Raw genomic sequence first — 115,343 nt, forward strand, 5'->3', positions numbered from 1 at the left:
TCAGCCGTTCTACAGCTGCTATAGCCGAATTACCAGTGGACAGGATGAGATTTACCAACTTTTGTTGAGATATTTTTATCAGTTATTACTCACTAGGTATCTGTCAACTACCTCTAGTCAGTTTTCTTTTTTATGACTCTAAATGTCTAGTGTGGTATTAGTCATATTGTTGAATGCAATAAAGAACACAGAAATTTCATAATTAGCAATTAATCACGGCAAATTTAAAGATGACTTTAAAAATGATTTAATCGATATATTTTGTGAGAAAGTTAATACAAAGGTATATTCACTGATCTCAAATTCATGGATTCTTTATTTATCAATTCCTTACTTGAAGAGTTGAAAAACCCGGATGCCACAGTTCGCGACAAAGCAACCAGAAAAATCTGGCGGATCTGGTTTCAGCAAAAGGGAATCTATGGGCTGGAAATAATTGACCGTAGTCAAAAGTTACTGGATGCAGGGGAAATTGCTGAAGCCGAAACAGCGCTGACGGCATTAATTAAAGACCAGCCAGATTTTGCCGAAGCTTGGAATCGTCGAGCTTTCCTCTATTACAGTATTGGTGATTATCAAAAATCTCTGGTAGATTGTCAGATGGTTGTGCAGATAAATCCAATACATTTTGGGGCACTTCATGGTATGGGCTTGTGTTATGCAGCTCTAGGGGAGTATGGTCAAGCTATCCAAGCTTTTCAACGTGCTTTAGAAATTCAGCCCTATTCGCTAGTGAATCAAAAGTTGATTCTAGAATGTACATTTAGATTCAGCTACAACGGCAGATAGGAGAGAGGATCATACTGTTTTATGAATCCGTTATCACCCTCATCAACAGCAATTCATCGCCTTAGTGGCCGCAGTTTTATTCAATACGCTTCTATCTGGATTGATAGCAGCGTCATTGCTGCTTGTACTAACAGCAACCAACCGTCAACTAGCAATTCTCGGTTGGATAAAGTTACCTTTGGTACAAACTAGATAGCACAAGCGGAACAGGCTAGATTTTACTAGGCGATGTCTACGACGGGCTGCGCCTACGCCACTGGTATTTACAAAGACTACAGTTTAGATGTAACTATCTAAGTGAGTGGTTTCTAGGTTCCCAGTGGTACTAAGCTGTTGATGGGGTGTGCGGTAGATTTGTTTATGGGTTATGAAATGGATGCCGTGAACGCCATAGTACAAAATATTCCCAAAATCACAGTCGCAGCAATTTCCTAGAAAGACTCCTGGTGTCTTATTGCACATCCCAACCCAGCCATTAAAATTCTTGCCCATCTTAGAGGATGTTTTAAAAGTGTTCGGCTGTAATTTTAGGCACTTCTAGATCCCCCCTAACCCCCCTTAAAAAGTGGGGAACCGGAATCAAAGTCCCCCAATTTATCGGGGGATTTAGGGGGATCTAAAACGTTTTGCTACCGACCAGAGAACTTTTAAAACATCCTCTTAAAGGCAAACCAATTTATGTCTCTGCTTCTGCTAACATTACCTATTGGCCTTTAATCAAAAGTATGGTTTTACCGAAGATCAAAAGCGTCCCTACAACTTTAATCCCGCTCCTTTTCTGATGGACAAAAACTCAGTCCAGCAAGGTTATATTATGTCTGAACCCTTTGCTATTGAAAAGCAACAAGATATATGGGGAAATGAGTGAAGCAAGGTGGAAATCACTCTTCGGCAGTATGGTTGATACTAGATTTCTAAATCCAACGTTAAATACAATAACGCATACACCTTGTAATTTGTGAATAAGGGTTTAGGCTATTACAAAAAGTAAGCGATCGCTTGCTATTCTCCAGATTTTTAGCTACCTTTGAAACTGGAGTATCCCATTCAGTCTCAACATCTGAGTTTATTTCGACTTCAACATCTCTCAACAGCTTGACGCAATGCTAAAAAAGCCTCCTTTAAGGGTTGACTAACTGCACTGTCGGGTTCTGCAAGCACAAGCTTTTGATATTCCTCCACAAACTCTTGGTTGGGCTACTTGGATTATTGCTCGACTTGGTGGTTGGTCTGGTTATAAGTCTCAAAAACCTCCGGGAATTACTACTTTGATTCGCGGACTTTATCAATTTAAATCTACCTTTTTTGGCTGGAAACTCGCTCTAGAACTATTTGTGTGTACAGCGTAGGCTGTTTCGTGGAGGGGAGTAACGACTTTAATAATCAGACATAACTAATTATCTGGAAATGATATATAGCGGTTCTCGCTTAAGTGAGGTACAAGAACCCCACCCCCAACCCCCTCCCCGCAAGCGATGAGGGGACTATGATGTACCTTGTATGATTAGGAAATGATATAAGTTATACAAGAAACCGCTTGTCAATGACAAGCGGTTTTCTAGTTATTGCCCTCAAGGGGGAACTTATTTGTTGCACCAAGATGCAAAGTTTTTTCTTAGCGCTAAAACGCGAAATTTGTTAGAGATTAAACAAGTCTCAAATCAGGATAATTTGCCAACACATCATCAGATGTCAGGGTATCATTTTCAGCTTGAGGAGTCCAAAGAACTTCAATTGCCAGAAGCTTGTCACTAGGGATACTACCAATTTGCCGCAAAGCTTGACGCAAATCATCAGCACTGTTAATCGCTGTGGGGATATTAAACTTACCTAGTGTCGCCGCCAGCAAGGTGACAATAATGTATTCGCCAGGGCCTTCGGTAAATAGGCGGGTGGGGTTATCGAGTTCACCAGCCGGAGGTAAAGCATCTTTGGCAAGGGCTGCTTTTAGCTGGTTGTTGACATTAGAAAGAGTTTCTTCGCTAAACTTGCTGCGTTCTGCCAGTGATAGCCGATTAAACTGACCCTCAGCCGAATTCAAACTGGCTTGTTGAGTACCACCACCTGCATATACAAAGTATTCGGGATGGCGGAGTAAAGCTAGGCTGGCTTCTTGTAGAATTTCTGCTCTGCCTTCTGGGGTGTTAGTATCAGCAGTTTCAGCAATGTGGTTGAGTTCATTTTGCAATTCACGGGCTTGAGCTAACAAACCTACTTGCAAACGAGTTACAGAAACAGGAGAGTTACTGCTGTAATCTGCTTCTGGAGTTTCACCGCTAGAGACGCGGCGGAAAGTTTGCAATAAGAAATTAGCGATCGCTAAGAAAATTAAGATGGTAAATATACCACCAAATCCTCCCCCAATACCCCAGAAGGGAACTATGAAGGGAAAGCCAAAGCCACCACCAAAACCACCACCAGGATAGTATCCGCCCCCGCCAGGAGGTGCATAAGTGCGTGGTGTATAGGTGCGGCTGGAAGGGGCTCTAAAGGAGCCACCACCGATACGACCGCCACTGCGGGCTGCTAACGCTCCATCGGCGTGACCAAGAGCCAAAGCTAACACTAGGCTTAGGGCTAAGAAGGTTCTTAACAGCGGTTTGATGGTTTGTTGTAGTTTTTTACGCATAAGACAATCGCTTGAAAAACGGAATTATTATTTATGATTTCTCCCCATATAGGGAGCAGTGTCGTGGGATGTCGCTAACGCCAGCCCCTAACAAGCAAGTTTGTAGCATTCACGTAGCATTTTTTAGAGGCTACATATTCAATTTACCGCGTCTCATCTTGGGTAAGCAGCGATCGCAGGGGGGATTTCTCGGCTGGGGAACCGTACCTGAAGACATGTTCATCATCACAGAAATTTGCGATGTCTACGACGGGCTACACCTACGGGCAATTGTTTGCTGTGCCTGGGACTAGCACTTTCAGACTACAGTTTTGAATTATACAGACGATTTTAATTTTTAGTAATTATTTTGACTAATTTTCTTAATACTTCACTTTACTTATTTTCTCAAAAGCTGGAAGAATATTTTTAAATTACTAGCAGTATTCACTACGTTAGATATGTAGTTAATTACGTATATAGACCAGTTTAAAAAGTGTCTGCGATCCTCATCAGTCAGTCCAGCCAGACACCAGATAGCTATCAAATACTTATCCAGCTTTTGGCATTTTGGTACAACATTGCAAGAGGATTTAGCATATTATATTAAATGTAGTTAAATTTCGTAATTTTCGCAACAGTTGTTCACTGAGCAATTTGGCTACAAGTGCTAGCTTTTATTTATTGTTCATTATGCACATAAATTCTCAAGTAGTGAGAAATTTGCAGCAAAAATAAAATCAACACAAGAAAAAAACAATCTTCCTGGCTAATCTTCTAAAATTGGCTTCAAATTTGTCTACCAAATTCGTTTTAAAAGAAATAAAATAATAATTAGGGCTTTGAAAATAATCCTAATTGTAAATAAATTAAAAATTATTTGAAATATAGTCATCAACTTTCTTATGGAACATATTTCTCAACTAACAGCCGAAATCAGAGACAAAGCTGCATACCCAGATATCCTAGTCATATCCCGGATCTTCCTACCGAAAGAAGCTGTAATTGGGGAATATATTTACAGTCGCTGTCTCCAAGATCCAGAACGAGTTATTGTACTGGCGGCTAGTTGTTCAGGAGATCAAGTATTTGATGAAAGTCAACAATTTCCTATATATCGGTGGTATTATCCTAGATATTGGCGTAGTGGCTGTGTGGGAAGTATCCTGAAGCCTTTTGTCAATATCATCTGCTCATTTGTGCTAGCAATTAAACTCTATTTTCGCTATCACTATCGTTATATAGAGTGGGGCCACGGCTATGATTTTCCTTCGCTGTTGCTATTGAGCTATTTGTTACCTATTCGATTTTTTATCTATCTGCACGGCAATGATCTTCTTTGTACTTTACACAATCCCCTGCTGCGATCGCTATTTAAATTAACACTCAAACGAGCAGAAGGTATAGTTTGTAACAGTTCTTATACACGAGACTACCTCAGAACTGCTTTCCGATTAGATACTCCTACCCACGTGATTAACCCAGTAATCAGACCAGAAAAATTTGGTAATAATGTAGCGAGTCCCAGTAGCCTTGATGATTTACGGGTTCGCGTGCGTCAGACATACAACATTCCTGAATCAGCAATAGTTATTCTCTCCATCGGCAGACTGGTAAAACATAAAGGTTTCGACCGAGTAATTGACAACATCCCACTATTGCTAACTTTTGGGGTCGATGTTCACTATATAATCTGCGGCCAAGGTCCAAGTGAATCGGAACTGAAATCTCTGGCGCATCGTTTGCGGGTAGATAAGTGCGTACACTTTGCCGGATATGTGCCAGAGCGGGAATTAGCAGGTTATTATGCAGCTTGCGACATATTTGCCATGCTAACTTTATCGGATGCTAAACCTAATAATATGGAAGGTTTTGGTATGGCTTATTTAGAAGCAAGTTACTTCGGTAAGCCTATAATTGCCCCTCGTTTAGGCGGTGTTCTAGACACAGTTCAGCATGAGGAAAATGGCATACTGGTTAATCCCAATTCTGGTTATGAAGTTTTTCAAGCTTTCAATCGTTTGTGCAAAGACCAACAGCTACGTGAGCAACTCGGCCGCAAAGGTAAAGAATTAGCCAAGCGTAAAACCCTTCATCGGTCGCTGTACAAATCAGAGGGGAGAAACGCGATTTTGTGAGATGAATGCACATTCAGCAATTACCAAAAGCTAATGTCCGTAATATATAGCAATCCTGAATCATAAGAATAAATGACCTCTAACAAATAGCTCCGCAAATGAGCAAGATTGCAGTGTAGAATCTCGGTTGTGATTCTAATAAATGTGCAATGGAAAATATCTGGTTTCGGATATGGCGATTCTTTCGGCGTTACACGGAGCGCCGAAAGCAATCTCTTGTGTTTACAATCGTTGGATGTCTTACTGTCTTGAGTGTGATTACCTTTGGGACAATGTATGTTCTGGCTCAACCGGCTTCAACCTCATCTGAACGTCCCGCTGTTAAAGCGCCAAATTTGGGGCGACACTTTCAAGAATTTGGGCGTGAAGGCTCAATCTTGATTTACGACTCAAAAAACAACCGCACCTATGAACACAATCCTCAACGTAATGCAACTGCCATCGCTCCAGCTTCAACATTCAAAATTTTTAACGCGTTGGTGGCATTAGAAACAGGTGTAGTTCCTGATGATGTGGCAGTTCTAACTTGGGATGGAATTCACCGAGAAATTGATACCTGGAATCATGATACAAATTTGCGTCAAGGCTTTAAGGATTCAACTGTTTGGTTCTATCAAGTATTGGCACGTAGGGCTGGATATGAACGGATGCAGCAATTTATTAACAAAGTAGGTTACGGGAACCGTCAAATTGGCACCGCCGCAGACATTGATCATTTTTGGCTACAGCAGCAGCTATTGCAAATTACACCCAAAGAGCAAATTAAGTTTTTGCAACGGTTGTACCAAGGCGATTTGCCTTTCTCGCAACGGACAATAAATCTTGTCAAAGACATTATGGTACGTGAACAGACTCCAGACTACACATTCCGGGGAAAGACGGGATGGTTGACGAGTACTAAACCAGAAGTTGGTTGGTTTGTGGGTTATTTAGAGCAAAACAAAAACGTCTACTTTTTTGCCACAACCCTTGATATGGAGAAACCAGAAGATGCACCTGCCCGCATCGAGATTACACGACGCAGCCTTAAGGATTTGGGTTTGCTGACTCAAATCAATTAACCACCACCAACAATAGTTACCACTTCTAAGCGATCGCCTGGTTGGACTTTTGTTTGCGGCCAAAACTGGCGGTGTAAAATTTCACCATTATACTCTACAGCCACCAAGCGAGGATTGAAACCCAACTGTTGCAGCAAGTCGGGTAAGGGAGTTTGAGATGAGCAACTATGGGTTTCCCCATTTACCTGAACGGTAATCTCATTAGACATAAATGTGGGGACTGGGGATTAGGGAATGGGGTATTAGGTATTGGTTACTTACTTTCTTTGGACTAATGACTAATGACTCTTTTAAAGTTCTGGTTTAATGCGATTGAGTTGGGAGAGCAAATATTGCGTCACGAGGGTAGGCTGTTCGGCTTGCATGAGCGATCGCACCACCGCTACACGTTCGGCTCCAGCATCGATCACATCATTAATATTATTGGCATCTATTCCCCCAATCGCAAACCAGGGAATTGAGCAATTTTTGGCTGCATAGCTGACATATTCTAGCCCTGTTGCTGCCTTACCTACTTTTGTGGGAGTTTCATAAACTGGCCCCACGCCAATATAATCTACACCTTCAGCAATTGCTCCTTGCATTTCTTCTTTATTTGTGGTAGACAGACCTATCAGACGTTGCGAACCCAGTAATTGCCGAGCAACAGCAATAGGCATATCTTGTTGTCCCAGATGCACCCCATCGGCATCGACAGCTAAAGCCAGATCCACGCGATCGTTAACGATGAACAAAGCGCCGTAGATGTGGCATAACTGCCGTAATTTTCTCGCTTGTTCCAGACGTAAAGAATCATCAGTGGTTTTGTCACGGTACTGTAGAAGCGTTAATCCCCCTTTGAGTGCAGCTTCGACATTGTTCAACAAAGTTTCACTAGGGAAAGTAACAAGATACAAACGCGATCGCCACAACAATTGATGGCGCTGATAGCCCATTAAACTACTTTCTAGGGTATAAACCTGATAGCGCATCTGCTTACAAGCTTTAGCCATATTTGGCTGATAAAGCTTGCTGTATTCTTCTAACACCCGTAATGCTTCTTCTATCCGGCAAAAGTTAGCTTGCAATACCGATTTTATACTAGCTCGTTGTTCTTCTTGAGGATGGGTTAACTCAGTCCCAGGATCGCCTGGTGTATCTCGCGCCGCCCGCAATTCGGAAGTATGCCACTTGGCGACATCTTGTCGCAAGCGCTTGCATTCAAGAGCCAACTGAGCATTATTCAACCCAAACCGACACCATTCTTCAATAATTCGCAAGCCCTCACGAGCGCGATCTAAATTGGCATCTAAAATGCGGTAAACAACTTGCTGTATTTGCTCTTTTTGGCTGTATGGCTCGACCATTACAACAACCCCATTAGTGCTTTCATCGAAGTGTGAATTATCATATATCCTAGTAACCATAGTTAATTAATTTGCTTTTTTTTACTCAATTTTTACTGAATCTACGCAAAAGAACGTAGTAGTGAGGTTTATGGTAAATTATCCCATGTTCCTATAGGCAGCGATCGGGGTAGTTTGAGGCTACAGTTTCGCACTAAGATTAGTCAAGTATTTTAGGGTAAACCACAAGCTGACAAAAGACTGGAAAGAGGGGATACAGCAGAAAATCCACAATAGATATATGAGTGAAAAAGAATGTAGAAACGTAGCAGTGCTACGTCTGTACAAGGGTTTTGGATAACGCATATTTAATTTCACTCATATATCTATAGGACTCATATTTGATTTTTGAAATATACGTAGTGGCGTGACAAGGCTAAGATGTTGCAAAAAAATAGTAGGTTGGGTGGAGTAACCCAACATCCTGATATATGTTGGGTTGCGCTCCGCTCCACCCAACCTACCTCTAATGCACTATTTTAGCTGTGTTGTTCCAGTAGAGTACGTTATGCCTCTAGCTAACGCACCATCCTTTATGTTTTGGTGCCGTACTCTCGTCGATAACACACCCTATACATACTTAGATTTTTTCAGAAATCAAATCGGATTCCTATATTATTACTATGTATTAAATATCGCCAATCGGTCAATATGTGAGTAATATTATCGACATAATGCTTTCTAAGAGTATAAGAATTTATTATTACTTCTAAGGAGTCGTGTTAGATATGATTCTCCCTCGTGTGTTTTCTAAGTACCGTAAAGTAGATGTTATGCTTGCAAAGCTGAAGTTTCTGGAATCAGCAAGGCTTTTATTTTTTAGTTTTTCACTATTTACCGTAGGCATGGGAGCGGCAAGTATAGCGTTCCTGGGTACTAGCTTGGGTAGCGCGTTAGCGCAGCTCGCCGTTGCCTCTCGTAGAGAAGGCATCGCTCAGATGCCATCAACACCAGATTCAGCGCCTCTGAATGAGAAAACACCTTCTCAGGCTAATGTGCTGTTTGTCAACCCTAGTGTTGGAGATGACAAGGTAGGCAATGGCAGCGAATCCGCTCCTGTAAAAACGATTACCCAAGCGTTGCGATTAGCTAACGCCAATACTGTAATTATGCTTTCCACGGGCACTTATAGCGCCGAGACAGGTGAGGAATTTCCCTTAATACTGAAACCGGGTATCTCAATTCAAGGCAACCCTAGCAATCAAGGTAAAGACATTATCATTCAGGGAGGTGGTGATTACCTGAGTCGGAGCTTTGCCGGTCAAAATGTCACAATTGTGGGGGCAAACCAAGCCTTACTTACGGGGGTGACGGTGACGAACTCTAACCCCCGTGGTTACGGTTTATGGATTGAATCTAGCAATCCCGCAATCACGGAAAATACATTTACTGGCAGTACCCAAGATGGTATTTCTGTCAGTGGGAATGCTGCACCCACCATTAGTAAGAATTACTTCGATCGCAATGGAGCCAATGGCATGACAATTGCCGGTAACTCCAGTCCCCAAGTGAAAGAAAACGTCTTTCATCAAACGGGTTTTGGGATTAATATTGCCCAAAATGCCGCTCCTGTAATCATTGGCAATCAAATTCAGAACAATAGATCGGGAATTGTGGTACAAGCAAATGCCCGCCCAATTTTGCGGAATAATTCTATTCAAGATAATAAAGAAGATGGTTTAGTTGCGATCGCTCAAGCAATGCCAGATTTGGGTAGTGCATCCGAACCTGGGGGTAATACATTTCAAAATAATGCCCGCCACGACATTAACGCCAGCGCTGCTAAACAGGTGATTTCTGCTGCTGGTAACAACCTTGTGAGCGATCGCATCACTGGCAAGATAGATATTAACGGTACAACCGCACTAGTAGATCAAAATTCTCAATCTACCCCTGTGCCCAACAATGTGTTACGAGAAATACCACCAACTGCCGAAATCACCTTTTCGGCTCCCGAAATCTCTGAAACTAACAATCGGCAAACCAGCAACAGGATTTCAGCAAATAATCCTGTTTCTACACAATTAAACAGTCAATTGCTGCCATTAATCTCAGCCAATGTACCACTTTCCCCGCCTATATCCAATCAACAACCACCCACATCGAGAGTCGCCGGTTTTCCTACTCCCAGCAGCTTGTCAGGTAGACTACCAACTGACACTCAAGTTGCAACTTCCAGTCCAGCACAGCCGCCTAACACACCACTGTTAAATTATGTGCGGATTGATCCGAATACGATTGAGTTTACTGCCTCTGAGTATCCCAATGGAGTTGCACAGCCAGCAGTTCCAAGTATGAGGGATCAAACACAGCAGCCATTACCAATACTAGAAACTGCTGCCCCAGGTGCTTCAGCACTTTTACCACTTCCTGATCAGAATATCGCCATTGGTAATATTCGCAATATGCAAACAAGTTCTGCAAGTATTCCCGATCGTGGTAAATCTGCGACACAATTTGGTATCCGCTATCGCGTGGTAGTTCCACTCTTCACTGATAAGGATAAAGATTTAGTGCGATCGCTTGCTCCTGATGCGTTTCCCACAGTTTGGGAGGGTCAAAGAGTTATGCAAGCAGGAGTATTTAACAGTGAATATAACGCTAAAGAAATGCTCAAAACACTCTCTAAAAAAGGTTTAAGAGCGATTATGGAGCCGTTGAATTAATTGGGCATGGGGCAAAAGAGGCGGAGTATACTTTCAGTTTGTAATGGTCTACCCACGATTTAAATTTTTAGGGGACAATTATTGAGAAAGAGGACGGAGAAAGTCGCCATGTTAGCTGTAGAAGGAACATTTCAAGAGGGTGTAGTTTGCCCTGACAAGCCAATTGCTGGACGCAATGGACAAAAAGTGATGATTGTGTTCCTGCAAGAAGGAAATGAACCACCGATTGAAGATTCAGCCTGGGGTGATTTTGCTCAACTTTTAAATGACTGTCAGGTTCATACTGGGATTGGTAATTTAGCCCACCAACATGACCATTATTTGTACGGCACATCCAAACATAAAGATGAGGTTTAGTGCAAGTTTTTATCGACACAGCAGCATGGATTGCAGTGGCTAATATGGATGACGAGTTTCATGATCGGGCAACCCAGATTATGGGTGATTTGCTGACCCAAAAGGCAACATTAGTTACCACTGAGTTTGTGCTACTGGAAGTAGCGGATGCCCTTACCGCTCCAAACTTGCGGATCGCACAGTTAGCAAATATTTGTAGTTGAATTATATTTATGATATTTTTCAGCGCGATCGCCTTTGTCGTAAGTTGGGTTGAGGTGACATCTCCATCAGACCTGCTGGGATTGCTATGGTTTCTTAAATTTTAGTGCGTTTGTGCGATCGCTATCAGTCCCAAGGAGAATTGACGACTTGTATTTATTCGTTCGTTGCAGTCAAAATGAAATCAATCGACTTGAGAGAGCGATCGCTTTTCTAATGTGGGGAGGCAATCGCGGTTTCATCAAAGGAGCGATCGCACAGTTAGCAAAGACTTGTATAGGTGTACAGTGACAAATTATCTTACGACTTACGCAAAAATTGCCAACTTCGCTTAATTTATCTAACCGCCTTCGCGCAGCGTCTCGTTGGCGCAGCCTCTCGTAGAGAAGAGAAGAACACCAATAATCGTAGAGTGTTGTTGCAAGTTTGCTGTGCTGAGGATACATACATTCCTCCAAAATTTTTACCAACTTTCGGTGATTGGGGATCGGCTAAGATATTCAGGGCAGACAAATGACGAAACTCGACCGAACAAAGGGTAGCGTTACCGTCAGTATGCCAGATTTTTATCGTTTTACCTATTAGTTGGGATTTATCCCGCTCTCGGTGTGTGTTCCACGTAATAGCCCTAACGTGTAGCAAACGTCTCAAGGCTTTGAGTCTCTCGACATCAGTTTATCGTATTCGACCTTGCCATAATCGAGTTTAATAATGCGATCAGCAGAGTCAAAATAGGGGTAGGAGTAGCATTCGCGCAGAAAACCGATTTCAGAGATATTACATGGGTAAAACAAGCATATTTAGAAGCTGAAATCCTCATTTTCTCGTTGAGTAGTGACTTGATGATAAGCAGAGCGTCAATGACCTTCGTTCTGGATATAATGCTTATATAATAAGACTTTCAAGCTTATCCCGGTTTTCGGTTCGCCTGCGACTCAAGCCCCATTCCCATGCAACCCAGCCCGATCGCTGAGACTTGTAAATTGCTGTTTCCAAGTTTTCTTTTCTGCATTTGCTTTTCTTCCTAAATTATTCTAGAGACCTGATTTAAAGCGATTGCTTGATGTCCTCCGTCCTGGAAGTCCCGTTGTCCGATGATGTCGTCGGGTAATCGTTGGTGGCTTTAGCATCCGCACGACGACAACTCCAGCGCTCAATACAACCAGCGTGCTGACGAGGAACACCGCGCTCAAGCTGCCCCCGCTCGCGACCAATCCTAATGCAGGGCTGGCAAGTCCCAGCGACAGATCGAGAAAAGCGGTGTAGGCTCCCATCGCAAGTCCACGACTTGACGCCGGGACACGACGCAGTGCTTCTACGCCTAAAGCAGGGTAAACGAGCGAGTAGCCAAGACCACTGAGGGTCGCCCCAAACAACGCCAATGTAGCCCCAGGCGCAAGCCAGATCAGCGCTTGACCGATCGCTTCGATTAGGATGCAGACCAACGCGACCTTAGCACCACCAATCTTGTCCGGCAAGTGACCGAAGGCAACGCGCCCGACGATGAAGGCGATGCTTAGAAGGGAAAAGGCGAGCCAGGCTTGTCCCCACCCATGTTGTGCAAACAGCAGCACAATGAACGTTGCGATCGCGCCGAAGCCAACGCCACTGAGCGCCAAACCGAGACCCGGCACCCAAACAGCACTCATTACTCTGGTGAATGCAGGGCGGGTCTGGGGCATCGATGGAACAGCTTGGCACGGCGCGACGAGCAGCAGGGTGACGAGCGGGATTACGGTGGTGGTAATCGCGATCGCCACAAAACCGTATTGGGCGTATAGGGTAGTGCCAACCGGAGCGCCGACCGCAAACGCGGCATAGAGGGCCGTTCCAACCCATGCCATGACTTTGCCTGTGTTCTGCGAACCCAAGAGCACAAGTCCCCAACTCAGCGCTCCTGTGATGATGAAGCTCTCCGCCACACCGAGCAGCGCCCGACCCATCAGTAGAATTGTGACCGAAGTTTCAGGCTTGCCAACGAAGCGAAGCGATAGCAGGTAGAACAGCCCGGATGCGACTGCAATCAGTAGTCCAGCAACAACGGCGCGTTTGGCTCCCCGGCTGTCGGCGTAGTAGCCTGCCCACATCCGCGAAAGCAGCGATGCCATAAATTGGCTACCAGCAACAAGACCGACTACGAAGGTGCTGAGTCCTAGTCCTTGGTGGACGTGAAGTGGGAGTACCGGCAGCGCCAGACCAATGACGAGGTATGCAATGAAGACCACTCCGATAATCGGTAGCAGTACTGCCACGGTGGGAGGAGTCGTAGATGTCCGAGAAGCTTTATTGAACATAGAACTGGGCACGTTAAGGGCTGGGGTATAGCTTGGAGCCTTTATTGAGACCTATTTATTGCTTAAAACCTTATTCAATACTTCAGCAGCATTATCGGCTTCAGGCTTGCCGACTTTGGACTTGAGAACGGATACGAGACTGTTCATCTGTGCCTTGGTCAGTCCAGTATTCATGCCGATTCTAAAATGTGCTTGCAATTGGGAGTTGACACCTTTCATGCTCGAAAGAGCTGCAATGGTCGCAATCTCCCTACTTTGAAAGTCCAGGTTGTCGCGCCCGAAAATGTCTGCGAACAGGTGACTTTTCAAAAACTGATCGATGGCGGGAGCAAAAGTATAGATTTCTCCAGCAACCGGACTTCCTGCTAGGCGCGTCTGAATTTCTGTTCCAAGTTCGAGAGGACTTTTATCGGTAGAAAGTGGGCTTGCTTCCCTGCCCGCTGCGTCCTTGATTCCCTTTGCCTCCCTTGCTTTCAGAACGCTCATGAAGGCGTTGAGGGCGTTTATACTGCGCGGGAATCCCGCATAAGCATACAGTTGAACCAAAACCTCCTTGATCTCATTTACCGTCAAGCCAACATCAAGCCCTTCATTTAGGGCAGCAGACAAATCTTCCATATCGCCGTTGGCGGTAAAGGCGGCGATGGTGACGATGCTTTGTTGTGGTGCGTTTAAAGTTTGATCGTTGTTCATTGTTTGTGCATCCGACATGCATGAAAGGTTAAATATTATTACAGACACTAATGCCAATAACACGATGAGCTTTTTCATCAAAACTGCCTCCTTATTTGCCACTGCTACCGAGTCGTGGCAAACGGTTCTTTTAGGTTTCACGCCTTTGAGAGGATGGAACGGGCGCATAAGGTCAATCAATTTTGGATTTTGGATTTTGGATTTTGGATTTTAGATTGACCCCATGCACGCCACTTGCTTTATGCCGGGAAACCCGTCCACCGCAGTGGCTCATTAATGCAGGGGCTTCAATTAAAAATTTTGGATTTTAGATTTTGGATTTATTCCACGAATAAATTCGGGGGTTTCAAACCTTTTTAAATTTTGGATTTTGAATCTTCAATCCAAAATCCAAAATTTAAAATCTAAAATTCGGTGACAAGGATCGTCAGCGCCGTCTGGCGCGATCTCCAATATTTGTCGCGTTCACTACCGAAGCGGCGAAGAGTTTGATTTTCATGGTTTTTTCCTCCGTATTTTGTTTTTCACTCTTTGACCTCTTCAGCTCGAATTCACTTCGCGCCGAGCGAAACGGGATCTGTCTCAACAAGTTTGAGGGACTTAACCATTTGCTGGGTATTGGTCTTGTATTTTTTGAAATGAGGCGATTTGATGTGCGCTTTGTACGCATCCACATCAGCATACGTCTCAAGAATTCTTATGCTGGTGGGGCTATCCTTTAGAGAGACGGCGTATAAGGTCAGCACCCCCGGCTCCAGGCGAATGGAAGCCTCGATTTCCTCCCTAAGCTCAACTTTATAATTTTCTAACTGAGCTGGATCAATCTCAATTTCCGAGAGTCGTACCATGCGTCCTTGGGTCTGTTCGGCAGGGGCACGCCCGCACGCGCACAACAGACATAACGTCAGCACCGATGCGCCAAGGATTGGAAATCGTCTAGCTTTCATGTTGACCTCCTGGTAGATTGTTGAAGAAGCCCATGCATCTGCGATCGCTTCCGGCAGTGAAACGTCCCATCATTTTGGCGCGATAGATGTTTTATCAAGCTCAACCGTCGCTTTTAAAGAGCCTGGCACATTGAAAGCTTCTAGGCCAGAATCGATCTTGCCTATGACAATGATTCCGGGTTTGGGGATTTCCTGGTCGTCGTGGCGATAAAAGATCGCCACATCGGGGCCGGGAGACCAGTAAACTATCTCCCCGACTTCATAATTTTGCGTTCGCTGTCCCTCGTCCGAAATCGCTCTCGGCAGGTGGGCGAACTTTTCTCTTTTAAACAAATCGTTCATTGTCAGCGTTAATGGCAGCAGAGAAATAAAATCCTGAGTGGTTTTGCTGTCGTTCAAGGTGGCTGTAACGGTTTTGTCTTCAACTTTTATGCTTATCTTCATAACGAATTGTTGTTTTTTTAAGTTCGTCTTTTCATTGGAACCGAATTATATTTGGTACAAAATAGAGGGCTGGAACGAGAAGAAAACAGCCTAAGGACAGATAGACATTCACAAATACTAAGAAAATTGATAGCAGGTAGATGACGATCGCAGGAATACTGTTTCTTGGCCCCAGAACTTTTGCGGATTCACGATCAACGGTGAAAAGCCCTCTATAGCTTGCGTAGCCTCTTAATCCATATATAGCCAATGTACTGATAAGCGAATTTACACCATAGAAAAGAATCGGAAATTGATCGGTTGGATGATCGCCAACAAAAGCAGTTGGAAATGGAAGAAAACAAATCGATAACAAGAAAAGGTTGTTCAACCAGACCAGTCGGAGTGGCACACTGCGTAAATGGCGGAAAAAATAATGATGATTCACCCAATAAATAGAAACCATCACAAAAGACAGCACGAAACTGACAAATTTCGGAATCAGCGGTGCCATTGCGGCGGCATACTGACCAAAACTAGCATGATCTGCAATCTCTGGAACGTGCAATTCGAGAACAAGCAGGGTCATTACGATCGCAAAAACCCCGTCGCTGAAACTTTCAACTCTATCCTTTGACATTAGTAATGAGTTATTTGGATTTCCCCTCATATTGTTCATCGCTGACCTGTTCCATCCAGTCCACGGGCTTGCCGCAGCAGTCGTTTGGCATAACCCCGACTCCCAAACACGCTTCGTTCTTAGACGTATCTTCAAAGTGTTTTGCGCGAGGTGGCTGCCGTTCATCGCCCAGTTAGCTGTTCATGAAATTCCGAATACCGAGCGCCTTCTACCTTGATGTTTGAGGAGGCGCTTTCGATGGCGCAAAGATCGTCCGGCGTAAGTTCAATGTCCACCGCGCCGAGGTTTTCTTCAAGGCGATGCAGCTTCGTTGTGCCGGGAATCGGAACGATCCACGGCTTCTTTGCCAGCAGCCACGCGATCGCGATCTGAGCAGAGGTCACTCTCTTTTGTTTTGCGAATTCAGTGAGCAGATCAACCAACGCCTGATTCGCTTTACGATTCTCTGGATTAAAGCGGGGGACGGTGTTGCGGAAATCCGTATTATCGAACTTCGTATCTGCGTCGATCTTGCCTGTGAGAAAGCCCTTCCCTAGCGGGCTAAAGGGAACGAAGCCGATGCCCAATTCTTCTAGGGTCGGCAGCACTTCGGTTTCAGGGTTTCTCCACCACAGCGAGTATTCGCTCTGAAGTGCAGTCACCGTCTGAACTGCATGGGCGCGACGAACGGTCTGCGCCCCGGCTTCCGAAAGACCGAAGTGCTTCACCTTGCCTTCTTGGATGAGGTCACTCACCGCTCCCGCTACGTCTTCAATCGGCACGTTCGGATCGACACGATGTTGGTAGAACAGATCGATAGCCTCGACCTTGAGTCGCTTGAGCGATGCCTCAGCGACCTGCTTGATGCGATCGGGCTGACTGTTTAAGACAGTCCACCTGTTCCCGTCGTTAGGTCCAGGTGCCCAACCGAACTTAGTGGCGATCGCCACTTGTCCGCAGAACGGAGCGAGGGCTTCACCCACAAGCTCTTCGTTCAAGAACGGACCGTAAACCTCAGCGGTGTCGAAGAAGGTGACACCTCGTTCGACGGCAGCACGGAGAAGGGAGATCATCTCCTGCTTGTCTTTGGGTGGTCCGTAGGACCAGCTCATGCCCATGCAGCCGAGTCCGATCGCCGAGACTTCCAGATTGCTGTTTCCAAGTTTGCGCTTCTGCATTTTTTGAACTCCTGTCTTTAAGTTAAAGGTCGTAACTGTCTTACTTCACGGTTAGCTTTGGTATTGTTCGTCGCTGACATGCTCCATCCAATCCACATTCTTGCTATCAAGATGTTCCTGAATGGCGATGTGCGTCATCGCCGTGGTTGGTGTAGCACCGTGCCAATGCTTCTCACCCGGTGCAAACCATGATCGTGTCCCCCGGTCGAATTTGCTCGATCGCACCACCCCAGCGCTGTACAAGACCGCATCCTGCCGTCACGATCAGGGTTTGTCCCAACGGGTGGGTATGCCATGCGTGACACTGGCTCCAGATGTGCGGGCTGGATTGGGTGCTGAGAACAGGGGATCAATGCGAACCGTGCCGATAAAATACTCAGCCGATCCTTTGGCGGAAGGCTGTGAGCCACTTTGTTTGATGTCCATTTTCTGAATTCCTTTACTTAATGTCATATCAGTTGCCAGTCCAATCGGAGAAATTGAGCACTTATCACCTGCTCTATGTAATAGGGATGGAAATTTTTTAGGAAGCAAGGTTAGCCTTGATATCTTTTTGGTCGTCAGTCGGCGAATCTCTTACCCCATCAAACCTGAGTTGTCTCTTGGATAAAAATCCAGATGCTTACAAGAAGCCGGAATCGTTTTTTATTGCTTTAGCTTCATTTTATGAATTCTAGAGAGCAAGCAATAGAACGATCGTCTAAGATCGTTGTACAATCCTGCAAACTTACACCTGTTTCAATTTAAGTCGCGATAGATTCTATATATGTTTGCGAGTCGCAACATATAATATAGCCCCAGTTATATTTTAAATCTTTGTAATGCTGGGTTTTCATGCCACAATTCCAGCAGTAGAGAAATTTTGCAGTCTCTAATGGCGCGATCGCCTTCGCCGTAAGTCCGGTTAAGCCAAAGAAAACCATCCTCTAATACTCTGACACGATTTCAAAGTACCTCAACATGACTTTGAAGTACTCCAACACAAGTTTTAAGTACTCCAACACGACTTTCAAGTACCTCAACATGACTTTCAAGTACTCCAACACGACTTTCAAGTACCTCGACATGACTTTCAAGCACTCCAACACGACTTTCAAGTACCTCGACATGACTTTCAAGTACTTCAACATGACTTTGAGGTATTTATTGCTGATTTTTAAGTAGTTTTTTTGACAAATAAAATAAAAGTTTCAGTATAATTTCCTAAAAATAATCAAGTCGATGTCAATTTGCTTTAATTTTTCCGAATTATTTCTCAGAGAAGTTTATTGAACAAGAATTGCGCGGCTACTCTGAAAAGATGTTAATGAGTGTGGCAACCCATTATGGCAAAGACAGTTTGCAATATATCCAGGCGGGAGGCAAGCCACGCAAGAAATTATCACGCCGTTCGAGCAACACCCACTCCCTATCCTGGCTTATGATCCAAACGGGTAGCTTGCTCTAGGGCGGCTTTTATAGGGTTGTAATTGGGCGCGATCGCTTGCTCCTGGTGCGTTTCCCACAGTTTGGCAAGGTCAAAAAGTTATGCAAGCAGGAGTATTTAGCAGTGAATATAACGCTAAAGAAATGCTCAAAACACTCTCTAGCAACTGTTTAAGAGCCATTATGGAACCGTTGAATTATATTTATGATATTTTTCAGCGCGATCGCCTTTGTCGTAAGTTGGGTTGAGGTGACATCTCCATCAGACCTGCTGGGATTGCTGACGCACAGCTTTAATTTCAGCCCTGATTTCATCGTCTGTAATCTCATTCACGGGGGGTTCGGCATAAAGTTCTTGAATTAAAGCCGTCAAATCTGAACGTAAATCTATTTGAATCAAGGCTCTAGCAACTTTTGCTCGTTCGTCTGGCTGCAACTGTTGTACCGCCGTAATGAGTTGTTCCAAAGTAATTGGGATCGATACCATGTCAGTACCCATCATGATGGTTTCTTAAATTTTAGTGCGTTTGTGCGATCGCTATCAGTCCCAAGGAGAATTGACGACTTGTATTTATTCATTCGTTGCAGTCAGCCTGGCAAATATGAAGGTCAGATCCTTTTCATTCCCTTTTTTTGATTGTCATTGGCGATCGCGGGTCAAAATGAAATCAATCGACTTGAGAGAGCGATCGCTTTTCTAATGTGGAGGAGGCAATCGCGGTTTCATCAAAAGAGCGATCGCACACCCTTATATCTGCACTGATTTGGCTACTTGCGTCTGGATACAGCAGGCTCAGTTTTTTCCGTTTTACCAACTTTTGATGATTGGGAAGCGGCTAAGATATCCAGGGCAGACAAATGACGAAACTCGACAGAACAAGGGGTGGCGTTACCGTCAGTATGCCAGATTTTTATCGTTTTACCAACATTCGGTTATTTGTTGGGATTTAAGTTCTATCTTGATCAGTAAGCATCACTGTAACTGCTGTTACAATGATGCTCACTATGAAACGTAATTATAAAGGTTTCAGTCGGCAAATTTGAGATCCCCTTAATTGGGATAATTGTTTTGAGTTAGAGATGATTCACTCTTGAAAAGTATGCTTCAATGTAGCATAAATCAGATGAATCTATTATGCTCCCATGAATGACGCGCCCTCTGCCACTCATTGCTAGCTTACCGCGCTGCTTACAGCACCCTTAAGGGCTGCAATTCCCTGTTCAATGCTAGCCCACAGACCCATGTCAGGTTCTTTACCGGCTATCTCTCGCGTTCCGACGAAGTAAAGAACGCCTTTAAGAATCTCTTGGTGAGCGCGATTTTCAAAATTAACTCGGTTGAGCGGTTCCATCACATCTTGAAGCTCATCACTCAAGGACTGGGCAACCTTGTGTAGAACCAGCCCAGTCATTGTCTGTTGATGCTTTAGCAACTCAAGCTGTAAGTACTTGTCATACAGAGTTAGCTCGGAACCGCTCATCATTTGGCTTACCTTCTGGGCATGTTGTTGAGTAATGTCGCGAGGTTCTGCTGCGTTGCCGTATCTAGAAATAGCTGCTTCGATGATGCCGAGATTTTCGCGATCGGTCTTAATCATTCCTTCGAGCCGCTCGCAAATCGTATTGTCGTCCGTCTGTGCTATTAACTTTTGCTCAGTTTCCAACAGAACATTCTGAAAAAGCTTTAGATCAGCAAGCTTAGTCGCTATATTTGTCACATCGGTCATTATTATTAACTCCAGACTACAGGTTTTATCGGTTATCACAAGCTCTCCTCACTTTTTCCATATTCTCGTGAGATTTAAGTAAGTCCGTCCCTCTTCAGAAAGATTTATATCAAGTTCGTCATAGCAGGCTATCAACGCTGAATGGCACGAATAAAAGCGGAAATCCTTACCAGATGGAGATTACAGCTTTTCATGAATGAGTAGTGAATGAATAGTCAGGCGATAGCCCTTGGTGGGCACTCCGTGCCATCGCGCATCCGCATACCTGCGTTGAAGAGGAGACTTGCGCCTGGAAACAGCAGGTTCACTTTTTTCCGTTTTCCCAACAATGGGTCATAAGTTGGTATTTGAGTTATGACTGGATTAATTAGTAACTATGTACTAAAAAAATGTCTACTTATAGCCTTCTTGTGTTTGGTTAAAACAGAGAAGTAAAAAGCTGAAACCTATACAAGATAAGCTTTCTCAGCCTAAATTTCTGTTGTATGCAGAGTTCTCGGCTTAATATTTTAAGCGACATCAATTAGTCATTGTATAGATGATGTCGAATTTCTCTATTATGTAGCGACAGCTATTTTATGAATAGGCAGGCAAGAGGCAAAAGGATTCTAGAAGGTTAAGGTCTACTGAGTTTTTTCACGCAATCAAATAGAACTCCTATAGTTGAATTATATTTATGATCCTTTTGGGCGCGATCGCCTTTGCCGTAAGTTGGGTTAAGCCGAAGAAAACCATCCTATAATACTCTGACACGATTTCAAAGTACCTCAACATGACTTTGAAGTACTCCAACACAAGTTTTAAGTACTCCAACACGATTTCAAAGTACCTTGACATGACTTTGAAGTACTCCAACACGACTTTTAAGTACCTCGACATGACTTTCAAGAACTCCAACACGACTTTTAAGTACCTTGACATGACTTTTAAGTACTCCAACACGACTTTTAAGTACCTTGACATGACTTCGAGGTATTTATTGCTAATTTTAAGTAGCTTTTTTGACAAATAAAATAAAAGTTTCAGTATAATTCACTAAAAATAATCAAGTCGATGTCAATTTGCTTTAATTTTTCCGAATTATTTCTCAGAGAAGTTTATGGTTGCATTGGCTAGAGTATATGCAGTAACCCTATAACCTCCTTCAGGAGCGCATTTCATGGCACGACTAAAACGCAGTTCACCCTCTCTCGAAAAAGCTCTACGTCGAATTGCAGGAATGCGATCAATTAGCTCTACGCTAGAATTTGGCAACGGATTAAATTTGACAGACTACGACAGCCGCATCCAAACCTTGCAAACCGAGCTATCTACCTACAACACTTCACTCTCTAGCCTAGATGAAATGGCAGGTCGCCTCTCTCTAATTGAAGAAGAATTGCGCGGCTACTCTGAAAAGATGTTAATGAGTGTGGCAACCCATTATGGCAAAGACAGTTTGCAATATATCCAGGCGGGAGGCAAGCCACGCAAGAAATTATCACGCCGTTCGAGCAACACCCAATCCCTATCTGAGAGTACAGCTACAATCTTGAATGGTGCAAACAACAATGGTAAAGAAACCTCTGTTGTTTTACCTTAATCGTTTAACTGCATCATGCTGACCGATTCAGTTATCAGTTATAAGTTGACTGTTCACTCATAAGTAATCTCCCCACTCCCTATCCTGGCTTGTGATCCAAACGGGTGGCTTGCTCTAGGGCGGCTTTTTCTTTGGCTCGGCGGACATAGGGTTGTAATTGGGTGCGATCGCAACTTGTTAAAATAGTCAAGTTTTCTAAGCTGATTCCCCGCATTAACATTTCTACGCGCCAGGTTTGTTGTGCCTGGGCTACAACTGGGGTTTGTCCTTGGGGAGTTAACAATCCTTGACTCCATGTTTCCCAACGTATCTGAAGCTCTGATTCTGAAAGCGGTTTGCCTGTTTCATTCAAAAACATCGCTGTTTGAGCATCTTTACGGCTTTTCAGCCATTTAATTAAGGGATTATTCGTAAAAGAGCCGTAGCGTTTGCTCAAAATCCACTGATTTACAGGTACTTGACGGACAAATCCGGGGATGATGATTTGCAAAAAGTACCCTTGAGTATCATAAATTTGGTGCGATCGCTCCAAGCTAATTATTTCTGTGGCGGATAACCCAGCCCCAAACAACACATAAGCCAAAGCATAATCTCGCATTCCCAATTTCCGAGCTTGTTGCAGAATTCCGTGAACTAAACTAGCTGGTAAATCAGCTACTTCTGTGGTAATAAAACCTCCTTGTAAAGAGTTTGTTGCTGATTCCGCTGAAGATGACATGGCTCCATGTAAAAACAACTCGACCAAATTTTCCAGAAAATCATCCCGATCCTCCCAAAGTTCGTGAAATTCGCTGGTGAACTCAATTACGGCATATCCCAAGATCATCCCATTCAGCAAACTGGCTAATTTTTCTGCCGGTAAGTAGGTATTTAGGTGTCCTTGCTGGATTACAGTAGCTAAATACTGAGCTACATAGCGGTTTGCCTCTGTTACTCCCCTGCCTAGTGCGCGGCGATTTTCTGCCGGGAATTGGTCGGCTTCACCTACCACAGACCGGACGAACTCTGGCACTCGTTCTAATGCATGTAAAGTGTCACTTGCATAATCTTTAAGAGCTTGGTAGACATTGCCGGGAGGCGTAGCCCGCCGTACCAGCGACTCACCTAAATCCTTAAACGCTGCGGACTCTTCCAGCACTGCTAAAAGCAGTCCATGCTTATTGCCAAAATTCCGAAATAGAGTCACTTCGTTGACTTCGGCTTTTTCAGCAATTTGGCGGGTTGTAGTGGCGCTGACTCCGTGAGCAGAAAACAACTCAAGTGCAGCTTGAATCAGGCGTTTACGAGTGGAAAGGAGTTGAGACGACATAGAAAAATGCAAGTGGCACTTGCAGGGGTATCAGAGTTCTGCTAGCATAACAAATGTAAGTGACACTTGCTTTACTCTACCCTACGGGTGACGCTACGCACAGTCGGTAGCGCGGCGCTAACACCAGTCGCTAATGGGAGAAACCCCTTTGGCGCTAATCTCTCCCTTTGGGAGAAGACGACGCTGGTTCACTATTAACGAACTGGTGTGCAGGGCGGGTAAATCCCTGTGGGATTATGCCCGATAAAAAGCAAATCGCTTTGTTATCTATCAACAGGAATTTTTATGACCGCAAATTTTGGGGCGATCGCCCCTGAGAGAGGCAACTCACCTCAACTCAGTTGGACAAATGTAGTATTTTTTGCTGCATTTCATGCTTTAGCACTTCTGGCTCCTTGGTTTTTCTCCTGGCCAGCATTAGGTTTACTAGTGTTTCTGCACTGGTTATTCGGGAGTATTGGTATTTGCCTGGGATATCACCGATTACTGAGCCATAAAAGTTTCCAGGTTCCCAAGTGGTTAGAGTATGCGATCGCCCTCATTGGAGCGCTGGCTTTGCAAGGCGGGCCAATTTTTTGGGTAGGTGGACACCGCCAGCATCACGCCCACACAGAAGATATCAACTTAGATCCCTATTCTGCCCAAAGAGGATTTTGGTGGAGCCATATATTGTGGATTTTCTACCCGCGTCCAGAATTTTTTGACTATGAAACCTATAAAAAATATGCCCCTGATCTAGCCAGACAACCCTTTTATTGCTGGCTGGATCGCTACTTCTTGGTTTTGCAAATACCCTTCGGACTGCTGCTTTATGCTTTAGGAGGATGGTCTTTTGTATTCTACGGAGTGTTTCTCAGATGTGTCTTGCTTTGGCATTCAACCTGGTTTGTCAACTCAGCATCACACCTGTGGGGTTATCGCACCTTTGATGCTAATGATGGCGCTCGTAATCTCTGGTGGGTATCCCTTGTCACTTATGGAGAAGGATGGCACAACAACCATCATACTTATCCCCACATGGCGAAATCTGGGTTGTCTTGGTGGGAAATTGATGTTACTTGGTGGAGTATCCTAGTGTTGCAGACTTTGGGTTTAGCCAAAAAAGTTATCTCGCGTCCTCCTCAAGGTGCAACTCACGGCTAAATTGCAACTAAATTATCATGAATTTGTTATGCCGATTGCTTCCCGCAGTCGGCTTACTAATTTTTATCAGTAGTATTTCACGGTAAAATTGCAACGGGCAAATCTCAGCAACACATCAAGCGTGAAAACTGACAGCATTTTTTACCGCCTTTTTCAAGAATTTCCTGCCATCTTTTTTGAATTAATTGGCAACTCACCCGAAACCGCAGAGGGTTATAAATTTTCCTCAATCGAAATCAAGCAAACTGCATTCCGTGTAGATGGTGTTTTTATCCCAACACAAGGGGAAGAAAATCCGATTTACTTTGTTGAAGTGCAGTTTCAAACCGACACAGAAATTTATTCACGCCTATTTTCAGAAATCTTTTTATACTTACGCCAAAATAAACCTAAAAATTCTTGGCGAGGAGTAGTTATCTATCCCAATCGCAGTCTAGATACAGCAGATATCAAGAATTACAGCGAATTTTTCACTAGCAAGCGGATCACTCGCATTTATCTTAATGAATTAGGTGAAACTGCATCGCTGCCAGTTGGAATTGCTACTATGAAATTAGTTGTCGATGAAGAGGACACAGCAATTACATCTGCTAGGCAGTTAATAGATAGAACTCAGCAAGAAATTAACATTGAACCACAACGGCGGAAGTTACTAGAATTAATAGAGACAATATTAGTTTACAAGTTTCCGACGATGAGTCGAAAGGAGATTGAAAGTATGTTTGGATTAAGCGATTTGCAGCAAACACGAGTTTATCAAGAAGGCAAGGAAGAAGGCAAGGAAGAAGGAGCGCGTCAAGAAAAATTTAGAATGATACCTTTGTTATTCAAATTGGGATTGAGTTTTGAAGAAGCAGCGAAAGAGTTAGGTTTGAGTTTAGAGGAGGTTCAGCAAGAAATGCAAAAACAGCCTCCAAGTCAGGATATGTAACCTACAATTAGCACTGATCAGAGATACCCCTAAATATTTCTGCTATTTTTCATTCCCGCAATTTTTAATTTTTTATATGATTTCGCTGTCTCCCATTCTCCAAGCTAGACTCTCCCAACCCCTCAAAATTGGCTCGTTTGAGGTAAAAAGTCGCGTTCTCCAGTCACCTTTATCTGGAGTGACGGATTTGGTGTTTCGCCGTCTCGTGCGTCGCTATGCACCAGATTCGATGATGTATACCGAAATGGTGAATGCTACGGGGTTGCATTATGTCAAGCAGCTACCCAAAATCATGGAGGTAGACCCTAATGAACGTCCAATTAGCGTTCAACTATTTGATTGTCGTCCCGATTTTCTAGCAGAAGCAGCAATCAAGGCAGTTGCCGAAGGTGCTGATACTGTTGATATTAATATGGGTTGTCCGGTTAATAAAATCACTAAAAATGGTGGCGGTTCTTCGTTGTTGCGGCAACCAGAAGTAGCAGAAGCAATTGTGCGGGAAGTGGTAAAAGCTGTTGATGTCCCTGTAACCGTAAAAACCCGTATTGGCTGGAATGACAACGAAATTACTATTCTCGACTTTGCCAAGCGGATGGAAGATGCCGGGGCGAAAATGATCACAGTACACGGACGCACCCGCGCCCAAGGATACAATGGCAATGCCCGTTGGGAATGGATTACCCGTGTAAAAGAAGTGCTTTCTATCCCAGTGATTGGGAACGGAGATATTTTCTCAGTTGAAGCGGCGGTGAAATGTTTAGAACAAACTGGCGCTGATGGTGTGATGTGTTCCCGTGGAACTTTGGGTTATCCCTTTTTGGTGGGAGAAATTGATCACTTCCTGAAAACTGGGGAGATATTACCAACACCAACCCCAATTGGACGTTTGGAATGTGCAAGAGATCATTTACAAGCCTTATGGGAATATAAAGGCGATCGCGGTGTACGTCAAGCCCGTAAGCACATGACTTGGTATGCTAAAGGTTTTGTTGGTGCTGCCGAACTCCGAGGACAGCTAAGTGTAGTTGAAAAAGTAGATCAAGGTTTGGCAATGATTGACCAAGCTATTGAAAAACTCGCGAATGGTTATGAATTAGAGGAAGAAACGGAAGGTAATTTGGTGATGCTTTAAAAAACTAAGTAAGTCGGCACAATCAAACCCGACTATGTAAAGAAAGATAAACTAGGCTAAAACCCTCTTGCCTATTGCCTCACTCTCACAGAAGATTTCCGCAGCATCAAAACCTCAGAAGCGAGAATTTTACTATTGCAAGGGGGCGATCGCTTTCTCCATCCTCCCACACATTGCGCCAGAATTATCGAAAGTAGCAGCAGAATCTTTGCAAAAATTGGGCGTGATTATTCACACTCAAACCAAGGTCTATTGGAGTAATGAGTGCCGTGTTGGTGGGAAATCTTGGGTGAAGATTAGTTGTTCCAGGAAAAAGTCTATCTCAAATTTTTTCACCATCAATACCAACTACAGCCTATAACTCTTTCTGGGGAATCTCTTCGTGAAAGTCGATCGTCAATTGCATAGTTTCCACAGCTAAATCACGTAAGTCTCGATTTAGAAATATAACACCTTGAGAACCAAACCAACGGTCAAAAATCGCAACATATTTGGGATTTTTATTAACAAACCCTTGCATAAACTTGACAAGGGAATAATTCACTGAGCCGAGGAATTTAGAGTTATTCTCAGGAACCATGCAAGCAATTCCTTCTCGTGAATAAGGACGAGGAGGTACGATGGCAAAACTATCTTGATTTTTTGCTGTTTGTAACCATCCCTCTAAAATAATGCTATCGGATGCAAAAGCATCAATTTTACCCTGTTCTAAAGCAGCAAATCCTTCTGCTCTAGTCTTAAAATATACAAGTTTAGCTTGGGGTTGTATCTGCTTGATGGCTTGTTCGTTGGTAGTTCCAGCTAGCACAGCCACACGCTTGTTAATCAGAGATTCCGGCGAACCTAAATTGCTGTCCTTCTTAATTAAGATTTGAGTACCTGTTACACCATAGCTGATTGAAAAATCAACCTTTTTATCTCGCTCCCAAGTAAAACTACTAGCATCACACACAATATCAACTTGTCGGTTAATTATCTTGGGAATCCTTTCTGCTGGGGTAACTCCAACTAATTCAAGTTTAATTTTTTTGCCTAATTCTTTCTCTAACTGCTTCTGGATCAAAGTCAGCATATCCACAGAATAACCAATCAATTTTCCTTGACTGTCAGAGTATGCAAAAGGTAAAGCATCTCTACTTGTACCAGCCGTTAATACTCCTGTCCGTGCTACTTTTTGCATCACAGTCTCTGCCCCTGCAACACCAGGCATGAATGCTGGTAATATCAAACCGAATATTACAGGCGCAAGATTTCTATATATCTTCGACTTAGTAAAAGCAGGTAAACACGAGAGATTTACTTTAGTATTAACAAACATATTCAAATCTTTGGGCATCCACAAATATCAAAGTAAAAAAATTATCTCTGTCAATTGTCAAATAAGCAGTTCTAGAAATGATTCTTCACATTTTACCCTATTGCAATCTGCGAAACGAGAAGAGTGACAGCGCCTTGGCGCAACAGCGTTTCAATCCCTAATAGGGATTTTAATGAATTGCAATTCTATTGCAGTGTACACAGCCTGTTTATTCTCGTTTCAATCCCTAATAGGGATTTTAGTTAATTGCAATTTGGGTATTTCCAGTGAAAGCCGTTGCACTCAAGTTTCAATCCCTAATAGGGATTTTAGTTAATTGCAATTTTTATTAGAATCGGATGAATCTGTCATATTAATAGTTTCAATCCCTAATAGGGATTTTAGTTAATTGCAATCCGAGAATTATTAATCTAAAATCTTCTCCAAGTTTCAATCCCTAATAGGGATTTTAGTTAATTGCAATCCTTGTCCATTGCCCCAAAGTTGATGAGTTCATCGTTTCAATCCCTAATAGGGATTTTAGTTAATTGCAATTACAATCCATATACTCAATCAATTAAAGTTTACGGGTTTCAATCCCTAATAGGGATTTTGGTGAATTGCAATTTGACCCAGAGTTGAAACCTGACGAAGCTACGTTGTTAGTTTCAATCCCTAATAGGGATTTTGGTGAATTGCAATCTGAATACTACTGCTGCTACGGGTGAACTTCTAAATTCTGTTTCAATCCCTGATAGGGATTTTGGTGAATTGCAATTTGTAGAGAACTGTCCCTACCAGCGCTTAGAGCAGTTTCAATCCCTGATAGGGATTTTGGTGAATTGCAATTCTATATCTACTGTCGAATATGAAGAGTTAGAAAGTTTCAATCCCTGATAGGGATTTTGGTGAATTGCAATTGTCGGTGGAAAATATTTAAATATACTATTTACGTTTCAATCCCTGATAGGGATTTTGGTGAATTGCAATTGGTCGCAGTCTGCGAATGTACGAAAAAGTGTAAGTTTCAATCCCTGATAGGGATTTTGGTGAATTGCAATAGCGATCGCGCCTTCTGCTGACCGAGGAGGAATTAAGTTTCAATCCCTGATAGGGATTTTGGTGAATTGCAATCAGGGGACGTGGGCAAGCAAGGGACACCCGGCGGTTTCAATCCCTGATAGGGATTTTGGTGAATTGCAATCTCAGTGCATTCAAGTAGATGTCGCACCTAGTTATAGTTTCAATCCCTGATAGGGATTTTGGTGAATTGCAATTTGCTGTTTTATCATCCCTAATCCCTCCAGCTTTATCTAGTTTCAATCCCTGATAGGGATTTTGGTGAATTGCAATCAATGCGCTGGAATCCGTAAAGAAATACCACCCAGGTTTCAATCCCTGATAGGGATTTTGGTGAATTGCAATGGTAAAGCCGATGAATCTTGCGGCCCTGCATCCAGCAGTGTTTCAATCCCTGATAGGGATTTTGGTGAATTGCAATGGTACTTTGAGAAATTGGGAGCTAGGGGATAGTGGTTTCAATCCCTGATAGGGATTTTGGTGAATTGCAATGGCATGATTCTGAGCTAGATAGAGACTACATAGTTGTTTCAATCCCTGATAGGGATTTTGGTGAATTGCAATTTGCCCTCTGCTCAGATTAGAGTTTCTTATCGGGTCGTTTCAATCCCTGATAGGGATTTTGGTGAATTGCAATATAAACACATTAACGGTTGCCCAGGCACAAAGAGTTTCAATCCCTGATAGGGATTTTGGTGAATTGCAATGTAATTGCTCAACAATCCACTTATAGCCCATCTTTGGTTTCAATCCCTGATAGGGATTTTGGTGAATTGCAATTGCACAGCCTACTGGATACCAGCCTAGTGGTTTGTTTCAATCCCTGATAGGGATTTTGGTGAATTGCAATAAATTTCGTCCAGTCTCGTAGCCATACAGTTCACCGTTTCAATCCCTGATAGGGATTTTGGTGAATTGCAATGCGGAGATCCTTATCAATTTGGTGTCAATAAAAAGTTTCAATCCCTGATAGGGATTTTGGTGAATTGCAATGCTAAGTTTGGGTATGAGCAGCAGAAAGATAGTGTTTCAATCCCTGATAGGGATTTTGGTGAATTGCAATAGGTAACGAGTTCGACATAGCTAAAGGTAAGTTTGGTTTCAATCCCTGATAGGGATTTTGGTGAATTGCAATATCAACGATTGGTATTGTTCAAAGTTCATGATATGTTTCAATCCCTGATAGGGATTTTGGTGAATTGCAATAAACAGACACTAAGAAGTTTTGCCGTAGCTTCGACTCGTTTCAATCCCTGATAGGGATTTTGGTGAATTGCAATATCCTCTTGATCTTCTAAGAGAAGTTTCTTTTTTCTGTTTCAATCCCTGATAGGGATTTTGGTGAATTGCAATAAGTAGTAGTCCTGTTTGACAATGATGATGCAGGTTTCAATCCCTGATAGGGATTTTGGTGAATTGCAATCCGTAAGTGTATAGTATCCAGAGAACGAAGAGTGTGTTTCAATCCCTGATAGGGATTTTGGTGAATTGCAATTTTTTTAAAATTAGAAGGGCTTTAAAGGGTGTTAGGTTTCAATCCCTGATAGGGATTTTGGTGAATTGCAATCGCTGGGGTCTGAAAGCGCTGCTGTATTTGGTTTTCAAGGTGCAGTTGCGCGAATGAGTGAATCATAACACAGGGAATAGTCATAGCACAAGATCCAAATAGCTGAAAACCAGTCCCCATAAGGTGCGCGGATGTTTTGAAAGTACCATTACCCTCAAAACCTTGTATAGATGGAGATGCAACCATTTTTTGCCCCTTCTCATTTTGTACACCTACCCATCCGCGCATAAGGCAAGAAAATTAGTCTGATTGCCGATCGCTATCTCTATTAAAATAAGCGATCGCCTAATACTTGCACACCTTAATTTACCAAATCAGGGAATACCTCTTGCACAGCCGGATGCACTAAGTGATGATTCTGCACATTCACACCCTTAGCTAATGCTGGGTTAACCTCCAGTGCCAAAATTCCCAAATTCGCCAACTGGACAACATAAGGTAATGTACTGTTGTTGAGTGCCTGAGTTGCTGTCCAAGGTACTGCCCCTGGCATATTGGGAACACCATAATGCACCACACCCTCTTCAATGTACACCGGATTTGTGTGGGATGTAGGGTGTAAGGTTTCTATGCAACCGCCTTGGTCAACAGCTACATCAACTATTACCGAACCAGGACGCATTTGTTTGACCAATTCACGAGATACTAGTATTGGCGCTCTCCGTCCTAAGACTAAAACTGCACCGATGAGCAAATCGGCTTCAATGACTGCGGCTTCAATATGAGCAGAGTTGCTGTAAAGCAATTCGACTCTAGAGCCAAAAAGGGTTTCTAAGTAAGATAAGCGCTCGACACTTACATCTAAAATTTGTACGCTAGCACCCACGCCTACCGCAATTTTAGCCGCTTCTGTACCAACAACGCCGCCACCTAAAATTACTACTTTGCCTGGTTTGACTCCAGGGACACCACCCAAAAGCACACCTCTACCACCTTGCTGACGTTCTAAGAATCTCGCCCCAAATTGTACTGCTAGCCGACCGGCAATCACGCTCATGGGGGTGAGCAAGGGTAGTTTGTTAGCACCAGGTTGTTCTACAGTTTCGTAGGCGATCGCACAAGTGCCACAATCAATTAAATGCTCCGTCAATTTGCGATCGGCTGCTAAATGTAAATAAGTAAATAATATCTGCCCTTTCTGCAAAAATTTATACTCAGATGTCAGCGGCTCTTTGACTTTAACAACCAATTCCCGATTCCAAGCCGTTTCTGATGTAGGAACAATCTCGGCTCCAGCAGTTCTGTAGTCATCATCGGAGAATCCAGCACCATTACCTGCTTGCGTCTCGACGAAGATGCTATGACCATTTTCTCGCAGCACCCGCACACTAGAAGGACTTAACCCTACCCGAAACTCTTGATCCTTATTTTCCTTGGGAACGCCGATTTCCATATATCGCCTCTGATAATTTTTTTGTTTAACTCTAGCCTGTCAATCTCAAGCTTGCTACTTCCGTCTTCCTAGTTCCGTATTAGAGATAGCTAATCTCTGTTCTAACTTTCTCAATTCAATCTGAGTAGTCCAAACTCTTACCCTTGACTATTGCCCCAGTATTTATACAATATATAAAGAATAGTAACATTTTATTAAAAGAGCGATTGTATAGCTCCCTACTAGGAAGCTCTTGCTGAATTTAAGCACTGCAATCAGCTTTTAAGCTATCCTGACTTTTCATGTCATCTGAAAAACTTAACGCCAAACCTAACCCTCTTGCCGATGCGGGAAGGGGAAAAATCCAAAGTCTCTCTCGTTTTAGGAGAGAGAAATGGAAGTGAGGTTTTCCAGATACCATGAAAAGTAAGTACCGCTTATCCCCACTTTCCGCGACTTCTACCATAAATCTGATATCAAGTCCCGTTTGCCGAAAAAAGGTTTTTTAAAAATGACACAAACACAACCAACGATTACACCTAAACTAGAGGAGCCTAAGTTTGGCTTTAACGAATATGCCGAACGCTTGAATGGTCGAGCGGCAATGATTGGCTTCGCGTTGATGCTGGTGATTGAATATACAAGCAATCAAGGGGTGCTATCATGGCTGGGTCTGAACTAGTGCCACCCATAAGCACGATCTTGAAGTTGTAAGCTAATAATTAAAAGAGTTTCAACCAGCTGGAACAACCAGTTGGTTTTGACTTCAACAATTAATAGCGGAGTACTTCGCCCTAGATAGATTAATTAGACTTATTCATAAATAACTGCCCTAGAATGTAAGCAAGAGAGAAATCAAAATACCTATTACTGATTGAAATATCATAGACTTGCAACTAGTATATGCAAGGCGATTAATGAGTACACTTCCTCCCCTACTAAAGAAAATCATAAATTAGTGTCTGCCTTAGATAAGAAAGGCAAATTACGGGTGAGGTATTCTTGGTAAATATACACAAAAGGTGAACTGGAACCAACCAAGCTGTGATGAATGCTGTATTACCTCGTTTTTTGAAGTCAACCTACCGAAAAGAGCCAATAATCAGTGTATTGATGACGATGGGCGTTATGGATGCTCTGATTGGCGGATTAAATGATAGCTGGTCGTTGTTCGCTTTTGGTTTGGGAACGGCAGGGATAGCGCTAGGCTTTAAGTTGTGGCGTTTCCAGCAGCGTCGTCCTTTACCAGAGGAGCCTGTAGTGCAACATTATTTGCCCTCTCGTTCTTCTAGTGCGCCTTTACCAATGTTAAGCGTTTCTAAGAAAAAACCACCTCTTTAGGAAATGCAGAGTTATTACTTAATAACTCTGCAAAATTAATTGGTGTAACCATATCTATAAAAGTGAGGAAAAAGAGTGAGGAGTGAGGGAAGAGGTGGGGGTAATTTTCTGCGGCCGTCTATTATCCTGGCATTTATGGCAGCTGTTGCCCTTCCACTGACTATCTGGGAAGGGTTTTACATTCATCAAGCTCATGCTGCTATTGAAGTAACGCCAAACTCCCAAGCTACCAGCAGCTTTGCTAATGCCCAACTACTTTACACACTCAGAGGACATAACGGAACCGTTAAATCCCTCGTTTTTACTCCAGATAGCAGAGTGCTTGTGAGTGGAGGTGCAGAAAATGAGGGTGTAATTCGCCTGTGGAATCCAGCAAATGGCAAAAAGTTGGGAAATATTAACAAAGCACACAAAACAGCCATAGAATCTTTAGTGATTTCGCCAGATGGTCAAACCCTCGCTAGCTGTAGTGATGATAATACGATTAACCTCTGGAGCCTGAAAAATTTTAGATTTAGCCGCTCTTTTGTCGGACATACCAGTAACGTATTATCTTTAGCGGTGTCTCCTGATAGTAAAATTCTCATCAGTGGAGGTTTGGATGGGATTCGTCTGTGGGACTTGTTACAGCAACGCCCTCTAGGAACCCTAGTACGTTTTGATAATTTGATTTATACCCTAGCTATTAGTCCAGATGGACAGACCTTGGCTAGTGGTGATAATAAGGGTGTAATCAAGCTGTGGAATTTGAGTACTGGTAAATTCATCAGTGAATTAGTAGCTCATTCTAATGCTGTTAGCAGTGTCATCTTTACACCAGACGGACAAACATTAGTTAGTGCTAGCCGCGATCGCACCATAAAACTGTGGAATATTAATACTGGAGAATTAGTCCGCACCCTTACAGGACATAATAACTGGGTAAATGCGATCGCGATTAATCCCGATGGACAAACCCTTGCTAGTGCCGGCAGAGATGGGATTAAATTGTGGAATTTAACTACAGGTGAGTTAATAAATACACTGAGTGGACATACAGACTGGGTAAGCGCGATCGCTTTTAGTCCAAATGGTAAAATTCTTGCCAGTGGTGGATTTGATGAACAAATCAAGATTTGGGGGATTCCACTAAAACGTAATTAACAGCGAAGGGTTGGGGGTGGGGTGTTAGGGGACTTTTGCAAGAGGTCTACTAGCTCTGTGATTTAATTTTAGATTTTGGATATTAGATTTGTTTCACGTAGCTTCAGTAGTGCAGATACGTAGGTTTTAATTTGGTATATTTTTGACCTAGAGAGACTATCTAAAACTGCCTTCACAGCTTTAGAGCAAGCAGTCAACGGTGTTAACCCTATTTATGTTTCAGCTATTTCAGTGGTTGAAATTGCTTTAGGATTTACGCAAAATCACACGCTGTAGGGGCAATTCATGAATGGCCCCTACAGCGTGTAACATAGTTTAATTTATTCTTACCCACTTGCTTATCAGCATTTACCGGAGCTGCTAAAATTTAGTCTTGCCTTTTTAGAGTTTTTGTAGTAGAAAATCAACCAAAGCTCAGATCAAATTTTGCTATAACTAGGCAAAACCAATGATGGTAGCAACCAAGAGCGATGTCTAAGACGGGCTACGCCTACCCCAAATGTTGAATAACTGTGAATACTTGATGAAAATACAGCCGAGCTAATATCTTATCCAGCAAATTACTGTAAGTATAAACATAGGTAATTTCAAATTATCTGTGCAGTTACTTGCCCTCTATATCGGAACAATTTCTGAACTTAGACAATCTGAGAAATGGTTATCGTCAGTAAATGCACTCAGGTAAAAATCACTATCTCTTGTGAAGCAAAGGTTTCTAGCGCTTAAGCGCTACTTGAAACGTCGGATAACTTGCTACTTAAATGATATTTAATTTTCCCGAACTGCTTTTGATCCCCATTTCGATAGAATGACTAGGCAGAACCCTAAAACTCAAAACCGCTTTTGACTGCGACGCCCATGAATCAACTGAACAATGGTTTTACGCTATTTTTAAGTCTGCTAGTCGAGGCGATGCCTTTTTTGCTTATTGGGGTTTTATTCTCCAGTTTGCTGCTGTTTTTTGTTGATGAGCGCAAACTAGTAGAAAAAATGCCCAAAAATCCGCTGCTGGGTGCTTTAGTTGGCAGTATGATCGGCTTTTTATTTCCGGTGTGTGAGTGCGGGAATGTACCGGTAGCGCGGCGGTTCCTAATTCAGGGAGTACCCACACCAGTCGCAATTGGTTTTTTGCTAGCAGCACCAACAATTAACCCAATTGTAATTTGGTCAACTTGGACAGCATTTCGAGATCAGCCAGAAATAGTGGTTTTAAGAGTCGTATTTTCCTTAGTAATTGCCACAATTATCGGGTATGTTTTCAGTTTTCAAAAGGACTTAAATCCCATAGTCCAACCTGCGATCGCTCGTTATATGAAGTTTAATCCACCCGCGCAGCCTGAAACCAAACGCCGTGGTAAGCGTTACCAAGTAGAACAGGAAGCAACAGTACCGAATATCTTGCAATCCGGGACTTATATTTTAGGGGGAAGAGCGGGTATACCTCTGCGGATAGATGCTAATTTGATACCGCCTACCTCAAACTCTACTTCCAATAAACCGCTTGCAGATAAACTGCGCCTAGTTGTGGATAATAGCATCCAAGAATTCCGAGAACTGGGCGGAATCATGGTTTTAGGGAGTGCGATCGCTGCTGCTATTCAAGTCCTAGCCCCCCGCGAATTAATTCTCAGTTTGGGTGCTGGGCCTATTACTTCAATTGTGATCATGCTGATACTCGCAGTGGTGGTGTCAATTTGTTCTACAGTCGATTCTTTCTTCGCCCTATCTTTTGCCTCAACCTTTAGCAGCGGTTCATTGTTGGCATTTCTAGTGTTTGGGCCAATGATTGACATCAAAGGTATTGGTTTGATGTTATCCATTTTTAAACCGAAAACGGTTTTTTACTTATTTGCTTTAGCAGCACAATTAACATTTGTGTTCACCCTTTTTCTTAACTTGCACGTCCTTTAAAAAATTATTTGTCATTTGTCATTTGTCCTTTGTTAATGACCAATGACCAATGACTAATGACTCTTGATTAATGAATAACAAAAATCCCAAATCTAAAATCCCAAATCTGTTACTCCCTTGGCTGGATGCTCTAGCAATTATGTCTTGGGGCATTTTGATGTTGAGATATTGGCTAACTAATAAGCTGAACCTATTGATTCACCCAAATTACATTTGGTTCGTGGTTGTGACTGGTATCAGCTTGATCGTTATTGGTTTCTTCAAGATGCAGGAACTTTGGCAACGGCGTCGCCGTGATGTGACGCCAAACTCCCCGCATATTAGTTTATTTCCCCCTGGTTGGGGGAGTGCTTTGTTGTTGACCACAGCGATTCTGGGTTTTATCATTACACCGCAAGTTTTTGCTAGTGACAAAGCACTCCAAAGGGGCGTAACGGCTGATTTATTGGGAAGCACGCGTGTCAAACCCCAAGCCTTTCGCGCTACTGTTCGCCCAGAGGAGCGATCGCTTGTAGACTGGGTACGCACTGTGAATGTCTATCCAGAACCAGATACATATACAGGACAAAAAGTCAAGGTGCAGGGATTTGTGATCCACCCGGCGGATATAGGAAAAGAATATTTGTTTTTAGCACGATTTGTTTTAACTTGTTGTGCAGCAGATGCTTACCCTGTGGGATTGCCCGTCAAACTACAAAATAATCAAGAGCCTTACTCCGCTGATACCTGGCTGGAAGTCGAAGGACAAATGGTGACAGAAAATTTGTCAGGTAAACGCCAACTTACCATTGCCGCTACCTCTCTCAAAAAGATTCCTCAACCGCAGAATCCTTATAGTTATTAGTCATTAGTCCAATGCCCAATTCCCAATTCCCAATTCCCAATGCTTAACGACAAATGACGAAATCTAAAGCATTTATCCAACCACTCGATCGCATAGCGATCCCACTAATGCTACTGCTGAGTGTGCTGATTGGGTTAATCATATTGCAAGGTGATGTGGTAACTGCTCGTGTCCGGGAATTTACCTGGCAAAATCAACAAATTGGGGCAGAAGATAATTCCTTCACCCTCACCTTCAGCCGCCCAATGGAAGTAAAAAGCGTAGAGGATAACTTGAAAATCGAGCCACCCCTAGCAGGTAAATTCAGTTGGGCAGGGCGGCGAATGGTTTATACACTGCTAACACCAGCACCTTATGGCACGAATTATAAAGTGCAGTTACAGGCAGCCAAAGATAAGTTTGCCCAGCAAGAAGGCAAAAATCGGGTGATACAGCCCTTTGTTGGTAGCTTCCGTACACGCGATCGCGTTATCCTTTACATCGGAACCGATCAAGAAGAACAGGGACGGTTAGTTCTTTACAACTTGACCCAAGAGCAAAAAAGGGTACTTACCCCCAAAGACCTGATAGTAATTGACTTTGAGTCTTTTCCAGATGGAGAGAAAATTTTATTTTCTGCTCGCCCAACTAAGAACCAAGACTTACTCTCAGCTCAACTTTACACAGTTACAACAGGCGTTTCTGGTAAATCTGGACAAGAAGCAGAACCAGAAGGCAAAGTTGACCTGACTTTAGACAGTAAAGATTATCAAAACCTGAAATTTGACTTATCACCTGATGGGCAAACTATTGTCATTCAGCGGGGAAACAAAACTAATCCCGGCGACTTTGGACTATGGTTTATGCCAGCAACCAGTGACGGTTCAGCCGAAAAACCCGCCCCGAAACGCCTAAAAAGCCAACCAGGGGGAGACTTTATGATCACGCCAGATAGTAAAGCCGTTGCAGTTGCCCAAGGACAAGGAGCAGCAATTTTACCACTGCAAGGTGATGCCAGTAAACCTTTGGATTTTCTGCCGCAGTTTGGTTTGGTAGAGGCTTTCTCCAAAGATGGCTCTCAAGCCGCGATGGTAAAGTTTAATACAGATTACACGCGGGATTTATTTTTGGTGACAAACCAAGGTGTGCAGAAACAACTATTAAAAACAACAGGCTCAATTCTCAGCTGCCAATTTGATATCGCCTCACCCACCCTTTACTGCTTGTTGACACAGCTAGTATCTAAGGAACAATACATAGAACAGCCTTATGTGGTGGCAATTGATCTGAAAACCGGACAACAGAAACCACTGCTAGTACTACCTCCTGCTCAACGGAATGTGCAAATGAGTTTATCTGCCGACGGTTTGGGTTTGCTATTTGACCAAATAGTACCGCAGACAAACCCAACAGCATCATTACCCACCAACACTTTGAAAACGGATGATGGAGATACGATCGCTACCAGTAGCCTGTGGTTAATGCCTCTGTTGCCCATCGCTGATGCTGCCACTGTTGAAATTAGACCCGAACAACTCCCCTTAGCCGGATTTCATCCCCGGTGGCTACCTTAAGAGAATAATTCGTAAGTCGATTTGGAAGGTCAGTTAAGGTGTGTTGCCAGCAAAAATCGAGTTGAACCTAATGGAGTTCGGTTCCATCCTTACGGAGCAGATAGCGATCGCTAATCAACTTTAAGACTACTCTACCTATTTCTGGATGCGTTTTCTCAATGAGTGGTTGCACAATAACGCCTTCCATGATGCAATTAGGACTGACTACACTATTGGCATTATTGAACTGAGACACCGCTTCCCAAGTGTAAGCACCGATATAAAGCACAGGTACTCTCGGCAAAGCAAATTCCTCGCAAAAAGCCATAAAATCGTTGTAATTGAGAAAATAACTGCCGCGACGCACAGCAAATATAGCAATTCCAATCTTGCCATTATTCAAGCCATATTTGATATCTTGTACGCCGTAGATTTCCCCAAAAATCTGAGTTTCTGGTGGAAGTTTCTGGAAAGCTTCATTTTCGTTGTAAGCACGAATATAAACTAATATTTTGTTTACTTCGCTGTTTTTCCAGAAGTAATTATGGCTGCCAATTTTAGTTGTGCCATCAGCATCAACTAAAACAGTGAAGTTAGTTCCGTGCAACTTCTCTGTTACAACAACTTCTTCACCTTCAATTAGGATGTTTTTGTAACGTTTCAGGTTTTCTGGACTGGGGAATTTGTAATGTCCAATAAAATTTTCTACTTCCCCGCTCATCCCTTGAGGAATTGGATATTCGTACTTTGTTACACCAAAATACTCCGTGTAGTCGTCTCCGACATTTCCCATAAAGTTATTACCAACGGGAATAAGCAAACCCTCAGAAAAAATTCCCCGAAGTTTGGCAGCACGCAGTTTTTTTGAGTAGTAGTTACGAATACCAAACTTATCTAAAAAGTTTTCTGGAATAACACTATCAATAGGAAAGTAAAAAGCTAAATCTCCAGGGTGAAAGTTACCTTTGACTATAATTACTTGATACCCCATACCTTCAATAGAGGCAATGTCTAACCTATCCGCATTGGGATGAGGATTAATACTGTTGATTTTGACAACTTCGACTTTAAAAATACTCATATTTTACCTCTTTAAAACAAACAAAATATATTTTATAAAAACTATAGGTTTAGTATACATATAGCGTTTCCTGATCATACAAGGTACATCATAGCCCCCTCCTCGCTTGCGGGGAGGGGGTTGGGGGTGGGGTTCTTGTACATCACTTAAGCGAGAACCGCTATAAGAACTTTTAAATTAGCTTATATCAGACGGCTAAACGTCCCAAAATATATATAAATACTGGCTGTAATATAAAACCATTTTTTAAGTATTTAAAAAAACTTTGGCTATTGGTATTTTTAGCTTTTTGTCTAATATTTACAGCTTGTATTCGCTTCCGAGCGATGCAGCACGTAAACTGATTGGTAAGTTAGATTATTTAGTTCAATACTTTTATATTACAAATATACTACAAAAGTTTCAAGTTGAGAAAAATGTTTGCGATCGCCCAAGATTAGAAAATTATTGTCGAATAGTAGATGCTTATGGTGATATTGATCCTAAGTTATAAAGGATAGAGTGTAAAAATATACTAGATAAAAGATTTTCTAACTTCAATCTTAAGATAGATGCGATTATGAAAAATAAACTGTATGGTTAGGCAGTTTTTTCATATATAAAAACTTCATCAGCCAATCCAGTTTAGTTTTTAAGTATCGGGTTTCTCCTCTTTGCCTCCTATTCCTAAACGCGGCCCGAGTTCCCCTTGCGCCTCTTCTTGACGGGGAAGAGCATCATAGTGTTATAACGGCATCAGTCTAGATACAAGATGGGGAACACCAATTGATAATTAATTGCTGGTGCTTAGAGAGAGTTAAACTTAGCTTCTAGAGCAAACCCTGATTAGACACAGTTGATAAGCAATGCTAATGCCAGCACTGCTGAATATTTTTAAGCAGGTGAGTCAAGAGTGATGAATGAAGCTAACACCTCAAACAAGGGGGCTGTGATGGAATCCCTAAATTCTGCTAATTCGCCACAATCAGAGGAGGCGAGTTGTCCCTTTTACTCAGTTGTGCCTAATGACAGTATGGCAGTTAGACAACTGCCACTCCTTATGCCAGCTGAAGATACACAATTTTCACAAGATACCACCCAGCAGGACTGGGTTGCAGAGCCTGAAAGCGGCAAACAAGCACTTATTGACTCGGAATTTCAGAACCTGCTGGCATTGAACGAAGAATTACGTGCCGCTAACAATAACTTGTATGAACAAGTGGAGCACCTAAAAGACAACCTAGCTGAGTCAGAAAAGGTTTTGCAGTGGCAGAAAACGCGTTCTAGCGTTAGTGAGTCGATGCTAAATCAACATACTCAGGAACTGGCTGCCGCTCAAGAACAGATAAAATCTCTATTTCAACAATTAGAAACTGCCGTACAAACTGTTCAACGCCAAGAAATTTTCATTGATACTCATAAAGCACAGCTCCAAATTAGCCAACAACGCCTTGCCCAATTAGAGCGAGAATGCACGTTGCTACACACTAACAACAACGAACAGTCTCAGCAGCTATTGCAATCAGAAAATGCTTGTCGGGAGTTACGTACTAGACTGATGCGACAACAACGCCAGACGCTACAATTCAAAGCAGCTCTGGAAAAATGTCTAGATACATCTGTTCCTAGCTATGACTCCTTAGAGGATGCTGCAAAACATCCTAAAGACATAACTAGTAGCCAAGGAAGATTCTCTAGAAAAGCTCGGTCTTTGTTTCCTAACGCACAGCCAATTAAACCTTGGTCAGCAGAAGAAGAATCCTTGAGTAACGATCTAGATAATTCTTGGGGCGAACCTTCAGCACCAATCCCATTCCAAAGAAATGAAGCCACTTCCACGCCATCATCTCCTTGGAACTGGACAGTTAAGAAAGACACGCCAACACCAACACAACCCGCGCCATCTCCAGAAGTTGACGATTCCCCAGATACAGCGGAAGCTGTTTCACCTTTGGGTTCATCAAATTTAGATCAGCAATTAGATAGTCTAATTCAAATGTTTTTCACCTCCCAACCTGCATCTCCATCACCACCCCCTGCTGCGAAAACGGATGTAAGTGATACCCCTATTTGGGAGACTTTAGCAACAATCTTAGAAGACGATGAGGAACAGTTGGAAGCAGAAATTAATCCTCCTGCAACTACCTCTACTTTTTCGACGACGGATTCTGTGCTTTCACCAGCCAATAACTTACTGGTTTCCTCCACTCCACCTGACACCGAAACGCCTGTTGGAGAAACTGAAGACTATTGGTCAGAAGTTTCACAATTGACGCAGTTGGAATTGTCAGCAACTGATTTGTCCCCAGAGTCATCAGGTGATAACACCAATGATGCCAATTCACCTTCACCAGTGGTTTATCCCCAGCGTCCACCCAAGGGGCGTAAGTCATTGGCATCTGTGGAACTGCCGAATTTTCGCCCCAAGGATAAATAGTTATTAGTATTAGACAAATGTCTAATACTAATAACTAATGACTAATTGAGAATCCTTGCTTCTGACTTCGGAATTATCGCTTCTGGGTTGGTTTTTGCTACCTGACTGCGCGATCGCGGTTTGCCTGTGGCGATCGCATAATTAATTGCCAACAGCCACAGCCACAAGCCGGGATTCCGGGGTTCCAGCCAAAAACCTACCCGATTCAAGAAGCGCCCAAACCACGGACTTAGTAAAGCGCTAACCAGGGCATGACGACCGAAGTTGAAATAACTACCAAGCCATCGCACTAAATCTCTAGGGCCAGCAAGTTCCCAAATCCATAAAAGTAAGGCAGGATTTTTCCTAGCTGCTTTCAGTGCTAGGCGGTTAAAGGTTAACCAATCACACCGATCTTTGATGAAGTTATCTGCCACCTCTAGCGGTTCGTCGGCTAACAGCCCAAAAAAGGTATTGAGCATGGAGTTAATCCGTTGGGGTGGTAAAAATTTCCCTGTGGGCACCATCATCCCTTTGGAAAATAGCCAAGTTACTGAAACATTGCTTTGGTAGGCGCGAATTTGGTTCAAGTGTCGAAAACTCAACAAGTCATGTTTGAGAGCAGTATCCAACAGCGTTGTTAAGCGCTCTAAGTTGCGAACTAGGGAACCAAAACCGGTGAAAACCAGGGGAGACTGGAGTGATGCGGCATCACCGATCGCAATCAATCGATCAAAGGCAACTGTGCGATCGCTACTTCCCACACTAAAATGCCCCGGTATATACCCAAATGTCGGCTTTTTCCACACCAATTTGTCCATATCGCACCGGCGATACTCTGGCAAAATCGTGAAAAAGTCCTCGTACATCTCTAGCAAGGAACCGGGATTTTCAGCATTGACTTCGTGGTAATGAAATAAATAAATCGTCAGTTCATCATCTGCTGCGGGAAACAATTCCCAAATCAACTGCCTTCCCCGCGAAATATCCCCATGACTGTAAAGAACGTCTCCATATTGGGAATCCCATACCCCCGGCTCAAATCCGCTCTCAATTGCTGCTCCCACCGTCGGACAGACACTATCAAAGGCACGACCACCATTTAATTGCCACGCTATGGGGGATGCAGTTCCCATTGCATCTATTAGCAGTCGTCCACTTACTTGTTTTTCAATTTGACTAGGTAAGTGCTTGACTTTCAAAATGACTTGTGATATATCAATATCTGCACGGATAAATTCTGTTTCATCCCAGATATCACCGCCTGCCGCTTGCAATTTTTGCCCACACATTTGCAGCCATTTTTCGGAATCTAAGCCTAAATTTAGGACTGTGGGTGTGTGCAGGATGGGCGATCGCAGTTTGACTGGATTATTAGCATCAAAAAACTTATTGAATCCATCTTTGTATTCCCTGGCAATGATGGTTTCTAACTCAGCGGGGGTGACTAAACCCAGGTTAACCAAGCTTTGAATCTCATCGCGGGAAATATTCCATTCTCGATTCATCCGTCCAAAGGGCATTCGTTCCACCAGCAAGACTTTATATCCCAGTTTCGCCATCAGCGCTGCATGAATCGCGCCTAATGCGCCACCGATATAAATAATGTCGTACTGGGGATTAGGATTTTCTTTTCCCCAGTCCCCAGTCCCCAGTCCCCAATCCCCTTGACTAGAAAACACCACTTGACGCGGCTGCTGCGGATTCCGTACTCCTTCGCGCCATCGTTGTTCCCACCAGTAGGCACGCGTTAGATCATATTCACCGTTGGGCATTTTCTGAAAATATTTGACGGTGAGGGGGTAAACAGAGCCTAGGGCTGCAAAAATCGATTGCTGGGATAAATCAATTGCTGGCGGTTCTGGGTAATGATGCGGAAAACGGCTTCTGATTTCCTTAGTCAGACGTTGTAGGATTTGTCCCTCACTGGGAAAGGGTTGTTCTGTCCAACGAAATACTTTTAGATAAGTCGTTCGTTGCACCGACCAGACAAATACTGAAAGTTCCGCAGGCAAGTTTTCGGAAATAGCCACCCCAGCAGTTGTAGTTGCAGTGGGTATTTTGAGGCGAAAGCCTTCCGAGGTAAGCACTTTTTCTCCATTTCCGGGTTCAAAATCTGTTTGTAACCAGTTACGCACAGTTGCTATATCTGGAGTTGGAACTTCTAAATAAAGGATTTCTTTCATCTTTTCCTGACATCTCCCATCAATCTACTCACTAAGACAGATTTTCTTAAGGCACAAAGTAAGGTAAACTCCGCCCTATTAGTTTCATAAAGATTCAGTGAAGAAATTTTAAGAGTTTGTCAAATTTATTGTTCATTTTGTATTTCTGTAAACCCACGCCATGAATTATCCCATTCCAGACAGTCCCCAAGAAATTATTGCCCTGCGACAACAGCCGATTGATGAAGAACTAGTTGCCAGTGCGATCGCTGGAGTAATTAAAATTGTCCGCGCTCAGGGTCAATCTTTGGAAGAATTAACCGCTCAGTTGCTAGCGGATGATCCACTGCTGGATCAGCAACAACGTCGCTGGTTAAGCCAATTAGTTGCCCAATCCTGGGAAAAGTTCTCCTAAAACCTTGTAGATGATCAAGTTTTGGTCGCAGCATTATATTTCTAGCTCTGCACCTAAATATTGGCGATGCCTGCGGCGGGCTGCGCCTACGCATTTTAGGTACAAAATTAACAATAATGCTCAGTATGGGATTGGCAATTGGGTTGTTATTTTTGTATTCATGGCATAACAGCCACTAAATTAACCATATCAGCGTTTTACCTTGCTAATGAATTTTACAACGTTCTGAAACGAAAAGACCTCTGGTGCAAAGCAGGGGTCTTTTTTTTGATCGCAATCTTTATGCTGTTTAAGCAACACCTCGGTATATAACTCATTTGAGCGATCGCTAACTAAGTGAGTAGAAATAAATACAACTATGCTACAAATCCATTTGAAAGCCTTGACAATGAATAATCGTAGTCAGCGGCTCTAGCCATTTAAAATCTTATGCAGAGCGATAAATCGCTGACAACGAACAAAAGTTTTATCTTACATTTAATTATGTCTACCTACTTATCCAATGACGATCGCTTTCAACCCATCAACCTTTTTGAGTACGAAAAGCTAGCAAAAGAATATCTGTCTCAAACGACACTTGATTACTATAGCAGTGGTGCTTGGGACGAAATCACATTGCGAGATAATCGTGCTGCCTTTGAGCGAGTCAAGCTGCGACCTCGGATATTAGTCGATGTGAGCGATCGCAATCTAACTACCTCCATTTTAGGACAACCCCTGCAACTACCTTTGTTAATTGCACCGATGGCTTTTCAATGTCTAGCCCATCCAGACGGAGAAGTCGCCACGGCCCTAGCTGCTGCATCGGCTGGTGTGGGTATGGTGTTAAGTACAATGGCAACAAAGAGCATTGAAGAAGTGGCGACTGCATGTAATCAGTTTCCAGATTCTCTGCGATGGTTCCAGCTTTACATCCATAAAGACCGGGGATTAACTCGTGCTTTGGTAGAAAAAGCCTATAAAGCAGGCTACAAAGCACTTTGTCTAACTGTAGATGCACCTGTTCTCGGACAGCGCGAAAGAGATAAACGTAATGAGTTTGCCTTACCTCAAGACTTACATCTGGCTAATCTTGCTAGCATCTGCGGGCTAGATATTTCCCATGAAAAAGGCGAGTCTGGGTTATTTACCTATTTTGCCCAACAGCTAAACCCAGCAGTCACTTGGGACGATTTGGAATGGTTGCAGTCTTTATCTGGGCTACCTTTAGTGATCAAAGGAGTTTTACACCCAGATGATGCTGTGCGGGCTGTAGAATATGGAGCCAAAGCAATTGTTGTTTCTAATCATGGTGGCAGACAACTCGATGGTGCGATCGCTTCTTTAGATGCCCTAGCTGAAATAGTCGCCGCAGTAGATGGTAAAGTAGAAGTGGTCTTGGATGGAGGTATTCGTAGGGGCACAGACATTCTCAAAGCTCTGGCATTAGGAGCAAAAGCAGTACTAATCGGACGACCTATTTTGTGGGGACTAGCGGTAGCAGGACAAATCGGTGTATCTCATGTCATCTCACTATTACAAGATGAATTAAATGTGGGAATGGCACTTAGCGGCTGTGCCAAACTAGAGGATATTGACCCTAGTTTATTGACACTGCCACGCCTTTAAGCCGGAGAATTCTTAAAACTGTTATTGATTACCAGCAAAACTTTGATAAATAATTTTCAGACTTGTTACAAAATCATTTAATTAGAGTATAATAGTTAAAGGTTAGATATAAGGGCGGGTGGCGGAATTGGTAGACGCACCACACTCAAAATGTGGCGGCCTTACGGTCATAGGAGTTCGATTCTCCTCCTGCCCACTACCAAACAAGTCTTAGAGAGGCTAAAAACTTATGCGCCTGAAAAGATGGGAATCTCCCCGCAAAGAAGGCAGAAATGATAAAGGTAGAGGCGGTTCTGCTAGGAAGCGTCAACTGAAAAAACAAAGGCAAATGTTACGCCAAAGACTCAAGGAAAGTAACAAACAAGACAATAACAAAAACGAGAGAGTGGGGAAAGATGAATTTATCTTTCCCTTATTTTTTGGGCTTTTATTTCAGAAAAAAATAAAATTTAGGGATTTTTCAATCCAGAGACTAAATTAAATCTGTAATAAATTTGGAAATCATAAGAAAAAATTATTAGCCATTCTTTAAAATATACTAACTTTAATTAAACCTCTTAAGCGCATACTTACGTATCAAAATCGGCAGACTAAGGAACGTGGATTAAATAAAACGCAAAACCTCACCCTCAATCCCTCTCCTTATAAAGGAGAGGGATTGAGGGTGAGTAAGCAAGGGAGATAAATTGTATGTTATTTAATTCTTATTCCTAAGTGGCTGGTATTCTACTTTAGAATTTCAGTATTTTAGGTATTATATACTACTTAATATATAGCATAGCTATAGGAATTTATCGCAATTATAATGCTTGGATGAACGAATCAAAAATTAATTATGAAGGAAGTATGAATTTTGTCAAGCAGCGTCTGAAATCCTTAGCTTAAAACAGTAAGCTAGGACACAGCAGCAAATAATTCTAGTCTTACCGATTAAGCCAAAAGTATACTAAAAAGGTAATTCCACCTCCACGTGTTAACTTCCAACAATCACACAAGCCTACAAAAAGTCAGGAGTCATCCAATCTTAATTATTCAATATTCGGATTGGTCTAGGTAATCTATGAATTTTTTTCTTGGATACAGGAGTTATTGATGGTGGCGAGAGTGCTTCTACCTACTAAAAAAGTGCTTGATTTTCCTATTACTGCTTTACGGTTTGACGATCAGATACAAACAATAGTTAAGTGGGGGAGTAGGCATGAGAGTAAAACTGTATATGTAGCCAATGTACACATGCTGATTGAAGCTCATTGGAATCCAGAGTTTGCCACCGTATTGAGAAATGCAGATATAGTTACTCCTGATGGTATGCCTCTAGTCTGGATGATGCGAAAAATGGGAGTGCTTTACCAAGAACGTGTGGCAGGGATGGATATTTTTCTCGCCTTGTGTCAGTTAACTCAAACACAAAATCTGAGCATTTTCTTTGTCGGTTCCCAAACAGAAATTCTTTCTCGGATGCAAAAAAAGTTAGAGCAGGAATTTCCGCAGATAAAGATTGCGGCGATGGAACCTCTACCCTTTCGTCCGCTGACTGAAACTGAAGACGAAGCCTTGGTTCAAAAGATTAACTCTAGTGGTGCTAGCGCCGTCTTAGTGTCTCTGGGATGTCCCAAACAAGAAAATTGGATAGCCCAACATAAGGGCAAGATACAAGCTGTAATGATTGGACTGGGTGGAGTTTTCCCAGTTTATGCAGGAATTCACAAGCGGGCACCCCGGATAGTTCGAGACTTAGGACTGGAATGGCTGTATCGATGGATTCAAGAACCGCGCCGACTTTGCGGACGCTATGCTAAGACCATTCCACTCTTTATATGGCTGGCTAGCAAGCAACTACTATCATCAAGTCGCATTGCAGCAGTCTTCCTTCACGAGACTGGGGATTAAAGAAAAATAAATAGGGTGAGACTGACTTGTAAGGCGTTGATCATCAAGTGAAGCAGATTTTAGATGCCAAGGAATCGCGATCGCAGAATTTTATCCCTTAAGCACGAAGATGCAATGGTTCACCCCAAAGTGATGAAAGAGGCTAAATGCAAGGATTGCGACCAATCAATGTCCTGCTGTAAAAACCCATTATCTGAAATCAACTATTAAAGTACTTGACATTAACCCAGGACTAAATGCTATATTAACTACAGTGAAGTCGTTGGGGCGTCGCCAAGTGGTAAGGCAGCGGGTTTTGGTCTCGCCATCCCTGGGTTCGAATCCTAGCGCCCCAGTTAATCTAAAAGACAGGCATAACAGCCTGTCTTTTAGAGTATTTAATGGCATTTTTAAGATGTGTCTCAATGCATCTAATTTTGTAAATGTTACTTGTCAGGCGATTTGAGAGCTTGATCCAGAGTCTGCCGAGCCTGTTCTGCTTTAGCCCGCGCTTCCTGGTAACGCACATTAGCTTGGGCAAAATTTTTGAGAACTTTAAAACCTTCCTTAAGTCGAGTAATTTCCTCTTCAGTCACCGACTCATCGGTGAACAGAACATCAACAGCTTTGCGAATTTCCAACGCTTCCGCTCGTGACTCCTGAACTTTCAGCTTGAGCGTCGCCAGGTTACTCAGAACCTGGACAGCTTGTGTAATCGTATCCTCACCACTAGCAGTATCAATAGTTGACTCTTTAACCTCAATTAATTGTTGAGGGCCAAATCCTTCTTCCAGTTCCGTGGGTAGCTTACCTGCATCCATCAGTTCCATTAACTGATCCATTGCTTTATCACGGGCTTTGGCTGAATCTTTTCCAGAAACAGTAAGGATAATTTCTGGGCTTTGAGCGAGAGTGTATTGAACCATATTTGAGCAGAAAATTTGCTGTTTAACCAAGCTGAGGCAAATAATTATAGCATGTTGCGTGTCAGGTAATTTGTTGATTTATCATCAATTAAAGGGTTTAAGACCGAACGTCAACACGTAGCTCAGAAAAGTTTAGTCCCTCCAACTTTGCTCAGTTACCCTGCCTTAAGCAAGCTACACTCGGAGTTTAAATAAGAGTCTGAAACTCTCTTCTCTACCAGACGCTCTTGCTAGCTTGCTTGCCTGTGAGGGTACAATTTTGAATTTTGAATTGTTACCCCTATCCCTGCCAAGTCGCTCAAAATAAAACTTTATACTTAAGAAAAGGGAATAATTTTCAACAGGAGAGGAGAGCAATGGCTCCCAGTCCCACCATCATGCAAGCTGTGGAACAACTGGGCTACCGTGTCACCGTTGGTGATGTGGCAACTCAGGCAGGATTGAACGTCGCTGAAGCTAATCAAAGCTTGTTAGCCCTGGCATCTGATGCTGGCGGACATTTGCAGGTAGCGGATTCAGGTGATATGGTTTTCCTTTTCCCACAAAATTTTCGAGCAATTTTGCGTAATAAATACTTGCGTTTACGATTGCAGGAATGGTGGAAAAAAGTCTGGAATGTTCTATTTTACCTAATTCGCACTTCTTTTTTAATTTTCTTAATTGTTTCCATCACCCTGATAATTATTGCCATCTACATTATTACTACCTCTATCAATTCAGACCGTAACGGGGACAATCGGGGCAGTAATTATGGCGGTGGGGGGTTCTTCTATTTTCCCAATATATTCTGGTATCTTAGCCCAAATTATGACGCCCACAACCAAGAACGGCGACGTGAAAACCGTGAACAAAGCAATCTGAATTTCTTTGAAGCTGTATTTTCGTTTTTGTTTGGCGATGGTAATCCTAACGCCAACTTAGAAGAACGTCGTTGGCAAGAAATTGCTACGGTGATTCAGATTAACCGTGGCGCAGTGGTAGCGGAACAAATTGCTCCATATTTGGATGACATTGGCCAGGGATACACAAGAGAGTACGAAGATTATATGCTGCCCGTTCTGACGCGATTTAATGGGCAACCGGAGGTAAGTCCAGAAGGTCAAATTGTTTATTATTTTCCAGAGTTGCAGGTGAGTGCAGTTAAAAAGCGCCGTTATGCAATATCAGATCACTTGGAGGAATTTCCCTGGCGTTTTAGCGCCGCAAGTTCCGGGCAAATTATGCTCAGTGCTGGGTTAGGTATACTAAATTTTGTTGGTGCTTTAGTACTGGGAAGTTTGTTGAAAGGTGGCACTGTTGCCGCCCAATTAGGTGGACTGGTAGCTTTTGTCCAAGGAATTTATTGGCTGCTATTGGCTTACGGAGCAGGTTTTTTAGCCATACCGTTATTGCGTTATTTCTGGATTCGGTGGCGTAATCGGAAGATTGTTGATCGCAACCGCGATCGCCTTTCCAGAGCAAGAATATTGGCAAGTCCTGATGCACCTTTGCAACAAAAAATCGACTATGCTCAACAATTTGCAACAGAAAAAGTCATTGGTAGCGAAGATTTAGTATATTCTAGCGAAACTGACTTACTCGACCAGGAAGTTGAACGTTCTGCACAAATTGACGCTGAATGGCAAAAACGCTTGGAACGGGGGAGTGGAGAATAGGAAGCAGAGGCGCAGAGGGGCAGGGGGACAAGGGAAATAATCAATGCCCCAATCCCCAATCCCTGATTACTTCGCCTGAATTGGTGTTAGGGCTACACCTTGATAATAATGTCCCAAAATTTGCAGGTGGTTTACTCCTTGCCGAGCCAGATTGTACGCTCCCCACTGACTCATACCTAAAGCATGGCCGTAGCCAAGCCCTTGCAGCAGAAAACTACCATCGGCTCCCTTGGTGACGGTAAACCGGGTACTTTTTAACTTTAGGGCTGTTCGCACTTCTTCGCCCTGTAGTACCTTCGTGCCTCTGTTGCCGACAATTTTCAACACTTTAACACTGCGGAAAGGTGAGTATGTCTCTGGAATCATGTCCGTCACACTGCCCACCGCTGGAAATTTAGCGCTAATTTCACTGGGCGAGAAGGTTTTCACCCAAGTACACTCGCGGATATTTTGATCGTAGTCTTCAACAGCACGTAGGTAAGGCTCGTTGCTTCCCCAAACATCTTCCACGTTTTCCGTGTGTCCCCCAGAACAAGCGTGGAAGACTGAGAGAATAATCTGGTTTTTGTAAGTTAGTACCTGCCCTAGTGTGGAATCAACTGCGGCGTAGGTAGAAGGAGCTTCACTGATGACACCTTTGTAAATTTGCCAACGATCGGGGGTATTACCTAAATCGTAAACGGGATTATTCCGTTGTTTTTCACGTTCGTAGAGAGCATAAGTACGGGCTGCGATCGCCTGAGCTTTCAGCGCTTCTTGGGGCCAGCTAGCATCCATTTCGCCACCCAGAACGCTGTAGAGATACTCTTGGTCATCAACCCAGTTAACAGCCGTTAAGCCTTTATCTGTGGGGACAACCAGAGTTCTGCCCCGATACCAGCGATCGCCAATATAAACGAATCCTTTACCAGTTGGCTCAATCCAAAATAAACCAGACTGCCATTTATCTAAAGCAACTCCACCCGGAACGGCTTGGGCATAATATGCACTCATCGCCGGCAACTGTCCGAGAGTCCGTCCGGTACTATCCTTGACGATCCCAGTGGTGGAACTGCCCACTTTTACCTGATTAACCCCTCTCTCAATTGCCACGCGCAGGATTACAGACGCTTGGGCTGGGGCAACCAAAGCTATCCACAAAAGGATACTTACCCACCAATGACGTACTTTAATCTGGGAAAATAAAGAGCCTAAGTAAAGTTGGAATTTCATGTTGATCATCTAATCACACTAGTATCTAATTGACGCTCTGGATTATGGCGTCTACTACTTTAAGATGAGACACTTCTCCAACGCAGGAGGTTGCCACCTGCTACTAATTATGCATTTTGCTTTAACTATAAGGTAGAAATTAGGTGAAGGGGGAAGGGTAGAATTCCTCTCCTCTGTCTCTTTCCAATGCCCAATGCCCCCCTACTTCTTCAGTCTACGATGCCAATACCTTTTGAGAATTGCTCACTTCATTAGCGATAATTCCAATTAAATTCAACTTACTCAAAATTTCTGTAGCTTGAGTCAGTTCAGTTCGAGTCACTTTCCCCATCCGCTCTACCATTACAATCCCATTGCAAAAAGATGCCACAATCCTAGCATCAACCGTACCTAAAATAGATGGAGCATCTATCAGTACTAGGTCATAACTTTGCTCAAATAACTCTATTAATTCTTTCATCCGTTCAGAACTGAGCAACTTCACTGTGTCTTCTGGTTCCGGTCCAGCAGTCAAAATATCAATCGAGGGGTGAATGGGCTGGATGTAATCTTGAAAATGACTAGTTGTCTCATCAACTAATAACAGAGATAGTCCCCAGTCATTGGATAGTTCTAGGATTTTGTGCAGGCTAGGATTATGTAAGTTAGCATCAATTACTAATACCCGTCGATGCATCCGGGTAGCACTAGCTACAAGTCCCAATACTAAGGTTGTCTTCCCTTCCCCTGGTAGTGCTGAAGTAAACATCAGCGACTTGAAGGGTAAGGGATATTTTAATATTTGAATATTTTGGTAGATCATATCCAAAGTTTCATGTACGGGCAATTTAGTACTGGCTTCTATTACAGAAGAATCTGAGCTTCGCCGCCGATTCCAGGGCAGTTCCAGCCGCCGATTTTTGACACCACGCAACGGTAGTTTTGGTACTGAACCCAGTACACGTAGGTTCGTCAGTTTCTTTAAATCTCCGGCACAATAAATAGCGTCATTAAACTTTTCTAAAATCAGAGCTGCTAAGATACCTAAAATTGGCCCAATTACCGCTCCTCCAACCAAAAGGAATAATCTATTATTACCCATATAAGTACCCGGAGAAGGTTCTGCCAAAACTTGCCAGTTATATCCTTCTTGAGCAACTTTCAGTCCCAATGACTGTTGCGCCTGGAGTAGGTGTTCAAGGTTTTTGCGACTAGTTTCTACCTTTGACAGCAGACGGTTATACTCTGCTATTAAACTTGGGTATTTGTTTAGCTCAGAGCGGAGTCGCTGTTCTGACTCGGCTAAATTCTTTTCATTAGCAGTTAGTCCTAAAACTGTTGTCTGTACCAAAATAAACTCATCTACTAGCGTGGGATCAACCCCTACCATTTGCCCTTTAAAGAGCGGTTCTCCCTTACTGCTAGTAATAGCTTTCACCTCTTGCCGTAATAGCGACAGTTGACTTTGGCGTTGCTGCTTTAGTTTTTGTACCGATGGATAATCGTCTGTATAACGCAGCCGCTCCTTAGCCAATGCTAGTTCAGTCTTTTGAATTTCACTCAATAATGCTTGGTAGCGGCTTGACTGATTTAAACGAGAAGAAATTAGTGTATTTTGCTGGGATGAAGACGCTATTTGTTGCTCTAGGTTATCGTAGCGAGCGTTTACATCTTGAAGGTTGGCACGAGCGGTTTGTAGCTGTTGTTGAATATCGGCTAGAGATTCTAGCAAAATTTTACTTTGGACTTCGGGATCGAGTAATTTATGTTTCTTGCGAAACTGTTCCAAATTTTTATCAGCTTTACTCACCTCTTTTTTTATCTCAGGTAGGCGAGTATTTACAAAAGCCAATCCCTGATTCAGACGTTCTTTTTGTTGCTGTTTATTGTAGTTTTGATAGACTTTTTGTATAGCTTGAAGTACCCTTTGAGCTTTAACTGGATCGTCATCATTAAAAGAAACTTTAAATGCTTGATTAAAAACTTTATTTACTCCTATGCCTCCCTCTTCTGGAGTCACTTCTAGAGGTGCTTTTCTGTTATGTTCTTTTTGACCATTGATATCTTGTAAGGTAATATCAGGATAATCAGAATGAAGCAAATCTACAGCTTTCTGAAGCAACTTAGAACTCAGCATGAGTTTCATCTGAGTAGTGGAATCAACAACTTGAGAATTGGAATCAGTAACCTGAGTATCTGCCCCAACTGGGATATTATTTGACTGTACTCCTTCAGATAAATTGGAATTCACCAATATCTGCATATTGCTCTGGTAAGTAGGTTTGGCAATGATAGCCAAGAGGCTAGCAGCTGACATAACTACACAGGAAACCCCCAAGATCAGAAAGCGTCGGCGAAGCAAAATAGTAGATAGTTGTCTGATGCCAACTGCGCCTTGTGCGGAAGTAGTAACCTGTTGCTCTTGATTCAGACTAGTCTTAGTCACTATCAAACTCCTCTAATATCGAACACTATATTTATTTGGAAGATTTATGAAGAATGTGAAATGATTTTTTTACACCTAATAGCTGCAATAGCATACTTAATTCTTCTTCCAACGATGACAAGCTAATTGGCACAATGTTATGCCAACTGGCGCTTTCATGTTCATCAATTCATCCATATAAATTCTTAATCAGTGTTGGAAGAATAAATTTTTAATAAATATTTTATTTAAGGAAGAAAAATCTTGACAGAAAATTAATTATTTTTCCTGAGTTTTTAAGTAAAAAACTCTCTGATTCACAACATTACTATATATTAAAGTTATTTTGATAACTTGTAATCTAAAAAACACATTGAGACACATTGATAAAAATATTTAAACCATACTATAGGACTAGTATTTGATTTTGGAAATGCACGTAGTGGACTGTCTAGGCAAAATAGTGCATTAGACTTTTGTTGGGTGGAGCGCAACCCAACATATATCAGGATGTTGGGTTGCGCTCCGCTCCACCCAACCTACAATTTTTTTGCCAGATTAAAGCCTAGACAGTCCACTACAAGACTACCGAGATTTTTTCAGAAATCAAATATGATTCCTATATTTATATAGTATTGATACACCTAGTTAACTAGCTGACTTACTCGTAAAATTAAGCTGCTGTCTATTTGCTGGGCGTAACGATTGGGACTATTAAACTTCAAGATAGAGCCTGGTTAATTTTAGATTAGAAGAGTTCAATAAAAAATCTAAAATCTGTCTTGGAAAGTTCTGAGACGCTTTTGCTAGCTTGCTTCTCCGTAGGAGTACGCGGACTCGCTTTGAGTGACGCTAACGGAGGAAACCTCCGCTCAGACTTTCCGCAAAATCCCAAATTTAAACGCCTACCTTGGTTAACTCTACTTCCCGTCGCCTGGGTACTTCATGAATCATAAAATCGTAAGCCATATCAGTACGGGGAAAAATAGCACGGGCTTCCTTGAGGAGATCCTTCAACTCCAAGGTATTTCCGGGGGCATAGCGGGGACTAAAATGACTCATAATCAGTCGATGTGCCCCAGCAGCTAAAGCTGTTTGCGCTGCCATTGTGGTTGTGGAATGCAATCGCTGAAAAGCCATATCTGCATCTTGATGGGCAAAGGTTGCTTCGTGAATTAATACGTCTGCATCATGAGCTAATTCCACTGCACCATCACAATAAATTGTGTCTGTACAATAGGCAATTTTTCGACCAATTTCTGTAGGGCCGCACAATTGGGTGCCATCAATCACCCGTCCATCAGCAAGAGTAACGGTTTCACCGCGCTTGAGTTGACCGTAAATCCGACCAGGAGGAATTTGCAAGGACTTGGCTTTTTCCACATCAAAGCGTCCTGCTCGGTCTTTTTCGGCTACGCGATAGCCGAAAGCTGTGATGCGGTGATGCAAATTACCGCAGCTAACGGTGAAGTCATCGTCTTCATAAATTACCCCTGGACGGATGGCGTGAACTTTGATCGGGTAAGAAAAGTGCGTGTAGGAATAACGTGAGGCGGATTGAATGTAATCATTTAATCCAGGTGGGCCATAGATATCAATTCGTTCCACATTACCAGCCAAGCCGCAAGTAGCAAGAAGTCCCATCAAGCCAAAGATGTGGTCGCCGTGCATGTGGGTGATAAAAATTCGGGAGAGTTGACTGATTTTCAGTTCACTCCGGATAATTTGATGCTGAGTACCTTCGCCACAGTCGAATAACCAGAGTTCTGCCCTTTGGGGTAATCTCAGGGCGACACTGGAAACATTGCGCGATCGCGTGGGTACACCGGAACTCGTCCCTAAGAATGTTATCTGCACAGTGTTCTTTAGTCTTCCTATTGCTCAATTTGCAGCTCTATTTTCTATAGTGGCACGGTTAATGAGTAAAATACTTAGGATTTTGGGGATTGGGGATGGGGCATAGTTAATAACCCATTGTTATTTTTCCCCTAGCTAGTACAGACAGACAAAAATCCTGTGGTGGAACTAAAAGCCGCTACAGGAAAAATTAAAATAATCAAATAATTAGAAAAAAGTTGTCAGATTTCCCAATTGGTTGTTTGTTTATGTAATATTATTTACAAGCCGATCCCGAATTGTTTTAAGTTGGTCTTGAGTCTTAATTGGCTCTCGCGGTGCTGGTAATTCCGTATTCGGCCAGTTAGGTAAATCATTGCAGGGGCATAACAACGCGGGCATCCCGACGTTTCGCGCCGCTACTGGCATACTGCACCGGCCACAAGGCAGCATATCCCATGCTGGTGTCAACAGTTCAGCAATGGTTTCATGAGTACCCTCAAGGTAACAATCACCCGATTTTGGTGAAATAATTTTTTGCCAGCACTCTTCAAATTCTTCACTATAGCGATCGCCATTTAGCACCGATAGCGGCAAAAAGCTTGCCTCCCCGTTGCCCGTAATCACTTTCTTACCCAACTGAAACCAGTAGGCAAGGTATCCTCTAACTTCTTGTTTGGTTGCCATAAGACAATTTTAGATTTTAGATTTTAGATTTGGGATTAATTTGAATCAAGAGTTAAGAATCTTGACTCCTGAATATTCCAGCATCCCCTTTATTTGGCAATGGCGAACCAAGGACTCCCAGATTGAGGACATGACCACCAGTCACTAAATAAACAGTTTCGCTGAGTGTACTTAACTGGCGCACTAAAGAACCCAGGCGATCGCGGAACTTCCTCCCAAGCGGATAAGCTGGTATCACACCCCAACCCACCTCTTCTGCTACGAACAGCATATCAGCAGCAACCAGTTCCACGGTCTCTAACAACTGTGCAAGAATGTTTTCCCAGCTAGATTCGTCCTGTTCCAGGAGATTAGCAACCCAAGTTCCTAAAGAATCAACTAAGAGGCAGGTAGAGGGTTTGGCATCGGCGAGGGTAGCAGACAGTTCCACGGGTACACATAGAGTTACCCAGTCTTGGGGACGACGTTGTTGGTGTTCTAAAATGCGTTGATGCCATTCTTGGTCATCTGGATTGTCAGTGGCTGTTGCTACGTAAACAACTGCTTTACCCGACTGGATGGCTAGAGTTTCCGCCCACTCACTTTTACCAGATCGTGCTGGCCCTGTTACTAAAATGATTTTACCCAAAGTTGTTTACTGAGTATTTTAACAATATGCCTACGGTGTCGAGTTTAGAGGATATCTGAAAAGTATTGCGCTAGTAAGAAATTAGACTTTAGAAACATCTTCTTAATTCATCGGTGAGATTTTTGGTTTCAAATAACTTTTAAGGGATAAAATTAGCACCAGCATCATTGATGCCACAACTGGCAAAAGCCAAAAATCCCAACAACCCCATTCTCAATTATTCAATACCACTGGGGACAGCAAACTTTAGGATGTCTTTATGAACGCAGGCTTAAAACGCATTGAAGCAACTCTACACGATTTAGGGAATCGCGGCCCTGCCTCTACTGCCGAAACAAGTGATTCGACGACAAAACGCCCTTTCTCTTTTAGAATCAGCGTCGGAGCCAACGAACCCACAGAAAGTACACCATCTCCATCCTCTCAGGATGAGGAAGTTAAGTCACAAGGACAAACAGTTGACTCTGGTGTAAATACTGAGAGTGATTATTCTTCTGAACAAAATTTCTTTCCTCACCATGACTCTGTACAGACCTTTCAAGCAGAAGAGAATGGTAACAGAACACCCAGCCTACCCAAGTTAAAAACTCCGAGCTTTAGTAGCCATCGCCACGGTGCGAATCCAGCATTGGCAATGAATCTATTGCAAGAAATTCAGGAAACTGTTGCTGGTTGGCAAACAGAATTGCAAAATATTTTGAAGCAGATTCAGGATATTTACTTAGAAGGGCCAATTGTCAATGGCTGGTTAGAATCCAATCCCCAGGAACCAGAACCGGGAGGAACCGCAACACTGCGCCATGCAGAAGTTGACCGCCTGATGAACTACGTAGAAGAAATTTGCGCTACTGGTGGGAAAGTATCCTATCAATCATCGATTACTGGCTATCGCCTCTGCGGTGTAGACGATACTGGTAAAGTCTGGTCGCGCCCATGTCCACCGGATCAGGTTCCCAATGTTAGTATGGCGATCGCTCGTTACCAAAAGTTACGTCAACTGTTAGGACTCAAGCAATCTTTGGAAACCCGCCTGAGTCAACTAGCCCAAACTCTTGTAGTTTTACACAGTCATATTCAACAAACGTGAAGTTTTAAAGATTATTTCCGAAGAAACTCGGTTGGTGGGTCGGTAACTTTTGGTTTAGATTAACTCTCAGCAGTTATGCGTTGGATTTAAGATTTTAATCTAAAATCCCAAATCTCAAATCCAAAATTAAATCTATGCCAGACACTCAAATCTCTGCGATTATCTGTACTCACAATCGAGATACCTATTTAGGGGCTGCAATTGATAGTCTTTTAGCGCAGGATTTTGCTGCTGACTTTGAAATTGTGGTAGTTGATAATGGATCTAGCGATCGCACTCGTGAAGTTGTAGAACAAAGAAGCCACAATCCGCGCCTGAAGTATGTTTTTGAACCCACCATTGGTTTATCTGTCGCCCGCAACACGGGTGCAAAAGTAGCCACTGGTGATATTCTTGCTTATCTAGATGACGATGCCGTTGCCAGTCAGGGCTGGCTACAAGTTTTATATTTTGCCTATTACAATAATTCTAAGCTAGCGATCGCAGGTGGCAAAGTCACTCTCCTGTGGCCCCCTGGAATCCAACAACCACGGTGGCTATCTCCGGGGCTAGCTGCAAATCTAGGTGCATACGACTTGGGTGACAGTAATATATACATTGAGCAACCGGGGTCAACACCCAGAGGCTTAAATTACTCTATCCGCCGCTGTTTCCTAGAAGAAATTGGCGGTTTTGATCCTCATCTCGGTCGAGTCGGGAAAAATCTCTTATCTAATGAAGAACTGCAAATGACCGAATTTGCCCTACAGCGTGGTTGGCAAGTCGCTTATCTTCCCGAAGCACTAGTAGCTCACAATGTCGCCCCAGAGCGCCTCCAACGCTCCTGGTTTTTAAACCGAGGCTGGTGGCAGGGTATCAGTGAATGCTATCGAGAACAACTCGCTGGTAAAGCTGGCATCGCTCAATTGCAGCGAGGTAGCGAACGGTTTGTGCGCGGCTTGTATAAGGCATTGCAATATTTCTCTGATCCAGCAGAACGGTTTGATAAACTTGTGTATGCTTACGGTCAGATTGGTTACTTAAATGCTGCTATTCAGGGTCTTTTATCTACATCAAATAAAAAATAGCCAATAACATAATTTATACTCAAATGCCATCTAAAATACCAGTTTCAGTACTAATTCCGGCCAAAAACGAACAAGTAAACTTGCCTGCGTGCCTCGCTAGCCTCAGCAGAGCAGATGAAATATTTGTAGTAGATTCTCAAAGTACCGACAACAGCATTGAAATTGCTAAAAGTCACGGTGTAAATGTCGTACAATTCAACTTCAACGGACGCTGGCCCAAAAAGAAAAATTGGTCTTTGGATAATCTACCTTTTCGCAACGAATGGGTACTAATTGTAGATTGCGATGAGCGCATCACCCCCGAACTTTGGTCAGAAATTGACCAAGCAATTCACAACGAGGAATATACAGGTTATTATCTCAACCGCCGCGTATTTTTCTTAGGAAAATGGATTCGTTATGGTGGTAAATATCCTGATTGGAATCTACGTTTATTTCAACATAAAAAAGGTCGCTACGAAAATCTAAATACAGAAGATATTCCGAATACTGGTGATAATGAAGTTCACGAACACGTGATTTTACAGGGGAAAGTTGGGTATCTCAAAAATGATATGCTCCACGAGGACTTCCGCGACCTTTACCACTGGTTAGAACGCCACAACCGCTATTCTAACTGGGAAGCCAGGGTTTATTTTAATATTCTTACAGGTAAAGATGATAGCGGTACTATCGGCGCTAATCTATTTGGTGATGCCGTGCAACGCAAACGATTTTTGAAAAAAGTGTGGGTACACCTGCCATTTAAACCAATTTTGCGGTTTGTTTTATTTTATATAATTCAACGCGGTTTTTTAGATGGCAAAGCAGGATATATTTATGCACGTTTGCTGAGTCAGTATGAATATCAAATTGGCGTTAAACTTTACGAATTACGTAACTGTGGTGGTCACTTAAATACTGCAATTATCCCGAAGGAGGGAGCAGGAGAGCAGGGGAGCAGAGAAGCAGAAGGAAAGCTATTGACCATTGATTCCTAACTATACCAATTTTAGATTTTGAATTTTTAATTTTGGATTGAAGAAAAAATTTAAAGTCTAAAATCTAAAATCTAAAATCTAAAATTGAATGACAAATGACCAACCTTTCGTAGATTTACGCAAATATGACCAATCTTGGTTTGATCGGGGGCGTCCAAGTTGGTATGTTTTACTATGGTGGTTTGTACAAGCGATCGCTTTTCCCCTTACTCCTCAACCATTAAATATTCTGCGTTGTGCTTTGCTACGATTATTTGGCGCTCGTATCGGCAAAGGCGTATTAATTCGACCTACCGCCCGCTTCACCTACCCTTGGAAAGTTACCATTGGCAACTACAGTTGGATTGGAGATAACGTAGTTTTATACAGCCTCGATCAGATCCACATCGGTGAACACTGCGTAATTTCCCAAAAAAGTTACCTGTGTACTGGTAGTCATGATCTCCAAGATCCTGCCTTTGGGTTGAAAACAGCGAGTATTACCATTGACAATGGTGCATGGGTGGCGGCAGATTGTTTTGTTGGGCCGGGAGTGCAAATCGGGGCTAATGCCGTGATTGGCGCTCGTAGTAGTGTTTTTACTAATATGCCCTCTGGGCAGGTTTGTTGGGGAAGCCCTTGTCGTCCTAAAACGGTTCGGATAAAATTTGATCCCCCCACAAACCCGTGATTTTATAAATGATTAAAATCCTTCGTAAGAGCAGTGGTAATATGTTTTCATGGCTGCTCTAATCCTTGCTATTGATGAACAAACTATTGGATGAAACGCTGTCAATCAAAATTGCTGAACTTATAAACAGCAGGGCTAGCACTCCGTTTGATAATGCTTACAAAGCAGCATTGTCCACCCAGGGAGCAAGATATATTCAGGGATTTTTAGCTTTTCCTGGGAAGCCATACAGACCAGTTGAACACAGTTGGATTGAGCTAGACGAGACCTTAGAGAATGACTCACTTGTACGCATTATCGATCCCACATTGCCGCACCTAAACAAAAATCCCCAAGAACTCTGGTATTTTGCAGCACAAAGGCTGACCATTAAAAAACTGAAAGCCATCATTGAAGAATCGAAAGAAGATTATCCAGAAGATGATCCATTACCAATCTATGGTGATCCACCTTATGAATATTATGGTGATGTAATGTTAGGTGGTCAAGACTATTTAGCAGCATATCAAGCCGCAGAGGCTAAGTGCAGAGAAATCAACGAACTCAACCCTGAAAGAAACTAACAAAAGTGAATTAAATAATTCGTAATTCGGAATTACGAATTATTTAATACGATTTCCCATCGCTGCCAAAGTATTCCCTATAGCCACAAATTTTGTCTCCACGCACATCAAACGAAACTGCTACCCGATTTTTGTAAAGTTGTCCGAATAAAAGTCCCTCATCCCGAAACTCAAAGACAGCCGTTGTTTCATTGCTAGTAATACGGTCTAAACCAGTCAGATTCAAACCAGGACTAAAGGATTCAAAAACGTACTTGAAAAATTCTCTAGCTCGCTCTTTTCCGACATTTAAACCGTGGAATTTACCCATTGGAAACCAAAGGGTAAAATCTTCTGTGAGCATATCTAACAATGCTTCCCAGTCTCCTGTTGCCATACCATAGGTAAGATGTTCAAATGCCTGCCGAGCAACTTTTAAAGTATTTTCTGAATCTTGTGTCATTATGGCTCCCCTTTAATATCCAACTTTTAGACAATTTTGCTTTGTAGGTTGTAAAATTACTACAATTAGTGACTTTTGCCAATTAATATTGCAAAAGTTACACATAACTTAATTAATCGTAAAAGTATTTGTGTTGTTGAAAGTCGGTTAATTGCCAAATTCAGGAGATGCATAATGTCCTATCGTGAAGTCATTATTCCAAAAGGGATGGAAATTCTTTTTGAAAAGTTTCATTATTGCCCTGGTATTAAAGTTGGAAATACCTTATATATTTCAGGACAAGTAGGCAGAGATGAGAATTTGCAGGTTGTTAAGGGAATAGAAGCTCAGTTTGTTCAGGCTTTTGAGAATGTTAATCAGGTGCTAGAAGCAGGAGGAGCTACATTCGATAATGTCGTTGAGATGATTACATACCATGTCACTGAAGCCGGACTAGGTGAATTTAAAACAGAAGCTATTGCTTCTGGTCAATCACCTGATATCATTCCATTTTTGCCAATTTTTATGCAGGTAAAAGACCGCTATTTCACCAATAACTTTCCTACCTGGACTGGTCTGGGGGTAGTCGGACTATCGACCCCAGGACTAATCGTTGAGATGAAGTGTACGGCAATTGTTGACAGTTAAAACCTAACAACTACTTTACCGCAATTTTTACCACTAAGTAGATATTCGACAGCAGCCGGAATGGATTCTATGCTGTTAAACTGGGTTGGGTCAACTGCAACTTTGAGTTTCCGAGAGTAGAAGAGGTAAAAGATGCGATCGCGTGCCTCTGGTATATATTCTTTATAATGAGGCATGAGAAAGCCTCTCACAGAAGCAGCTTTCCAAAATAGCTGTTGATAAATGCGTGGTTGTGTAATTTGTTCTATATTGTTTGCGTATTCGGAGATGAAACCAACCACTACTAACCGTCCCCGCACTGCCAAGTTTTCAACGCAGGTATCAAATACGGCTTTACCTACACACTCAAAAATTAAATTAATCCCATTGGGGTATTCTTGCTTGAGGACTTGATTGAGATTTTCTGTACGATAGTTGATAATGCGATCGCACCCTAATTCTCTCAATAACTTTGCCTTCGCCTCAGAACTACAAGTACCAATGACATGATTACCAGCTAACTTTGCCAATTGCACCGCAATATGACCAGTTCCCCCTGCTGCTGCTGTCACTAAAACCACTTCATTGCTTCCCATCTCTCCCACTTGTTCCAATGCCACCAAAGCTGATACAGCTGTAGGTATCAGGGTTAGTAACTCTGGTGTTGCTTCCCGCACTTTCACCGCTAAGTTTGCATCGATAACCTGATATTCTCGATAACCACCACCACGCAATGTAGTTATGACAGCATCACCTATTTGAAAATCTTTAACATTTTCACCAATAGCGACAACTTTTCCCACAGCTTCCACACCTAAATCAAAGGGAGGAATTGAGTTAACATAGGGAACATCACCACGACAAAGTAAGGTGTCAAAGCCACCGTTAACGCCAGCAAATTTGTTTTGAATTAAAAGTTGACTATCAGCAGGTTGGGAAATAGGAACTTCGACAACTTCAACAGCAAATTTAAAATCTGGATTCAGTTGTTTTGCTATTAACTTTCTGTAGGTTGTTGCGTTCATATCTAAATCTTAGATTTACCTTACTCCTCAATTATTACTTTTAACGTAGATAAGTAAGTGGGTCAAATTAAATATAAAACCTCACCCTACCTCCGGCTTCCCTCTCCGATGCTTTGGAGAGGGATTGAGGGTGAGGTTTTATCTTATATTTAATTACACCTACCTACTTAGCAATCCTAAATAATTCCTGAAAATCCCTATTAATTCTCTCAGCGGTTCGTGAGAAAAAAAATATCAACGAAGTTAGCTAAGGCGGACTATTGGTTTTAAACCTGCGTTGGTGGCTTTTGATTGTATAGCCGCCACTTCTAGTTGCTCTTCTCAGATATTCTCTAGGCTTATATAGCCTTTCCTAATGACATGAAATACATAATAGCCCCCTCTTCGCTTGCGGGGAGGGGGTTGGGGGTGGGGTTCTTGTACCTCACTCAATTGAGAACCGTTATAAGGCTTTATCCCACTCTAATTGATGAGCTAAATCATACTTGATAAAATCTTCTACTTTAGCTTTATCGCTTTTCCCAAAAACACCTAAGCTGTAAGGATTATCTTGCATACGTTGTGTAACTTGCTCTTTTTCAAATCGAATAATTTCCTCTCTAGGTTTATCTGGTTTAAAAAAGTCTACAACCAATACAGTTCTATTATAATTGGTGTAATTATGCGGACAATGTGGATAGCTGTGATCTAAAACCAGAAATTTCCCTTCATGCCAATAAAGCTGCTCATGGCATATTTTCATCGCCACATCCCCCTCTGGCACAATCAATCCTAGATAGCCACGATTCATATGAGGGTTATAGTTCACATGTAGCTTGATATCTAAGCCAGGATGGAATGTACCATAATACACATTTCTGATAATCTCATCATTGAGAAAGTTCACATTTTTTATCACCTTAGCCAAACTTGGAAAATATTTCTCTCTTAATGCAAGTGCTTTTTGTGATGCATCATCTGACCCATAATCAGGATATTGTATTTGATACGCCTGAATATATTTTTCAATAAACATACCTTGAAATAAAATACCAAAAGCACTGTATTTTGCATCACCCTTAGTTTTAATCGTTTTACTTTTAGGGCCTAAAATCTCATAAGTGAGTTTTAACTCGTCATCAGATGCATCCTTAATAAAGCGGATAAACTCATCTCTAATCACTTGCCAATTATCTTCAAAACTTTTGAGAAAAGTAAATTTTTTGGGGTCTATATGATACTCATTAAAACTTTCCATTGTCTTTTCTCCTGAAGATGATTTCATAAAAAACCGTTATATAATGATAGGATTTGGTCTGCGTCCCGGTATGATGTTGGAATTCCCGACTAAACTCATTTTAGTGTGAGGTCTACTGTGTCTGAAACTCCCCTATTAGATCAAATTATCAAAAATGTGCGGGTAGTTCGTCCCCATCAGGATGCAATCGAACTACTTGATTTAGGAATTAAGGATGGAAAATTTGCTCAGATTGCCCCTAATATTAGCCCAGACACAGGCAAAGAGGTATTTGATGGCAAAAACTTGCTGGGCTTTCCTGGGGTCGTAGATGCCCACATGCACATCGGTATCTATCAACCCCTCGACAAAGATGCTGTGACTGAAACCAAAGCAGCCGCAATGGGAGGCGTGACTACCAGCTTAAATTACATCCGTACAGGACAGTATTATCTTAACAAAGGCGGCTCCTACCGCGATTTTTTTCCAGAGGTGTTGGCTTTATCGGCAGGTAATTTTTTTGTAGATTATAGCTATCACATCGCACCGATAGCTAGCCAGCATATCGACGAAATACCTTTATTGTTTGAAGAACACGGTGTTTCTTCGTTTAAAATCTTCATGTTTTATGGCGGCTATGGGTTGCATGGTTTGTCAGACCAGCAAAACCTCTTTTTAATGATTAATAAAGAGGAACGATACGACTTCGCTCATTTTGAATTTATTATGCGTGGTCTAACTCGTTTGATGGAAAAACATCCAGAAGCGCGAGATACTATCAGCTTGAGTTTGCACTGCGAAGTTGCAGAAATTCTCAACGCCTACACCAAAATAGTTGAAAACGATTCTAGTCTTAGCGGATTACACGCTTATAGTGCAGCACGTCCTCCTCATTCCGAAGGGTTAGCAATTTGCATTGCTTCTTATTTGGCACATGAGACTAACTGTGCAAATATCAATTTATTGCACCTGAGTTCGCGTAAAGCAATGGAAGCAGCTTTGACTATGCAAACTGCTTTTCCTCATATCAACTTTCGGCGAGAAGTTACTGTCGGACATTTGCTATTAGATGTCGATACCCCTAATACAATTTGGGCAAAAGTTAACCCTCCGATTCGTCCCCGTGCCGATGTGGAATACTTATGGCAAGCAGTACTCAACAATCAGGTAGATTGGATAGTTAGTGACCATGCTTGCTGTTCTGCTGAACAAAAAAGAAGTGCTAAAGACCCGAATAATATTTGGTTAGCAAAGTCTGGTTTTGGTGGTACAGAATATTTACTTTCTGGTGTATTTAGTGAAGGTAGCAAGCGGGGGATGTCCTACAACCATATCGCTAAATTGTTATCTTGGAACCCATCGCGGCGCTTTGGTTTGTTAGAAAAAGGTGATATTGCCATTGGCTATGATGCTGACTTAGTGTTGGTAGACCCCAATGAAACCTTTGTGGTACGTGCGGCTGAGTCGGAGTCACAACAAGGTTATACACCCTTTGAAGGAGTAGAGTTAACTGGGCGAGTGAAGAGTACTTTTTTACGGGGAAATCTTATTTACAACAATGGGCAGGTTTTAGGTTCTCCTAGTGGGCGCTATTTAAAAAGAACATAGAGTTTTAAACACTTGTATTGTCCAGAAACTCCATAACTACCTTTGATATCTCTTCAGGTATTTGGTTCATCATGCAGATGGTTCCACCTGGAAAATCCACAACCTTACCGTGAGGAATTGCTTTTGTAATGAAAAAGCGATCTTTTTCTTTTGCTAAACCCAATTTTTCAAATTCTTCCACATCATGAATACCCCATAACATTAGGGTTGGACATTTTATCGAACTAAATCTTTCTGCCGCATCTAGGCAGTAATGGCCTACAGCCCAAACTGCATATAAAGGATAGCCAAAGCATTTCAAATCATCTAAAACCCAACGATGATTTAACTCAGCAGAGCCTGCATAACTGGCACGGGCTGACCATCTTTCGATTAGGTGTGAACCATCTTCTTTGATGTTAAACCCTTTAGTAAATCTCCTTGATAGCTCCGCTTTGCCCTCTTCACCGAAGCCTGCTACATTGCACAAAATAATTTTTTCAACACGCTCAGGAGAAGTTGCTGCAACTTCTCCCGTTATAAAAGCGCCAAAGTGATGTCCAAGAATACTCGTTGTTTTTATACCTAGCTCATCTAAGAGTGTAATGACAGTTTTTGCATAGTCTGCAATAGTGTACATTCTCGGTGGTTTATCGGAGTCACCAAAACCCATCATATCCATCGCTATCACGCGGTACTTTTTTACCAAAATGGACATTAATTCTCGATATTCGTCACTACTGCGAGGGTTCATATGCAGTAGTAATAAAGGCTCTCCTTCACCGCCTATCCGATAAAGAATCTGTCCATCTTCAGTGTCTAAAAAAGCTCGCTTGATTGGTTTATTCATAGTACCCTGATAAATTTAGAATTTATATCAGCCTTTATTTAACTTCTTCAGCAAATTACTTTTTCTGTGCTATGTTTTGTAACCATTCAATCAGGGGTCTTAAGGTTCCTGGCAATGCTGCCTCACTGACAGTCACTGTATGCTGCTTACCGTTATCTTCTACTGTTAACTTATACTGAAAGCGATCGCTCTGGGGATTTGGCGAAGTAATTAGTTCAGGTAGCCTAAATAAATCAGCAACTTCCACCAGTCGGGGAAGTGTCGCAGCTTCATGTGGCGGGAGAGTGTCTGTATCAACGGTTGTCTTCTTGCTGATCCCGGCAAAGCCGCCCGTGCGTTCAAATGATACCCGCATTTTTTTGCTCTCCGTTGTGTTATTTAGTTGGGATAAATACAAAGATTGGGAGATGATAGTTCTCACCTCCCAGTTTAGTAACAACAAACAACAGATTTATCTGTCCTGAGTGCTAAGTATTGACTATTTACTCCTAACTCCTAAGTCTAAATAACTCCAACCTTTTGCCAAGCGTTCTGCACAGCTTTCTGCTCATTACTGTCATTACCGTAGAGTTCGCCAGCAACTTGAATGGTGACGTTGGCAGCTTTTTTAAAATCTGCTTTGGGACGCAGGCGATCGCGTAAAGTTACATACCATATTTTACCAGCTTTTTCCCAAGCATAGCCACCAATCTCAACAGCCGCTAGATAAAAGGCATAGTTAGGGATTCCTGAGTTGATATGCACTCCAGCATTATCTTCAACACCTGTATATTTATCTTTGATATGGGCTGGTTGAGGATCTTTACCCAGTACTGGATCATCATAAGCTGTTCCCGGTGTTTTCATCGAGCGGAGGGCAACACCTTTGACAGTGGGTACTAAAAGACCTTCACCAATGAGCCAGTCTGCCTCTTGTGCAGTCTGATTTTTGGTCTTTTGTTTCACCAGAGAACCAAAGACATCAGAAAACGACTCATTCAGTGCGCCTGGTTCGCCATAATACTGTAAACCCGCTTCATACTGAGTTATCCCATGAGTTAACTCATGTCCAATCACATCAATTGATTTCGTGAAGCGTTGAAACAGTTCTCCGTCACCATCACCATAAACCATTTGGTCGCCGTTCCAAAAGGCATTGTCATATTTGACGCCATAATGCACGGTGGAGTCTAAACGTAATCCTTTGTCGTCAATAGAATTGCGATCGAAAATCTCATGAAACAAATCATAAGTCGCACCCGCAGCATCGTAGGCTTCATTAACTGCTGCATCACTGCTTGGTGGATCTCCTTCAGCACGTACCAATGTACCAGGAAGTTGCTGGCCATATTTGGCATCGTAGATAGTGCGGCGCTTCTCACCCGGAGAAGGTGCAAAGGATACATTACCTATGACATCTCTGCGTCCGCGAAGCTGTGCCGAAACATTTAATGTATGAAAAGCCCAACTACGCTGCTGGGGATTCCCATTTACAACTACATTTTCCAACATGTGGGGCGGGACAATACAACAAATAGAGCATCTAGAGTAAAGTAGATGCTCATGCTTGAACCCGGCTGATTTCTTTTTATTTCGAGCCATCCAAGATATTCTCCTTTTGAAACTAAGTGATGGCAAACAGTGGCTTGAACTCCACTAGAGAAAGGAGCAGAAAAACGAATCTAAATCGCGTGTCCCTGGTTTCTTTTCTGAAGAAAATTTTCTACTCTGTATTTTCGGATAGGTCTGTAGAGGATTGATAGTACCCGTGAGGGTACTTCTGATATGGAAATATTGTATAAAAGCACAAAGCCAGCTTAATTACGGCAAGTTTCAGCCAAAATCTTTGCGTGAGTTAGCAAGACCTCCTTTACAGTCCTAATGAGTTTATATATTAGTTCTGATCGAGGAATTAATGTTATTTATTGCTATTTTGTTACTATCAAGCTGTTAATGCTATAAATACCCATTGGAGACAGGAAAATCCCAAATATAGACATCCAAAGCCTCAAATTTTCACAGCCAGCCACCAAAGACCGCCAGACCATAATATTTCCAAGGCACTGCAACTATCTTAAATCCAGCTTTGCTCAACATTTGTAAATGAGCATCCAAAGTAGCTAGCTGGTCTTGACTGGAGTAACATTGGGTGCTACTCGCGCCAAGCTTCGCACGAATGCCAGTGTCAAAATCCGCAGTATTTGCGAATACCTCTCCGGGAAATACATTTTGCATAGGAATTGGAAAAAATAGACAAACTCATCAATATTAATCATTCCCAAGGTATATACTACATCGGTGGGAGGAACTTTTAGTATTAAAATATCGGAGGTGAACTACCCAACACCCATCTGAGTACAGATAGGGTGTGGGCTTCCGGTTTCATCGACAGATGCCTTTCTACCTTTCGGATTATTGGACTTACTCCGCCTCAACTCGGCAATAACGGGATTCCCTCCGCCATTAGATAATATCCGAATACCTTCTGTCCTTATATTTAAAGCGGCGTTGCCATCACGATCATGATGAGTATTGCACTTGGGGCAATCCCACTCTCTCACATCTAGCAGCAATTCATCTAGAATATGACCACACCAGGAACAGGTTTTTGAACTGGGGAAGAATCGACCTATTTCCACAAGTTGTCCGTCTCTGTCCTTCAACTTGTAATCAAGAAAATTGATAAACATTCCCCAGCCCACATCGGATATTGATTTTGCTAGCTTGTGGTTTCGCACCATTCCCTTAACGTTGAGATTTTCTACAACGATGACTTGGCTTTCGTCTACCAGTTTTCTGCTGAGTTTATGCAAAAAATCCTGGCGGGAATTTGATACTCTTTCATAAACCTTAGCTACAAGTTTTTTGTGTTTATTTCTGGAATTACTTCCTTTAAGTTTTCGAGCAAACTTTTTCTGTGTTCGAGCTAGATTTTTCTCGTGACGATATAGGTGTTTTGGGTTGGAATGCTTAGTAACTTTTTCACCATCATGAACAATAGCGAAGTCCTTTAAACCCAGATCAATACCAAGTATTTTATCGCCACTTGATTCATGCACAGTAGATTCTACCTCAACTAGGATTGAGGCGAAGTACTTGTCTGTAGCGACGCAGATTAAATAAGTTACGACTATACGCAGGAATAAAGGATACAACAATGACTCGCGTTGTCGAAGAACTTATTGACTCGTTGAAAATCCCAGAGAGTGGCAATTCGTCAACGACCAACATTGCTGATTAAACGTAGTTTAATCAGCAATGTTGGTCAATTCCGACGCTCGTTCGCCCTTGGCGTCTCCCCTTGGGAGAGGACTCGCTACCGCTTCTCTACGAGACGCTACGCGAACGCTATCATTGCCCAGAATTCATCCTACACTCCCCTGAGTACAGGGTGAGATGTGGGGCTTCTTCTGCTTTAAGCTAAAATATGTCTTATGTCTCGTTCCCAGTCTCCGACTGGGAATGTCTAATGTGAGGCTCCGCCTCTTACAGCAAATCGCAATCAAACGCACCACGGATAAAAGTACTAAAACCAATGCTGGGCTTTATTTTAGAATTAATTTTTGTAGCGGGTTTGATAAAAAACTGCTGTAACTTGCGGCAGAGCCGCAATGAGGTGCATTTCCAGCCAGAGGCTGAAAACGAGGTTTTGAAAGTTTATGAACAAAGTTAATTCTGAGCAGCCTGATATCACAGATAACGATATGCTCCCAGAATATGATTTTACAAATGGTGTTCGTGGGAAACATTACCAAGCTTATCGGCGTGGACATACTGTTACCATTTATCAAGCTGATGGCACAACTGTTGTACAGCACTTTACCCTTGAAGATGGGGTAGTGATGCTTGATCCCGATGTACGAGAATATTTTCCTAATGAAGAAACTGTCAATCAGGCTTTACGCACATTGATTAGTCTGTTCCCGAAAAATCACGAATCAATTACACCTGAATCTGTTGAATAATCTGCATCGTCTCTACACTAACTGTGCAGACTCTTTGTAGTAAATCTATTACCTTTTCTTTGTAATCTGCAAATCGATATGTATTGAATTTTTCAGCAATTGTCGGGTCTTTAGGTTTCTTTTCTTTGTATTGATCTAAAAGGATGTTTGAAAAGTCTACGCTTGTATCTAGATCCCCCCTAGCCCCCCTTAAAAAGGGGGGAATAACGTTCTCAAAGTCCTCCAATTTATCGGAGGATTTAGGAGGATCTAAAGTTTTGGATACCTCAGTCACCACTTTTCAAATAACCTCTAATATCCATTCCAAAGCACAACGATTACCAAGGCGATATTCCCAAGCAATTTTGGGGACGCCTTCTAAAGTGCTTGTATCATCTAAAATAATGGTTCCATTGGCTGTATCAGCTTTAAGTTTTGCCTTTGGTGTCCTATTATTATCTTCAGCCAAAGGTAAATCAATTCTAAATTGGTGCGTTACACTCTGTTAACGCACCCTACCAATTAAGACACCTACTCGTCAATTTGACCAACGCGGCGGATATTCAAAATGTCGCTCATTTTCTTAATTTGGACGAACACTTGCTCTAGTTGAGAGCGATCGCGTATATCTATTCCTAAGTCCATCAATGCAGGTTGACCAATAGAGGTTTTCACCTGAGCATGGCGGACATTGATCCCTTGGTCACTCAATCGTGACAAAATATCCTTTAGCACCCCTACGCGGTCAAGGGCTTCAATTTGAACATCCACTGGATAGGTATGCGGACGACCACTATTTTCGGCGCTTGGGTTCCACCTAACTGGTACTAAACGCTCATACTCCACAGTCTCCAGATTATGGCAGCCTTGGCGATGAATTGAAATCCCCCTACCTCGCGTTACCACACCAATAATCGGTTCGCCAGGAATCGGGGTACAACACCCAGCTAAATAATACACCAAACCTTCTACCCCAACAATTGGCGAATCTGTGGAGCGAGAGGTAGTTGCAGGTGCATCTCGCAAAGCTTTTGATGTGGTTGGTTCTTTGGGGATAAATAGCGGCACAGTAGAAACTGGTTGTTGTCCCTTCGCTACTTCTCGCCAACGATTTAGCACTAGGTTCAAGGTAATTTCTCCGTAACCCAAACCGGCAAGTAAATCGTCCACACTGTGGTAGTTACACTTTTGGGCGACAGTCTCCATCGCATCCGACTTCAGCAAACTATCAAAACCAGTTTTACCTAGTTCCTTTTCTAACAATTCCCGTCCACGAGCGACATTTTCTTCCCGGCGCGATCGCTTGTACCATTGTTTTATCCGATATTTCGCTGCCGAAGTTCTGACAAAGTTCAACCAATCTAAACTCGGATGGCAGTTCTTTTGAGTGAGAACCTCTACAATATCGCCATTTTGCAGCCGCGTTGACAGTGGCACCATTCGCCCATTCACCCGCGCCCCTGAACAGTGGTTTCCTACTTCCGTATGAATGCGATAAGCAAAATCTACAGTGCTTGAACCGGGACTTAAAGGAACAACATCCCCCTTAGGGGTGAAGACATAGACATCATCTTCAAATAAATTATCTTTGACGCTATCAAGATATTCTTGTGCATCCTTGAGATCAGTTTGCCATTCCAGCAGCTGCCGCAGCCAAGTAAACTTGTCATCTGTCGCTGTCAAATGGCTAATGCTAGAACCTCCTGTTTCTTTATACTTCCAATGGGCGGCAATCCCATACTCGGCGATATGATGCATTTCGATTGTCCGAATTTGCACCTCCAAAGGACGACCAGTTAATCCAATCACCCCAGTGTGCAATGACTGGTAACGGTTAGGCTTTGGCAGTCCAATATAGTCCTTAAATCTCCCAGGAATTGGCCGAAAAGCATCATGAACCACCGCCAACGCCCGATAGCAATCCTGATTGGTTTGAACAATAATCCGCAGCGCTGCCAAATCGTAAATTTCATGAAATTCCTTTTGCTGCCGATGCATTTTTTGGTAAATGCTATAAAGGTGCTTGGGACGACCACTGATATCCTGAAAGTGGATTCCGGTTTCCTGCAAACGTTCTCGCAAAATGTCTGTAGCTTTGGCCAATTTCTCTTCTCGCGCCGTCCGTTTTTCGGAAACGTACTCTTGCATTTGGCGAAAAGCTTCCGGTTCCAAATACTTAAAAGCCAAATCTTCGAGTTCCCATTTAATCCGCCAAATCCCCAAGCGATTGGCTAAGGGTGCGAATATATCTCGCGTTTCCTGGGCACTGCGGCGGCGGCTGGCCTCTGACATATATTGTAAAGTTCGCATATTATGCAAACGATCTGCCAATTTCACCACAATTACCCGAATATCTTGCGCCATTGCCAAAAACATCCGCCGGAAGTTTTCGGCTTGGCTTTCGGTTTTGCTGGTGAAATTGATTTTAGAAAGCTTGGTGACACCTTCGACCAATTGTCGTACTTCTGGGCCAAAGCGTTCTTCTATGTCTTGACTTGTAACTTCTGTATCTTCGACGACATCATGGAGAAATCCAGCTGCTATCATAGCAGCACTGCCTCCCAAGTCACGCAGCAAGTCAGCCACAGCAATGGGATGAGCAATGTATGGTTCTCCCGATTTGCGGTATTGACCTTGATGCAGTTGGTAAGCAAATTCAAATGCCCGGCCAATTAAGACTGCATCATTATGCCTTCGGTCATCTTCCGCTTCGCCGTTACTTGTCGATGACTCCTTCAAACATTTTTTCAACCATTCCGGAATGGCTAGATCAAGTGATGAATTTATCGCTAGACTGCTCATAGAATTGGGTTTAGAGTGGATCGGTAGATAGGTGAATGATAAATAAAACTAGCAGCATCGCCCTGAAAAAATGCTGTTGCCCAAAGACGGGTGGAAAAAGCAGTGTAAGGATGATTCTCCAATTGCCGATAGCGCAGCCTTAGCGACGCCGAAACGTCTGGTAGTCATCCAGTTTGAGCTTCAAGGATCATAAAAAAAGAAAATCCATTGATGGCAAACAAAGCCTCAAACCAGAATTTGAGGCTTTTAGTGGTGATAAGTCTTTAAGAAAGTTTATTGTAGAAGAAAAATAACTTGACATTAATACTATCTTAACTAGCACTGGATGTCTTTAAACCGTGAGAAATATCTAGCATTTGTAAACTTGCTAGAGCAATTACGCTCCGATGCCACAACTACCCAACTCGTTGCACTCGAACTGCGGCAACGTGTAGCCACGTTGCAGCAATTTTTCGGGCAAGAGATTGTGCCTTTGGCTGATGAAAACTGGCGAGTGCAGTCTTATCAAACAGAGATGAGCAAGCAATTGCGCCTGTTGGCAATAGATATGATGTTTTTCCAAGGAGCGCGGCAAGCATCTACTGTACAAACGAGACTTCAAACGATTAGCGATCGCTTGACAACCCTCATTCAATACTGTGATGCTATTCTGCAACCAGAAGCGGAGGGAGAAAAATAACAATTGTTCACCTTTTTCTCTAATTTCTCCATCATCTCATTTATGAACTATACTGGAAAGTTATTTTGGTAACAAGTTGGGAATGGGGAGTTAGAAGTTATAAGAATTCTTCCCATTCTCTTTCAACCAGCACTAATACCTTTGAGCAGAAGATTCATGGTGCGGCGCATGTATGCTTCTACTGGCTCGGTTGTGGGTTTAAAGATCAGTGCATAATATAGTGACCCGCTCACAAGATCGATAATTAGGTCTACATCTGCATTATTGTGAATTTCGCCTCTAGACTTGGCACGCTCAAGTACTTGAGAAAAGGCTTCACGTCGGAATTTTGTATATTTTGTCCAATAGACTTCGGCAAACTGAGGATTGCTAGACGCTGTACTAATTATCAGCGCCAGTGTCTGACGACCAAGGGGACTATCTATTTTTTTGGCGGCATTATTAATCAGGATATCCATGTCTCCCCAAAAGCTGCCAGTATCGGGGATCGCTAAATCATCCCTCAAACTTTCTATCGCGTCTGCAACTAGTTCTTCTTTGGAAGTGTAACGCCGATAGATCGTCGTTTTGCCAACTCCAGCACGGGCAGCGATCGCTTCTATACTCATGCTTTCATATCCTACCTCTGCAAGCAAGTCTAAAGTCGCTTGCAGAATAGCTTGGTCGGCTTGGATGCTGCGTGGGCGTCCAGAGGTGCTGTTGATTTGCTTACTCATAAAAATATCATCCCCAAGCAATATCTTTTTGGCCATTTACTCTTACTTTTGGGCATAGAACATAGCTTCTGGGAAACAAATAAGCCTCATAACCCAATTCTCATGCACTAAAACAGCAGCAATGACCATCCATCTTTAGCATAGGTATTTCTGCCACTTTTCATGGAAAACTCTCTTGACCATTTTTATATGATACGCTACCGTAGCGTATATATACAATACTTAATTTTAGCTTTGGAGTAACCCAACTAAGGCATTGCTTGACATCTCCCAAATATTATTTGTGCTAAATAATGGCTACCAACATTAAACCTTCTAGTTTTGACCAATTTGGTTATGTCCACGGCCCATTGAAGTGGGCGATCGCTTTGACGGCTTCTCTGGGTGCAATTCTAGAAGTAATTGATACCAGTATTGTTAACGTTGCCCTGACGGATATGCAAGCTAGCCTTGGTGCAACTGTCAGCGAAGTAGGCTGGGTGGTAACTGGATATGCGATCGCTAATGTCGTCTTAATTCCCTTATCTGCATGGCTGGGAGATTACTTTGGACGCAAAACCTACTTTATCTTTTCGTTGATTGGCTTTACCCTGGCCTCGGTTTTATGCGGGTTGGCATTTAATCTCCCGATGCTAGTTTTGTCTCGAATTCTTCAAGGTTTATGTGGTGGCGGGTTGCTAGCTAAAGCCCAAGCGATTTTGTTCGAGACTTTTCCACCTGCTGAACAGGGATTCGCACAGGCAGTTTTTGGGATAGGTGTAATTTCTGGCCCAGCCATCGGCCCAACTTTAGGGGGATTCTTGGTAGATGGTTTGGGCTGGCGCTGGATTTTCTTTGTGAATATTCCTTTCGGGATCATTGCAGTGGCGATGTCCTTGGCATTTTTGCCCAAAGATAAAGATAAGAGCGAGACACAAAGTCAAGCCGTCGATTGGTTCGGGATTGGGTTTTTGGTGATTGCTATTGGCTGTATGCAAACTTTGTTAGAGGAAGGAGAGACAGACGACTGGTTTTCCTCCAGTTTCATCACCACGTTGGCGATCGCTAGTATTATCGGCTTAGGGTTGTTTATTTGGCGAGAACTGAAAACAGATCACCCGGCTGTAGATTTGAGAGTTTTGCGTCACCGTTCTTTAGCTGCGGGAAGCGTTCTCTCAGCTGTGGTGGGTATGGGACTTTATGGCACACTCTTTGCTGTGCCGATATTTGCTCAGAGTGTGCTGCACTTCACGGCAACGCAGACAGGACTATTGTTAGCACCCGGTGCTTTAGCGTCTGCGATCGTTATGGTTTTATTAGGCAAACTGTCTAATAAAATTGATGCCCGATTTTTAATTGCAATGGGCGCTGTCGGATCATCTGGAGTCATGTTTCAACTAGCAGCAATTACCCCACAAACTGGCATAGATGATTTATTTTGGCCATTGGTATGGCGTGGGGCTTTTACTGTATTGATGTTTCTGCCTTTGAGTTTGGCAGTTTTAGGCCCGCTACCCAAACAGGATATTTCTGCCGGCTCTGGTTTCTACAACCTTACCCGACAACTCGGTGGTAGCATTGGCATTGCTCTACTCACCACTTTGCTTGACCGACGAGAAGCTTTTCATCGAGCCATCCTGTTAGCAAAACTTAGTCCTTATGACCCAGAAACCAGTCAGCGCCTCGATGCCCTCAACGGGGCACTCCAAGGTCAAGGTATGGATGCGACAACGGCTCAACAACAAGCACTAGCTTTATTAAGTCAAACAGTAGATATTCAATCTGCGGTTTTGTCTTACGCAGATTGCTTTCGAGTGGTAGGGGTAGGGTTCCTTTGCTCATTACCTCTGTTGCTATTTCTGGGTAAAGGCGGCGCAGGAGCGAAAGCGCCAGTCGGTCACTAAAGGTAAGGTAAGAAATTCCCTGATGACAAAACTACGTAAAAACACGTGTTTTAAACGATTCTCTGTCGGCAGTCACAGAAGAAAGTTAATACACACGGATTTATCTCGATCAAAAAAAGTAAAAGTCCCACTCAAAACTGAGTGGGACTATGTGAAGTCTTATTGCTAAAATTAGAAATCTTGATCTTAGAAAAAGTTCATTATTGTAATAATTCCAACGCTGGTTAACATCATTAAAGCGCCCATAATTATAGATTCGCTTAATGGACTGCGGGATTTTGAATTGTTCATTTAAGTAAATCCTTTTTGTTAATAGTTACTTAACCATATCAAAATCAGTATAAATATGCATGAAAGTAGTGTAAAACTTAAATTCCCGTAAACTTTCTTAGTAAATACTATTATTTATCTCTATGTAATAATTCTTACTGGGCATTGGGTATGGTTATTCTTCTTGTCCCGATTCCCACAATGTAGTAATTTCCGAACAAAATGATTACCTTATCTCCGAGCGGAATACGGGCCTTTATAGGATAAGATCAATATCAAGCAAGGTAAAAATATTTGAATAGAAGATTATCATGACAGTCTCCACGGCATCTAGAAACCAAGCGATCGCTTTTGACTTAGAAAAATTAAATCAGCAATTTGAAACTGCCACTCCCAAAGAAATACTGGCATGGTCTATAGAAAATATCCCAACGGGACTGGTGCAAACAAGCGCCTTTAACGTGGATGACATGATAATTACCCATATTCTTTACAGTGAACTGAAGCATCCCGTTCCTGTGATCTTTCTCGACACTTTGCACCACTTCCCTGAAAGCCTAGAATTAGTAGCCAAAGCCATACAAATCTACAACCTCGATCTGCAAACTTTCAAAACTCCCGACGTAAACACCCGCGAAGCCTTTGAAGCCAAATACGGCGACAAACTTTGGGACACGGATATTGCCAAATTCCACCACATTACAAAAATTGAACCACTGCTACGGGGTCTAGATGAACTCAACAGCATCGCTTGGATTACCGGACGCCGACGGGATCAAGCAGTAACCCGTGCGAATATGCCCATATTTGAATTAGACGGTAAAGGTCGGCTGAAAGTAAATCCTATAGCTACCTGGACACGTCAAGACAGCTGGGTTTATGTGGCTGAACATGGAGTCATCTACAACCCCCTCCACGACCAAGGTTATCCCAGCATCGGCGACCAACCCATCACCACCAAAGTAGGCGAAGGCGAAGACGAACGCGCCGGACGCTGGCGGGGAAGTGATAAAACAGAATGTGGAATTCATATTTAGTTGTTACGTATTGGTCATTAGTCATTAGTATTTAGACAAATGACTAATGACTAATGACTAAGGACAAATATGATTAAAATCCTCCACCTCTCCGACATCCACATGGGAAGCGGCTTCTCCCACGGACGAATTAATCCGGCAACGGGATTAAACACACGATTGGAGGATTTTGTCAATACATTGTCTATATGTATTGACCGAGCGCTCACAGATACCGTCGATATGGTGATATTTGGTGGTGATGCTTTCCCGGATGCTACACCACCGCCTTATGTACAACAAGCTTTTGCTAGCCAGTTTCGCCGTCTGATGGATGCCAATATTCCCACAGTGCTGTTGGTGGGCAATCATGACCAACATTCCCAAGGACAGGGAGGAGCGAGTTTAAATATTTACCGCACTTTGGGAGTGCCAGGGTTTGTTGTCGGTGATACATTAACTACGCACTGCATCCAAACCCGTAATGGCAAAGTGCAAGTAATTACCCTGCCTTGGCTGACTCGTTCGACCTTGATGACTCGCCAAGAGACTGAAGGTTTATCTTTGGCGGAAGTCAACCAACTATTAACGGAACGTCTGCGAGTTGTTCTAGAAGGGGAAGTCCGCCGTCTTGACCCCGATGTGCCTACTATCCTTTTGGCTCACTTGATGGCTGACAATGCTACCTTGGGCGCAGAACGCTTTTTGGCAGTAGGTAAAGGCTTTACTCTACCCCTATCTTTGCTGACGCGACCTTGTTTTGATTATGTAGCGTTGGGACACGTCCACCGCCATCAAAATCTGAATAAATCTAACAACCCACCGGTGATTTATCCAGGCAGTATTGAGCGGGTAGATTTTAGCGAAGAAAAGGAAGACAAAGGCTATGTAATGCTGGAACTTGAGCGGGGAAGCGCTGAGTGGGAATTTTGTCCCTTAACAGTTCGGACTTTCCAAACCATTGAGGTGGATATCTCAAAAGCAGATGATCCGCAAGCGGTGTTAATGAAAGCGATCGCCAAGTATGATATTCAAGATGCTGTAGTGCGGCTAATTTACAAACTCTGCTCCGAACAGATGGATTTAATTGACAGTTCTTCTCTACATACTGCTTTAAGTCCCGCTCACACCTACACCATTCAAGCAGAATTAGTAAGTCAATTAGCCAGACCCCGGATTCCTGAATTGAGTGCAAGTAGTAGCATCGACCCAATGGAAGCCTTGAAAACTTACCTAAACAATCGCGAAGACCTCAAAGATATAGCAGCATCAATGATGGATGCTGCCCAGAAGTTGCTAGCAGATGATGTGGAAGTTTGGCTGAAAGCAGCAACTAATGAGTAGGATAAAATAATTCGTGATTCGTAATTAACAATTCTACAAATTCTTGCTTATTTGTTAGGAAATTCATATACCGATAAACCCAACTTTGGGATGATTGCCACGGGAAGCGAATAGATGTGTACTGAGTTTTTTCAAACATCAAATACGATTTCTATATATTAGTTACCATTAAGTAATGGAAAAATGTCTGATATTTGAATAGTAGTGATTACAGGAGTCAGCAGACAATGAAAATTAGAGGAATCAAACGCGGTCAAACTATTGAATTATTAGAGCAAATTCACAGTATTCCTGATGGGGCAGAAATAATCGTTAATCTAGAACTTACTTCTACTAAACCTGTTGTAGAAAAACTAGACTTAACAGATGAAGAAAAGCTAGCAAAATTGAATAAATTATTTGGAACTTGGCAAGAACAACCAGAGTTAATCGATATCTTTGCTGAAATTGACCAGCAACGTCATACTTCCCAAGGAAGGGGTATAGACTCAATAGATAAATAGAAGAAAGAATAATGTATCTTCTAGATACTAATATTTGCATTTCATTGCTTAACGGCAATCCCAAAGTAGTAGCTATATTTAATCGCTATTTCAGCCAATGCTATCTATCTACAATAGTAGTTTCAGAACTTTACAAAGGTGTTTACTGTTCTAAGAGGATGTTTTAAAAGTCCTCCAGTCGGTAGCAAAACGTTTTAGATCCCCCTAAATCCCCCTTAAAAAGGGGGACTTTTAGAGACTTTCCCCCCTTTTTAAGGGGGGTTGGGGGGATCAACAAGTGCCTAAAATTACAGCCGACCACTTTTAAAACATCCTCTAAACAAGTTGAGAAAAATTTAGAAACACTAGCACAACTAACTGAACTATTATCCATTGAGCCATTTGATATAGATGCTGCCAGAGAATTTGGTAAAATCCAAAGTGAATTGAGGCAAATTGGTAGACCAACAGGAGAAGTAGATGCACTAATTGCTGCTGTTGTCCGTTCTCGTAATGATATTTTGGTTACGAACAATATCAAAGATTTTGAAAATATACCTAATTTGCAATTAGAGAATTGGTTAGAGTCGCAAAAAGGCTATATGAGTATTTCTACAAGTAAGCGATCGCTTGATTATATATTCTCACATCAGGAGCGATCGCTCTTTCAATAATCAGAGAATATACTATCTATAAATTCAGGGAAGTTGATGATGAAGCGAGAATTTAATCTAATTCTCGAACGAGATGCAGATGGCTACTTTGTTGCTTGCGTCCCAAATCTTCCTGGTTGTCATCCGCAAGCTAAAACTTTAGATGAGTTAGTGGAACGCATTAGAGAAGCGATTGAACTTTGTTTAGAATTTGAGGAAGAACAGCAGGATTCACTCGACTTTGTTGGTATTCAACGAGTCGCAGTTGAGATATAAGTCAATTCCCAAGATTATATTTTCTCACAATAGGGGCGATCGCATTGCTAAATCCCAGCATATCTTGATTCAGTAATGAGTGCGATCGCTAAATATGATATTCAAGATGCTATGGTGCGGCTACTTTTTTTTTAAACAGCTTTAGTAGCTAAAGAAAGTCGAGTTTCCACTACTGTTTTGTATTACTCATCACATATTTTTTAGCCAATATTATGTACTAATGCAATCGGATGTTTTCGCTTTCCCAAAGAAAAACCCGTTTTGTGAAATGCCTTGGTAAAAAAAATTGAAGTCAGATGATAAATATTATTCTATATACCCTATAATTCTCATAATCACGGTATCCATGTAGAAATACCGTAGATTTAGGGGTGATTCCAATGAGCAAGTCGCAACAACCAACACAATTAAGTAAATTCTTGAGTGAGGGGATACAGTCTTATGTCATGAAAGCCTTGCGGACTGTACAACTGTCATCTCAACACGCAATTAGAAGTTGGTTGAATGGACGCAGTATCCAAAGCTTTGTAAGTCTGTTTATTATAAGTATTTTTTTGAGTATAGCCGTTGCCTCCTGTTCTGGAAGCAGTTCAGCTAGCAAAAATGATGTTAAGTTAAAACTCGTTTCATTCTCTGTCACCAAAGCCGCTCATGACCTGATAATTCCCAAATTTATCGAAAAGTGGAAGCAAGAACACAACCAAAATGTCACATTTGAGCAAAGTTATGGTGGTTCTGGCGCTCAAGCGGCTGCTGTCATTAACGGTTCCCAAGAAGCAGATATAGTACATTTGGCACTTCCCCTCGATGTCAGTAAAATTGCTCTTGCGGGTTTGATTAAATCAGGTTGGGAAACCAAAGCTCCGCGAAGTGGTATTGTGAGTAGATCGGTTGCTGCGATCGTCACTCGCGAAGGCAACCCCAAAGGCATCCAGACTTGGGCAGACTTGGCAAAAGATGGCGTGAAAGTGATTGCGGCTAACCCAAAAACTTCTGGTATTGCTATCTGGGAATTCTTGGCTTTTTGGGGTTCGGTGACTTTAACAGGTGGTGATGAGGCAACAGCGCTAGATTATGTCACCAAAGTTTATAAGAACACCCCAATTCTAACGAAAGATGCCCGTGAAGCTAGCGATTTATTCTTCCAAAAAGGTGAGGGAGATGTCTTAATCAACTACGAAAATGAGGTGATTTTGGCAGCGAAAAATGGAACGAAGTTGCCTTATGTTGTACCCCAAGTCAATATTTCCATTGACAATCCTGTAGCGGTAGTTGATAAAAACGTTGATAAACACCGTACAAGAGAAGTTGCACAAGCATTTATTGATTTTCTTTACTCGACAGAAGCTCAACGGGAATTTGCAAAATTACAATATCGTCCTGTTAACCCCACCGTTACTCAAGAAGTAGCATCACAATATCCGCCAATTAAAACTTTATTTACATCTCAAGATTTAGGTGGTTGGGATATTATCCAGAACAAGTTTTTTGGAGATGGGGCAATTTTTGACAAAGTTCAAGCTGCGAGTAAAGCATGATATCTCTTTGTTTCATGCTGCATTCTCTACAGTTTGTAGATAGCCAAGTCACTTTATCTCAATAGATAATTTATGAGCTTTCATAGCAGATTTAAGAATAGCTTTTTTCTCACATCTTTAATACTCGTTACGAACAGTATTACTGCTTGTAACAGCGGACAAGAATTAAAAAGTCAGGTGAGTATTGATGGTGCTGCTGTAGGTTTTCCTGTTTCTTTAGCAGTTGCAGAAGAATACGAGAAGGTTAAACCTGAAGCTAAAGTTAGTGTTGCCTCAAGTGGGACTGGTGGTGGTATCAGTAAGTTTTGTGCTGGCGATATTGATATTGTTGGTGCTTCTCGTACCATTAGAGACGAAGAAATAAAAAAATGTAAAAGCAAGAATATTGAATTTGTTGAATTGCCTATAGCTCTAGATGGCATCGCCGTGATTGCTAACCGTCAAAATAACTTCGCCAAATGTCTAACTATTAAAGAGCTAGGCAAAATTTGGGGCGCAAAATCAGATGGTAAAATCTTGACTTGGAATCAAGTTAATCCCAAATTCCCTAATCAGAAGCTGAAGCTATATGCTCCAGCTTCTGATACTGGAACCTTTGATTATATGACTCAAGCTGTTACTGGCAAAGCGAAGAATGGCCGTACAGATTACACTCCCAGTCACAATCAAAACCTCCTAGTACAAGGTGTATCCGGTGATGTATCAGCCTTGGGTTATGTCGGGATATCTTACTACATTCAAAACCAAGAAAAACTTAATCTGGTAGCTGTAGAAAGTCCCACCGGAAAGTGTGAAAAGCCAGTTCCTGTAGATAATGTCATCAAAAATATCTACACACCTTTGTCTCGTCCCCTGTTCATCTATGTCAGTAAAAAATCCTTAGATACCAAGCCAGCAGTTAAAGAATTTGTAGATTTTTATCTAGAAAATTCTTGGAAGTGGGTAGATAGTGTTGGTTATGTGGCATTACCAGATGAAGCTTACGTCAAAGTCAAACAAAAATTTGCTACTGGTGAAACTGGGACAAAATTCAAAAAAGCAAAACCAGGTGAACCAATCACAAACTTTATTTAAATGAAATGCGAATCATTGTAGTCTCAGTGTAGTTAAAACTTAGCTGTTTATGCAAAATCTCAATTCTCAAGAAGATCCTTATCTACTATCTAGACAGTCACTGGATAAAAATCCATCTGAAGATATCTCTGAAAAGATTGTTGGCTTAATTTTATTCGCTTGTGCTTTAGTTTCGGTTTTGACTACTTTTGGGATTGTTGTAATTATCTTTCAGGAGACATTTGGTTTTTTCCAAGAAGTTTCCTTTGCTGAATTCTTTCTTGATACGAAATGGACACCTCTATTTGCAGATAGACATTTTGGCGTTTGGCCCTTGATTAATGGCACTTTCTTAACAACAGCTATTGCAATGGCAGTTGCTATTCCTTTGGGTTTATCCTCTGCCATTTATTTGAGTGAGTATGCTCAACCAAAAGTGGCAGCAGTTTTACGTCCAGCAGTGGAACTTTTGGCGGGCATACCTACAGTAGTATATGGTTACTTTGCGCTGTTATTCGTCACACCATTGCTACGGAATATTATCCCTCTGGAAATATTTAATGCCTTAAGTGCAGGGTTAATGATGGGAGTAATGATTACTCCTACTGTTGGTTCTATCAGCTTAGATGCTATTAAAGCAGTTCCCCGCTCTTTGCGAGAAGGATCTTATGCTTTAGGTATCACTAAACTAGAAACTATTTTTAAAGTAGTTTTACCAGCTGCGCTTTCTGGAATTATCGCCTCAATTATATTGGGTATTTCTCGCGCTGTGGGTGAAACAATGACTGTCCTCATCGCCGCCGGACTACAGCCAAAGCTGACTGTTAATTTTGCCGAATCAATAGAAACAATGACAGCTTACATGGCACAAATTTCTGGAGGAGATAGTCCACGTGGTAGTCTAAATTTCAAAACATTATATGCTGTAGGTGCTGTTCTGTTTATAATCACCCTAGCTTTGAATATTGTCAGTTACTGGATTGCAAATCGCTTTAAAGAAAAATACGATTAATAAGTATGGCTACAAGTTATCAACCAAATAGTTCTCTAGATTCTACGGCAGAATTTACCGATAATGTTGAAAGTAGAGAGACATTAGGAAAAGTATTTGAAGTAATTTTTTTGTTAGGATTACTGATTGGTTTATTTATCCTAGCATTGCTAATTTTTGATATTTTTAAAGACGGATTAGGTAGATTTTTGTCACCCGGCTTTCTGACCGAAACTCCTTCTCGTTTTGCTGACCAAGGTGGCATTCGTCCTGCAATTATCAGCAGTATTCTATTAGGAACTGTTGTGATTTTGGTAACTGTTCCTATTGGCGTCGGAGCTGCTTTATATCTAGAAGAGTATGCACCTAAAGCTTGGTGGACAGCGATTATTGAGATTAATATCAGTAATCTGGCTGGTGTACCTTCTATCGTTTATGGATTGCTAGGTTTAGGAGTTTTCAATTATCTGCTTGGGTTTGGGCCCGCTTTGATTTCTGGTGCATTGACTTTATCTTTGTTGTCTTTGCCAGTAATTATTGTCACCTCTAGAGAAGCAATTCGCGCCGTCCCAGATTCTCTGAGAAATGCTTCTTATGGATTAGGTGTTACTAAATGGCGAACTATCAGCAGTCATGTCATACCTTATGCTATTCCCGGTATTCTGACAGGGGTGATTATCTCTGTATCTCGTGCAATTGGTGATGCAGCATCTCTAATTGTTGTCGGGGCTGTAGGTTTTCTCACTTTTGACCCTGGTTTGTTCCAGAGATTTATGGCATTACCCATTCAAATTTACAGTTACATCACTCGTCCTGAACCGGGTTTTGCTAATGCAGCAGCAGCGACTATTATTGCGTTGTTGCTCTTGATTTTAGCTTTAAATGGTGTAGCAATTTATATTCGGCAACGCTTCTCAATACGTTAGATAATTAAATATCTAATTTATACATCTACAGATATTTGGAGATACGCAAAATGACTTATAGCAATAGTAGAAGTAAATCAGATAGTGCCACAATCGACCAAGATAATGGCGTTTTCAATGTTGAAGGTGTGAAGGTCTACTATGGGGAGATTCTGGCACTTTTAGATGTCTACATGAAGATTCCTGATAAACAAATTATTGCTTTTATTGGGCCTTCAGGATGTGGTAAAAGTACTTTATTGCGTTGCTTCAACCGGATGAATGATTTAATTCCTGGTGCTAAGGTTGAGGGTAGACTGAATTATCGCGATCGCAATATTTACGATCCTAAGATAAATTCTGTAAAATTACGCCGCCAAGTCGGAATGGTTTTTCAAAGACCGAATCCTTTCCCCAAGTCAATATACGAAAATATTTCCTTTGGGCCCCGTGCTAATGGTTACAAAGGTAACATTGATGAATTGGTGGAAGATTCCCTCAGACGCGCTGCTATCTGGGATGAAGTCAAGGATAAACTCAAAGAGAAGGGGACTGCATTATCTGGCGGACAACAACAACGGCTTTGCATTGCGCGTGCGATCGCCATGAAGCCAGATGTATTATTGATGGATGAACCATGTTCTGCTCTCGACCCAATTTCTAGCCGCCAAGTAGAAGAACTCTGCTTAGAACTCAAGGAGCAATACACCATCATTATGGTGACACACAATATGCAGCAAGCTTCGAGAGTGGCAGATTTCACGGCTTTCTTCAATACAGAAATTGATGAGCATGGGAAACGTCGTGGCAAATTAGTTGAGTTTAATCCTACAGCCCAAATGTTCAGTTCTCCTCAAACTAAAGAAGCTGAGGATTATATCAGTGGACGCTTCGGTTAAAGAGGCATCACAGCATAAGGGAAAGGTAAAAACTAAGTTCAGTTGTGAGCGACTATTATCAAAACCTTTCCCTTTCATCTAAATCTAGTCAACTCAATGTCCCCTTACAAAATACTTCTGTCTACTGGAATTTATATAGCGGTTCTCAGTTGAGTGAGATACAAGAACCCCACCCCCAACCCCCTCCCCGCAAGCGAAGAGGGGGCTATGACGTACCTCATGTGATTAGGAAACGCTATACTACTGTATATAAATAACTTGCAAAGGAGCTATTGTTTGGAAAACCTCCCCGAACTTTTGCAGCCTTCCTATTTTCGCATAAATTCCCACCCGTACAAGCTGAGACTAGCTAATATATATACATCTAACCATAAATAAACGGCATACAATGGAAATTCAAGAATTAAAAGCATTGATTAAAGAAACTATGCGTGAAGTTCTGCAAGAAGAAAGACTTCGCCTTTGCCAAATTCTTATTCCTTACATAAATGATGATGAGCAACGCGAACTTGAAGTCGAATTTGGTATACCTTCAGATGATGCTGAGGATGAACTAATTGATATGACCGATTGGGTAAGATATGGCAATAAAATTTCGCAAAAAAGCGATTAAATTTTTAGAAAAAGCAAATCCCGAAGATGTCGAAAATATTCGGGAGCAAATAAAGCGAATTGTTATTGCTGTCGAAGATCAAGGCATTATCCCGTTTACAGAACTAGATATCAAAAAGATGAAAGGTGATTGGGAGGGATTTTACAGACTACGTATAGGTAAAAACAAAATTATTTTTACAGTCGATATTGATTCCAAAGACATCGAAATTTACGCTGCCGAGAGGAGATGTTTATAATAAATAATTCGTAATTAGTAATTTAATAACTGGGAATTACCAAAGTAATTCTGGAAAATATACTGAGGCTTGATAGTGCTAAATAAAGGTAGTATTTGTGTTTAGTACTTATACTGTGTATTATGTTTAAGCCTCTGTCATTTGCTTTACTTGCAGCTACTATTCTAGTTGCATCAATCAATAATCCCAGTAATACTTTAGCTCGAACTTGTGCCTCTAAGTGTGGGTCGCACCCAATTCAGTTTACACCTGGGCAACACATCCGAGTTGAAGTTATAAATAGCACACCTAACCTGATTAAAATTCAAAAACCCTCCGGGACTGATGCAATATCCTTGAGTCCAGGGCAGAAATTAAATCTAGAACAAATAGACGGTACGGAGCCAAATACATCTCTGATATTTTGGAGTGAAACAGGTTTATCACTACAAGCAATTGTCTCGAAACCTAACTTTGGTACATTGCGGCTTGAACTCCGTCCGACTTTGCGCTCTCCAGGCGATCGCTCGTTATATATTATGGATGATGGTAGGATAAACGTGTTTTAGATAGCAAATAATGTTATTAGTTATGAGTTAAGAAACAACTTTCAATTCAACACTCATAACTAAAAAATCCTAACTTTATACTGTGCTAGACCGACCTGTATCTGAACTCTCAAAACCTCGCAAGCGCTTACCTAATCAGCGCTGGCAGATTTATCTGCAAAAACCAGAATTTGCCCAAAATTTGGCGGTTTTGACAAATATTTCCCCGATTGTCAGCCAGTTATTGATTAATCGGGGTATGGAAACACCAGAACAGGTACAAGCATTTTTAGATCCAGAGTCTTTAGTTTTGCCTTCGCCGTTAGAAGATTTCCCAGATTTAGCGATTAGTTTGGAGCTGTTGCAAAATGCGATCGCTTCTCAAACAAAAATTGCTATCTGTGGTGACTACGATGCTGATGGGATGACCAGCACTGCTCTACTTTTACGTAGTCTCCGCACTTTAGGCGCACAGGTAGATTATGCTATTCCCAGTCGGATGCACGAAGGCTACGGTATTAATAAACGCATAGTAGAAGAATTTCACAGCGAAGGTGTAGGACTAATTCTGACTGTAGATAATGGCATCTCTGCATTTGAACCAGTTGCTAGAGCGAGAGAACTTGGTCTTGCAGTTATTATCACCGATCACCACGATCTCCCCCAAAAATTACCGCCAGCTAACGCTATTCTCAACCCTAAACTAATAGCTGAATCCTCACCTTATCGGGGTGTTGCTGGTGTTGGTGTTGCCTACATTTTGGCAGTATCTCTAGCACAACAGTTAGGGGAGACTAAGGGTTTAATCCAGCCGATGCTAGCACTATTTACACTGGGAACGATCGCAGATTTAGCTCCCTTAACTGGCGTAAATCGCCGCTGGGTGAAACGTGGTTTACAGCATTTACCCAAATCCAACTTACCTGGGGTGCGGGCATTAATTCAGGTAGGTGGCGTACAGGCCAGAGGAGAGGGAGCAGAGGAGAAAATCCCCAATCCAAAATCCAAAATCCAAAATCCAAAATCGTTAAAGCCTGAAGATATCGGCTTTCGCCTGGGGCCGCGAATTAATGCTATTGGTCGGATTGGTAATCCCCAGACTGTCATTGAATTGCTAACTACAGATGATATGGGGGTGGCGCTGGAACTGGCAATGCAGTGTGAACAAACAAATGCCAGTCGTCAGCTAATGTGTGAGCAAATTGAACAAGAAGCGATCGCTTTTGTAGAGACAGAATTTGTGGCGTCTCTACAACTTGACCGTGTATTAGTTGTTGTTCAACCCAATTGGCATCACGGCGTTATTGGGATTGTCGCCTCCCGCTTGGTGGAACGCTATGGCGTTCCCGTGTTTATCGGTACTTATGAGGATGAGGAACACATACGCGGTTCAGCACGAGGAATTCCAGAGTTTCATGTGTTTGAAGCTTTGGAATATTGTCACGATTTATTAGGCAAATTCGGTGGACACAAAGCAGCCGGGGGATTCTCTCTACCAGCAGAGAATTTACAGATGTTGCGATCGCGTTTGATTGAGTTTGCTAACCAGTGTCTTGAACCTCAGCATCTCAAACCTCTGCTGAAAATTGATGCCGAAATCAACCTTAATCACATCAATCAGCAGCTTTATCAACAGCTTAATGCTCTACACCCCTGCGGTATGGACAACCCCGATCCAGTTTTCTGGACACCTAATGTCCAAGTGGTTGAGCAAAAAATTGTTGGTAAGGGTCACATTAAACTGACAATTGCCCAAACTATTGATCATCAGGAGTATAAAATTAAAGCGATCGCCTGGCGTTGGGGCGACTATTTTCACCTACCATCGCGAGTCGATATTGCTTACAAACTGCGAGAAAATTACTTTAACGGTAACACCACCATCGAGCTAGAGTTAATAGGAGTCAGACTGCCAATTCAGCTTCAACAATTTTTTGCTTTGCCACCTATCCAATCAAGCACAACTTTTGAGTACAACCAGCGACATTATACTTGTGGTTTCTATAAAAACGGTATTGAAGCAGAATTAAGAATTAAAAATTCTGAAGGTAAAGTATTAGCCATGCAGCCAGGACATATAATTGGTTTGCTGGGCACTAATCGTCAAAACGCCAAACAAGTTGATATTTCTCAACCACAGTATGACAATATTATCCAAGCTGCTCTTCAGGCGTTATCAGTGTTGAGTGCTGAGTTATGAGTTATGAGTTTTAAATTCCAAAATTTTCTTCTACTCAGCACTCAGCACTCTTATAAGTTGCCGTTGCGAAATGCCAGCACAAAGATTACTGCTGGGCCAGCAATCACAATTAGCGCCACGGACAGCAATTGGAAGATAACTTCCCAATTGATACTGGTAAAAGCGTTAAACAAGTCAGATGCAGCGTCAAACATTTTTCCTTTTCTCCTCTCAATTGTCTTAAAAAAATTCAATAACTTAATTACAAAGCCCGAAATCGATCATATCTGGCTATGGTCTGTTATATTTAATTTACTTAACAAAATTATAACAAAAGATATAAAAACGCAAAATATAGGGATTGGGGGCTGGGTACTGGGAAAATTTTTCTCAATCCCCAATCCCGGATTTCTCACAAGCAATAAAAAATCAATTGACATGACCTGATTTCAAAAATTAGCCCTTATCTATATCTAGCGGTTCCCCGGAGTACTATAGTCTGATATGACTGTAATTGTCCAAACAAGGGAGTACGGATAAATCCTGATGTTCTTTCAGTAGTTAAAATTGCTTCGGTTTGGACAGGACTTTCTCGACTCCCAATAGCTAGGTTGATAATTGGTAAGAGGAAGCTCAGTTTGACTATATTTCCTCCCAGGTCAGGGTTTGGTGGTTTGCTAATAATTACCGTTATTAGTGTACCGATATCAGTAGCTAATGTCTCAATTTGATCACCAGTGAAATGCTCATAAATGTTCTTAGTTCTGTAATCAAGCTGTGGAACTTGATTGAGAATTGAATACTTGATGTGAGTACCTTGAGCCTCAAGCTCAAACTCATTTGGTCGTTGCACAACAATTGCTTGTGCTGGCTTTGGGGATTTGGTCATGAAAAAAGAGACCAATGATGTCGTAGTCAAGCCAGTCACAAAGGTAAGAGCAGTTTTAATAATTTGACGGCGGGGAAAATTGCCAGAAATATCTTCTAAATTAGGTTTCATAATTAACGAATCCCAGAAGCTAATAAATCTTTCTATACAATCATCTCAATAAATTTGCTGTTTTTAGTAACAAAATATTAAATCTTGGTTAACACTGACCTATCTTTTAATAGTCAGGAGCAATTGCAACATTCAAAAACTCATCTTTCTATTCTTTTACCATAAAATATTACTAATTTGGAGATGTCTAATCCCCAGTCCCCACTCCCTAATCCAAAATGTCAACTTGGCAATGTGTAAAGCAATGTGGAGCCTGCTGTAATCTTGATCCAGCAGAGCGTCCAGATTTGGAAGAGTATCTCTCTCCACCAGAACTAGAACTCTACCTCAGCATGGTAGGTGAAGGGGGATGGTGCGTTAATTTCGACCATACCACGCGAGAATGTCGCATCTACGCCAATCGTCCTCGCTTCTGTCGTGTGGAATCAGAAGTGTTTCAAGACATGTATGGGGTTCAACCAGAAGAAGTTAACGATTTTGCCATTGACTGCTGTCACCAGCAAATAGAGGGAGTATATGGCGATCGCAGTCTGGAAATACTACGCTTCAATCAAGCTGTAGGGCTGTGACACTCCCACTGCTGGTTTTAGTCTGTGGGTTGCAATTTATTACAACAATCTGAGAATATGATAGAAATATGAAAGCAACCCAGCAACCAAAACTACTGCCTGTGAAACTTGACTCTGCACCTTTGGAGATTTCTGGCATATCTCAGTCTGAGATCGAGCTAGAACTGAAAGACAGCAATGATTTTAACTTAACTCCTGCGATCGCTCCGTCAGTTCAGCCTGTAATTGCCGATACTCCTGAAAAGCAGCAATCAGCGCTAGTAGTTTTTGCTACAACGTTTGTAACTATTTTTCTAGCAGAAATTGGAGATAAAACTCAGCTATCCACTCTGTTAATGAGTGCAGAATCTCATTCGCCGTGGGTAGTATTTATCGGATCTGCGGCGGCGCTAATAACCACCAGCTTATTAGGTGTACTTTTAGGTAGCTGGATAGCCAGCCGACTCAGCCCGAAAACTGTAGAAAAATCAGCAGGTGTGATGTTGTTGGTGATTTCCCTAATGCTGTTTTGGGATGTATTTCAAGGTTAGTTAGAAGTTAGGAGTTAGTAGTTATTCTCCCTCATCTCCCCCTTAATTATATGGATTGGCATCTTTTAGGACTGAGCTTTATTACAGTTTTTTTATCAGAATTGGGTGACAAAAGTCAGCTAGCAGCGATCGCACTTTCAGGGCGTTGTAATTCTCCACGTGCAGTATTTTTTGGTGCAGCAGGTGCATTGCTGTTGACAAGCCTGTTGGGATCATTAGCAGGGGGTGCAGTAGCCGAATTATTACCTACACGCGTGTTAAAAGCGATCGCAGCTGTCGGATTTGCCATCCTTGCTGCACGCCTGCTGTTATTTAACAATGAACCATCGGCAGATTCGGAACAAACACCTTAGAGGTTGTTTGAAAAGTGGTCGGCTGTGATATCAGGCACTTAAGTAGTAAGACAAAATTAATTACACAAATTTTGAGCTGAAACCCTTATCCAGTCTTAAACCTCATGTGTAAATATTTCTGTCCGGGTACTTATCGATCCCCCCTAGCCCACGCCAGTCGCTCTACTTGGGGAGACCCCATCGCGCAGCGTCTCGTAGAGAAGACCGCGCTGGCTCCCCTTAAAAAGGGGGGAAACGGAATCAAAGTCCCCCAATTTATCGGGGGATTTAGGGGGATCTAAGAGTATTTGATACATCACTAAGGACTTTTCAAACATCCTCCTATTCATACTGAATTCTGACTCCTGAGTTCTGAATTCTTGCTTATAAAGGTTCCCAACCAGTTCCTTTGTAGCCGTATTGAAAAATTTCTGGATGCAAAATTTCTGCTAAAATTTCTAGAGAATCTACCAGTCGTGGCCCTGGACGATTGAAGTAAGAATTGCCATCAGTGATGTAGACCCTACCAGCTTGGGTAGCGTGTAGTTTTTCCCATTCTGGACGTTTAGTTAACAAATTAGCTTCTTGGCGAGTGCGATTTAAATCAAAGCCACAAAGCATAAAAACAATTACATCTGGATTCGTTGTTAACAGTGTTTCCCACGGCAAGGTAGGAGAAGGCTGACCTGTAGTGCAAAATAGAGACTGTCCTCCTGCTAAGGTAACTAATTCAGGAATCCAATTCGCAGCAACCATCAAAGGATCAGTCCACTCGATACAAGCGACAGTAGGCAGTTCGTTTAAAGAAAGTCCTTGGTTTCTTTGCTGACAAATTTTGACGCGAGCTTCTAAATTTTCTAAGATTTTTACCGAGTCTACGCCAAAGGTGTTGCCAACTCGCTGAATGTCAGCCCAAATATCCTGGAGACTATTGGGTTGTAAAGAGATAATCTGGGGCTTGCTGTCAATGAGTGTGGCAACTGCCTTTTCCACTTCCTGTAAGCTGACAGCACAAACATCGCACTGGTCTTGAGTAAGAATGTGAGTAGGCTGCAATTGCTCTAAAACATCTGTTTTGATTTCATAAATACTAAGAGCAGATTGCAATAAATTGTTCACCTCATGGTTAATCTGGCCGCTGGTGGCATCACTGTTTAAACGTGCTTGGGTACAAATGGGGCGACTGTGGATTTCTGGAGGGTAATCGCATTCGTGCGATCGCCCCACAATAGCATTAACCAATCCTAATGTCGCTAAAATCTCTGTTCCACTGGGAATTAAAGAAACAATTCTCACATCATTATTTGTCATCGCTCCACCTCCGCAAAAGCTGCCATTAGCTTAATTTTGGCAGAATTTGAGTCATTAGGTATCTTTCTCTAGGAGAATCAAGGGTATTTTGGTAGTCAGCACTAAGCAAGAAATTTAACTGGGGATTAGGGATTAAAGATTAAGAATTAAGAATTAAAGATTAAGGATTAAGAAAAATTTTTTCCAGTCACCAGTCGCCAGACATCAATTCAAAATATTATACTAATTAACAGTATCTTTACTTAATAGTGGAATTACTTGATAGTAGAATTCTTTTAAATGTTAATTATACCCTGGCAAAAATCACTGGTATGAAGTAACAGAAGTGATGAGCAAAATCTAGCTTAGAACTCATTAGCCAAAATTATAAAATTTAATTAGAAAAATTATACTTTCCGGTTATGAAAAGCCATACCAAGTAATTGTAGTTATACAAAGACAGTTCTATTTTTTCCGTAGAACTGCAAGTCCAAATTATTTCTTCTTGAGGGCAACTAATGCAGGTGGTGTCGGCTAGAGATATTACAGAGCACAACCAGGCCCAAGAGGCTTTAAAAATCAGAGAAAATAGTCGGCGAAAACAAAGCCAGACGCTAGTGCAACTGGCAAGAAGCAAGACATTTCAGCAAGGTAATCTCAAAGCGGTGTTGAGGGAAATCACAGAAACTGCTGCTCAGACGCTGTTAGTAGAGCGAGTTGGGGTATGGTTATACGATCAAGAACATTCAAAAATCGAATGCATCGATTTATATAATGTAAGCACTAAGGAGCATACCTTTGGTAACTCCCTTTTAAAAACAAATTATCCAGCTTATTTCCAAGCTTTAGAAGAGGATCGTAGTATTGCTGCGGATGATGCCATAAACGATATAAGAACCCAAGAATTATCTGAGTCTTATCTTTCAGTATTAGGCATCACATCCCTACTGATTGCACCAATTTGGCTAGAGGGTCATTTGCTAGGCGTAGTGTGTCACGAACACATAGGCGAAGGCCGCCAATGGACTTTAGAAGAAGAGACTTTTGTTGGTTCGATTGCAGATTTCGTGACGCTGGCTATAGAAGCGAACGAGCGAAACCTCGTACAGGAAGTACAGCCACACAGTGAGGCGCAATTCCGGGCGATTTTTGAGCGTTCTTCTATCGGCATCGGACTTATAGATATGAAAGCGCAGATAGTCGATACTAATCTGGCACTGTGCGAGATTTTAGGATACAGCCGAGAAGAACTATACGGCAAGCACTTTACAGATTATATTTCCACAGAAAGGGGGGATTTAAAACTTTACAAACAACTGATATCAGGAATTAGCATAGACTTAAAAAAAACTTCCAGAGACGGATTCCAACCCTCCATACATCAGGAACAGCTTGTTGCAAGCGATCGCATTGAGATGGAAAGACGCTGCCTGCATCAAAATGGTAGCTTAGTTTGGACTCATATCTCAGTTTCTGTTATACCAGGCAGCAATGGTGAACCTGAGTTTTTTCTAGCGATGATTGAGGATATTACTGAACGCAAGCAAACAGAATTGAAACTACGTGCCTCTCAAGAAGCAGCAGAAGCCGCCAGTCGGGCAAAAAGTGAATTTTTAGCAACCATGAGCCATGAGTTACGGACGCCTCTGAATGTGATTATGGGTTTGTCGCAATTGCTGCAACAAGAAATAGTTGGCTCTCTCAATGAAAAGCAGAACGAATATGTAAGTTGTATATATAGTAGTGGTGAACATCTGCTGGCACTGATTAACGATATCCTTGACTTATCTAAGGTAGAAGCAGACAAAGAGGAACTGTTACTGTCACCTTTGTCAGTGTCAGATTTATGTAATTATGCCATCTGGACAGTGCGCGATCGCGCCTTAGAAAAGGGATTGCAATTCACACATAAAATTGATCTAGAAGCGGATATTTGTATTGGTGATGAGCGGCGCATCAAGCAAATGCTACTCAACTTGCTCACCAATGCCATTAAATTCACCCCAGCCGGTCAGGTATCGCTGGTAGTCAAAAAAGTACCGCAAGGGATAACGTTTACAGTTTCAGATACTGGCATTGGTATAGACTCAAGTCAGTTTCAATTTCTATTTGAACCGTTTAAACAGCTTGACAGTAGGTTAAATCGGCAGTATGAAGGCACTGGTTTGGGTTTAGCCTTGACACGCAAATTAGCGCGTTTACATGGTGGAGATGTTACCGTGACATCAACTTTAGGAGAGGGTAGTCAGTTCACTCTGTTTCTACCAAATCCAGTGCATTCGGGAGATGAGGCAGATGAGGGAGCAAATTTTACCTTCCCCACAAATAAAACTATTTTGCTTGTAGAAGAAGAGGAAAACACTGCCACAGTCTTGCAAGATTATCTACACACAATTGGCTACCAAGTCAAGTGGATAGATAATGGTAACGACTTTTTGAAACAGGTGCAAAACTTCCAACCAGATTTAGTTTTTTTTGATTTCCAGTTAGTAAGGGATGTTCGCATCTGGGATTTGCTGAATATCCTGAGACAAGAGCCTGATTGGGAAAATTTACCGATTGTAATGATGACCTTTAGCGAACCTTTAGAGGAGGAAATTAACATGCTGCCAGGTAGTGCTAATGACTACCTTCTCAAGCCGATTCGGATAGTTCAGCTAGAGTCAATCCTGATGCGATATTTGAGTTAATTGGTCATAAAAATACATTTTTTTATGACCAATTAGTGCAAAAATATATAGTATATTTTTGCTTTAACTGCGAAAAACTTTTCTCATTTTCACATGGGCAATACTGGCTTCTTCAAATATTTCTCCTTCTTCGACAAAATCCAACTTTTTGTATAAATCTTTTACATATTCTTGAGCATGAATAACTACTTCTGGAATATTTTTGTTAGCTATTAGCTGTAGAGCATTTTCCATAATTTTCTTACCAATACCCTGCCCTCTAGCTATAGACAAAACAGCAAGCCTTTCGATTTTGGCAGTTTTGTCATCCAAATATCTAATTCTAGCAGTACCCACAACTGTCACATTTAAATAAGCAATTAGATGATCGGATACTTCATCTTTGCCATCAAATTCTAAAGCGGGATCAACCCCTTGTTCTTCTTGAAAAACTGATTTTCTAATTGCTTTAATTGCCGAAAAATCTTCAGGTAATTCAGCAACTTTTATAACTAAATTACTCATGAAACTCTCTCTGAGGTTACTACCTATTGTAGTTTAACGTGAGTTTGATGAACCTCTTCCTGCCTTGAACTAAAGTTCAAGTCTGTCCCTCTCCGATTCGGAGAGGGATGTTTTACGTAGTAAAATCAGGGAGAGGTGTTTTGATTGGGCTAATTAGACGGAGACTATCTGAGCCGTGGAATTCACGTTAGTTTAATCTGCCCCTTCAATTGGTGCAAAACCTTGACGCTGAATATTTTCTGTCACCGCGCGTGGTTCCAAAAATTGCAGTAAGTAATCAGGGCCGCCTGCTTTAGAACCTACTCCAGAAAGTTTGAATCCACCGAAGGGTTGCCGTCCAACGATCGCTCCGGTAATATTACGATTGATGTACAAATTCCCGACTTCAAACTCTACCTGCGCCTGTTGAATGTGCGAAGGCGTTCTAGAATAAAGTCCGCCAGTCAAGGCGTAGTTTGTCCCGTTGGCAACTGCTAGCGCTTCCTGGAAATCTTTCACCCGAATTACCGCCAGCACAGGGCCAAAAATTTCTTCTTGGGAAATTACTGCATTTGGCGATACTTCACTAAAGATGACTGGGCCGATAAAATATCCTTGTTCGGGTGCTGGTAATTCCAACGCCACTTCTGCTTCTGCCTTACCCTTCTCAATATACTCGCGGATGCGATCGCGGGCATTAGCATCAATTACCGGCCCAACTTGTGTACTCGCTAACTCTGCTTCCCCAATGTTCAAGGATTTTGTCGCTTCCACCAATCGTTGCACAAAGGCATCATAAATCGGTTGCAGCACAATCACCCTGGAGGCAGCAGAACATTTTTGGCCGCTATACCCAAATGCCGACTGCACTACCCCCACAACAGCTTGGTCTAAATCAGCACTTTCATCGACGATAATGGCATTTTTGCCACCCATTTCCGCAATCACCCTTTTCATGTGCTTCTGTCCGGGTTTCAGCGTTGCCGCTTCTGCGTAAATTCTACAGCCAACTTCTTGGGAACCCGTAAAAGCAATTACATGAGTATCTGGATGATTTACCAAATAAGCGCCGACTTGGGAACCCTTGCCAGGTACGTATTGAAATACACCTTTGGGAAAACCAGCATCTACCAAGATTTCTGTGAGTTTGGCTGCAATCACCGAAGATGTTTCCGCAGGTTTGAGGAGAGTACAATTGCCGGAAACCAAAGCGGCAACAGTCATTCCACAAGCGATCGCTAGCGGGAAATTCCAGGGAGAAATTACTACAGCAATACCCCGTGGCTGGTAGATATAATGATTAGTTTCACCCGGTATGTCGTAATTGACACCTTTATCTAACCGTTCTATCTCGTCAGCATAGTACCGACAAAAGTCTATCGCTTCCGAAACCTCTCCATCAGCTTCCTTAACTGGTTTCCCAACTTCCAAAACTATCCAAACTGAAAGTTCAGCGCGGCGTTCTTCCATCAAATCACCCGCTTTCCGCAAGATATCAGCGCGTTGTTTAGCTGGCGTTTTCTTCCAGCCAGGGAACGCCGCTTTAGCAGCTTGCATCGCTTCTTCCGCTTGTTCAACGCTAATCAACCCAACTTTCCCAACTACTTGACTAAAATTAGAAGGATTGAGAGAATCAACAAATTCCGGCGGATTAACATATTCGCCATTAATTAGCGGTAAATAAGTTTTTCCCAACTGTTGACGAACGTTTTGGAAGGCTTGCGTCGCCTTCGTTCTCACCTCTTCCTGGGCATAATCGGTATCAGCAGCACCGAGGAAATGAGAGTTAGGAGTTAAAGAGTTTTTCTCCTCTTTGACAATTGGCGGTGCTAATAATTCCTCAATTGGTCGATTTTCGAGATTTTGCCGTAAAAAAGAACTATTAGCTGTATTTTCCAACAACCGCCGAATTAAATACGCCATCCCAGGTAATAATTCACCGTAGGGACAGTAAACTCTCACCCGATAACCTCTGTCAACTAACGCCTTGGCAACTTTATCACCCATACCGTAGAGGACTTGTAATTCAAAGCGACGGCGAGGGACATTTAAACTTTCAGCTATGGCGATGGCGCGAGAGTGCGATCGCACATTATGGCTACCAATGGCAGAATAGACATATTGATGATTTTCTAACAACAACTGAGTGATGGTTTCAAAGTTAGCATCAGTTGCGGCTTTGTCGTTGTAAACTGGCTGTTTCCAATGCTTTTGGGCTGCTTTGATCGTTTCCTGATCCCAATATGCACCTTTCACCAGGCGAATTGTCAGGGGATAACCGCGCTGTTTCAACCAAGAAATTAGGTCTTCGGTATCTTGCTCGCTATCACGCAGATATGCTTGAATTGTCATGCCAATATCTGTGCGTTGCCGAAACTCTTCTTCTAGTAACAGTTTTTTCAGGATGCTGAGAGTTATATCCTTATAGGCATACTGTTCCATATCAAAATGCACAGCTGCGCCTAATTCTTTAGCACGACGTAAGAGAATACGAATGCGATCGCTAACTCGCTCCTCACTACCTTTAGCATCTAATGGATCGAATTGGGAATAAAACGCTGTTAACTTGACAGAAACCTGAACTTTTGGGATTTTTTCGCCATCAGCCTCATCAATAGCCGGGATAGCTGTCCAATTCTTCGATGCTTCCACCAATTGTTGGATTAATTCTAGATAGCGTTCTAGATAAGACTGCGCTTCGGCTTCGGTAATTACGGCTTCACCAAGTAAGTCGATCGTGAAAGCCATTTTTTCTTTTCGCAGTCGTTCAACTGTTTTGATGACTTGTTTAATATTTTCCCCAGAAATATATTTATGGGCAAGAGTCTCAACCGCTGTCCCAACGGTTGTAGCAGCAACTTGTCCGGGCACAGAGTCGGGGTTAGCAAAGTTGAGCATTCCCTTCAAAGCTGCCGGTAATTCTACAGATTCATCGCCGAGATATTCTTGTAAATGTGAGGCAATTTCTGATTTACTGTGCAAAGCAGGTAGCGTATCTATAAAGCGAAATAGTTGCACCCGCAACCCAGGATTACTCATCGCCCAAGCTAGTAATTTATCATCCCAGCGCATTTGATCCCGCAGGGAAGAAAAAAACGAACGATTTTCCTGCGTTGCTACTAGAAGTTGTTTAGCAATTTCTTGGGTTTTAGCTTCGTAGGTGCTTGTTTGTACTTGTAATACCACTGATAATAAACTCCGTTAATCAAGCCAAGGCTTTTTGTACAAAGCCTGTGTCTTCTATTTTGACGCTTTCATTTAGCTGTCACCATATTTAGTGGGGAGTAAAGAAGGGAATAGGTTACAGGTTACAGGGTACAGATTATTCCCTATAACCTCTCACCTGTCTTTTCTCCCCTAATCCCAATGCCCAATTCAATAACAAATGTTATCCTTTTGTTGATCTATTTGTAACTTGATTGACAGATGTTGCAACACAAAAGATTAGCTCAGTCATACTAAGAGTGTGAATACTACGTTTATGCCTACAGAAAACCTCACGCATATCTTATTTTCTAACTGGCAACACACACTCCAACCCTTTGGCGTTGACCATGTAGCGGCTGAAAAAGCCTTTGATACCTTGGTTGCAGCTTACTCTACCCCTGGTCGCTATTACCATACACTGAAACACATTGATCACATCCTCAGCACAATTCAGATTTTGCAAGGGTACACCAACAACCTAGCTGCCGTTCAACTAGCCGCCTGGTTTCACGATGTAGTGTATGACACTCAAGCTCAAGATAATGAAAAACGAAGCGCAGACTATGCTGTTGAATTGCTGAGTAATTTGGGTATTCCAGAAAGTACCATAACTACTGTCACCCGTCTGATTCTGAACACTAAAGACCACCAAGCTGCGGTGGATGACTATGATAGCCAAGTTTTACTTGATGCAGATTTAGCGATTTTGGCTACTAACTCAGTTGATTATAAAGAATACGCCCATACCATTCATCAGGAATATGGCAGGGTGGCAGAGGCAGACTATATCACAGGTCGTCAGCAGGTTTTAGAACGATTTTTACAGCGATCGCGTATTTATTTTACGCCTTTAATGTCAGAGTTCGCCGAACCATCTGCCCGTGGCAATATCCAGAGAGAAATTCAGTCTTTATTGTCTGGTTAGTTTTACAGTGATTCTCTTAGGGACTTCCAAGAAATAAATTATCCAAAGAAGCGTAGACACATACTCCTACGGAGACGCAGAGAACACAGAGAGAAGAGAAATAGAGAGGATTTTTACGTCAGTTTTGGGATATTTTTTTATTTGTCAGTCTCTTAGGATGCAACACGCGTTAGGGGCGCACAGCTTGCACCCCTAAAATAGACTTGTATTCTATGCATGGAATCGGCTAGTAACTTTTAATTGCTCAACTATAACGCCGTAAGTCCCTGACTGTATTCGGTACTTCACCGTCTGCCACCACCACGATGAGGCACTTCAGGCACTTCAGTCTCTTGTAGCTTTCTTTTAGGTGCAAACATTTCTTGATGTTGTTGCTGCTGAATTTTTTGCTGGGCAAACTTTACGCGGGTGCGAACTCCCGCATCGGCATCTGTATCAAGCATTTGCTGAAGTTGATTTGTAATCCTCGACGCTTGATCGGGTAAAGTGACTGCTATTGCAATGGCTAGTGTTTCTAAACTCGTCACTGCTGCATAGCGCACTATCCACTCTGGATCTTGAGAAATTAGTAATAGCGCCTCTAATACCTGAGTCTGAACAGATTCCACTTTCTCAGGCGGTATTTGATGCCAGCGCAAAGTGCCTAATCCCCTGGCAGCAGCCCGCCGCACACTTAAGGAAAAATCGGTTTTTGCTGCCTCAAACAAGGTATCCAGCGCCCGGACATCGCCAATTCCCGCTAAGGCACGAATAGCCCAGGCTCTAGCACTGTAGTTGTAGTCATCAATTAGTTCCAATAGTGACGGTACTGCGGCTTCCCCGATCGCAATTAGTCCATCTACTGCCGCCACCGCCGCCCCTGGATTGTTGTACCCCAAAGCTGCAATCAGAGTGGGAACAGATTCCTCTATACCAGCTGCCGCTAACTCCTGAACTGCGTCTAATAAGCGATCCGAGGAGTCTGCTTCTTCCACAGCACGGATTAATATTTGGGCAAGCTCACTGTTATTCATAATAATTTTTCATCAGTCATTAGGGATCAGCCAATTGTAGCTTAAGTTATCCGTAGTTGACATCACACATAAACCCCCTAGCCCTGACTTTAACCTTGGGTTGGGGGTTTATCTGTGGTAAACATTTGGTTTAAAGGTATTAATGACAACTCATTATCTAGAACTTAGGACTACAACAGCGAATCCATCAAATTCATAACTTTAATCGCACCTGCTGACAAAGTGCTTGTTGCTGTATGGTTAACTTGATATTCTAGTAATCCTTTCAGAGAAATTAGCTTCAGGCTATTTTCGGCAAGAGTCTCGGCGATCGCATCTGCTGCGGATAGATATCCAATCGCTCCCAAATCTGCTAACACTGCTCGACGCAATTGCAATTTATCGCCCGCCAGAGCTTGCACCAACCGTTCTCCATAAACTGGTTCTTGGGTTAATTGATACATAGCTCGTGCGGCAGCATATTGCACCAATTCGATGGGATGCTCTAAGAATGGCTTTACCAAAGGGGTGAACTCAGTCGCCCTCAAAGTTCCCAAGGCTTCTAAAATGGCGTCGTAGGGATGAGAGAAATCAGGCTGCTTTGATATCAGCTGTTCTCCCTGCAAACCTACTGCTAATAGCTTGATCAGCACGGGAATACAAACCGGATCGCCCAGCATTTCTAAGGATTGTGCCGCCGCTTCCCGGACATAAAAATCTGAGCAGTCTAAACACTTAATTAAAGGTGAGACTGCCTGGCGATCGCCTAGTTTTCCTAAGGCCCTAGCTGCGTTCCGTCGCAGAGGATATCCGCCTTCTGGTGTTCTGTCGGCTTCATCCTCTAACGCTTTAATCAATCCTGTAACCGCAGCTGCTTCACATATCCGAAACCTACCCAACCACCAGGCAGCATAAAATCGCAGACCTAAATCTGCACTCTCAAGATTAGCGATCGCTTGCTCTACTGTTAAAGATTCACCATCGCCAGAGTTACCTATCGGTGATAAATCTTCAAATTTATGCGGACTGGAATTCATTTTGAAGAAGGAGGATCGCTTTGTTCGCTATTTTTTTGAGGTTCAGCGTTCAATGGTTGAATGCTGACTATTTTGCCACCCAAGCGAGTAATCCGCTGCATTTCCTGATTCATCCGGTTCTCAGGTACTGTGAAAAACACAGTGGCACTAGAACGAATCGGATAATTGGTTTTTTCAGTTTCTTCACTTTGGCGCAGACCCACTACTTCATACCGAAAGTAGCGACTACTCGTTCTACTACTAATTGATCCAACCATAAAATTAATTCCCAATTTTAAATTGTCATTAGTCCTTTGTCCTTAATAATGACTATTGACTAATGACTATTGACTATTGACAAATGAGACTAAAGTGGTTTCACACTGGCTATTTTACCACCTTGTTTTACCACTCTTTGGAAGTAACTAGATAGTTCTTCATAAGGTATAATCACCGCTTGATTGACACGGCGTGTGCTAGGATAACCGGCTCCAAAAACACCTGCCACTTCAATGCGGTAAAGTCTGCCTTCTTTACCAAAAGTTCCGGCACCACCGAAAGTACTGTTGGGGGTAACGCCTTTTTCAGAAGGAACGTATGAAAACCCAGAGGGGCCACCGGAGGGAGGAACAACGATGGATGCACTATTGCGACCTAGTTCGGCGGCTAGGCGAGAGGATTTGCCTTTGAGTTGGGAAGTATCGCTACTGGCATAGCCGCGATAAAGTTGGAATATCCGGCTAAATCCGACAGTTTTCTGTCCTGTTTGGGTATTAAAGCCGCGATAGTAAGGCACAATATTTTCACCAAAGCTAGATTGATACTCTGGTGAATCAATATAAGAATCAATGTCGGCTTCATATCCCTTGTTTTGGTACAAGTCCAAGTGGTAAACCACTTCCGACTCATCATAAGGGGCACGACCCAACAAATGTTTATAGTTCAGTTCGATGACGCGAGTTTGGAAGTTGTCGTAGAAAAACTTAGATTTGTACAGTTCTGATTTAGCTACTTGACGCACAAACTCTTGCACTGTAATTTTTCCATCGCGCAGGATAGATTCAGCACTGATGAGGCGGTCAGATGTCAATATGTAGTTGTTGCCCAAAACCTGACGATAGACGGCAGCAATTATTCTCTCAATGTCTTCTTTCGTTGCATTAGGACGAAATTCCACAGGAGACTGATCGCTAAAAGGTTCTGTTCCCAAACGGGAAGCTGCTGTTGTAATAGCCATTGGTCATTTTCCCTTTGTAATTAATAATTGGGGACTGGGGATTAGGGATCGGGGATTGGGTACTGGCTATTGGGTATTGGTTATCCCCTTTGTCCTCCTTGTCCCCAATTCTTAGTCCCCAGTCCCCAGTCCCCAGTCCCCAGTCCCTATTTATACGGCTGTAATGCTAATAACCTTACTGCCTTTGCGATTCAACTGCTGCAATTTACTAGAAAGTTGCTCGTAGGGTACGATCAATTCCGCAGTACCGCGCCTTACTACAGTTGAGTTGGGGGAAGCTGCTTGTAGCACTCTGATGCGGTATGTTTCGCCGCGACCACCTGTAGAGAGGCCTGTTAAGGCTCCGGCGGAGACTGGGTAAATGGGTGAAGCTAGATTCTTCGCCACTTCCCAGGTTAGCCGTCCTTGTTTTTGTCCTTGAGCGCGATCGCTATTGGCATAACCCCGATACAGTTGGAACAGTCGGCTATAGCCAACGTTTTTCTGTCCTACTTGACTTTTAAAGCCTCGATAGGAGGGCACAATATTTTCGCCAAAACTCTCTTGATATTCTAATGAGTCAATGTAGGAATTAATCTCAGCTTCGTAACCTTGTGAGTTGTAAAGCTCAACATGGTACGAAATCTCTGACTCATCTTCCGGGGCACGCCCCAATAAATGCTTATAATTCAACTCGATAAACCGAGTTTGGGAGTTGGAGTAGAAAAACTTATCTCGATAGAGTTCCGATTGAGCAATCGCTAGCACAAATCCCCGAACGGAGATTGCACCTTGCTGCAACAGTGATTCTGCACTCTCTAGACGGTCTCCTTCCAGTAGATATGCATTACCCAAAACCTGACGGTAAGCCGCCCGGATAACCACTGCCACATCTGCTTCTGTTCTATCAGGACGTAGTTCTACTGGTGCTGAATTTTCAAACGCTCCAATCCCTAACCTTGCTGCTTGTCCCAAAGCTGCCATCTTTAACCTCCTCAGTTTTAACTGCAAAACTGAAAACTTTTTAGAAAATTTTTTTCTAGTCTTTTAACAGTCTTTTGAAATTCACACTCACCGTACTTAAAGGCGCGGTGATTTTTAAGACATCGCTGCCTTAATATCCTGTTTCCACAGGTTCCCAGGCTCACTCTACGGGTTCGGCGTTCTCTGCCAGACGCTACGCGAACGCGGAGCGTCTCGTAGAAGGGAGAAGATTGCGCTCGCTGCCTCACCACATTTACCACGAGGGCGTAGTGATATCTCCTTACGTTGTTTCGGGCGTATACTTTCCCCCAGTCTGAGGGTAGGTTTTTAAATCTTGTACTGATAAAAATATTGTGCCAATTGACAGTAGCTTAAAGGAGGCACTGGGTTGCGAACTTTCCCCCAAGTTGTAGCAAGTGCCCTGCTATGTCGGCAGTTTTCATTCCTGGTCTAAGGCAAAAAATACAGAACTACGTTCCTCTTTCTCCAGGTTTTTTAGCTAGCTTTTCTGATAAAACTGCCCGGAGAGGTAAACAACTCATAGAACTTACTTGTCATAAGAGCTGATTTCCTCTCCGGGCTAAAGAAAAACTCTAGCTTAGAGTATTGATTACGTAGTCGATGTAGGAATTTGCTTCAACAGCTGGATCGCCGCTTAGACCGTGGTTAGCTTTGATGTACTTGAGAGCTTCAATGTACCAGCTAGGAGACAGATCAAAAGTCCGGTTGATTTCAGCCAAGCCAGAAATCAAGAAATCATCCAAGGGGCCTGTGCCACCAACAACTAAAGCATAAGTGATAATCCGCAAGTAGTAGCCGACATCACGTGCACACTTGCCTTTACCGCGTGCATCAGACGCGAAGTTGGGCCCTTGTTGTTGAGTGGTGTAAGGAAACTTGTTATACACTGCTTGAGCTGCACCTTCGGTCAAGCGTTGAGCATTGGCACTCAAAGCTTTAGCTGCTTGTAAGCTAGCTGGCGCTTGGCGGAAGCGACCAAAAGCAACTTGAATCTCGGTGCTGCTGAGATAGCGTCCTTGAGAATCAGCCGATGCGATTGCTTCAGTTAGAGGTGTTTTTGTCATTTTGGTATTTTCCTTTTACAAACGTTATGGTTGAAATTTTGTTTTGTCCTATGGACAATTATTTAGTCAACATCAGCAATGCAAGCTTTGCTTAAGCTACAGCAGCAGCAGCACGATCAAAATAGCCAGCTATTTCAGATGCCAAAGCACTGCAATCACCTCTGGTGATGTTGTTTGTATCGTTGACAATAGCCAAAGAAGCTTGTTTTAGCTTCTGAATACCAACAGCAACTGATGCTCCTGGAGTTCCCAATGCTAAATAGGTTTCCCGCAAACCATTGAGGGCACGGTCATCTAGTACGCTAGAATCGCCAGCAAAGATCGCATAAGTGATGTAGCGAAGAATGATGTCCAAGTCTCTGATACAAGCAGCTGCACGACGGCTAGTATAAGCATTACCACCGGGAGTAACCAATTGAGGTTGTTCTGCCCACAAATCACGAGCCGCAGCAGCAACAAGAGCTGACGCATTGCTGGTAATACGGTTAACAGCATCTGCACGCTTGTTACCATCTTTGACTAGTTCGCTCAATGCATCTAATTGTGCATCGGAGAGATATTCGCCGCGTGTGTCAGCTTGGGAAACTACTTTTGCAAATGCATCTAAAACCATTGCGTTAAATCTCCTAATTTGCTTGGTTAAGAATAATTTGGACTCAAAACTGAATGGTTCAGTTTCTTTTTGATGTCAGCACTGCCTGACGAATTACGAAAGGTTTAAAACAGACACCCAAGGAATAAGTTTACGATCTCCAGGCTTTCAGATTAAAACTTTTGTTAGAAAACTTCAAACTTCTGTGAACGACTGGAAAACCTGATTAAGATGTTGTTTTTTACTTCCAAGTTCTCTTTATACAATGCTGCCGCATCATTATTTATTACAAATTATTGTTATGTTTGTTAATTTCAGTTACATAACTTCACATGTCTCGGTCTGTTATATGAGAAGTTAGTACAGTAAGGCGGAAATAACTATTTAACTGAAAAAGCTGATGAAATAAGCAGTATTTCTTTTGCTGGCACTAAGTATCTACGCTGATATGGGGATATTCGAGTATTCAACAAGCTAACCGAAGCTTACTGATTTCTCTTCACCCCAAAATCAAATTTATTTCTGGGAAATTACTTACTTCAAGAATGCGACGCCGAATAGCCCGCCGCAGGCATCGCACCCGGAATTTGTGTAGTATTGGCTACTTAACGCGCCACACCTTTGCGACTAGCATCGAATCCTGTGACAATCTCTTTGAGTGCTGTTCGCGTGGGAGTAATTGGTAATACGTGTGACAGTTACTCTCACTTAGCAAACTCATACTTATGTCTCATGTAAAATTACTCGAATTTATTTTGGAGAAAGGCAATAACGCGCTTGAATGCTTGGGGATCTTGGTAAAGAAAGCGATGACCGCCCTTAAAGAATTCTAAATATGCACCTGGTATCTGTTTGTGTATCGCCTCAAGATTGGCAGGAGGAGATATACCATCGTGAAGACCGCCGCAGATATAGACAGGAACATGCAGTTGAGAAAGTCGATTATATGTATCGTGAGCAGCACGAGCCTCAAGCTGGCGAAGACGCCCAACTTCACGACTTGGTTCGTCTGCACCCTCTTGAGAAGCTGCTAGTGTCAGCTTTACTAGTTCCTGAAATTGTGTAGTTCGGCTAGAGAGCCAAGCTTCCTCTTTCCAACGGGTATCAGCAATTGTGATTTGCCGATGAGCTATTTCTTGACTAGGGAGGTTCACGAGTTCATGTAGTGGATATGACGACCCACCAGCGCCGCCACTGCTAGTACAGGCCAAAACAAGACGTTTAACGCGGTGCGGATAGCGCAGTGCCAACTCTTGGGCTACCATACCCCCAAAGGAAATTCCGATGACATGAGCGCTCTCCCACCCGACTGCATTTAACAAAGAGTCCGCATCGGCGGCGTAATCTGCTATGGTGTAGGGAATATCAGGTTTTGAGGTTTGACCCAGACCGCGCTGATCGTAGGCTAGGATTTCAAAGTGTGGGGTTAGCGGTGAGTCAAAAATAGTCGGCGATCGCTGCAAGTCTCCTCCAGTACCACTAATACTCAGCAGGCGTTGACCAGTGCCACGAATCTCATAATACATTTGCAAATCACGAACCGATACAAATGGCATGAGTATTTTTCCTGATGAATTTCGTAAAAGTTGGGTGAGGGAGCGATCGCATTATCTCTAAATAAGCATCCTTTTTTGACTCTTGTCGTATGTTGTTGGACACATTCCAGTGGAATCAGAATCCTTAAAAGGTGCGACGCCGAATAGCCCGTCGCTGGCATCGCACCCTTTAATATCTAGCATTTACTACTTATTAGTTCCGACCAAACACACTACCAAGGGCACGCGCCATATTTTGCGGTTGCATTGCATCCATTGCGGCGGTGGGTTCGTAACCGCAGTGAACCATACAATCGGCACACTTGGGATTACCACTCTTCTGGCCGTATTGACTCCAGTCAGTTTGTGCCAGTAATTCCTTAAAGGTAGAGTAATAACCTTCGTTCAGCAGATAGCAAGGTTTTTGCCAACCGAGAACGCTATAACTAGGGCTACCCCAAGGCGTACATTCGTAATCCTTCTCACCAGTGAGAAAATCTAGAAACAGCGGATTGTGATTAAAGTTCCAGTTTTTTTCACCACTTTTGTATGGAGCCAGAATTTCTCGGAAGAGGGCGCGGGTTTGTTCGCGGTGGAGAAAATGATCTTGATCTGGTGCCCACTCGTAACTGTAGCCGGGAGAAATCATCATCCCGTCAGTATTTAGTGTTTCCAGAAAGTTGAAGAACTCTTGCATATCTTGGGGTTTAGTGCCCTCAAAGATAGTGGTGTTAGTCGTCACACGAAAACCTTTAGCTTTAGCGGCGAGAATGGCTTTGACAGCAATATCAAAAACACCTTTGCGATCGACACAGTGATCGTGCAACTCCCGCATTCCATCTAAATGCACACTAAAAGTCAGGTAGGGGGAAGGTTGAAACTTATCCAGACTCTTTTCTAACAACAAACCATTAGTACACAAGTAAATATATTTCTTGCGCTCAATTAATCCCTGGACAATCTGATCAATCTGGGGATGCAGCAAAGGTTCTCCCCCAGGAATTGAAACAACCGGTGCGCCGCACTCTTCCACAGCCGCAAAACACTGTTCTGGGGTGAGATTTTGCTTTAAAATTTCCTTGGGATGTTGGATTTTACCACAACCAGTACAAGCGAGATTACACCGAAAAAGAGGTTCCAACATCAATACTAATGGGAAGCGTTTACGTCCTTTCAAACGCTGAGTAACAAGATACTTCCCAATATCCATAGCTTGTTGTAGATTAACTGCCATTGTTGCGATCGCTCCTCTTTTAGATATAAATACACCACTGGAAAACATAAAACCTTCCTAGGGGCGCAAGACCTTGCGTCCCTACTGTCTATTGCATCCACACGTAAATCGCTATATTTTTCATTTGACATATCCCTGAGCAACAAACCAATCCACAGCATCTTTGAGTGCGGCGTTCAGCGAAGATTGGGGTAGACCCAACTCTCGTACAGCCTTGGCGGGGTTGTAATACATAGGTTGTTTCGCCATCCGAACGCCATCCAATGGGACTGAAGGCAATTTTCCCAGTGGTGCGAGAATCTTTTCATCAACCCAGGCAACACTCAGGGGCAACCAAGCGGGTACGGTTCGTTGAGGTGCTATTAGACCTGTGATATCCGCGAGTTGTTCGAGTAGTTGCTTGAGACTGAGGTTTTGATTACCTAAGATATAGCGATCGCCAGATTTACCCCGCTGCAAAGCCAGTAAATGCCCCCATGCCACATCCCGTACATCGATAAAATTCAGACCAGTATCCAAGTAAAAAGGCATTTGCCGTCGTAAAAACCGAAGTATTATATCACCCGTCGGGGTAGGTTTGATATCCAACGACCCAATCGGGCTGCTGGGATTGACTATAACTACTTCCTGACCTGTAGCAATGGCTTGTATGGCTTCTTGTTCAGCCAGAAATTTAGACTTTTTGTAATCACCCACCAACTTTTCTAAGGGACTCTGATGTGTTTCATCTACAACTTCTCCTGATGATCCTACCCCAATTGCTGCCACTGAACTCGTGTAGACGGTGCGTTCAATGTTAGCTTTGCGAGCTGCTGCCAACACATTGCGCGTACCCAGGACATTGTGACGGTGGAGTAACTCCCGGTCTGTTTGCCACAGGGAATAATGGGCTGCGACATGAAATAGGTATTGACAACCTGCCATCTGTTCCCAGAGATTTGGTGAATTCAAATCGCCTTTGACAATTTCCACATCCAAACCGCGTAGATTTTCCAAATTGCTGCTATGGCGTACCAGCGCTTTGACTGTGTAACCCTGTTGCAGCAACAACCGGATCAAATGGGCACCAATAAAACCCGTACCCCCGGTAACAAAAACCTGCATCAAACTGTCCCCCTTTTATTAAACCGGGGAAACCAATCATCCAAAATGGTGTAAACGACCGGCACGACAATCAAACTGAGGATAGTTGAAGTTACGAGTCCACCAGCGATCGCTACAGCCATAGGCGATCGCAATTCGGAACCAGCACCGAAACCTAAAGCGATCGGTAGCATCCCTAAAATCGTCGAGGCGGTGGTCATCATAATTGGTCGGAGGCGCACTAGTCCAGTCTTGAGAATCGCCTCGGTGCGTTCTAAGCCAGCGTTGCGTAATTGGTTGATGTAATCTACCAGCAAAATGGCATTCTTATTTGCCAGCCCCAACAAAAAGACGAAACCGATCAGTGAGATCATCCCAAAGTCGCTCTTGGTAATCAGTAGCGCCAACATTGCCCCCACTAGTGCCAAAGGTAAAGAGACACCAATTACCAGAGGATCTACCCAGCTTTTGAACAGCAAAATTAGTACTATGACAATACACAGGGCAGATAAAGCTAGAGTAGTTCCGAAACTGCTAAACACTTCACTTTGACGTGCAGAGTCTCCCCCTAAATTTAAGGAAACATTAGATGGTAACACCGCGTTTGCTTCAGCTACTACTTTGTCAGTGGCATCACCCAAAGACAGATCCTTGCCAAGATTAGCACTGATGTAGGCCACGCGCTGATTATTCAGACGCTCGATCTGAAAAACCGTGCCCTGTGGATTTGTTTCACCTGTAACTGTGACATCAGCAAATCCCGGTAGCCTCTGAATCCTTTCTTTAATTGCTTTGACTGCTTTGCTCAAAGCTTGGAGATTATCGCCTTGTAATGCTATTTGCAGGGGTTTTTGACCGCCGGAATCAACAAATTGAATATCTTCAACACTAGTAGTTACCCCAGAAAGAACAGGTAAGGAGGAGCGCAACTGATCCTGTAGTTCGGCAGTTGTGATTGTGCGGTTTTCCTTTAACTTTACATATAATATCCCTTTATTCGGCTCACCCTCACGAGAACCAACAGTGGTAAATACCGTTTCAACTGCCGGTGATTTGATCACAACCTCTTCTAGTTTCTTCGCAACATCAAGAGAATCATTTAAAGGATTGGGAATATCGCTTCCTTGTCCTCGTTGTCTTGCTTTGCCCAAATCAGGGATACTTGGCAAAGGAGCCGTATAAGCAATATTAAATTCGCCGCGATCGAGTTTAGGAATAAACCCTTTGGGAATTAGTGGAATCAGCACTATACCTGCAATAAAACTGAGGACAGCTAACCCGATAACTATCTTGCGGTGATTTAAAGACCAACTCAGCAAATTTCTGTAATATTGGGTAAACGCTACCCAGATTTTTGCTTCCTGACGTGGGGAAAGTGAGGATTTAGGTTTTAGCCAGTAGATAGCCAGAACTGGAGATAAAGTTCGAGCAACTAGCATAGAAGCGAGCATTGCCGCTGAAACAGTGATGCCGAAAGGCTTAAAGAACTGACCGATGACACCACCCATTAAACCTATGGGTAGAAAAACTGCTACTGCTGTCAAAGTGGCGGCGGTGACTGTCAACCCAATCTCATTTGTAGCTAAAAGCGCCGCTTGGCGAGGAGTTTCACCATCTTCAACGTGTCGCATGATGTTTTCCACATCCACGATCGCATCATCAACAATACTACCAATCACCAAAGCTAAAGCCAGCAGGGTGATTGTTTCCAGGTTGAAACCGAAAATCGCCATGACGATAAACGTCGCCAACAAGGACGTAGGAATAGCCAAGGCAGAGATCAGAGTTGCCCGCCAATTCCATAAAAAAGGAAAAATTACCACTATTGATAACAAGACTGCTTCCAGCAAAGCATCGATTGTTGACTGGGTGGCTTGGCGGATATATTCTGCTTGGGTAGCAGCTAAAGTTAGGTTAACATCCTTGAGGGTAGAGCGTAGCCTTTGAACTTCTTTCTCAACCTGATTCACTACTTCCAAGGTGTTAGCGCTACCACGTTTGATTACCTGAAATGCGAGTGCATCTTGACCGTTAAACCGGACTAATGTCGCCCCACCTTGGGGGAGAGATGCTGCACTCGCATTTGCTGGATTTAGCAAACGAGTTGCAGTAGCACCGCCTAGTAGCGAGACTTTCAGGACTCCTGGTAATTTAGCGATCGCACTCACAATGTCATTTTGCGCCAATTTCGTCAAATCTTTGAGATTCCGGGTGGGACTCTCTATGGCATAGCTAATGGCGGCTGACTCGTTTAGATTCAGGGGAATAATTTTAGAAGTTGCTCCTTGAGGTAGAATCAACTGCTTGAGGGCAGTTTCAACCTTTTTGGTCGATGTTTCTAGATTCGTCCCAACAGCAAAAGAAAGGGCAACAGCTGTTTGACTAGGATAGGTGGATGAGCGGATATTCTCCAGCCCTTCTAGGGAACGGAGGCGTTCTTCCAAGGGTTGGGTGAGCTTCGCTTCTGTATCCAGGGCAGTTGTCAGGGGCGCTGTAGCATTCACAACCACCACTGGAAAGGTAATATCTGGAAACAAAGCATACTTGAGAGAACTGAAAGCCAGAACACCAGCTACCGTTACGGCAATCCAAAAACTCACCGTCAGCCACGAAAATTGAATCGCCAATTTGGAAATATTGAAGAGTTCTCGTGCGGATTTCGAGTTATGAAGCTTTACCATCTTGGAAAATTATCGTGTGGGTGACACAATTATGAAGTCATGCTACAGCAATCACCTTCGGTTTGGGAGTTTTGGTTACTACTAAACAGCAATATTACTTATTGTCACTCAGATATGACTCAATCTTTAATGCAAAAGGAAACTTCAAAGATGAAACTTGGTTCTGTTGAGAGAGTTAGTGTCTAATTTTTTGCCGATCAACACAATTCTGGTGCCTCAAGGAGCAGAATATAAAGCTGTGTGTCGCGCCTTTCGCGGCGTTACTGGCTCCATCCCAACGGTAATAAGTATACCTGTTGGGATGAAGCCTTTACTCAAATATCTCCAACAAGGACAATTTCTCGCCCCAAAATCCAGAGTGCTGATTATGGGTTTATGTGGTAGCTTGAGCGATCGCTACACAGTCGGTGATATTGTCCTGTATCAAGATTGTGTTTATCAGGGGAAGCAGCAAGAATGCGATCGCACTTTGACAACACAATTGCACTCTTCAATATCAGAAAAAGTATCTTTAGTCAAGTCACTGACAAGCGATCGCGTGATTTGGTCTGCTACCGAAAAACGCCGTTTAGGTGAGACTTTGGCGGCTGATGTTGTTGATATGGAAGGATTTACCGCCCTAGAATTTTTCAATGCTACCAGGGTATCCGTGGCAATACTGCGAGTAGTTAGCGACGATTGTCAGCATAATATCCCTGATCTCACATTAGCAATTAACTCTGATGGCTCCCTAAACCCTTTTCCTTTAGCGATGGCAATGCTTCGACAACCCCTTGCTGCTACTCGGTTGATTCGAGGTTCATTAACAGCATTAAAAGTATTAGAGCAAGTTACAAATCTGCTTTTTTCAGGCTGTAGCCAAAAATAATCTGTTGCGTCTTTTCCTTTTTTTCAGGTAAATAGACCACGCAGTGGGGGTACAGCATTGCTGTGCCCTGACAACATATAGCATCCTAAATCATTCATAAAAATCTCTCTTTCTTCTCTCTGCGTACTCTGCGTCTCTGCGGTTAGTTATAAATATTATTTTTCACCAATCAAATCAGATTCCTCTACTTTTTTTAGATCACTTGAAGACAAACTAATAACAATCAACATAATCTAGGTATTAATTATGAAATTGCTTATCGATAAGTTTTACAGAAACTTTATCGTTCTACATATCAAGTAGAAACCTAGATTGGGAAGCATAATATATAACCTTATCAGGGTTGGGTTCCATAAGAGCTAATTCCACCGAATT

103 protein-coding genes, 2 tRNA genes, 8 pseudogenes and 1 CRISPR repeat array (1 of these 114 only partly in view) are annotated in these 115,343 nt (G+C 42.6%); of the genes and pseudogenes, 60 read left to right on the top strand and 53 right to left on the bottom strand.

Going from position 1 to position 115,343, the window contains the following annotated elements:
- Positions 1 to 46: pseudogene (locus V7K62_RS01710) on the bottom strand (uracil phosphoribosyltransferase) (its annotated part extends 152 nt beyond the left edge of the window); the annotation flags it as partial.
- A gap of 260 nt (positions 47 to 306) precedes the next feature.
- Here V7K62_RS01710 and V7K62_RS01715 point away from each other — a divergent pair.
- The 3 genes and pseudogenes from V7K62_RS01715 to V7K62_RS01725 form a co-directional block, all read left to right on the top strand.
- Positions 307 to 789 (top strand): tetratricopeptide repeat protein, encoded by a 483-nt coding sequence (locus tag V7K62_RS01715; RefSeq protein WP_334861056.1) that lies wholly within the window; start codon positions 307 to 309, stop codon positions 787 to 789.
- 21 nt (positions 790 to 810) lie between these two features.
- Positions 811 to 981: a hypothetical protein gene (locus tag V7K62_RS01720; RefSeq protein WP_334861057.1), complete on the top strand. Its 171-nt coding sequence runs from the start codon at positions 811 to 813 to the stop codon at positions 979 to 981.
- Between the two features lie 992 nt (positions 982 to 1,973).
- Positions 1,974 to 2,138: pseudogene (locus tag V7K62_RS01725) on the top strand (IS4-like element ISSysp3 family transposase); the annotation flags it as partial.
- A 296-nt stretch (positions 2,139 to 2,434) separates the two neighbouring features.
- Here the strand turns inward: V7K62_RS01725 and V7K62_RS01730 are convergent.
- Entirely contained in the window at positions 2,435 to 3,418 is a 984-nt protein-coding gene (locus V7K62_RS01730) for a DUF1517 domain-containing protein (RefSeq protein WP_334861058.1), read from the bottom strand.
- Positions 3,419 to 3,486: 68 nt separating this feature from the next.
- Here V7K62_RS01730 and V7K62_RS01735 point away from each other — a divergent pair, with 68 nt between their 5' ends.
- From V7K62_RS01735 to blaOXA, 3 genes are all read left to right on the top strand, one after another.
- Positions 3,487 to 3,711 carry a hypothetical protein gene (locus V7K62_RS01735; RefSeq protein WP_334861060.1) on the top strand — a complete coding sequence of 75 codons (225 nt, stop codon included), beginning with the start codon at positions 3,487 to 3,489 and terminating at the stop codon, positions 3,709 to 3,711.
- A gap of 591 nt (positions 3,712 to 4,302) precedes the next feature.
- Positions 4,303 to 5,535, top strand: a complete 1,233-nt coding sequence (locus tag V7K62_RS01740; protein ID WP_334861062.1) for a glycosyltransferase family 4 protein — start codon at positions 4,303 to 4,305, stop codon at positions 5,533 to 5,535.
- A gap of 149 nt (positions 5,536 to 5,684) precedes the next feature.
- Entirely contained in the window at positions 5,685 to 6,596 is a 912-nt protein-coding gene (gene blaOXA, locus V7K62_RS01745) for a class D beta-lactamase (protein ID WP_334861064.1), read from the top strand.
- Here blaOXA and thiS read toward each other — a convergent pair.
- Both thiS and V7K62_RS01755 read right to left on the bottom strand, forming a co-directional pair.
- Complete coding sequence (thiS, locus tag V7K62_RS01750; protein WP_334861066.1) at positions 6,593 to 6,805, bottom strand: sulfur carrier protein ThiS; 213 nt, start codon at positions 6,803 to 6,805, stop codon at positions 6,593 to 6,595. The genes blaOXA and thiS overlap by 4 nt on opposite strands.
- 81 nt (positions 6,806 to 6,886) lie before the next feature.
- Entirely contained in the window at positions 6,887 to 7,942 is a 1,056-nt protein-coding gene (locus V7K62_RS01755) for a thiamine phosphate synthase (RefSeq protein WP_334861068.1), read from the bottom strand.
- Between the two features lie 767 nt (positions 7,943 to 8,709).
- Here V7K62_RS01755 and V7K62_RS01760 point away from each other — a divergent pair.
- From V7K62_RS01760 to V7K62_RS01770, 3 genes are all read left to right on the top strand, one after another.
- The gene (locus V7K62_RS01760; protein WP_334861070.1) at positions 8,710 to 10,647 is read left to right on the top strand and encodes a DUF1565 domain-containing protein; all 1,938 of its coding nucleotides are present in this window, start codon (positions 8,710 to 8,712) and stop codon (positions 10,645 to 10,647) included.
- A 108-nt stretch (positions 10,648 to 10,755) separates the two neighbouring features.
- Entirely contained in the window at positions 10,756 to 11,004 is a 249-nt protein-coding gene (locus V7K62_RS01765; RefSeq protein WP_334861072.1) for a hypothetical protein, read from the top strand.
- The gene (locus V7K62_RS01770; protein WP_334861074.1) at positions 11,004 to 11,207 is read left to right on the top strand and encodes a hypothetical protein; all 204 of its coding nucleotides are present in this window, start codon (positions 11,004 to 11,006) and stop codon (positions 11,205 to 11,207) included. The genes V7K62_RS01765 and V7K62_RS01770 overlap by 1 nt, the downstream gene beginning before the upstream one ends.
- Before the next feature lie 171 nt (positions 11,208 to 11,378).
- Here the strand turns inward: V7K62_RS01770 and V7K62_RS01775 are convergent, their stop codons facing one another.
- The 8 genes from V7K62_RS01775 to V7K62_RS01810 form a co-directional block, all read right to left on the bottom strand.
- Positions 11,379 to 11,651 carry a hypothetical protein gene (locus V7K62_RS01775; protein WP_334861076.1) on the bottom strand — a complete coding sequence of 91 codons (273 nt, stop codon included), beginning with the start codon at positions 11,649 to 11,651 and terminating at the stop codon, positions 11,379 to 11,381.
- A gap of 588 nt (positions 11,652 to 12,239) precedes the next feature.
- Positions 12,240 to 13,457, bottom strand: a complete 1,218-nt coding sequence (locus V7K62_RS01780) for an arabinose transporter (RefSeq protein ID WP_334861078.1) — start codon at positions 13,455 to 13,457, stop codon at positions 12,240 to 12,242.
- A gap of 93 nt (positions 13,458 to 13,550) precedes the next feature.
- Positions 13,551 to 14,270 carry a carboxymuconolactone decarboxylase family protein gene (locus V7K62_RS01785; RefSeq protein WP_334861080.1) on the bottom strand — a complete coding sequence of 240 codons (720 nt, stop codon included), beginning with the start codon at positions 14,268 to 14,270 and terminating at the stop codon, positions 13,551 to 13,553.
- A gap of 473 nt (positions 14,271 to 14,743) precedes the next feature.
- Positions 14,744 to 15,139 carry a putative quinol monooxygenase gene (locus V7K62_RS01790; RefSeq protein ID WP_334861082.1) on the bottom strand — a complete coding sequence of 132 codons (396 nt, stop codon included), beginning with the start codon at positions 15,137 to 15,139 and terminating at the stop codon, positions 14,744 to 14,746.
- 69 nt (positions 15,140 to 15,208) lie between these two features.
- A complete protein-coding gene (locus V7K62_RS01795; RefSeq protein ID WP_334861084.1) occupies positions 15,209 to 15,583 on the bottom strand; it encodes a cyclophilin-like fold protein in 375 nt (124 codons plus the stop codon).
- Positions 15,584 to 15,614: 31 nt separating this feature from the next.
- Positions 15,615 to 16,202: a TMEM175 family protein gene (locus tag V7K62_RS01800; RefSeq protein ID WP_334861085.1), complete on the bottom strand. Its 588-nt coding sequence runs from the start codon at positions 16,200 to 16,202 to the stop codon at positions 15,615 to 15,617.
- 161 nt (positions 16,203 to 16,363) lie between these two features.
- Positions 16,364 to 17,359 carry an aldo/keto reductase gene (locus tag V7K62_RS01805; RefSeq protein ID WP_334861086.1) on the bottom strand — a complete coding sequence of 332 codons (996 nt, stop codon included), beginning with the start codon at positions 17,357 to 17,359 and terminating at the stop codon, positions 16,364 to 16,366.
- Between the two features lie 264 nt (positions 17,360 to 17,623).
- Complete coding sequence (locus V7K62_RS01810; RefSeq protein WP_334861087.1) at positions 17,624 to 17,785, bottom strand: hypothetical protein; 162 nt, start codon at positions 17,783 to 17,785, stop codon at positions 17,624 to 17,626.
- Positions 17,786 to 18,886: 1,101 nt separating this feature from the next.
- Here V7K62_RS01810 and V7K62_RS01815 point away from each other — a divergent pair.
- Positions 18,887 to 19,033, top strand: a complete 147-nt coding sequence (locus V7K62_RS01815; protein ID WP_334861088.1) for a hypothetical protein — start codon at positions 18,887 to 18,889, stop codon at positions 19,031 to 19,033.
- Between the two features lie 13 nt (positions 19,034 to 19,046).
- On the opposite strand, the gene V7K62_RS01820 is transcribed toward V7K62_RS01815, so the two are convergent.
- From V7K62_RS01820 to V7K62_RS01830, 3 genes are all read right to left on the bottom strand, one after another.
- Positions 19,047 to 19,271: a hypothetical protein gene (locus V7K62_RS01820; RefSeq protein WP_229484255.1), complete on the bottom strand. Its 225-nt coding sequence runs from the start codon at positions 19,269 to 19,271 to the stop codon at positions 19,047 to 19,049.
- Between the two features lie 181 nt (positions 19,272 to 19,452).
- Entirely contained in the window at positions 19,453 to 19,599 is a 147-nt protein-coding gene (locus tag V7K62_RS01825; protein ID WP_334861090.1) for a hypothetical protein, read from the bottom strand.
- Positions 19,600 to 19,956: 357 nt separating this feature from the next.
- Positions 19,957 to 20,502 (bottom strand): hemerythrin HHE cation-binding protein, encoded by a 546-nt coding sequence (locus V7K62_RS01830; RefSeq protein WP_334861091.1) that lies wholly within the window; start codon positions 20,500 to 20,502, stop codon positions 19,957 to 19,959.
- A 1,168-nt stretch (positions 20,503 to 21,670) separates the two neighbouring features.
- Between V7K62_RS01830 and V7K62_RS01835 the strand changes: the two genes are divergently transcribed.
- Entirely contained in the window at positions 21,671 to 22,093 is a 423-nt protein-coding gene (locus V7K62_RS01835; protein WP_334861093.1) for a hypothetical protein, read from the top strand.
- A 79-nt stretch (positions 22,094 to 22,172) separates the two neighbouring features.
- Here the strand turns inward: V7K62_RS01835 and V7K62_RS01840 are convergent, their stop codons facing one another.
- Complete coding sequence (locus V7K62_RS01840; protein ID WP_334861095.1) at positions 22,173 to 23,402, bottom strand: TetR family transcriptional regulator; 1,230 nt, start codon at positions 23,400 to 23,402, stop codon at positions 22,173 to 22,175.
- Positions 23,403 to 23,687: 285 nt separating this feature from the next.
- Between V7K62_RS01840 and V7K62_RS01845 the strand changes: the two genes are divergently transcribed.
- From V7K62_RS01845 to V7K62_RS01860, 4 genes and pseudogenes are all read left to right on the top strand, one after another.
- Complete coding sequence (locus tag V7K62_RS01845) at positions 23,688 to 24,545, top strand: acyl-CoA desaturase (protein ID WP_334861097.1); 858 nt, start codon at positions 23,688 to 23,690, stop codon at positions 24,543 to 24,545.
- A gap of 121 nt (positions 24,546 to 24,666) precedes the next feature.
- Entirely contained in the window at positions 24,667 to 25,476 is an 810-nt protein-coding gene (locus V7K62_RS01850) for an Rpn family recombination-promoting nuclease/putative transposase (RefSeq protein ID WP_334861099.1), read from the top strand.
- A 76-nt stretch (positions 25,477 to 25,552) separates the two neighbouring features.
- On the top strand, positions 25,553 to 26,608 hold the full coding sequence (gene dusB, locus V7K62_RS01855; protein ID WP_334861101.1) for a tRNA dihydrouridine synthase DusB: 1,056 nt from the start codon (positions 25,553 to 25,555) through the stop codon (positions 26,606 to 26,608).
- 66 nt (positions 26,609 to 26,674) lie between these two features.
- Positions 26,675 to 26,858: pseudogene (locus V7K62_RS01860) on the top strand (NAD(P)/FAD-dependent oxidoreductase); the annotation flags it as partial.
- Between the two features lie 105 nt (positions 26,859 to 26,963).
- Here V7K62_RS01860 and V7K62_RS01865 read toward each other — a convergent pair.
- Together V7K62_RS01865 and ald are read right to left on the bottom strand one after the other, a co-directional pair.
- Positions 26,964 to 27,926, bottom strand: a complete 963-nt coding sequence (locus tag V7K62_RS01865) for an amino acid ABC transporter substrate-binding protein (RefSeq protein WP_334861103.1) — start codon at positions 27,924 to 27,926, stop codon at positions 26,964 to 26,966.
- A gap of 147 nt (positions 27,927 to 28,073) precedes the next feature.
- Positions 28,074 to 30,552: a CRISPR direct-repeat array (repeat unit 37 nt; unit sequence GTTTCAATCCCTGATAGGGATTTTGGTGAATTGCAAT).
- A gap of 301 nt (positions 30,553 to 30,853) precedes the next feature.
- The gene (gene ald / locus V7K62_RS01870; protein WP_334861105.1) at positions 30,854 to 31,945 is read right to left on the bottom strand and encodes an alanine dehydrogenase; all 1,092 of its coding nucleotides are present in this window, start codon (positions 31,943 to 31,945) and stop codon (positions 30,854 to 30,856) included.
- A gap of 490 nt (positions 31,946 to 32,435) precedes the next feature.
- On the opposite strand from ald, the gene V7K62_RS01875 reads away from it, so the two are divergent.
- The 6 genes from V7K62_RS01875 to V7K62_RS01900 all read left to right on the top strand — a co-directional run bounded on the left by V7K62_RS01875 (position 32,436) and on the right by V7K62_RS01900 (position 38,716).
- On the top strand, positions 32,436 to 32,606 hold the full coding sequence (locus tag V7K62_RS01875; RefSeq protein WP_334861107.1) for a chlorophyll a/b-binding protein: 171 nt from the start codon (positions 32,436 to 32,438) through the stop codon (positions 32,604 to 32,606).
- 365 nt (positions 32,607 to 32,971) lie between these two features.
- Positions 32,972 to 33,265 (top strand): hypothetical protein, encoded by a 294-nt coding sequence (locus V7K62_RS01880; protein WP_334861109.1) that lies wholly within the window; start codon positions 32,972 to 32,974, stop codon positions 33,263 to 33,265.
- A 135-nt stretch (positions 33,266 to 33,400) separates the two neighbouring features.
- Positions 33,401 to 34,408: a WD40 repeat domain-containing protein gene (locus tag V7K62_RS01885; protein WP_334861111.1), complete on the top strand. Its 1,008-nt coding sequence runs from the start codon at positions 33,401 to 33,403 to the stop codon at positions 34,406 to 34,408.
- Between the two features lie 858 nt (positions 34,409 to 35,266).
- Entirely contained in the window at positions 35,267 to 36,319 is a 1,053-nt protein-coding gene (locus V7K62_RS01890) for a permease (RefSeq protein ID WP_334861112.1), read from the top strand.
- A gap of 70 nt (positions 36,320 to 36,389) precedes the next feature.
- Positions 36,390 to 37,163 (top strand): TIGR03943 family putative permease subunit, encoded by a 774-nt coding sequence (locus V7K62_RS01895; RefSeq protein WP_334861114.1) that lies wholly within the window; start codon positions 36,390 to 36,392, stop codon positions 37,161 to 37,163.
- Between the two features lie 53 nt (positions 37,164 to 37,216).
- A complete protein-coding gene (locus V7K62_RS01900; RefSeq protein ID WP_334861116.1) occupies positions 37,217 to 38,716 on the top strand; it encodes an Ig-like domain-containing protein in 1,500 nt (499 codons plus the stop codon).
- Positions 38,717 to 38,783: 67 nt separating this feature from the next.
- Here the strand turns inward: V7K62_RS01900 and V7K62_RS01905 are convergent, their stop codons facing one another.
- On the bottom strand, positions 38,784 to 39,776 hold the full coding sequence (locus V7K62_RS01905) for an RNA ligase (ATP) (RefSeq protein ID WP_334861118.1): 993 nt from the start codon (positions 39,774 to 39,776) through the stop codon (positions 38,784 to 38,786).
- Between the two features lie 265 nt (positions 39,777 to 40,041).
- Between V7K62_RS01905 and V7K62_RS01910 the strand changes: the two genes are divergently transcribed.
- Both V7K62_RS01910 and V7K62_RS01915 read left to right on the top strand, forming a co-directional pair.
- Positions 40,042 to 40,269 (top strand): hypothetical protein, encoded by a 228-nt coding sequence (locus V7K62_RS01910; RefSeq protein ID WP_334861120.1) that lies wholly within the window; start codon positions 40,042 to 40,044, stop codon positions 40,267 to 40,269.
- Positions 40,270 to 40,671: 402 nt separating this feature from the next.
- Positions 40,672 to 42,192, top strand: coding sequence for a hypothetical protein (locus V7K62_RS01915; RefSeq protein WP_334861122.1), 1,521 nt, complete (start codon positions 40,672 to 40,674; stop codon positions 42,190 to 42,192).
- A gap of 41 nt (positions 42,193 to 42,233) precedes the next feature.
- On the opposite strand, the gene V7K62_RS01920 is transcribed toward V7K62_RS01915, so the two are convergent.
- Positions 42,234 to 44,357 carry an NAD(P)/FAD-dependent oxidoreductase gene (locus V7K62_RS01920; RefSeq protein WP_334861124.1) on the bottom strand — a complete coding sequence of 708 codons (2,124 nt, stop codon included), beginning with the start codon at positions 44,355 to 44,357 and terminating at the stop codon, positions 42,234 to 42,236.
- A gap of 160 nt (positions 44,358 to 44,517) precedes the next feature.
- Between V7K62_RS01920 and V7K62_RS01925 the strand changes: the two genes are divergently transcribed.
- The 5 genes from V7K62_RS01925 to V7K62_RS01945 all read left to right on the top strand — a co-directional run bounded on the left by V7K62_RS01925 (position 44,518) and on the right by V7K62_RS01945 (position 48,584).
- Complete coding sequence (locus V7K62_RS01925; RefSeq protein WP_094349603.1) at positions 44,518 to 44,751, top strand: hypothetical protein; 234 nt, start codon at positions 44,518 to 44,520, stop codon at positions 44,749 to 44,751.
- A 483-nt stretch (positions 44,752 to 45,234) separates the two neighbouring features.
- Positions 45,235 to 46,359, top strand: a complete 1,125-nt coding sequence (locus V7K62_RS01930) for an alpha-hydroxy acid oxidase (RefSeq protein WP_334861126.1) — start codon at positions 45,235 to 45,237, stop codon at positions 46,357 to 46,359.
- Between the two features lie 112 nt (positions 46,360 to 46,471).
- A tRNA-Leu gene (locus V7K62_RS01935) sits at positions 46,472 to 46,555 on the top strand.
- A gap of 896 nt (positions 46,556 to 47,451) precedes the next feature.
- The gene (locus V7K62_RS01940; RefSeq protein WP_334861128.1) at positions 47,452 to 48,249 is read left to right on the top strand and encodes a WecB/TagA/CpsF family glycosyltransferase; all 798 of its coding nucleotides are present in this window, start codon (positions 47,452 to 47,454) and stop codon (positions 48,247 to 48,249) included.
- Positions 48,250 to 48,512: 263 nt separating this feature from the next.
- A tRNA-Gln gene (locus tag V7K62_RS01945) sits at positions 48,513 to 48,584 on the top strand.
- A 90-nt stretch (positions 48,585 to 48,674) separates the two neighbouring features.
- On the opposite strand, the gene V7K62_RS01950 is transcribed toward V7K62_RS01945, so the two are convergent.
- Positions 48,675 to 49,154: a hypothetical protein gene (locus V7K62_RS01950; RefSeq protein ID WP_322678601.1), complete on the bottom strand. Its 480-nt coding sequence runs from the start codon at positions 49,152 to 49,154 to the stop codon at positions 48,675 to 48,677.
- Between the two features lie 356 nt (positions 49,155 to 49,510).
- Here V7K62_RS01950 and V7K62_RS01955 point away from each other — a divergent pair, with 356 nt between their 5' ends.
- On the top strand, positions 49,511 to 50,809 hold the full coding sequence (locus V7K62_RS01955; protein ID WP_334861131.1) for a hypothetical protein: 1,299 nt from the start codon (positions 49,511 to 49,513) through the stop codon (positions 50,807 to 50,809).
- A gap of 66 nt (positions 50,810 to 50,875) precedes the next feature.
- Here V7K62_RS01955 and V7K62_RS01960 read toward each other — a convergent pair whose 3' ends face one another.
- The 5 genes from V7K62_RS01960 to cobU all read right to left on the bottom strand — a co-directional run bounded on the left by V7K62_RS01960 (position 50,876) and on the right by cobU (position 57,576).
- Positions 50,876 to 52,021, bottom strand: a complete 1,146-nt coding sequence (locus V7K62_RS01960) for a SpoIID/LytB domain-containing protein (protein WP_334861133.1) — start codon at positions 52,019 to 52,021, stop codon at positions 50,876 to 50,878.
- A gap of 214 nt (positions 52,022 to 52,235) precedes the next feature.
- Entirely contained in the window at positions 52,236 to 54,446 is a 2,211-nt protein-coding gene (locus V7K62_RS01965; protein ID WP_334861135.1) for a GumC family protein, read from the bottom strand.
- Positions 54,447 to 55,322: 876 nt separating this feature from the next.
- Positions 55,323 to 56,282 (bottom strand): ribonuclease Z, encoded by a 960-nt coding sequence (locus V7K62_RS01970; protein ID WP_334861137.1) that lies wholly within the window; start codon positions 56,280 to 56,282, stop codon positions 55,323 to 55,325.
- A gap of 246 nt (positions 56,283 to 56,528) precedes the next feature.
- Positions 56,529 to 56,948 carry a hypothetical protein gene (locus tag V7K62_RS01975; protein WP_334861139.1) on the bottom strand — a complete coding sequence of 140 codons (420 nt, stop codon included), beginning with the start codon at positions 56,946 to 56,948 and terminating at the stop codon, positions 56,529 to 56,531.
- Between the two features lie 52 nt (positions 56,949 to 57,000).
- On the bottom strand, positions 57,001 to 57,576 hold the full coding sequence (gene cobU, locus V7K62_RS01980) for a bifunctional adenosylcobinamide kinase/adenosylcobinamide-phosphate guanylyltransferase (RefSeq protein ID WP_334861141.1): 576 nt from the start codon (positions 57,574 to 57,576) through the stop codon (positions 57,001 to 57,003).
- Positions 57,577 to 57,835: 259 nt separating this feature from the next.
- Here cobU and V7K62_RS01985 point away from each other — a divergent pair, with 259 nt between their 5' ends.
- From V7K62_RS01985 to V7K62_RS02005, 5 genes are all read left to right on the top strand, one after another.
- Positions 57,836 to 58,663 (top strand): hypothetical protein, encoded by an 828-nt coding sequence (locus V7K62_RS01985; protein ID WP_334861143.1) that lies wholly within the window; start codon positions 57,836 to 57,838, stop codon positions 58,661 to 58,663.
- Between the two features lie 134 nt (positions 58,664 to 58,797).
- A complete protein-coding gene (locus tag V7K62_RS01990) occupies positions 58,798 to 59,730 on the top strand; it encodes a glycosyltransferase family 2 protein (protein WP_334861145.1) in 933 nt (310 codons plus the stop codon).
- Between the two features lie 23 nt (positions 59,731 to 59,753).
- On the top strand, positions 59,754 to 60,710 hold the full coding sequence (locus V7K62_RS01995) for a glycosyltransferase family 2 protein (protein WP_334861147.1): 957 nt from the start codon (positions 59,754 to 59,756) through the stop codon (positions 60,708 to 60,710).
- Between the two features lie 88 nt (positions 60,711 to 60,798).
- On the top strand, positions 60,799 to 61,380 hold the full coding sequence (hpsU, locus tag V7K62_RS02000) for a hormogonium polysaccharide biosynthesis acetyltransferase HpsU (RefSeq protein ID WP_334861149.1): 582 nt from the start codon (positions 60,799 to 60,801) through the stop codon (positions 61,378 to 61,380).
- Between the two features lie 74 nt (positions 61,381 to 61,454).
- Complete coding sequence (locus tag V7K62_RS02005) at positions 61,455 to 61,943, top strand: hypothetical protein (protein ID WP_334861151.1); 489 nt, start codon at positions 61,455 to 61,457, stop codon at positions 61,941 to 61,943.
- A gap of 43 nt (positions 61,944 to 61,986) precedes the next feature.
- Here V7K62_RS02005 and V7K62_RS02010 read toward each other — a convergent pair whose 3' ends face one another.
- Complete coding sequence (locus V7K62_RS02010) at positions 61,987 to 62,385, bottom strand: nuclear transport factor 2 family protein (protein ID WP_334861153.1); 399 nt, start codon at positions 62,383 to 62,385, stop codon at positions 61,987 to 61,989.
- A gap of 174 nt (positions 62,386 to 62,559) precedes the next feature.
- On the opposite strand from V7K62_RS02010, the gene V7K62_RS02015 reads away from it, so the two are divergent.
- Positions 62,560 to 63,012 carry a RidA family protein gene (locus V7K62_RS02015; protein ID WP_334861155.1) on the top strand — a complete coding sequence of 151 codons (453 nt, stop codon included), beginning with the start codon at positions 62,560 to 62,562 and terminating at the stop codon, positions 63,010 to 63,012.
- On the opposite strand, the gene V7K62_RS02020 is transcribed toward V7K62_RS02015, so the two are convergent.
- Together V7K62_RS02020 and V7K62_RS02025 are read right to left on the bottom strand one after the other, a co-directional pair.
- Positions 63,009 to 64,016, bottom strand: coding sequence for a zinc-binding dehydrogenase (locus tag V7K62_RS02020; RefSeq protein WP_334861156.1), 1,008 nt, complete (start codon positions 64,014 to 64,016; stop codon positions 63,009 to 63,011). The genes V7K62_RS02015 and V7K62_RS02020 overlap by 4 nt on opposite strands.
- Before the next feature lie 442 nt (positions 64,017 to 64,458).
- Positions 64,459 to 65,253 (bottom strand): aspartyl/asparaginyl beta-hydroxylase domain-containing protein, encoded by a 795-nt coding sequence (locus tag V7K62_RS02025; protein WP_334861470.1) that lies wholly within the window; start codon positions 65,251 to 65,253, stop codon positions 64,459 to 64,461.
- A 117-nt stretch (positions 65,254 to 65,370) separates the two neighbouring features.
- Here V7K62_RS02025 and V7K62_RS02030 point away from each other — a divergent pair, with 117 nt between their 5' ends.
- Complete coding sequence (locus tag V7K62_RS02030; RefSeq protein ID WP_334861158.1) at positions 65,371 to 66,840, top strand: amidohydrolase family protein; 1,470 nt, start codon at positions 65,371 to 65,373, stop codon at positions 66,838 to 66,840.
- A 4-nt stretch (positions 66,841 to 66,844) separates the two neighbouring features.
- Here V7K62_RS02030 and V7K62_RS02035 read toward each other — a convergent pair whose 3' ends face one another.
- The 5 genes and pseudogenes from V7K62_RS02035 to V7K62_RS02055 all read right to left on the bottom strand — a co-directional run.
- Positions 66,845 to 67,669: an alpha/beta fold hydrolase gene (locus V7K62_RS02035; RefSeq protein ID WP_334861160.1), complete on the bottom strand. Its 825-nt coding sequence runs from the start codon at positions 67,667 to 67,669 to the stop codon at positions 66,845 to 66,847.
- A 55-nt stretch (positions 67,670 to 67,724) separates the two neighbouring features.
- A complete protein-coding gene (locus V7K62_RS02040; RefSeq protein WP_334861162.1) occupies positions 67,725 to 68,024 on the bottom strand; it encodes a protealysin inhibitor emfourin in 300 nt (99 codons plus the stop codon).
- A gap of 146 nt (positions 68,025 to 68,170) precedes the next feature.
- Positions 68,171 to 69,250 (bottom strand): M4 family metallopeptidase, encoded by a 1,080-nt coding sequence (locus tag V7K62_RS02045; protein WP_334861164.1) that lies wholly within the window; start codon positions 69,248 to 69,250, stop codon positions 68,171 to 68,173.
- 414 nt (positions 69,251 to 69,664) lie between these two features.
- Positions 69,665 to 69,832 (bottom strand): annotated as a pseudogene (locus tag V7K62_RS02050) (class I SAM-dependent methyltransferase); the annotation flags it as partial.
- A 152-nt stretch (positions 69,833 to 69,984) separates the two neighbouring features.
- Positions 69,985 to 70,746: pseudogene (locus V7K62_RS02055) on the bottom strand (RNA-guided endonuclease TnpB family protein); the annotation flags it as partial.
- 561 nt (positions 70,747 to 71,307) lie between these two features.
- On the opposite strand from V7K62_RS02055, the gene V7K62_RS02060 reads away from it, so the two are divergent.
- On the top strand, positions 71,308 to 71,613 hold the full coding sequence (locus V7K62_RS02060; RefSeq protein ID WP_334861168.1) for a hypothetical protein: 306 nt from the start codon (positions 71,308 to 71,310) through the stop codon (positions 71,611 to 71,613).
- A 280-nt stretch (positions 71,614 to 71,893) separates the two neighbouring features.
- Here V7K62_RS02060 and V7K62_RS02065 read toward each other — a convergent pair whose 3' ends face one another.
- Both V7K62_RS02065 and V7K62_RS02070 read right to left on the bottom strand, forming a co-directional pair.
- Complete coding sequence (locus V7K62_RS02065; protein ID WP_334861170.1) at positions 71,894 to 72,061, bottom strand: type ISP restriction/modification enzyme; 168 nt, start codon at positions 72,059 to 72,061, stop codon at positions 71,894 to 71,896.
- A gap of 62 nt (positions 72,062 to 72,123) precedes the next feature.
- A complete protein-coding gene (locus V7K62_RS02070) occupies positions 72,124 to 74,394 on the bottom strand; it encodes a RelA/SpoT family protein (protein WP_334861172.1) in 2,271 nt (756 codons plus the stop codon).
- A gap of 325 nt (positions 74,395 to 74,719) precedes the next feature.
- On the opposite strand from V7K62_RS02070, the gene patD reads away from it, so the two are divergent.
- Complete coding sequence (gene patD / locus V7K62_RS02075) at positions 74,720 to 75,073, top strand: heterocyst frequency control protein PatD (RefSeq protein WP_334861174.1); 354 nt, start codon at positions 74,720 to 74,722, stop codon at positions 75,071 to 75,073.
- A 122-nt stretch (positions 75,074 to 75,195) separates the two neighbouring features.
- Here patD and V7K62_RS02080 read toward each other — a convergent pair whose 3' ends face one another.
- Positions 75,196 to 75,789, bottom strand: coding sequence for a TetR/AcrR family transcriptional regulator (locus V7K62_RS02080; protein WP_334861176.1), 594 nt, complete (start codon positions 75,787 to 75,789; stop codon positions 75,196 to 75,198).
- A gap of 293 nt (positions 75,790 to 76,082) precedes the next feature.
- On the opposite strand from V7K62_RS02080, the gene V7K62_RS02085 reads away from it, so the two are divergent.
- The 16 genes and pseudogenes from V7K62_RS02085 to V7K62_RS02160 all read left to right on the top strand — a co-directional run bounded on the left by V7K62_RS02085 (position 76,083) and on the right by V7K62_RS02160 (position 90,677).
- On the top strand, positions 76,083 to 77,672 hold the full coding sequence (locus V7K62_RS02085; protein WP_334861178.1) for a DHA2 family efflux MFS transporter permease subunit: 1,590 nt from the start codon (positions 76,083 to 76,085) through the stop codon (positions 77,670 to 77,672).
- Positions 77,673 to 78,253: 581 nt separating this feature from the next.
- On the top strand, positions 78,254 to 78,979 hold the full coding sequence (gene cysH, locus V7K62_RS02090) for a phosphoadenosine phosphosulfate reductase (RefSeq protein WP_334861180.1): 726 nt from the start codon (positions 78,254 to 78,256) through the stop codon (positions 78,977 to 78,979).
- A gap of 69 nt (positions 78,980 to 79,048) precedes the next feature.
- The gene (locus tag V7K62_RS02095; RefSeq protein ID WP_334861182.1) at positions 79,049 to 80,302 is read left to right on the top strand and encodes an exonuclease SbcCD subunit D; all 1,254 of its coding nucleotides are present in this window, start codon (positions 79,049 to 79,051) and stop codon (positions 80,300 to 80,302) included.
- Positions 80,303 to 80,529: 227 nt separating this feature from the next.
- Positions 80,530 to 80,805, top strand: a complete 276-nt coding sequence (locus tag V7K62_RS02100) for a hypothetical protein (protein ID WP_334861184.1) — start codon at positions 80,530 to 80,532, stop codon at positions 80,803 to 80,805.
- Positions 80,806 to 80,816: 11 nt separating this feature from the next.
- A pseudogene (locus V7K62_RS02105) lies at positions 80,817 to 80,954 on the top strand (type II toxin-antitoxin system VapC family toxin); the annotation flags it as partial.
- A 165-nt stretch (positions 80,955 to 81,119) separates the two neighbouring features.
- A pseudogene (locus V7K62_RS02110) lies at positions 81,120 to 81,374 on the top strand (type II toxin-antitoxin system VapC family toxin); the annotation flags it as partial.
- A 120-nt stretch (positions 81,375 to 81,494) separates the two neighbouring features.
- The gene (locus V7K62_RS02115; protein ID WP_334861186.1) at positions 81,495 to 81,713 is read left to right on the top strand and encodes a type II toxin-antitoxin system HicB family antitoxin; all 219 of its coding nucleotides are present in this window, start codon (positions 81,495 to 81,497) and stop codon (positions 81,711 to 81,713) included.
- A gap of 380 nt (positions 81,714 to 82,093) precedes the next feature.
- Positions 82,094 to 83,251, top strand: a complete 1,158-nt coding sequence (locus V7K62_RS02120) for a sulfate ABC transporter substrate-binding protein (RefSeq protein WP_334861187.1) — start codon at positions 82,094 to 82,096, stop codon at positions 83,249 to 83,251.
- A gap of 72 nt (positions 83,252 to 83,323) precedes the next feature.
- The gene (locus tag V7K62_RS02125) at positions 83,324 to 84,325 is read left to right on the top strand and encodes a PstS family phosphate ABC transporter substrate-binding protein (protein ID WP_334861189.1); all 1,002 of its coding nucleotides are present in this window, start codon (positions 83,324 to 83,326) and stop codon (positions 84,323 to 84,325) included.
- Between the two features lie 49 nt (positions 84,326 to 84,374).
- A complete protein-coding gene (pstC, locus tag V7K62_RS02130) occupies positions 84,375 to 85,316 on the top strand; it encodes a phosphate ABC transporter permease subunit PstC (RefSeq protein ID WP_334861191.1) in 942 nt (313 codons plus the stop codon).
- Between the two features lie 5 nt (positions 85,317 to 85,321).
- Complete coding sequence (gene pstA / locus V7K62_RS02135) at positions 85,322 to 86,221, top strand: phosphate ABC transporter permease PstA (RefSeq protein WP_334861192.1); 900 nt, start codon at positions 85,322 to 85,324, stop codon at positions 86,219 to 86,221.
- A 50-nt stretch (positions 86,222 to 86,271) separates the two neighbouring features.
- Positions 86,272 to 87,099, top strand: a complete 828-nt coding sequence (pstB, locus tag V7K62_RS02140) for a phosphate ABC transporter ATP-binding protein PstB (RefSeq protein WP_334861194.1) — start codon at positions 86,272 to 86,274, stop codon at positions 87,097 to 87,099.
- A gap of 388 nt (positions 87,100 to 87,487) precedes the next feature.
- Entirely contained in the window at positions 87,488 to 87,712 is a 225-nt protein-coding gene (locus V7K62_RS02145; protein WP_334861196.1) for a hypothetical protein, read from the top strand.
- The gene (locus V7K62_RS02150) at positions 87,681 to 87,950 is read left to right on the top strand and encodes a type II toxin-antitoxin system RelE family toxin (RefSeq protein ID WP_334861198.1); all 270 of its coding nucleotides are present in this window, start codon (positions 87,681 to 87,683) and stop codon (positions 87,948 to 87,950) included. Before V7K62_RS02145 ends, V7K62_RS02150 begins: the two co-directional genes overlap by 32 nt.
- A gap of 122 nt (positions 87,951 to 88,072) precedes the next feature.
- Positions 88,073 to 88,498: a hypothetical protein gene (locus tag V7K62_RS02155; protein ID WP_334861200.1), complete on the top strand. Its 426-nt coding sequence runs from the start codon at positions 88,073 to 88,075 to the stop codon at positions 88,496 to 88,498.
- Positions 88,499 to 88,580: 82 nt separating this feature from the next.
- Complete coding sequence (locus tag V7K62_RS02160) at positions 88,581 to 90,677, top strand: single-stranded-DNA-specific exonuclease RecJ (RefSeq protein WP_334861202.1); 2,097 nt, start codon at positions 88,581 to 88,583, stop codon at positions 90,675 to 90,677.
- Between the two features lie 50 nt (positions 90,678 to 90,727).
- On the opposite strand, the gene psb30 is transcribed toward V7K62_RS02160, so the two are convergent.
- Both psb30 and V7K62_RS02170 read right to left on the bottom strand, forming a co-directional pair.
- Positions 90,728 to 90,871: a photosystem II reaction center protein Ycf12/Psb30 gene (gene psb30, locus V7K62_RS02165; RefSeq protein WP_334861204.1), complete on the bottom strand. Its 144-nt coding sequence runs from the start codon at positions 90,869 to 90,871 to the stop codon at positions 90,728 to 90,730.
- Positions 90,872 to 91,119: 248 nt separating this feature from the next.
- Positions 91,120 to 91,656: a hypothetical protein gene (locus V7K62_RS02170; protein WP_334861206.1), complete on the bottom strand. Its 537-nt coding sequence runs from the start codon at positions 91,654 to 91,656 to the stop codon at positions 91,120 to 91,122.
- A gap of 218 nt (positions 91,657 to 91,874) precedes the next feature.
- On the opposite strand from V7K62_RS02170, the gene V7K62_RS02175 reads away from it, so the two are divergent.
- The 3 genes from V7K62_RS02175 to V7K62_RS02185 all read left to right on the top strand — a co-directional run bounded on the left by V7K62_RS02175 (position 91,875) and on the right by V7K62_RS02185 (position 93,108).
- On the top strand, positions 91,875 to 92,225 hold the full coding sequence (locus tag V7K62_RS02175) for a YkgJ family cysteine cluster protein (RefSeq protein ID WP_334861208.1): 351 nt from the start codon (positions 91,875 to 91,877) through the stop codon (positions 92,223 to 92,225).
- A gap of 101 nt (positions 92,226 to 92,326) precedes the next feature.
- Entirely contained in the window at positions 92,327 to 92,755 is a 429-nt protein-coding gene (locus V7K62_RS02180) for a TMEM165/GDT1 family protein (RefSeq protein WP_334861472.1), read from the top strand.
- A 50-nt stretch (positions 92,756 to 92,805) separates the two neighbouring features.
- On the top strand, positions 92,806 to 93,108 hold the full coding sequence (locus V7K62_RS02185) for a TMEM165/GDT1 family protein (RefSeq protein WP_181928888.1): 303 nt from the start codon (positions 92,806 to 92,808) through the stop codon (positions 93,106 to 93,108).
- 363 nt (positions 93,109 to 93,471) lie between these two features.
- On the opposite strand, the gene V7K62_RS02190 is transcribed toward V7K62_RS02185, so the two are convergent.
- Complete coding sequence (locus V7K62_RS02190; RefSeq protein WP_334861210.1) at positions 93,472 to 94,398, bottom strand: cobalamin-binding protein; 927 nt, start codon at positions 94,396 to 94,398, stop codon at positions 93,472 to 93,474.
- A gap of 497 nt (positions 94,399 to 94,895) precedes the next feature.
- On the opposite strand from V7K62_RS02190, the gene V7K62_RS02195 reads away from it, so the two are divergent.
- Positions 94,896 to 97,067: a hybrid sensor histidine kinase/response regulator gene (locus V7K62_RS02195; protein WP_334861212.1), complete on the top strand. Its 2,172-nt coding sequence runs from the start codon at positions 94,896 to 94,898 to the stop codon at positions 97,065 to 97,067.
- A 63-nt stretch (positions 97,068 to 97,130) separates the two neighbouring features.
- On the opposite strand, the gene V7K62_RS02200 is transcribed toward V7K62_RS02195, so the two are convergent.
- Together V7K62_RS02200 and pruA are read right to left on the bottom strand one after the other, a co-directional pair.
- Positions 97,131 to 97,571: a GNAT family N-acetyltransferase gene (locus V7K62_RS02200; RefSeq protein WP_334861214.1), complete on the bottom strand. Its 441-nt coding sequence runs from the start codon at positions 97,569 to 97,571 to the stop codon at positions 97,131 to 97,133.
- 192 nt (positions 97,572 to 97,763) lie between these two features.
- The gene (gene pruA, locus V7K62_RS02205; RefSeq protein ID WP_334861216.1) at positions 97,764 to 100,736 is read right to left on the bottom strand and encodes an L-glutamate gamma-semialdehyde dehydrogenase; all 2,973 of its coding nucleotides are present in this window, start codon (positions 100,734 to 100,736) and stop codon (positions 97,764 to 97,766) included.
- A gap of 295 nt (positions 100,737 to 101,031) precedes the next feature.
- Between pruA and V7K62_RS02210 the strand changes: the two genes are divergently transcribed.
- Positions 101,032 to 101,682: an HD domain-containing protein gene (locus tag V7K62_RS02210; protein WP_334861218.1), complete on the top strand. Its 651-nt coding sequence runs from the start codon at positions 101,032 to 101,034 to the stop codon at positions 101,680 to 101,682.
- Positions 101,683 to 101,966: 284 nt separating this feature from the next.
- Here V7K62_RS02210 and V7K62_RS02215 read toward each other — a convergent pair whose 3' ends face one another.
- The 11 genes and pseudogenes from V7K62_RS02215 to V7K62_RS02265 form a co-directional block, all read right to left on the bottom strand.
- Positions 101,967 to 102,695 (bottom strand): HEAT repeat domain-containing protein, encoded by a 729-nt coding sequence (locus V7K62_RS02215; RefSeq protein ID WP_334861220.1) that lies wholly within the window; start codon positions 102,693 to 102,695, stop codon positions 101,967 to 101,969.
- A 170-nt stretch (positions 102,696 to 102,865) separates the two neighbouring features.
- Positions 102,866 to 103,711, bottom strand: coding sequence for a HEAT repeat domain-containing protein (locus V7K62_RS02220; protein ID WP_334861222.1), 846 nt, complete (start codon positions 103,709 to 103,711; stop codon positions 102,866 to 102,868).
- Positions 103,712 to 103,740: 29 nt separating this feature from the next.
- A pseudogene (locus V7K62_RS02225) lies at positions 103,741 to 103,968 on the bottom strand (phycobilisome linker polypeptide); the annotation flags it as partial.
- Between the two features lie 89 nt (positions 103,969 to 104,057).
- Positions 104,058 to 104,927, bottom strand: a complete 870-nt coding sequence (locus V7K62_RS02230) for a phycobilisome linker polypeptide (RefSeq protein ID WP_334861224.1) — start codon at positions 104,925 to 104,927, stop codon at positions 104,058 to 104,060.
- A 150-nt stretch (positions 104,928 to 105,077) separates the two neighbouring features.
- Positions 105,078 to 105,890, bottom strand: a complete 813-nt coding sequence (locus V7K62_RS02235) for a phycobilisome linker polypeptide (protein ID WP_334861226.1) — start codon at positions 105,888 to 105,890, stop codon at positions 105,078 to 105,080.
- 593 nt (positions 105,891 to 106,483) lie between these two features.
- Positions 106,484 to 106,975, bottom strand: coding sequence for a phycocyanin subunit alpha (cpcA, locus tag V7K62_RS02240; protein WP_334861228.1), 492 nt, complete (start codon positions 106,973 to 106,975; stop codon positions 106,484 to 106,486).
- Positions 106,976 to 107,066: 91 nt separating this feature from the next.
- Positions 107,067 to 107,588, bottom strand: coding sequence for a phycocyanin subunit beta (locus tag V7K62_RS02245; protein ID WP_334861230.1), 522 nt, complete (start codon positions 107,586 to 107,588; stop codon positions 107,067 to 107,069).
- Positions 107,589 to 108,307: 719 nt separating this feature from the next.
- Entirely contained in the window at positions 108,308 to 109,123 is an 816-nt protein-coding gene (locus V7K62_RS02250) for an alpha/beta fold hydrolase (RefSeq protein ID WP_334861232.1), read from the bottom strand.
- A gap of 193 nt (positions 109,124 to 109,316) precedes the next feature.
- Positions 109,317 to 110,336, bottom strand: coding sequence for an adenosyl-hopene transferase HpnH (gene hpnH / locus V7K62_RS02255; protein ID WP_334861474.1), 1,020 nt, complete (start codon positions 110,334 to 110,336; stop codon positions 109,317 to 109,319).
- Positions 110,337 to 110,456: 120 nt separating this feature from the next.
- Complete coding sequence (hpnA, locus tag V7K62_RS02260; protein ID WP_334861234.1) at positions 110,457 to 111,440, bottom strand: hopanoid-associated sugar epimerase; 984 nt, start codon at positions 111,438 to 111,440, stop codon at positions 110,457 to 110,459.
- The gene (locus tag V7K62_RS02265; protein WP_334861236.1) at positions 111,440 to 114,100 is read right to left on the bottom strand and encodes an efflux RND transporter permease subunit; all 2,661 of its coding nucleotides are present in this window, start codon (positions 114,098 to 114,100) and stop codon (positions 111,440 to 111,442) included. The genes hpnA and V7K62_RS02265 overlap by 1 nt, the downstream gene beginning before the upstream one ends.
- A gap of 178 nt (positions 114,101 to 114,278) precedes the next feature.
- On the opposite strand from V7K62_RS02265, the gene V7K62_RS02270 reads away from it, so the two are divergent.
- On the top strand, positions 114,279 to 114,968 hold the full coding sequence (locus tag V7K62_RS02270) for a 5'-methylthioadenosine/S-adenosylhomocysteine nucleosidase family protein (protein WP_334861238.1): 690 nt from the start codon (positions 114,279 to 114,281) through the stop codon (positions 114,966 to 114,968).
- Positions 114,969 to 115,343 lie beyond the last annotated feature (375 nt).

Source organism: Nostoc sp., assembly GCF_036917935.1.
GTDB lineage: Bacteria > Cyanobacteriota > Cyanobacteriia > Cyanobacteriales > Nostocaceae > Nostoc.

Bases quoted from the DNA above. Each gene is read 5' to 3' on its own strand.
- V7K62_RS01715 (WP_334861056.1), top strand. From the start codon at position 307: ATGGATTCTTTATTTATCAATTCCTTACTTGAAGAGTTGAAAAACCCG.
- V7K62_RS01720 (WP_334861057.1), top strand. From the start codon at position 811: ATGAATCCGTTATCACCCTCATCAACAGCAATTCATCGCCTTAGTGGC.
- V7K62_RS01730 (WP_334861058.1), bottom strand. From the start codon at position 3,418: ATGCGTAAAAAACTACAACAAACCATCAAACCGCTGTTAAGAACCTTC.
- V7K62_RS01735 (WP_334861060.1), top strand. From the start codon at position 3,487: ATGTCGCTAACGCCAGCCCCTAACAAGCAAGTTTGTAGCATTCACGTA.
- V7K62_RS01740 (WP_334861062.1), top strand. From the start codon at position 4,303: ATGGAACATATTTCTCAACTAACAGCCGAAATCAGAGACAAAGCTGCA.
- blaOXA (WP_334861064.1), top strand. From the start codon at position 5,685: ATGGAAAATATCTGGTTTCGGATATGGCGATTCTTTCGGCGTTACACG.
- thiS (WP_334861066.1), bottom strand. From the start codon at position 6,805: ATGTCTAATGAGATTACCGTTCAGGTAAATGGGGAAACCCATAGTTGC.
- V7K62_RS01755 (WP_334861068.1), bottom strand. From the start codon at position 7,942: ATGGTCGAGCCATACAGCCAAAAAGAGCAAATACAGCAAGTTGTTTAC.
- V7K62_RS01760 (WP_334861070.1), top strand. From the start codon at position 8,710: ATGATTCTCCCTCGTGTGTTTTCTAAGTACCGTAAAGTAGATGTTATG.
- V7K62_RS01765 (WP_334861072.1), top strand. From the start codon at position 10,756: ATGTTAGCTGTAGAAGGAACATTTCAAGAGGGTGTAGTTTGCCCTGAC.
- V7K62_RS01775 (WP_334861076.1), bottom strand. From the start codon at position 11,651: ATGTATCCTCAGCACAGCAAACTTGCAACAACACTCTACGATTATTGG.
- V7K62_RS01785 (WP_334861080.1), bottom strand. From the start codon at position 14,270: ATGAAAAAGCTCATCGTGTTATTGGCATTAGTGTCTGTAATAATATTT.
- V7K62_RS01790 (WP_334861082.1), bottom strand. From the start codon at position 15,139: ATGAAAGCTAGACGATTTCCAATCCTTGGCGCATCGGTGCTGACGTTA.
- V7K62_RS01795 (WP_334861084.1), bottom strand. From the start codon at position 15,583: ATGAAGATAAGCATAAAAGTTGAAGACAAAACCGTTACAGCCACCTTG.
- V7K62_RS01800 (WP_334861085.1), bottom strand. From the start codon at position 16,202: ATGTCAAAGGATAGAGTTGAAAGTTTCAGCGACGGGGTTTTTGCGATC.
- V7K62_RS01805 (WP_334861086.1), bottom strand. From the start codon at position 17,359: ATGCAGAAGCGCAAACTTGGAAACAGCAATCTGGAAGTCTCGGCGATC.
- V7K62_RS01810 (WP_334861087.1), bottom strand. From the start codon at position 17,785: ATGGACATCAAACAAAGTGGCTCACAGCCTTCCGCCAAAGGATCGGCT.
- V7K62_RS01815 (WP_334861088.1), top strand. From the start codon at position 18,887: ATGCAAGCAGGAGTATTTAGCAGTGAATATAACGCTAAAGAAATGCTC.
- V7K62_RS01820 (WP_229484255.1), bottom strand. From the start codon at position 19,271: ATGGTATCGATCCCAATTACTTTGGAACAACTCATTACGGCGGTACAA.
- V7K62_RS01835 (WP_334861093.1), top strand. From the start codon at position 21,671: ATGGCACGACTAAAACGCAGTTCACCCTCTCTCGAAAAAGCTCTACGT.
- V7K62_RS01840 (WP_334861095.1), bottom strand. From the start codon at position 23,402: ATGTCGTCTCAACTCCTTTCCACTCGTAAACGCCTGATTCAAGCTGCA.
- V7K62_RS01845 (WP_334861097.1), top strand. From the start codon at position 23,688: ATGACCGCAAATTTTGGGGCGATCGCCCCTGAGAGAGGCAACTCACCT.
- dusB (WP_334861101.1), top strand. From the start codon at position 25,553: ATGATTTCGCTGTCTCCCATTCTCCAAGCTAGACTCTCCCAACCCCTC.
- V7K62_RS01865 (WP_334861103.1), bottom strand. From the start codon at position 27,926: ATGTTTGTTAATACTAAAGTAAATCTCTCGTGTTTACCTGCTTTTACT.
- ald (WP_334861105.1), bottom strand. From the start codon at position 31,945: ATGGAAATCGGCGTTCCCAAGGAAAATAAGGATCAAGAGTTTCGGGTA.
- V7K62_RS01875 (WP_334861107.1), top strand. From the start codon at position 32,436: ATGACACAAACACAACCAACGATTACACCTAAACTAGAGGAGCCTAAG.
- V7K62_RS01880 (WP_334861109.1), top strand. From the start codon at position 32,972: ATGAATGCTGTATTACCTCGTTTTTTGAAGTCAACCTACCGAAAAGAG.
- V7K62_RS01885 (WP_334861111.1), top strand. From the start codon at position 33,401: ATGGCAGCTGTTGCCCTTCCACTGACTATCTGGGAAGGGTTTTACATT.
- V7K62_RS01890 (WP_334861112.1), top strand. From the start codon at position 35,267: ATGAATCAACTGAACAATGGTTTTACGCTATTTTTAAGTCTGCTAGTC.
- V7K62_RS01895 (WP_334861114.1), top strand. From the start codon at position 36,390: ATGAATAACAAAAATCCCAAATCTAAAATCCCAAATCTGTTACTCCCT.
- V7K62_RS01900 (WP_334861116.1), top strand. From the start codon at position 37,217: ATGACGAAATCTAAAGCATTTATCCAACCACTCGATCGCATAGCGATC.
- V7K62_RS01905 (WP_334861118.1), bottom strand. From the start codon at position 39,776: ATGAGTATTTTTAAAGTCGAAGTTGTCAAAATCAACAGTATTAATCCT.
- V7K62_RS01915 (WP_334861122.1), top strand. From the start codon at position 40,672: ATGAATGAAGCTAACACCTCAAACAAGGGGGCTGTGATGGAATCCCTA.
- V7K62_RS01920 (WP_334861124.1), bottom strand. From the start codon at position 44,357: ATGAAAGAAATCCTTTATTTAGAAGTTCCAACTCCAGATATAGCAACT.
- V7K62_RS01925 (WP_094349603.1), top strand. From the start codon at position 44,518: ATGAATTATCCCATTCCAGACAGTCCCCAAGAAATTATTGCCCTGCGA.
- V7K62_RS01930 (WP_334861126.1), top strand. From the start codon at position 45,235: ATGTCTACCTACTTATCCAATGACGATCGCTTTCAACCCATCAACCTT.
- V7K62_RS01940 (WP_334861128.1), top strand. From the start codon at position 47,452: ATGGTGGCGAGAGTGCTTCTACCTACTAAAAAAGTGCTTGATTTTCCT.
- V7K62_RS01950 (WP_322678601.1), bottom strand. From the start codon at position 49,154: ATGGTTCAATACACTCTCGCTCAAAGCCCAGAAATTATCCTTACTGTT.
- V7K62_RS01955 (WP_334861131.1), top strand. From the start codon at position 49,511: ATGGCTCCCAGTCCCACCATCATGCAAGCTGTGGAACAACTGGGCTAC.
- V7K62_RS01960 (WP_334861133.1), bottom strand. From the start codon at position 52,021: ATGAAATTCCAACTTTACTTAGGCTCTTTATTTTCCCAGATTAAAGTA.
- V7K62_RS01975 (WP_334861139.1), bottom strand. From the start codon at position 56,948: ATGGCAACCAAACAAGAAGTTAGAGGATACCTTGCCTACTGGTTTCAG.
- V7K62_RS01985 (WP_334861143.1), top strand. From the start codon at position 57,836: ATGAACGCAGGCTTAAAACGCATTGAAGCAACTCTACACGATTTAGGG.
- V7K62_RS01990 (WP_334861145.1), top strand. From the start codon at position 58,798: ATGCCAGACACTCAAATCTCTGCGATTATCTGTACTCACAATCGAGAT.
- V7K62_RS01995 (WP_334861147.1), top strand. From the start codon at position 59,754: ATGCCATCTAAAATACCAGTTTCAGTACTAATTCCGGCCAAAAACGAA.
- hpsU (WP_334861149.1), top strand. From the start codon at position 60,799: ATGACAAATGACCAACCTTTCGTAGATTTACGCAAATATGACCAATCT.
- V7K62_RS02005 (WP_334861151.1), top strand. From the start codon at position 61,455: ATGAACAAACTATTGGATGAAACGCTGTCAATCAAAATTGCTGAACTT.
- V7K62_RS02010 (WP_334861153.1), bottom strand. From the start codon at position 62,385: ATGACACAAGATTCAGAAAATACTTTAAAAGTTGCTCGGCAGGCATTT.
- V7K62_RS02015 (WP_334861155.1), top strand. From the start codon at position 62,560: ATGTCCTATCGTGAAGTCATTATTCCAAAAGGGATGGAAATTCTTTTT.
- V7K62_RS02020 (WP_334861156.1), bottom strand. From the start codon at position 64,016: ATGAACGCAACAACCTACAGAAAGTTAATAGCAAAACAACTGAATCCA.
- V7K62_RS02025 (WP_334861470.1), bottom strand. From the start codon at position 65,253: ATGGAAAGTTTTAATGAGTATCATATAGACCCCAAAAAATTTACTTTT.
- V7K62_RS02035 (WP_334861160.1), bottom strand. From the start codon at position 67,669: ATGAATAAACCAATCAAGCGAGCTTTTTTAGACACTGAAGATGGACAG.
- V7K62_RS02040 (WP_334861162.1), bottom strand. From the start codon at position 68,024: ATGCGGGTATCATTTGAACGCACGGGCGGCTTTGCCGGGATCAGCAAG.
- V7K62_RS02045 (WP_334861164.1), bottom strand. From the start codon at position 69,250: ATGGCTCGAAATAAAAAGAAATCAGCCGGGTTCAAGCATGAGCATCTA.
- V7K62_RS02060 (WP_334861168.1), top strand. From the start codon at position 71,308: ATGAACAAAGTTAATTCTGAGCAGCCTGATATCACAGATAACGATATG.
- V7K62_RS02070 (WP_334861172.1), bottom strand. From the start codon at position 74,394: ATGAGCAGTCTAGCGATAAATTCATCACTTGATCTAGCCATTCCGGAA.
- patD (WP_334861174.1), top strand. From the start codon at position 74,720: ATGTCTTTAAACCGTGAGAAATATCTAGCATTTGTAAACTTGCTAGAG.
- V7K62_RS02080 (WP_334861176.1), bottom strand. From the start codon at position 75,789: ATGAGTAAGCAAATCAACAGCACCTCTGGACGCCCACGCAGCATCCAA.
- V7K62_RS02085 (WP_334861178.1), top strand. From the start codon at position 76,083: ATGGCTACCAACATTAAACCTTCTAGTTTTGACCAATTTGGTTATGTC.
- cysH (WP_334861180.1), top strand. From the start codon at position 78,254: ATGACAGTCTCCACGGCATCTAGAAACCAAGCGATCGCTTTTGACTTA.
- V7K62_RS02095 (WP_334861182.1), top strand. From the start codon at position 79,049: ATGATTAAAATCCTCCACCTCTCCGACATCCACATGGGAAGCGGCTTC.
- V7K62_RS02100 (WP_334861184.1), top strand. From the start codon at position 80,530: ATGAAAATTAGAGGAATCAAACGCGGTCAAACTATTGAATTATTAGAG.
- V7K62_RS02115 (WP_334861186.1), top strand. From the start codon at position 81,495: ATGATGAAGCGAGAATTTAATCTAATTCTCGAACGAGATGCAGATGGC.
- V7K62_RS02120 (WP_334861187.1), top strand. From the start codon at position 82,094: ATGAGCAAGTCGCAACAACCAACACAATTAAGTAAATTCTTGAGTGAG.
- V7K62_RS02125 (WP_334861189.1), top strand. From the start codon at position 83,324: ATGAGCTTTCATAGCAGATTTAAGAATAGCTTTTTTCTCACATCTTTA.
- pstC (WP_334861191.1), top strand. From the start codon at position 84,375: ATGCAAAATCTCAATTCTCAAGAAGATCCTTATCTACTATCTAGACAG.
- pstA (WP_334861192.1), top strand. From the start codon at position 85,322: ATGGCTACAAGTTATCAACCAAATAGTTCTCTAGATTCTACGGCAGAA.
- pstB (WP_334861194.1), top strand. From the start codon at position 86,272: ATGACTTATAGCAATAGTAGAAGTAAATCAGATAGTGCCACAATCGAC.
- V7K62_RS02145 (WP_334861196.1), top strand. From the start codon at position 87,488: ATGGAAATTCAAGAATTAAAAGCATTGATTAAAGAAACTATGCGTGAA.
- V7K62_RS02150 (WP_334861198.1), top strand. From the start codon at position 87,681: ATGGCAATAAAATTTCGCAAAAAAGCGATTAAATTTTTAGAAAAAGCA.
- V7K62_RS02155 (WP_334861200.1), top strand. From the start codon at position 88,073: ATGTTTAAGCCTCTGTCATTTGCTTTACTTGCAGCTACTATTCTAGTT.
- psb30 (WP_334861204.1), bottom strand. From the start codon at position 90,871: ATGTTTGACGCTGCATCTGACTTGTTTAACGCTTTTACCAGTATCAAT.
- V7K62_RS02170 (WP_334861206.1), bottom strand. From the start codon at position 91,656: ATGAAACCTAATTTAGAAGATATTTCTGGCAATTTTCCCCGCCGTCAA.
- V7K62_RS02175 (WP_334861208.1), top strand. From the start codon at position 91,875: ATGTCAACTTGGCAATGTGTAAAGCAATGTGGAGCCTGCTGTAATCTT.
- V7K62_RS02185 (WP_181928888.1), top strand. From the start codon at position 92,806: ATGGATTGGCATCTTTTAGGACTGAGCTTTATTACAGTTTTTTTATCA.
- V7K62_RS02190 (WP_334861210.1), bottom strand. From the start codon at position 94,398: ATGACAAATAATGATGTGAGAATTGTTTCTTTAATTCCCAGTGGAACA.
- V7K62_RS02195 (WP_334861212.1), top strand. From the start codon at position 94,896: ATGCAGGTGGTGTCGGCTAGAGATATTACAGAGCACAACCAGGCCCAA.
- V7K62_RS02200 (WP_334861214.1), bottom strand. From the start codon at position 97,571: ATGAGTAATTTAGTTATAAAAGTTGCTGAATTACCTGAAGATTTTTCG.
- V7K62_RS02210 (WP_334861218.1), top strand. From the start codon at position 101,032: ATGCCTACAGAAAACCTCACGCATATCTTATTTTCTAACTGGCAACAC.
- V7K62_RS02215 (WP_334861220.1), bottom strand. From the start codon at position 102,695: ATGAATAACAGTGAGCTTGCCCAAATATTAATCCGTGCTGTGGAAGAA.
- V7K62_RS02220 (WP_334861222.1), bottom strand. From the start codon at position 103,711: ATGAATTCCAGTCCGCATAAATTTGAAGATTTATCACCGATAGGTAAC.
- V7K62_RS02230 (WP_334861224.1), bottom strand. From the start codon at position 104,927: ATGGCTATTACAACAGCAGCTTCCCGTTTGGGAACAGAACCTTTTAGC.
- V7K62_RS02235 (WP_334861226.1), bottom strand. From the start codon at position 105,890: ATGGCAGCTTTGGGACAAGCAGCAAGGTTAGGGATTGGAGCGTTTGAA.
- cpcA (WP_334861228.1), bottom strand. From the start codon at position 106,975: ATGACAAAAACACCTCTAACTGAAGCAATCGCATCGGCTGATTCTCAA.
- V7K62_RS02245 (WP_334861230.1), bottom strand. From the start codon at position 107,588: ATGGTTTTAGATGCATTTGCAAAAGTAGTTTCCCAAGCTGACACACGC.
- V7K62_RS02250 (WP_334861232.1), bottom strand. From the start codon at position 109,123: ATGCCATTTGTATCGGTTCGTGATTTGCAAATGTATTATGAGATTCGT.
- hpnH (WP_334861474.1), bottom strand. From the start codon at position 110,336: ATGGCAGTTAATCTACAACAAGCTATGGATATTGGGAAGTATCTTGTT.
- hpnA (WP_334861234.1), bottom strand. From the start codon at position 111,440: ATGCAGGTTTTTGTTACCGGGGGTACGGGTTTTATTGGTGCCCATTTG.
- V7K62_RS02265 (WP_334861236.1), bottom strand. From the start codon at position 114,100: ATGGTAAAGCTTCATAACTCGAAATCCGCACGAGAACTCTTCAATATT.